71 protein-coding genes and 2 pseudogenes are annotated in these 87977 nt (G+C 54.1%); 36 read left to right on the forward strand and 37 right to left on the reverse strand.

The features are described from left to right. Positions 1–498 precede the first annotated feature (498 nt). The 12 genes from PORUE0001_RS06360 to PORUE0001_RS06415 all read right to left on the reverse strand — a co-directional run bounded on the left by PORUE0001_RS06360 (position 499) and on the right by PORUE0001_RS06415 (position 16348). Entirely contained in the window at positions 499–1674 is a 1176-nt protein-coding gene (locus tag PORUE0001_RS06360) for a hypothetical protein (RefSeq protein ID WP_007365643.1), read from the reverse strand. A gap of 9 nt (positions 1675–1683) precedes the next feature. Next, the gene (locus PORUE0001_RS06365) at positions 1684–2382 is read right to left on the reverse strand and encodes a viroplasmin family protein (protein WP_007365670.1); all 699 of its coding nucleotides are present in this window, start codon (positions 2380–2382) and stop codon (positions 1684–1686) included. 15 nt (positions 2383–2397) lie between these two features. Beyond that, positions 2398–3426, reverse strand: coding sequence for a tetratricopeptide repeat protein (locus PORUE0001_RS06370; RefSeq protein ID WP_039865736.1), 1029 nt, complete (start codon positions 3424–3426; stop codon positions 2398–2400). Positions 3427–3437: 11 nt separating this feature from the next. Beyond that, positions 3438–5525 carry a transketolase family protein gene (locus PORUE0001_RS06375; RefSeq protein ID WP_007365694.1) on the reverse strand — a complete coding sequence of 696 codons (2088 nt, stop codon included), beginning with the start codon at positions 5523–5525 and terminating at the stop codon, positions 3438–3440. A gap of 336 nt (positions 5526–5861) precedes the next feature. Then, positions 5862–6872: a leucine-rich repeat domain-containing protein gene (locus PORUE0001_RS06380; protein ID WP_007365629.1), complete on the reverse strand. Its 1011-nt coding sequence runs from the start codon at positions 6870–6872 to the stop codon at positions 5862–5864. A gap of 582 nt (positions 6873–7454) precedes the next feature. Then, the gene (gene mnmA / locus PORUE0001_RS06385) at positions 7455–8585 is read right to left on the reverse strand and encodes a tRNA 2-thiouridine(34) synthase MnmA (RefSeq protein ID WP_007365635.1); all 1131 of its coding nucleotides are present in this window, start codon (positions 8583–8585) and stop codon (positions 7455–7457) included. Between the two features lie 30 nt (positions 8586–8615). Next, a complete protein-coding gene (gene argS / locus PORUE0001_RS06390) occupies positions 8616–10430 on the reverse strand; it encodes an arginine--tRNA ligase (RefSeq protein ID WP_007365644.1) in 1815 nt (604 codons plus the stop codon). Between the two features lie 17 nt (positions 10431–10447). Then, positions 10448–11521: a porin gene (locus PORUE0001_RS06395; RefSeq protein WP_007365650.1), complete on the reverse strand. Its 1074-nt coding sequence runs from the start codon at positions 11519–11521 to the stop codon at positions 10448–10450. Positions 11522–11546: 25 nt separating this feature from the next. Then, a complete protein-coding gene (locus tag PORUE0001_RS06400) occupies positions 11547–12551 on the reverse strand; it encodes a YitT family protein (protein WP_007365626.1) in 1005 nt (334 codons plus the stop codon). 517 nt (positions 12552–13068) lie between these two features. Continuing rightward, entirely contained in the window at positions 13069–13602 is a 534-nt protein-coding gene (locus PORUE0001_RS06405) for an NUDIX domain-containing protein (RefSeq protein WP_007365623.1), read from the reverse strand. Positions 13603–13605: 3 nt separating this feature from the next. Next, positions 13606–14574 carry an ROK family protein gene (locus PORUE0001_RS06410; RefSeq protein WP_007365636.1) on the reverse strand — a complete coding sequence of 323 codons (969 nt, stop codon included), beginning with the start codon at positions 14572–14574 and terminating at the stop codon, positions 13606–13608. Positions 14575–14692: 118 nt separating this feature from the next. Continuing rightward, a complete protein-coding gene (locus tag PORUE0001_RS06415) occupies positions 14693–16348 on the reverse strand; it encodes a dipeptidase (protein WP_007365646.1) in 1656 nt (551 codons plus the stop codon). A 49-nt stretch (positions 16349–16397) separates the two neighbouring features. On the opposite strand from PORUE0001_RS06415, the gene PORUE0001_RS10610 reads away from it, so the two are divergent. Beyond that, on the forward strand, positions 16398–16637 hold the full coding sequence (locus PORUE0001_RS10610) for a hypothetical protein (protein WP_157750198.1): 240 nt from the start codon (positions 16398–16400) through the stop codon (positions 16635–16637). A 145-nt stretch (positions 16638–16782) separates the two neighbouring features. On the opposite strand, the gene trxA is transcribed toward PORUE0001_RS10610, so the two are convergent. The 4 genes from trxA to PORUE0001_RS06435 form a co-directional block, all read right to left on the reverse strand. Continuing rightward, positions 16783–17100 carry a thioredoxin gene (trxA, locus tag PORUE0001_RS06420; RefSeq protein ID WP_007365651.1) on the reverse strand — a complete coding sequence of 106 codons (318 nt, stop codon included), beginning with the start codon at positions 17098–17100 and terminating at the stop codon, positions 16783–16785. Positions 17101–17157: 57 nt separating this feature from the next. Then, complete coding sequence (gene dnaE / locus PORUE0001_RS06425) at positions 17158–20976, reverse strand: DNA polymerase III subunit alpha (protein ID WP_007365641.1); 3819 nt, start codon at positions 20974–20976, stop codon at positions 17158–17160. A gap of 215 nt (positions 20977–21191) precedes the next feature. Continuing rightward, the gene (locus PORUE0001_RS06430; protein WP_007365691.1) at positions 21192–22118 is read right to left on the reverse strand and encodes a magnesium transporter CorA family protein; all 927 of its coding nucleotides are present in this window, start codon (positions 22116–22118) and stop codon (positions 21192–21194) included. Positions 22119–22920: 802 nt separating this feature from the next. Beyond that, on the reverse strand, positions 22921–24231 hold the full coding sequence (locus PORUE0001_RS06435; protein ID WP_007365692.1) for a replication-associated recombination protein A: 1311 nt from the start codon (positions 24229–24231) through the stop codon (positions 22921–22923). Between the two features lie 171 nt (positions 24232–24402). Here PORUE0001_RS06435 and PORUE0001_RS06440 point away from each other — a divergent pair, with 171 nt between their 5' ends. The 6 genes from PORUE0001_RS06440 to PORUE0001_RS06465 are packed head-to-tail and all read left to right on the forward strand — an operon-like array spanning position 24403 to position 29298. Continuing rightward, the gene (locus PORUE0001_RS06440) at positions 24403–25356 is read left to right on the forward strand and encodes a M48 family metallopeptidase (RefSeq protein ID WP_007365679.1); all 954 of its coding nucleotides are present in this window, start codon (positions 24403–24405) and stop codon (positions 25354–25356) included. Beyond that, positions 25356–25904 carry a cob(I)yrinic acid a,c-diamide adenosyltransferase gene (locus PORUE0001_RS06445; RefSeq protein ID WP_039865738.1) on the forward strand — a complete coding sequence of 183 codons (549 nt, stop codon included), beginning with the start codon at positions 25356–25358 and terminating at the stop codon, positions 25902–25904. The genes PORUE0001_RS06440 and PORUE0001_RS06445 overlap by 1 nt, the downstream gene beginning before the upstream one ends. Positions 25905–25925: 21 nt before the next feature. After that, positions 25926–26921, forward strand: a complete 996-nt coding sequence (locus PORUE0001_RS06450; protein ID WP_007365633.1) for a M28 family peptidase — start codon at positions 25926–25928, stop codon at positions 26919–26921. A 16-nt stretch (positions 26922–26937) separates the two neighbouring features. Further along, entirely contained in the window at positions 26938–27357 is a 420-nt protein-coding gene (locus tag PORUE0001_RS06455; RefSeq protein WP_007365637.1) for a SufE family protein, read from the forward strand. 10 nt (positions 27358–27367) lie between these two features. Continuing rightward, positions 27368–28309, forward strand: a complete 942-nt coding sequence (locus tag PORUE0001_RS06460) for a DUF2156 domain-containing protein (RefSeq protein WP_007365663.1) — start codon at positions 27368–27370, stop codon at positions 28307–28309. 2 nt (positions 28310–28311) lie between these two features. Next, positions 28312–29298, forward strand: coding sequence for a GNAT family N-acetyltransferase (locus tag PORUE0001_RS06465; RefSeq protein WP_007365674.1), 987 nt, complete (start codon positions 28312–28314; stop codon positions 29296–29298). Positions 29299–29308: 10 nt separating this feature from the next. Here the strand turns inward: PORUE0001_RS06465 and PORUE0001_RS10915 are convergent, their stop codons facing one another. From PORUE0001_RS10915 to nfo, 4 genes are all read right to left on the reverse strand, one after another. After that, positions 29309–29509: a hypothetical protein gene (locus PORUE0001_RS10915; RefSeq protein WP_007365677.1), complete on the reverse strand. Its 201-nt coding sequence runs from the start codon at positions 29507–29509 to the stop codon at positions 29309–29311. 76 nt (positions 29510–29585) lie between these two features. Further along, positions 29586–31580: an Ig-like domain-containing domain gene (locus tag PORUE0001_RS06470; protein ID WP_007365681.1), complete on the reverse strand. Its 1995-nt coding sequence runs from the start codon at positions 31578–31580 to the stop codon at positions 29586–29588. Positions 31581–31600: 20 nt separating this feature from the next. After that, positions 31601–32203 (reverse strand): L-threonylcarbamoyladenylate synthase, encoded by a 603-nt coding sequence (locus PORUE0001_RS06475; protein ID WP_007365680.1) that lies wholly within the window; start codon positions 32201–32203, stop codon positions 31601–31603. 6 nt (positions 32204–32209) lie between these two features. Further along, on the reverse strand, positions 32210–33067 hold the full coding sequence (gene nfo / locus PORUE0001_RS06480; RefSeq protein WP_007365667.1) for a deoxyribonuclease IV: 858 nt from the start codon (positions 33065–33067) through the stop codon (positions 32210–32212). Between the two features lie 508 nt (positions 33068–33575). Between nfo and PORUE0001_RS06490 the strand changes: the two genes are divergently transcribed. Further along, entirely contained in the window at positions 33576–35924 is a 2349-nt protein-coding gene (locus tag PORUE0001_RS06490; protein WP_232501429.1) for a TonB-dependent receptor, read from the forward strand. A gap of 89 nt (positions 35925–36013) precedes the next feature. Here PORUE0001_RS06490 and PORUE0001_RS06495 read toward each other — a convergent pair whose 3' ends face one another. From PORUE0001_RS06495 to PORUE0001_RS06525, 7 genes are all read right to left on the reverse strand, one after another. Further along, positions 36014–37549, reverse strand: a complete 1536-nt coding sequence (locus tag PORUE0001_RS06495) for an O-antigen ligase family protein (RefSeq protein ID WP_039865740.1) — start codon at positions 37547–37549, stop codon at positions 36014–36016. A gap of 14 nt (positions 37550–37563) precedes the next feature. After that, positions 37564–38541 (reverse strand): lysophospholipid acyltransferase family protein, encoded by a 978-nt coding sequence (locus PORUE0001_RS06500; RefSeq protein WP_039865741.1) that lies wholly within the window; start codon positions 38539–38541, stop codon positions 37564–37566. Beyond that, positions 38528–39763: a GTPase HflX gene (gene hflX, locus PORUE0001_RS06505; protein ID WP_007365638.1), complete on the reverse strand. Its 1236-nt coding sequence runs from the start codon at positions 39761–39763 to the stop codon at positions 38528–38530. The genes PORUE0001_RS06500 and hflX overlap by 14 nt, the downstream gene beginning before the upstream one ends. A 9-nt stretch (positions 39764–39772) precedes the next feature. Then, a complete protein-coding gene (locus PORUE0001_RS06510) occupies positions 39773–40510 on the reverse strand; it encodes a 6-phosphogluconolactonase (RefSeq protein ID WP_007365624.1) in 738 nt (245 codons plus the stop codon). A gap of 63 nt (positions 40511–40573) precedes the next feature. Beyond that, positions 40574–41713 (reverse strand): GTPase ObgE, encoded by a 1140-nt coding sequence (obgE, locus tag PORUE0001_RS06515; protein WP_007365685.1) that lies wholly within the window; start codon positions 41711–41713, stop codon positions 40574–40576. 7 nt (positions 41714–41720) lie between these two features. Next, positions 41721–42305, reverse strand: coding sequence for an adenylate kinase (locus tag PORUE0001_RS06520; protein ID WP_007365656.1), 585 nt, complete (start codon positions 42303–42305; stop codon positions 41721–41723). A 56-nt stretch (positions 42306–42361) separates the two neighbouring features. Continuing rightward, on the reverse strand, positions 42362–42904 hold the full coding sequence (locus PORUE0001_RS06525) for a phosphoribosyltransferase (RefSeq protein ID WP_007365672.1): 543 nt from the start codon (positions 42902–42904) through the stop codon (positions 42362–42364). Between the two features lie 923 nt (positions 42905–43827). Here PORUE0001_RS06525 and PORUE0001_RS06530 point away from each other — a divergent pair. After that, positions 43828–45697, forward strand: a pseudogene (locus tag PORUE0001_RS06530) (oxaloacetate decarboxylase). A 383-nt stretch (positions 45698–46080) separates the two neighbouring features. Here the strand turns inward: PORUE0001_RS06530 and PORUE0001_RS06535 are convergent. Continuing rightward, the gene (locus PORUE0001_RS06535; RefSeq protein WP_039865742.1) at positions 46081–46779 is read right to left on the reverse strand and encodes a porin family protein; all 699 of its coding nucleotides are present in this window, start codon (positions 46777–46779) and stop codon (positions 46081–46083) included. A 401-nt stretch (positions 46780–47180) separates the two neighbouring features. Between PORUE0001_RS06535 and PORUE0001_RS06540 the strand changes: the two genes are divergently transcribed. The 8 genes from PORUE0001_RS06540 (at position 47181) to PORUE0001_RS06575 (ending at position 55037) form a co-directional block, all read left to right on the forward strand. Beyond that, positions 47181–48896: a S41 family peptidase gene (locus PORUE0001_RS06540; RefSeq protein WP_007365627.1), complete on the forward strand. Its 1716-nt coding sequence runs from the start codon at positions 47181–47183 to the stop codon at positions 48894–48896. 64 nt (positions 48897–48960) lie between these two features. After that, positions 48961–50640, forward strand: coding sequence for a putative transporter (locus PORUE0001_RS06545; protein WP_007365684.1), 1680 nt, complete (start codon positions 48961–48963; stop codon positions 50638–50640). A gap of 22 nt (positions 50641–50662) precedes the next feature. Beyond that, complete coding sequence (locus tag PORUE0001_RS06550) at positions 50663–50968, forward strand: hypothetical protein (protein WP_039865743.1); 306 nt, start codon at positions 50663–50665, stop codon at positions 50966–50968. Between the two features lie 7 nt (positions 50969–50975). Further along, the gene (locus PORUE0001_RS06555; RefSeq protein ID WP_007365648.1) at positions 50976–51521 is read left to right on the forward strand and encodes a lysophospholipid acyltransferase family protein; all 546 of its coding nucleotides are present in this window, start codon (positions 50976–50978) and stop codon (positions 51519–51521) included. A gap of 4 nt (positions 51522–51525) precedes the next feature. Next, positions 51526–52344 (forward strand): nitrilase family protein, encoded by an 819-nt coding sequence (locus PORUE0001_RS06560; RefSeq protein WP_007365639.1) that lies wholly within the window; start codon positions 51526–51528, stop codon positions 52342–52344. Between the two features lie 6 nt (positions 52345–52350). Continuing rightward, complete coding sequence (locus PORUE0001_RS06565; RefSeq protein WP_007365625.1) at positions 52351–53217, forward strand: ABC transporter substrate-binding protein; 867 nt, start codon at positions 52351–52353, stop codon at positions 53215–53217. A gap of 18 nt (positions 53218–53235) precedes the next feature. After that, positions 53236–54246, forward strand: a complete 1011-nt coding sequence (locus tag PORUE0001_RS06570; protein WP_007365628.1) for a FecCD family ABC transporter permease — start codon at positions 53236–53238, stop codon at positions 54244–54246. After that, entirely contained in the window at positions 54243–55037 is a 795-nt protein-coding gene (locus PORUE0001_RS06575; RefSeq protein ID WP_007365690.1) for an ABC transporter ATP-binding protein, read from the forward strand. The genes PORUE0001_RS06570 and PORUE0001_RS06575 overlap by 4 nt, the downstream gene beginning before the upstream one ends. A gap of 455 nt (positions 55038–55492) precedes the next feature. On the opposite strand, the gene rpsA is transcribed toward PORUE0001_RS06575, so the two are convergent. Next, complete coding sequence (gene rpsA, locus PORUE0001_RS06580) at positions 55493–57289, reverse strand: 30S ribosomal protein S1 (RefSeq protein WP_007365642.1); 1797 nt, start codon at positions 57287–57289, stop codon at positions 55493–55495. Positions 57290–57422: 133 nt separating this feature from the next. Next, a complete protein-coding gene (locus tag PORUE0001_RS06585; RefSeq protein WP_039865744.1) occupies positions 57423–59339 on the reverse strand; it encodes an Omp28-related outer membrane protein in 1917 nt (638 codons plus the stop codon). 628 nt (positions 59340–59967) lie between these two features. Between PORUE0001_RS06585 and PORUE0001_RS06590 the strand changes: the two genes are divergently transcribed. The 5 genes from PORUE0001_RS06590 (at position 59968) to PORUE0001_RS06610 (ending at position 65129) form a co-directional block, all read left to right on the forward strand. Continuing rightward, the gene (locus PORUE0001_RS06590) at positions 59968–60909 is read left to right on the forward strand and encodes a glucosaminidase domain-containing protein (RefSeq protein ID WP_007365640.1); all 942 of its coding nucleotides are present in this window, start codon (positions 59968–59970) and stop codon (positions 60907–60909) included. 56 nt (positions 60910–60965) lie between these two features. Beyond that, positions 60966–62126: an AIR synthase related protein gene (locus PORUE0001_RS06595; protein ID WP_007365621.1), complete on the forward strand. Its 1161-nt coding sequence runs from the start codon at positions 60966–60968 to the stop codon at positions 62124–62126. A gap of 37 nt (positions 62127–62163) precedes the next feature. Then, a complete protein-coding gene (gene prfA, locus PORUE0001_RS06600; RefSeq protein WP_007365652.1) occupies positions 62164–63270 on the forward strand; it encodes a peptide chain release factor 1 in 1107 nt (368 codons plus the stop codon). A 113-nt stretch (positions 63271–63383) separates the two neighbouring features. Beyond that, positions 63384–63965 (forward strand): superoxide dismutase, encoded by a 582-nt coding sequence (locus tag PORUE0001_RS06605; RefSeq protein ID WP_007365630.1) that lies wholly within the window; start codon positions 63384–63386, stop codon positions 63963–63965. Positions 63966–64130: 165 nt separating this feature from the next. Beyond that, positions 64131–65129 (forward strand): malate dehydrogenase, encoded by a 999-nt coding sequence (locus tag PORUE0001_RS06610; protein WP_007365665.1) that lies wholly within the window; start codon positions 64131–64133, stop codon positions 65127–65129. A 489-nt stretch (positions 65130–65618) separates the two neighbouring features. Here the strand turns inward: PORUE0001_RS06610 and PORUE0001_RS06615 are convergent, their stop codons facing one another. Beyond that, positions 65619–66176 (reverse strand): CD225/dispanin family protein, encoded by a 558-nt coding sequence (locus PORUE0001_RS06615; RefSeq protein ID WP_007365655.1) that lies wholly within the window; start codon positions 66174–66176, stop codon positions 65619–65621. 209 nt (positions 66177–66385) lie between these two features. Further along, a complete protein-coding gene (gene eno, locus PORUE0001_RS06620) occupies positions 66386–67666 on the reverse strand; it encodes a phosphopyruvate hydratase (protein WP_039865745.1) in 1281 nt (426 codons plus the stop codon). A 271-nt stretch (positions 67667–67937) separates the two neighbouring features. On the opposite strand from eno, the gene PORUE0001_RS06625 reads away from it, so the two are divergent. Together PORUE0001_RS06625 and PORUE0001_RS06630 are read left to right on the forward strand one after the other, a co-directional pair. Further along, a complete protein-coding gene (locus PORUE0001_RS06625; RefSeq protein ID WP_007365675.1) occupies positions 67938–69845 on the forward strand; it encodes a hypothetical protein in 1908 nt (635 codons plus the stop codon). 69 nt (positions 69846–69914) lie between these two features. Next, positions 69915–71030 (forward strand): Ig-like domain-containing protein, encoded by a 1116-nt coding sequence (locus PORUE0001_RS06630; RefSeq protein ID WP_007365688.1) that lies wholly within the window; start codon positions 69915–69917, stop codon positions 71028–71030. A 314-nt stretch (positions 71031–71344) separates the two neighbouring features. Here the strand turns inward: PORUE0001_RS06630 and PORUE0001_RS06635 are convergent, their stop codons facing one another. After that, a complete protein-coding gene (locus tag PORUE0001_RS06635) occupies positions 71345–72364 on the reverse strand; it encodes a branched-chain amino acid aminotransferase (protein WP_007365693.1) in 1020 nt (339 codons plus the stop codon). A 661-nt stretch (positions 72365–73025) separates the two neighbouring features. Here PORUE0001_RS06635 and PORUE0001_RS06640 point away from each other — a divergent pair. The 11 genes and pseudogenes from PORUE0001_RS06640 to PORUE0001_RS06685 all read left to right on the forward strand — a co-directional run bounded on the left by PORUE0001_RS06640 (position 73026) and on the right by PORUE0001_RS06685 (position 82077). Then, the gene (locus tag PORUE0001_RS06640) at positions 73026–75290 is read left to right on the forward strand and encodes a T9SS type A sorting domain-containing protein (protein ID WP_081454309.1); all 2265 of its coding nucleotides are present in this window, start codon (positions 73026–73028) and stop codon (positions 75288–75290) included. Positions 75291–75781: 491 nt separating this feature from the next. Beyond that, entirely contained in the window at positions 75782–76108 is a 327-nt protein-coding gene (gene yajC / locus PORUE0001_RS06645) for a preprotein translocase subunit YajC (RefSeq protein ID WP_007365689.1), read from the forward strand. 30 nt (positions 76109–76138) lie between these two features. Continuing rightward, positions 76139–77152: a CdaR family protein gene (locus tag PORUE0001_RS06650; RefSeq protein ID WP_007365687.1), complete on the forward strand. Its 1014-nt coding sequence runs from the start codon at positions 76139–76141 to the stop codon at positions 77150–77152. Between the two features lie 44 nt (positions 77153–77196). After that, positions 77197–77850: a dephospho-CoA kinase gene (gene coaE, locus PORUE0001_RS06655; protein WP_007365631.1), complete on the forward strand. Its 654-nt coding sequence runs from the start codon at positions 77197–77199 to the stop codon at positions 77848–77850. A 14-nt stretch (positions 77851–77864) separates the two neighbouring features. Next, positions 77865–78563 (forward strand): DUF4271 domain-containing protein, encoded by a 699-nt coding sequence (locus PORUE0001_RS06660; protein ID WP_039865747.1) that lies wholly within the window; start codon positions 77865–77867, stop codon positions 78561–78563. Positions 78564–78603: 40 nt separating this feature from the next. Beyond that, a complete protein-coding gene (locus tag PORUE0001_RS06665) occupies positions 78604–79353 on the forward strand; it encodes a uroporphyrinogen-III synthase (protein WP_039865748.1) in 750 nt (249 codons plus the stop codon). Further along, a pseudogene (locus tag PORUE0001_RS10920) lies at positions 79350–79748 on the forward strand (ribonuclease P protein component); the annotation flags it as partial. The gene PORUE0001_RS06665 and the pseudogene PORUE0001_RS10920, both read left to right, overlap by 4 nt. A 141-nt stretch (positions 79749–79889) precedes the next feature. Then, positions 79890–80108 carry a membrane protein insertion efficiency factor YidD gene (gene yidD / locus PORUE0001_RS10925; RefSeq protein WP_232501431.1) on the forward strand — a complete coding sequence of 73 codons (219 nt, stop codon included), beginning with the start codon at positions 79890–79892 and terminating at the stop codon, positions 80106–80108. Next, complete coding sequence (locus PORUE0001_RS06675) at positions 80105–80833, forward strand: TatD family hydrolase (RefSeq protein ID WP_007365660.1); 729 nt, start codon at positions 80105–80107, stop codon at positions 80831–80833. Before yidD ends, PORUE0001_RS06675 begins: the two co-directional genes overlap by 4 nt. Before the next feature lie 36 nt (positions 80834–80869). Next, entirely contained in the window at positions 80870–81691 is an 822-nt protein-coding gene (locus PORUE0001_RS06680) for a J domain-containing protein (protein WP_007365666.1), read from the forward strand. Beyond that, positions 81688–82077, forward strand: coding sequence for an HIRAN domain-containing protein (locus PORUE0001_RS06685; RefSeq protein ID WP_007365671.1), 390 nt, complete (start codon positions 81688–81690; stop codon positions 82075–82077). Before PORUE0001_RS06680 ends, PORUE0001_RS06685 begins: the two co-directional genes overlap by 4 nt. Positions 82078–82264: 187 nt before the next feature. On the opposite strand, the gene PORUE0001_RS06690 is transcribed toward PORUE0001_RS06685, so the two are convergent. The 4 genes from PORUE0001_RS06690 to PORUE0001_RS06705 all read right to left on the reverse strand — a co-directional run bounded on the left by PORUE0001_RS06690 (position 82265) and on the right by PORUE0001_RS06705 (position 84092). Continuing rightward, positions 82265–82780: a hypothetical protein gene (locus PORUE0001_RS06690; protein WP_039865749.1), complete on the reverse strand. Its 516-nt coding sequence runs from the start codon at positions 82778–82780 to the stop codon at positions 82265–82267. Continuing rightward, positions 82767–82979 (reverse strand): hypothetical protein, encoded by a 213-nt coding sequence (locus tag PORUE0001_RS06695; protein WP_007365678.1) that lies wholly within the window; start codon positions 82977–82979, stop codon positions 82767–82769. The genes PORUE0001_RS06690 and PORUE0001_RS06695 overlap by 14 nt, the downstream gene beginning before the upstream one ends. Then, complete coding sequence (locus PORUE0001_RS06700; RefSeq protein ID WP_007365673.1) at positions 82964–83431, reverse strand: N-acetylmuramoyl-L-alanine amidase; 468 nt, start codon at positions 83429–83431, stop codon at positions 82964–82966. Before PORUE0001_RS06700 ends, PORUE0001_RS06695 begins: the two co-directional genes overlap by 16 nt. A 106-nt stretch (positions 83432–83537) precedes the next feature. Then, a complete protein-coding gene (locus tag PORUE0001_RS06705) occupies positions 83538–84092 on the reverse strand; it encodes an HU family DNA-binding protein (RefSeq protein WP_007365669.1) in 555 nt (184 codons plus the stop codon). 587 nt (positions 84093–84679) lie between these two features. Between PORUE0001_RS06705 and PORUE0001_RS10615 the strand changes: the two genes are divergently transcribed. Further along, a partial coding sequence (locus PORUE0001_RS10615) for a leucine-rich repeat domain-containing protein (RefSeq protein ID WP_007365676.1) occupies positions 84680–87977 on the forward strand: 3298 nt, incomplete at its 3' end.

The raw sequence follows: 87977 nt of genomic DNA on the forward strand, positions 1-87977 counted from the left end.
AACCCTCAAAGCTACCTGCCGTACATCTCTCCAGAAACCGTGTCAGACACTTCCGACCAGTCGGATCGCCAAGCTTGCTCGGGGACCCCTCTCTTTTGAGTTGCGAATGCAAAGGTACAACAACTTTTCGAATCCACCAAATATTCGGAGAAGTTTTTTTCGAGAGCCTCGCCCGTGCGTCTTACACTTATTATATATAGGAGTGCCTAAATCGCAGCGCCTATTATATTATGATGTCATATCCGCCAGTATCTAAAACCTCAACGAAAGAGGCTACCGAACAACGCTCTATCCATCAAAACTTGCTCACCACTCAAGGATCTCCAAACACCTCCGAAGACCCGTTCTTTTGAGTTGCGAGTGCAAAGGTACAACGACTTTTTGAAACCACCAAATTTTCAGCAAACTTTTTTCGCCGAAAGCCACTCCTCGCAAACACGGCATACGAAAACAAGAAGGCTAACACACTATAGAACAAGACGTAAAGAGAGCAGCAGGTCAGAGGGTGCGGAGGTAGGCGAGGTGGGAGGCGGTGGAGAGGTCGGTGTCTAGGTTGGTGGAGGTGAGCGGGAGGAGGCCTGAGCGCAGGCGACCTGTAGCGTCTAGTGTAGGTGCTGCGGCAGTGGCGAGGAGGGCTTTGGCACGTGGTGCGGAGAGGATGCCGAAGCGATATTGGTTGGGGCTTCCCTGAGGGGTGCGCTCACGGTAGAGGTCTAGGGCGTAGTGCCCCATGGTGTAGCGCAGATTGATCTCGACCCACGGGTGCAGGGCGAGGCTAGGGCTGAGTGTGTCGGGACGGTAGGTGAGCAGGTCGATGCCGACGGGGCCTTGGTAGTAGGGCGCTACCTCACGGGAGAGGTAGGTGCGGTGCTGCTCCAGAGCTTGTTGCAGTTCGTCGGGATCGTTGAGGCTGTCGGCGAGTTGTCGGAGCGTCTCCTCGGGATCTTGGCAGAGGCTCTCCAGATAGCGCCCTTGGTCGTCCGTCTCAAAGGCACATAGGCCGACGAACTGCACCTCGCCCTCCTTATTTATATAGTACTCGGCACCGTAGTCCTGCTGCTTGTTGAGCAGAGGCTCAACGAGGAGGGTGCGGTGCCTTTGCAAAAGCTTGCGAAGCGTCTCCTCGAGTTGGTTGTCCAACTGGTTGATGCGCCAGAGCCCTCTCCCCGAGCTGCTAAAGGGGAGCTTGACGAGACAGGAACCATGGGTCAAAAGCTCCGCCAAGGCGCCTATCTCAGTGATCATCGCGACACGACTGCGCCACGACACGCTACTGTAGTTCTCAAAGAAACGTACGCTTGCGACTCTAGTCCAGCAAGGCATCAGCTCCTGCGGAAGCTCGCTACACGCCTCTCCAGCGCTTATTCCATAGAGCTTCGCCAGGCTGTGCGCCAAGCCTCGCTCGTGTCCCCAGAGTGTGATTTCGGCATCCCCTACCCCATCTTTCGCTATATGGCTCAGCTCTCGGTCAGTGAGATAGGGTGAGAGGCTTTTGCCAAAGGGGTGCACCCACCACGTTGTGTCCTCAAGCCACGAAGGCGTTGCCCAGAGGGGAAGGCTCCAGAGTGCGGAGCGCATCTGACGAATGATCCGTGGCGGGGTGTAGTGAAGCGGGTCGCCAGCCTCCAGTGCGACCTCGTGGCCGATGTTGCAGACGAAGAGTGGCGTGCGCATAAGCGTCGGCTACTTACGGCCGAAGTCTGCGGGGATCTCGCCCCAAGCGACCGTGTCCCACTTCAGTAGTGGCACCCGAAAGGTGTGCGTCTTCAACCAATGTGTGGCTCGGGCGATCAATTCGTAGGTCTTAGCACTACGTGGGTCGGTCGAGTCCAGGCGCGTGCGACAGCGAGCCTGCGCCACCCAGCCGAGCGCCACCTTACTATCGGAGTAGATGGGCAGTGGCGGGAGTTTGCCCTGCTCCATCAGCGCCAAGGCGTGAACGATGGCTAGGTACTCGCCAATGTTGTTGGTGCCCCACGGGATGACCGCCCGAAAGAGCTCCGCATGGCTAAAGGTGTAGACGCCACGATACTCCGTCACACCCGGATTGGACGAGCAGGCTCCATCAACAGCGATTGAATGGTTGATGAAACCCGCAGGCGCTATCTTGTCACCGATCAACTGATCGGGCGCTTGCTCCACGCTGTGCTGTACCTGCAGATGGTTGCTCTCGGGCTTGGCGACACGCTGCTGTTGTCCCAGCTGGCGCCCCTCTTGGTAGCCCAGTTCAAACGCTTCCTGCGCTTGCTCTGAGGTTGGGTAGGACTTGAACTTCGCTCCTTGGTAGCCTACGACCTGTAGCTGACAGTCCCGCCAGTTGTCGTAGACACCTGGGCGATAGCCCTCCCATACGACATACCACTTGCGTTGCTTGGTTGACATCGAGGCTTTTCCCTTTTAGTAAAAGCCTCCAGCGTATAGACCAGCGAAGTTGACCTCGCCCGTCTTCGTCTCAGCATCCTCGGGAAGCTCTGCGAGCATCTGCTGCACGCCCTTGTACTGCTCCGTGCGGTCGCACTCCTTATATAATAGAGCAGCATAGTCTAGGAGCGCACGGGTCGGCTGGGGAATCATCTCCAGAGCCTGCTCCATCTCATCGGCAGCCGCCTCCTTGCCACGCAGCTCCTCTACGAGATGCGTCAGGTGCATGTAGCCCTCCACGTTGAAGGGATCCGTCTCCACCACCTGTCGGAAGGCACGCTCAGCGCGCTCCTTGTCGCCCTCGTGGTAAGTGATCAAACCCTCGTAAAGGTAAGCTCGCTCCTCCTCGGGAAACTTCTCGGCCGTCTCCAGAGCAACCGCCAAAGCTTCCTCCCAGCGCTCCAAAGCGATCAGCACTTTCACCTTGATGAGCCAGTAGAGTGGCACTTCGTCGGTCAACTGTAATGCTTGGTCGATGGTAGCGAGTGCTTGCTCAGACTCACCTAGAGCCAGCTGCGCCTGAGCTTTCATACGATATAGCTCAGCTTGCTCTACCGTCTCTAGCTCGGTCGCCAAGGCACGCTCAGCGTAGGCAATCGTCTCACTGTGCTGGTCCAGCCCATTGGCAACCTTCGTTGCCTCGTAGAGCGCCATCGGATAGTCCGGATAAGCCTCTAGTATGGTCGTCAGCTCAGCCATTGAACCCGCTAGATCGGGCTTGCGCTGCAAAGCCTGCGCTAGGTAAAGGCGACACTCAGGATCGTCGATTTCCTCCAGCGAAGTGTGCAGAGCACGTATCGCAAAGTCCACCTCGCCGATCTTGAGCGCACGGAGCGCGTCAAACTTAAGCGTGTTCGCCTTGAGCGTATCTGCCCTAGACGCAGACACCTGCTCGGTTGATTGCTCCGCTACCTCTTGCGAGGCATCTATCGTCTCCTGCTCGACCACTTCGGTTGAGTCAGGAGACTTTTTGCTTGATTTCTTGAAGCGTGAGAATAGTCCCATAGCTTTGTGTCCTATCGGCAAAGCTCCTCGATACGCTGTGCCACCGCCTCAGCCGTGAAGCCGAGCTTCTCGTCCAGCACCGTGTAAGGAGCGGAGAAGCCGAAGCTCTCCAACCCATGGATATGCTCCATATCTCCAACCAAGCGGAGGAGCGTCACAGGCAGACCAGCGGTCAGACCGAAGCGTGCGCCCTTAGCGGGGATCACGCTCTCACGATACGTCGCAGGCTGATCAAAGAAGAGCCCTTCGCTCGGTACCGAGACGATGCGTAGCTTGTGACCCTTGCCCTTAAGTAGCTCGGCAGCCTGTACTAGCGTGCTCACCTCACTACCCGAAGCGATGAGCGTCAGGTCGGGCGTCTCGCCCGCAGGCGTCGTATCAGAGACCACGTAAGCGCCATGCTTCAACTGGCAAGCACGCTCGTAAGTAGGATTAGGTAAGTCTTGGATGTTTTGGCGAGAGAGGATGAGAGCTGTCGGCGTGTGGAGGTTTTCCATCGCCATCTGCCAGGCGACCGTAGCCTCATGCACATCGGCTGGGCGTAGCACCTGTAGGGCACGACGACCCGAGTGATTGTGCAGATGCTCGAGGAGACGTATCTGCGCCTCCTGCTCGACCGGCTCATGTGTCGGTCCGTCCTCACCAACTCTAAAGGAGTCGTGCGACCAGATGAAGATGACCGGCTGCTCCATCAGCCCAGCCATACGGACGACCGGCTTCATATAGTCTGAGAAGACAAAGAAGGTACCGCACGCTGCACGCATACCGCCATGCAGGGTGATACCCACGCAGATTGCTGCCATCGTAAGCTCCGAGACACCCGCCTGGAGGAACTTGCCTGAGAAGTCGTCCGCCTCCAGAGCCTTCGTGCCCTTGAGATAGCCGTCCGTCTTGTCCGAGTTCGAGAGATCGGCCGAGGCAACGATCATATTGTCCACCCGCTTAGCCAGTTCGCCAAGCACCGTTGCCGAGGCGGCACGCGTTGCCTGATTAGCCTTCTGAGCTATCTCCTGCCAAGCCACATCGTAGGTAGGCTCTGCAGCAAACCAACGGTCATAGAGCTTCGCCTGATCAGGGTGCGCCTTCTTGTACTCCTCCTGGACCTTGTACTGACCATCCCAGTAGGCGATGAGCTCCTCACGACGCTCAGCGTAGAAGGCTGCTACATCTTTATATATGGTAAAAGGATTGTCCGGGTCAGCCCCCAGCGCCTCCATCGTCTTAGCATACGAAGCACCCGCCTTAGAAATCGGCTGTCCGTGCGTTGCGATCAAGTTTGCGAGCGGATTACCCTCCTCGTCGACCGCCTTGTAAGCCATATTGGTGTAGCCAATGATAAGCGTCGGTGCGCCCGTTTCTTCGGAAGTCTCGATAGCGTCACGGAGCACCTGGCTCAGAGCCGCTGGATCGTTGCCCGGCACCTCAAAGACGTTCCAGCCCCACGCATCATACTTAGCCGCAACGTCCTCAGCCGTGATATCCTCGACACGCGTCGAGAGCTGTATGTCGTTGCAGTCGTAGTACATGATCAGATTGTCCAGCCCTAGGTCGCCAGCGATGCGCCCCGCGCCCTGACTGATCTCCTCTTGGATACCGCCATCAGAGATAAAAGCGAAGATGCGCTGTGGCATCAGCTTGTCCCCAAGACGGTGCTGGAGGAACTTCGCTGCAATGGCAGCACCCACAGCGTAGGTGTGTCCCTGTCCCAGCGGACCACTGGTGTTCTCGATCATACGGCTACGACAAAGCTCTGGGTGTCCAGGCGTAGGACTGCCCCACGAGCGGAAGGCTACCAGCTCGTCCATCGTAAAGAATCCCGCCAGTGCGAGCTGTGCGTAGAGCATCGGCGACATGTGTCCAGGATCCATAAAGAAGCGATCCCGTGCGGGGTGCTCCGGATGGCGCGGGTCATAGCGCAGTTGCTCGGAGAAGAGGACCTGTATAAAGTCCGCTCCGCCCATAGCCCCGCCTGGGTGGCCACTCTTAGCGCGCTCGACCATCGAGATGGCGAGGGCGCGGATATTGTCGGCAGCACGCTCAGCGATGCTCATAGGATGCTCTTGGGTTGATAAAGTCTGATCAGTCATTTCGTTGCTCATAATGCGATAGAGGTTCTTTACTTTAAAAGGTGAGACCTACGGCTCACGGGTAAAACTTGCGACTTCAAAGGTACGAAAATTAAAGATTAGAGGTTAGGGAGGATAAATGATTAGTAGCACTAGTGCTTCTAGAATCTAATCTCTAGCCTTTAATCTCTAACATCTAAATCCCTCCGATCACTCTGATAAGAAAGGACCTCGCAGAGGTCCGACGTATCGTAGCCGTCGGTCGGAGGGGCTACGGCCCCGAACGACCGATGGATAGGCGAACGTGGTAGATAATCGACCCCTTGTGGGTCGGACTAGACGAAGCTTACAGTCCCAATCAGAACGCTCTTATGGTGCAACTTCCCAGTTTTTCCTCCTTACAGTAGTTACATCAGCAGCGCTGCACCTGTTTTTATCCCTTTTCTTAGAGGAGCGATCTACTAGAGAAATACGACCACTACTCTTTCTCCTTCGATTGGGAAGACTATTCACTAGCTTGGTCATAGCCTTGCCATTGATATAATTACTGGAGCAATCAAGGTCCCTCAAACTAATACACCCAGACACGTTCAAGTTAGTTAGTTGATTTTCGTAGCAGTAAAGCGCTGTCAAGGCGGTGTTCTTTGACACGTTCAAACTGGTCAGTTGATTGGCGAGGCAGGCCAGCTCTGTCAAGGCGGGATTCTTTGACACGTTCAAGCTGGTCAGCTGATTGTAGGAGCAGTAAAGCGTTGTCAAGGCGGGATTCTTTGGCAAGTCCAAGCTCTTCAGTTGATTGTTGTTGCATTTAAGATCTGTCAAGGCTCTATTCTTTGACACGTTCAAGCTGGTCAGCTGATTGTTGGAGCAGTCAAGATCTGTCAAGGCGGTGTTCTGTGACACATCCAAGCTGGTCAGTTGATTGTAGGAGCAGTCAAGAACCTCCAAGGCGGTATTCTTTGACACGTTCAAACTGATCAGTTGATTGCTGAAGCAGTCAAGCATTGTCAAGGCGGTGTTCTTTGACACGTCCAATCGGGTCAGTTGATTGTCGATGCAGGCCAGTTCTGTCAAGGCGGTGTTCTTTGAGACGTCCAAGCTGATCAGTTCATTGGTAGAGCAGTCAAGCTCTGTTACATCGCCACGGATGGAGATCGTTTGGTTAGTGAGCCTGTAGGACTTGAGATTGAGATAGCCTGTTTCCCCAGTATATTGAGCTCCTTCAATAGTGACGTTGCCATTGGCCTCAATCCTCAGTTCAATTGTTTCTCCGACAGCTTTTGAGGTGGTCATCGTGATGACACCTTCGGCGGGGAGGGTTGTGGAGGTGAGTAGCGTGCTGAGGAGGACGAAGAGCCAGATGCGTAGATGTTTGCTCATAATGTAGCTAGAGATTAGAAGTTAGAGACTAGAGGTTAGAATTAGGGGGAGCTGTGAGGGCTCGGCCGTGTGAATGATGTCTCCAGCGAAGTTATACCTTTATTTTGAATTGCGCAAGAGGGGGAGAGGGGTTAGAAATTAGAGGTTAGAGATTAGAAGTTAGGGGGGAGATCGGAGCTATCGGAGGTGTCAGAGCTATCAGAGCTATCGGACGGGTAACGACTTGTCGGGACGCACGATCTGTGCGTCCGTCCCCGTTAAAACCAACGGCTGCTGTAACCTTTGACACAACGGACGCACAGATCGTGCGTCCCTACAAGGGTTACTCGTCCCGTGCGTTCGTACACTGGTTACACGTCTCGGGAGGAAATCGGGAAGCGTCAGGGAGGGAACGAAATTTCCCCACGGAACCGGGAAATAAAAGTTCGGAAGAATGAAATGAAACTTCGGAAGAAAGATTTCGAAGTTCCGAAGATTTTTTTTATTCCTCGGTGGAGGATTCCCGTTGTCCACCAAGGAAATGGATGATTTCCTCAACAGTACCTTCGATGAAGCCATCTTGCATCATGCGTCAACCCCTGCCTAGCGGCCCGAGCGGATCGGGGCGCTACCCCAGCAGAGCTGGCGCTGAGGATCGTAGATGGTGGCAAACTGCCCGGCCGCAATGCCCTGTATCGGCACGCTACTGACCAGCTGATAGCCGCCTGAGGGGAGATGCTCGAGGCGTCCAGCGGTGAAGTCGGGCGTGTGCCTTATCTTGAAGGTGACCTCCAGCGGACTGTCTGACGGAGTCTTCGTCCAGAGCCACGGATCGGTCGTGAGCCAGTGCATCTCCTCGGTCTCGATGATCGTGCCGTACTGCGTCTTGGGATCGTAGCCTCGTGAGGCGTAGAGGACATTGTGCTCCACATCCTTTGCTACGACATACCACGGGCCGCCCGAGAGCCCGAGCCCTTTGCGCTGGCCGATGGTGTGAAACCAGTAACCACGATGCTCGCCGATCTTCTCGCCTGTCTCATGGTCGATGATGTCGCCCGTCTGCGTACCTAAGTAGCGCTCGATGAAGTCGTTGTAGTCGATTTGTCCTAAGAAGCAGATGCCCTGACTGTCTTTGCGCTGCGCATTGACCAGATGCGCCTCGAGGGCGATGCGACGTACCTCCTCTTTTGGCAAATGCCCGATGGGAAAGAGGAGACGCTCCATCTGCCGAAAGCCGATCTGCGCCAAGAAGTCTGTCTGATCCTTCACGGGGTCAGGAGAAGTGCCGAGGAAGGTCAAGCCATCCTCCGTCTGTCGTATCGTGGCGTAGTGGCCCGTAGCTATGTAGTCGTACGAGGCGCCGCACCTTTCCTCAAAAGCTCCGAACTTGATCAACTTATTGCACATCACATCGGGATTGGGCGTGAGCCCCCGCCTGACGGCATCCATCGTATAGGCGACCACACGATCCCAATAGACTTGGTGCAGGTCGACGATCTCTAGGTGCAGGTCGTAGCGACGAGCCAGGAGCGTCACCAGCTCGATGTCCTCCTCGGCAGGACAGTCGAGGAAACTGCCATCCTCGTCCTGCATGCCGATGCGTATGTAGTAAAGGTCTGGGCGAAAGCCCGCCTCAACGAGCAGGTGCATCGCCACACTGCTATCCACGCCGCCCGAAGCGAGCAGTGCGATGCGACTATCCCGTGGTAGTGCTGTGTAGAGAGTGGTCTCCATACACCTTGTGTATCAAGCCCTCAGAGCGAACTACATGCGCTCGGGCAGTGCGATGCCGAGGAGCCCCATGGCACTATGTATCGTCTCGGCAACGGTCTGGCTGAGCTGCAGGCGCATACTACGCAGCGCCTCGTCCTCCTCACGCAGTACGGAGCACTCGTGGTAGAACTGGTTATACCCCTTGACCAAGTCATAGGTATAGTTGGCTATGCGGGCTGGCGAATAGCTCTCGGCAGCTTCCTGCACGACGGTCGGATAGTCGAGTAGCTGCTGGACGAGTGCCGTCTCATACGACGAGAGTGCTAGCTCACCGCCCTCGGGGAGCTGATGCTTGTAGCCCATCTCGTCAGCCTTCTGCAGGAGCGAACAAATACGCGCGTAGGTGTACTGGATGAAGGGACCCGTGTTGCCGTTGAAGTCGATAGACTCCTCGGGGTTGAACATCATATTCTTCCTCGGGTCCACCTTGAGGATAAAGTACTTGAGCGCGCCCAGCCCGACCATCTCGGCGGTGCGTAGCTCCTCGGCTGTCGGCTTGTCGGCTAGCGCTACGCCCTTAGCTTGCTGGGCTGTCCGTGCAACCTCTAGAGCGGTGTCGCGCATAGCGTCCATCAGATCGTCCGCATCGACGACCGTTCCCTCGCGACTCTTCATCTTGCCGTGAGGTAGCTCCACCATGCCGTAGCTAAAGTGTGTCAAGCTCTTGCCCCACTTATAGCCTAGGCGGTCTAAGAGTAGCGATAGCACCTGAAAGTGGTACTCCTGCTCGTTGCCCACGACGTAGATCATCTGGTCTATCGGGAAGTCCTGATAGCGAAGTTTGGCAGTGCCAATGTCTTGGGTGATGTAGACCGAGGTGCCGTCACTGCGAAGGAGGATCTTCTTGTCCAGACCCTCAGCCTCAAAGTCGGCCCAAACGGAGCCATCCTCGTGCTGCTCGAAGAGTCCCTCCTTCAGACCGCGCAAGACTTCTTCACGGCCAACGAGGTAAGTGTCGCTCTCGTAGTAGATCTTGTCAAAGGAGACACCCATACGCTTGTAAGTCTCGTCAAAGCCTTTGTAGACCCACTCATTCATCTTTCGCCATAGTGCACGTACCTCTGGGTCGCCCTGCTCCCACTGACGGAGCATTTGTCGTGCATCAGCCATCAGTTGAGACTTAGCCTCTACCTCTTCGTCGCTCCAGTCGGGATGCTCAGCACGTATCTGCGCCAGCTCGGCACGATACTCCTTGTCAAAGCGCACATAGTAGTCGCCGATGAGGTGGTCGCCCTTCTTGCCCGAAGACTCAGGCGTCTCGCCATTGCCCCAGCGTAGCCATGCCAGCATCGACTTGCAGATATGCACGCCACGATCGTTGACGATATTCGTCTTGACCACACGATGCCCGCTCGCCTCTAGTATCTGAGCGAGGCTGTAGCCGAGTAGGTTGTTGCGAACGTGTCCCAGGTGCAGGGGCTTATTGGTGTTTGGTGAGGAGTACTCGATCATCACAAGAGGCGACTGCTCTGTCGGTGTGATGTGCCCGTAGTGCGGTGTCTCGGCAATCTCTCGCAGTGCTGCGAGCCACGCCGAGTCGGTCAGCGTAAGGTTGAGGAAGCCCTTGACCACGCCATAGGAAGCTATGAGATCTGTCTGCTCCTGTAGCTTGGCACCGATCGTCTCAGCGGTCTCTTGTGGAGACTTGCGCGAAGCTTTGAGATAGGGGAAGACGACGAATGTCACATGCCCCTCAAACTCAGGTCGTGTGGCGGTCAGCGTGATCTCGTCAGCGGTCGTGGTGAGATCGTAGAGTGTATGTAGTGTTGAGGCGATCGCCTCGCTAAGATGTCTGTAAAGGCTCATAGTAATAGTATAACGTATTAGAGGACTTTCATGCGCCAGGTGACTCCCACATTAACCAGCGTGCGCTGATTATGTAGCACAGCCTGCGGGTTCGTATTCGTACCAAAGGCATAGTCAGCATGTGCATGCAGGCGCACCTCGGGGATCGGTGAGTACTCGACCCCGCCACCGAGACAAGCTATCTGCGTACCATCGGTGACACCGTAATCTGCGTGAAAACCACTCGTATTATGATCGTAGCTCCCCTTGAGGTAAAGCTTCGTTTGCTCGGTCGGATGGTAGGCTAGTTGCCCATAGATAGAATAGTCGGCAAAGAGCTTCTTGCCATCCCCATCAAGTGGTGTGCGGTGCATCAGGTCTAGGTCCACGAAAGTGCGAGGCGTCAGCTGGAAGCGGTTGCCCAGCGAAATATAGTTCATGAAGCGCCTAGGCGCATACTCCATAAAGTTGACACTCCACATCGGCACAAACCAATCGTGGTGCGCTGTCCAGACCAAGTTGTAGGCATACATATCGGCAGGCTCGCCACTTCTCACCTCATAGTCCTTGCGGTAGGGGCTCTGGATCACCTGCATATGGAGATTGTCCTGTCCATCAGGCAAGGTGTAGCTCACCGTAGCGCCCCACTGATAGGATGGCATGTGATAGCAAAACTCTCCCACCTGGAAGACGTCTATCGGTGCTGGTTCAAACTCCCATCCACCAACGAAAACAATCCACTTGCCGAGTCGTACACTCAGCTGCTCGATCGGATTGTACTGTAGGTAGAGGAAGTCGATTGACTCAAAGAAGGAGCGATCTAGATTGATCGAGCTAAGTCGCTGTCGGTAGAGGTAGCTAAACTTTGGCGAGAGGGTACCACTGAGTATGATGTTAGCAATATTTCCCTTAAAGCCTGAGCCCGCTTGATCTGCGTGGCTACCTAGATAGATGCGTTGATAGTCACCACGCGCCTCTAGCGAGAGAGATACCTTTTTATCATGAGGTGCCTCCAGCTCAGCTTCGGGGATAGGCTCCTGAGCCATGAGTGAGCCGAGAGCGAGTGTCAGCAATAGTATGAGAGCCGAGAGCGACTTCGTAAGATGTGGCATAGTCTAGAGGGTCTATCAGGTGATACTAAAAGGTGCTCTCATCAGGCGTATCCGTCTCGACCGGTAGCTCCTCAAGCTGGCTCTTCTTGCGCCATAGCCCGTACACCTCGCTGACTGGGTCGGAGGTGATAAAGGGATCCATACGCTCAGCACGCAGATGGTCTAGTAGCTTGCCAAACTCATCCCTCGTCAAGATACACTCCAGCTGCTTGTGCTCCTCGCCTGAGTAGCCACCCGTCACGGGGTGGATGGTTACTCCACGATTGAGCTTGTGAATGACATAGTCACGGATATGCTCCCAGTCCTTGGAGATGACGTAGACACGTGTCCGTGAACTCATGCGGGTCATAAAGTAGTCGAGGATCAAGCCATTGAGCCACGTCCCCACGAGTCCCATGATCACGAGCCCCGTAGGACTGGTCAGGAAGGCGGAGCAGCAGATCAAGCCTCCAGCGATCGTCACCGACACGCCTAGTGGCACATGGAGGAACTTATTGAAGATCTTTGCCAAGATGTCTAGTCCTCCCGTTGAAGCGTTGATGCTAAAGAGAATCGCCTGCGCTGCACTCATCACCAAGATGAAGCAAAGCAGGTCAAACCACGGGTTCGCCACCATCACGCCGTGCACATTCTGAGCAAACATAGACCCACTGACAGGATCGATCCACTCCATCAAGTCTACAAACGGACCTAAGATCAGTGCCGTGTAGCAGGTCTTAGCACCAAACTCGTTGCCGATCAGGATGAATGAGAGGAGTAGCAGGATCGCATTGATGAGAAACATATAGGACCCCAGCGACATCACTGGGAGCAACCGCTCCAGCACGATGCCTAGTCCCGTCACCGAGCCAACGATCAGACCACTAGGAGCGAGGAAGTAGTGTACCGCCATAGCGCCGATAAACATAGCGACAGTCATCAAGACCAATTCGTACCAAAACTTACGACTAGTGAGTAGGTCAGTAGCCTGGCCAGGCAGAGCTGCAAGGCGGGCACGAAGTTCATCCTTACTGGGGAGCTTGTATTTCATTAGAAGCGTATTACTGTAGTGAGAGATCCTTCGCGAGGCCACCACACAGGGGCAGTGACGCTCTCCGATAGTTATCTGCGTGCAAAGATACAAAATAGCACATACCCGCCAGCCTAATTGGCGCTAATACATTCCATCTTCGGACAATTTCTGTCGTGAGACGATGAGAGGGTGCGACTAGAACTGTCACGTAGTGCTTGTAAAAACCGTCCCCCACGGAGGAAATGAGGGATCTCCTGGGAGCAAACGAAAATTCCCCACGGAACCGGGAAATAAAAGTTCGGAAGAATGAAATGAAAGTTCGGAAGAAAGAAATCAAAGTTCCGAAGAATTTTTCGATTCCTCCGTGACGGATTTTCATTTCCTCCTGAGAAAACACGCTAAATCGGGAATTTTGTCAAGAACGTCGACGACCTCTCGCCATCATAGCCGAGCACCTCTAGAGGGAGCAGATGATGTGTACTCTTGCTACGAGAGAAGGGTGCCGCAACAGCGCATATATTAGTCGTGTGAGAGGTCAGTTGCCGAGGGAGGCTAGGTAGCGTGCGATGCCTCGGCGGATGGATATCAGTCCGAAGCGCGACGGGTCAATCTCTGCGGGTGCGAGCCAGTGGAGTTGCGCCACGTCGTCCATAGCTCGTACGGCAGGCATCTCGATCGGTAGCTGAACCGTGTAAAAGAGATCCAGCGTCGGCACGAGGAAGTCGCTGTAGAGGTAACTATTAGGCAGAGAAAAGGCGTAGACAAAGTGCTCTGTCGAGAGTCGCAGACCACTCTCCTCGTGTAGCTCTCGTTGTGCAGCCTCTTCGCCGGTCTCGCCTTTGTCCACAAAGCCTCCGGGGAGGTCCAGCGTCCCCTTGGCGGGCTCTTTGCCTCGCGTCGCCACCAGTAGTCGCCCCTGCAGGTCACGCACGAGTAGTGCCACGGCAGCGCTCGGGTTGTGGTAGTAGGTGAAGCCACAGCTCTGGCAGTGCTGCGCCTTGACACCATGCGCCTCTAGTCGATTAGCGCCACAGCGTGGACAGTATTCGAAGGTCTCGCGTTGGATCATTACTTATAGGTCTCGTTCGCGTGCTAGCGAAGCTGCGCCCAGTACAGCCGCCTGTCCCTTAGGCAGTGCACTGAGGCGGATCTCTATCGAGCCTCGATAAATGTGCAGTAGCGCTTGGTCAAAAGCTGTGCGAACAGGCCTAAGCAGTAGGTCGCCACACTGCGCCACCCCTCCGAAAAGAACGAACGCTTGTGGTGCTGAGAAGCAGGCAAACTGCGCTAGTGCACGACCCAGTATCTCCCCTGTCTCGTCAAAGACTTGCCGAGCTATGGAGTCACCAGTCGCTAGTGCCACCTCGGCGACCACTTTGCTAGTTAGTTGCTCATCAGGTATGTCGCAGAGCTCGCTCCACATACCTTGCTCTAGGCATAGCTTCTTAAGGCTCACGGCACGTCGTGCTACGGCGGGTGCCGCTACAGAGGCCTCAAGGCATCCGTACCGCCCACAGCCACAGCGTTGATGCGGTTCGCCCACAGCGATATGTCCCAGCTCGCCCGCCTTGCCTTGGTAGCCACGTATGAGACGACCATCGGCATAGATACCACTTCCTACGCCCGTACCGAGCGTTATCTCGACAAAGTGATCCAGCCCACGAGCAGCTCCGTAGCTATGCTCGCCGAGGGCACTCGCATTAGCATCATTGTCTAGGACGACTGGTAGTCCCGTCTGTGCCGAGAGCTCAGCGACGATAGGGCTGGAGCCAGCCCACGGTAGATTGACCGCCTCCTCGATACACCCTGAGAAGTAGTTAGCATTAGGAGCTCCGATGCCTATGCCGACCACTTTGCCTGACAAGGCGGGATCAGCGACCATTTGGTTTATCTGCAGGCTCAGCGCTGTGATGTAATCAGCGAAGGAGCCCCCGTGCTGCTTCGTCGAGAGCGTCTGCGAGGAGACTATTTGTCCCTCTTCATCGACGATGCCTAGCTCAGTATTGGTACCTCCTATGTCTATGCCTAAGTATAGTGCCATGTTACTGTATATATAAAAGGAGTGGGCAACGCTTAGTAGCGAACCTGCTCCACGGGGGAGTCGTCTCGCTTACTTAGCATTGCCCACGATGATACTACATTCGTTGTGCTAGTAGGACTTACTCATTGACCTTGAGCAGATCGCCAGTAGTCTCCGCAATGTGCTTGTAGTAGTCCTGGTCATAACCAGGGAAGTTAGGCATCGCGCTCAGACCGTAGCCGTTGGTCTTGAACTGCCCGTTCTCCTCCTTCTTCATATTACCGTCCATATACTTGACGAGCAGGTACTCACCGAGCTTCTTCCAGCGATAGGTCGCATAGTCAGCGGTCTCGCAGGTGAACGAGGTGAGGACTTCGCGCGCCTTCATCGGATCTTGCTTATAGAGCGCTAGAGCCTTCTTATCGATCTCAGGAACGAGCTTGTCAAAGCTCTGCTCCAGTTCCTGCTGTACGGGACGAATATCCTTAATCATAGGAGCATAGCGGGCATAAGCCATGTTGGCTACCCAGTTGTGGATCCAGAAGGCACTCGTCCAGGAGAAGTGCATCATATCCCCATTGCCTACGCGGTAGCACTCAGGAGTGCGGAGCGAAGAGCAGTAGACTGGTGTGAAGACAGCCGTATTCGCATCATCCACACCAAACCACAAGATGCTAAAGGCATCTGGCAGATTAGGTCTGAGCTGAGCCACCAGCACGAAGCCAGTCTGCTGCGTAGCAATAGCACGCTCGTTGACATAGGTCTGACCATCGACCTCAAAGGTCATAGGACGCCAGCGATAAGGCACAGCATAGGGGCCAGCGCCTACGTCCTTCGTCATATCCATCGGGGTGCCCTCGTAGTGGTCACGCATCATCTCACGTACATCAGATAGCGAGAGCTTGCGATTGGGGACGATGTAGAGTGGCATTGGCTTAGAGGCCTTTTCATCACCCATGACGAAGCGCTCGTACTGCTTCATGTCATCGCTAAACTTATTGAAGAAAGACCACACACGAGCCTCGCAACCACGTAGACCACTTGGTGTGTAGGGGTTGTAAGCCTTTTGGAAGCTAAAGTCCTTGTCTGAACCCTTGTAGAAGCCTCTCTCACGAGCGAAGTCGATCACATCTGGAGCATAGAGACAGTTCTTGGGATCGTTGAACTTAATCTGCTGAATACGCGATTGGTTGGCGTGTCCAGAGATTGCGTTGTCAGGGATACGCATAGCGACCCATACAGCGCCCTTGCCATACTTACCCTTGCTGACTAGCTCGAGGACCCACACCTCATTCTTGTCAGCTATGGAGAAGCTCTCGCCAGAGCTAGCGTAGCCGTACTCCTTGACCAGTGTAGTCATCACCTCAATCGCCTCACGAGCGGTCTTGGCGCGCTGCAGCGTCACGTAGATGAGGCTACCATAGTCCATTACGCCGTTAGGATCCATCAGCTCTTTACGGCCACCCCAGGTAGACTCGGTGATAGCTAGTGCGTGCTCATTCATATTGCCGATGACAGCATAGGTATGAGCTACCTCAGGGATCTGTCCGAGAGGCTTGCCTGAGTCCCACTCAGTGATCTGTCGCATAGAGCCTGGAGCGTGGTCGGCTGCTGGCCAGTAGTATAGCTCACCGTAGAGCGTGTGTGAGTCAGCACTATAAGAGATCATGACCGATCCATCGGTCGATGCGCCCTTACCAACGAGCAACCCCGTACAGGCGTAGCTCTGGCTCGTGCCTAGGAGTAGAAGTGTAGTGAATAGGGCTAAGAGCCTAGTCAGTGCATTCTGTGTCATAGTTCTTGATTACTATATTGTTAGGATTGATATATGCGGTACATAAACGATGAAACCATCAACCGTCCATACTGCAGGAGCGATTGATGGTTCCAAAGATACGAAAAAAAGAAAGAAGGCACAGGGGAACAACCATATCGATAAAAAACATTTGTGCCTTCTTTCTGGTGCCCGTAACGCCTTAGTAAAAAGCTTAAATCCAAAGGCAGGCACAGTGCGTGTCACCACGCGTTGGTTTTTGTTTTGCTTCCGAGTCGCCCACTTCGTACGGGTTACTCAGTACATTTAGAGGGTATACTTTCAGGAAGGTTTAATCGCCTTGCAAAAATGTATAAAGCGCACATCGTATGTAACCTATAGGGACGCACCGAGCGCGCATCCCTACAACGGGTTACACGTTCCGTGCGTCCCTACAAAATCGATACTCGTATCCGCTAGTCGAGGAGCTTCTGAGCCTCCTCTTGTAGCTTAGCCTTGCTCTGAGCACCGACGAGCTTGCTCACCATCTCACCTCCCTTGAAGAAGAGGATCGTCGGGATGTTGCGTATGCCGTACTGGCTGGGCAGGTCGCTGTTTTCGTCCACGTTGACCTTGCCGATGATGATCTTGCCGTTGAACTCCTCAGCGAGCTCGTCAATCATCGGTCCGATCATCTGACAGGGACCACACCAGGTAGCCCAGAAGTCTAGGATCATCGGCTTGCCCTCAGCCATGAGGCCTGCTATATTAGCATCTGTTATTTCCATTGCCATAGTTCTTGTGTATTTTAAGTTAGTATGAAATGTCGTCTATATAATAGGTCGGGGCTATCACTTAGCCTGCTGCACGGCGCACTGGATCTGGTACTTCTTGACGATCTCTAGGAGCCACTTGCCTGGCTCTATGCTAGGCGCATACATCGTCGTCGTATAGGGCACCATGGATGAGCAGAACGTGATCTCTAGCTCCGTCTTGCCAGGGTGATCCTTGATAGCGTTGCCCAGCTCGATGGCACCCTCGAGGGTGTTGGGGCGATCCAGTATCTCCTCTTCCCCATCGGCGCCCTCCTCGTAGGAGTCGCTCGCGGGGGCATCCTCGCCTTGACTCAGATCGATCGTTAGCTGAATGCTCCTAAAGGCATCCTCCGTGATGTCCGAGAGAAGCTGCATGCTCTGCACGGTGCGGTAGAGACGATTGGGATCAAATCGGCTTGGCGCAACGCCCATCTTCACTAAGATGGCTAGCCCTTCCTGTGCAAAGTTACCGAAATTCACGTAATCTTTGCCAAAGAGCGGTATTTCGCCAGAGCCCGAGGCATCTTCGATCTGAATAATTGCGTAAGGCTCGTTCTTCTTGCTAATGCCTTGGCGCACCTTCGTGACCAGACCAGCGCAGGTCAGCTGCGTGAGTCCGAGCTCAGCAAACTGAGCTAGATCGGAGGCGGGACAGTTGCAGAGGTACTCGATGGCGAAGGCGTAGGGGTCTAGCGGGTGAGCGCTTAGGTACATCCCTATATAGGACTGCTCTTTGGTCAGTCGCTCCAGATTGCTCCACGGCTCCACATCCTTTGGCGGAATGGGCTTGGGAAGCTTGACACTCGGGTCGCTATCGCCAAAGAGCGATGCCTGCACCTGAGTACGCTCGCTCTCGAGGATCTTGCCGTACTGCATGAGCGCCGTCAGGAAGGTCTCGTCCTTGCCATAGGAGAGGCCACTCACACCACTCTTAGCAATGGGGGCAAAGTAAACCTCCCGATCGATGCCAAAGCTGTCAAAAGCGCCCGACAAGATGAGCGCCTCGAGGGCTCGCCGTGAGCAGTTGGTCAGGTCGGTACGCTGGAAGAAGTCGTACACATCCTGATAGGCTCCTTGCTCCTTGCGCTCCTTGATGATAGCCTCAGCGACCGATAGCCCCACATGGGAGATACCTCCGAGACCAAAGCGTATGACGCCATCTTTATTGGCCGAGAAGGCGGTAAAGCTCTCGTTGACGTCTGGTCCCTTGACCTCCAGTCCCATGTGCTGCACCTCCTCGAGGTACTTAGTGAGCTTGTCCGACTTGTTCTGATTGCAGGTCAGCAGAGCTGCCATAAACTGTGCAGGGTAGTGCGCCTTCAGGTAAGCGGTCTGGTAGGCGACCCAGGCGTAGCAGACGGAGTGACTCTTGTTGAAAGCGTAGCTCGCAAACTTCTGCCACCCGTCGTAGATACGCTCGAGCGTCTCACGAGGATGACCCTTGGTGACACCGTTCTCAACAAACTTGATGCGGTACTTCGCCATCTCTTTTTCCTTCTTCTTACCCATCGCCTTACGCAGGCTGTCGCTGTCGCCTCGTGTGAAGTCGCCTAGCACACGAGAGAGGATCATCACCTGCTCCTGATAGACGGTGATGCCGTAGGTATCCTTGAGGTAAGGCTCCATCTCAGGCAGATCGTAGGTGATCTCCTGACGACCATGCTTGCGCTCGATGAAGGTCGGGATATTGTCCATAGGCCCAGGACGGTAGAGCGCATTCATAGCCACTAAGTCCTTAAACTCGGTCGGCTCCAGCTGCTGTAGGTACTTACGCATGCCAGGGCTCTCAAACTGAAAGGTGCCGACCGTGTCGCCCTGCGAATAGAGCTCGAAAGTCTTGGGATCGTCGACGGGGATCGTGTCAATGTCTAGGTCAATGCCGTAACTCACCTTGATGTTTTCCAGCGCATCGTTGATGATGCTGAGCGTCTGCAGACCGAGGAAGTCCATCTTGATCAGTCCCGTCGGCTCGATCACCTTACCCTCATACTGCGCCACGAGCTTGCGCTCGTTGGTATCTGGATCAATGGCGGTCGAGAGGGGCACGACATCGCTGACGGGTGGGCCACTGATGATGACGCCACAGGCATGCACACCCGTAGTACTGGCGGTACCCTCCAGCTGGCGGGCATAGCGGATCGTATTGGCGAGCTGTTCGTTCTGACTGACAGACGCTTCGCGAAACTCTTGATTGTTCTGCACCATCCACTCAAGGTTCAGGTGCTTAACCCCTTCGGGCGGTCTGTCGGGTATGAGCTTGCAAAGCCTGTTAGCTTGGTCTAGCGGTAGCTCCTCGACACGCGCCACCCCTTTGATCGCCCCCTTGGTTGCCATCGTCGTGAGCGTGATGATGTTGGAGACGTGATCACGGCCATACTTGTTGGTCACCCAGTCGAGGACACGCCAGCGGTTCTTATCATCGAAGTCAATGTCAATATCGGGCATCGATATACGGTCTGGATTGAGGAAACGCTCGAAGAGCAAACCGTACTTGATCGGCTCGATCTGCGTAATGGATAGGCAGTAAGCGACTGCCGAGCCCGCTGCCGAGCCACGTCCAGGGCCTACACGCACGCCCAGCTTTCGGGCGGCTGCGATGAAGTCCTGCACGACGAGAAAGTAACCTGGGAAGCCCATGTTCTGTATCACCCCCAGCTCCATATCGATGCGCTCCTGCACCTCTGGCGGTACGGGGTCTCCGTAACGCTTCTTGGCACCCTCGTAGGTGAGATGACGCAGGTAGTCATCTTCACTGGCAAAGCCCTCGGGTAGCTCAAAGTGAGGCATCAGCGGAGCATGGTCGATGCTGTAGTACTCCACCTTGTCACACACCTCGAGCGTATTCTCCAGCACATCAGGGTAGTCGGCAAAGAGTGCCGTCATCTCCTCGGGCGACTTGAGCCACTCCTGCTTGGTGTAGCGCATGCGGTTCGGATCGGAGATCGGCGAATTGGTCGTCATACAGATCAAGTGGTCGTGCGCCTCGGCATCCTCCTCGTTGAGGAAGTGGGTGTCATTCGTAGCGATCACCTTGATGCCCAGCTCCTGACCTATCTTGAGCACCTCCTGAGCCACCAGCTGTTGCTTCTGATAAGTCTCTTGACCACCTAGAGGGTCACTATTCGGGTGAAGCATGATCTCTAGATAGTAGTCCTCGCCGAAGGTCTCCTGATACCATCGAGCCGTCTCGCGCGCCTCCTCCAGACGACCGTGCAGGATATGCTGCGCTATCTCCCCACCGAGGCAAGCACTCGAGGCGATGATCCCCTCGTGATGCTCCGTCAGGAGCTTCTTGTCAATACGTGGCTTGTAGTACTCGCCATGCTCCCACGCTATGGAGACCATCTTAATAAGGTTGCGGTAGCCCTTGAGGTTCTTAGCTAGGAGGATCAGGTGGTAGCCACTGCGGTCAATGCTACGGGTGGGGTTGTCGGGATCCTTAGCATCCTTGTCCTTCAGCTCCAGCGAGCGGCGCGCCACGTAGACCTCGCACCCGATGATCGCCTTAAAGAGACTCCGCTCGATCGTCTTGACCTCCTCCTGAAGACGAGCCACCTCCTCAGCGTTGGCCGCATCAGCTTCCAGCTCTTTGATCTGCTTGCCGAGCGACTTGATCTGGGAGAGCTTATCACCGTTTATCTTATCGTTCGCATAGTTGGTAAAGTTCTTAATGCCATACATAGCGCCATGATCCGTGAGCGCAATGCCAGGCATACCGCATGCGACCGCCTTGTCAACAATCTTCTCGACAGGCGCCATGCCATCGAGTATCGAGTAGTGCGAGTGGACGTGCAGTGGCACATACATACGTGTCCCTGCCGAGGGACTATGAGGAGTGTCGGGGGTGTTATCCATGAGACTGAGCGTAAGCTGTACAGAGGGCCGAGGGCAAACCATGCCTCGCCCCCACGGGCTCCACGGTACGACCGCGGATCTCTCCCACAAAGATACACTATTCGGCGCAAATGCTCCAGCTCACACACTAACCATCGCCAGCACTCATGGCACGAAGCCTTCCACCATAAGACCTGAGCTAGAGGAGGTTGCAAAGTTTTGTCGCACTCTCGAGGCTAGAACCAGCGAATGCGCTTGAAGATCCAGAAGGCGATCGCCGAAAAGATCAAGCAAACCACCATGATCCCTATGAAAGCCCAGGGATGCTCAGCCATCGGCAGATCCACGTTCATACCATACAGTGAAGCAACCAAGGTAGGGAGCATCAGAATCATCGAGATACTGGTCATGCGGCGCATGATCGTATTGATATTGTTATTGATGATTCCACCGAAAGCATCCATCGTCCCGTTCATCACATCGCTGTACACATTAACCATGTTGTACGCCTGATTTAGCTCGATCGTCACATCCTCCGCCAGATCCGTGTCGTACTGCTCATAGTGACTCACCTTAAAGCGTCCGATGACCGACTCATTGCCACGTATGGAGGTATTGAAGTAGACGAAGCACTTCTGCAGACGCATCATCTGTAGGAGGTCTTCGTTGCGGATACTCTTCTCTAGTGCCTCCTCAGTCTCTAGGATCAGGAAGCTGATCTGCTTGAGGTATTTGAGGAACCATACGGCTGAGCTCATGATGAGCCGAAGGATAAAGTCTATATCCGTATCGACCGAGATGCCCTTGCGCTGATTGTGCTGGATGAAGTCAGGTATGAGATCCGTGCGGTGGTAGCAGATCGTGACGATGAGCTGCTTCTCCAGATGTGAGATGACACCGATGGGGACTGTATTATAAGGAGTCGTCCCCTCGGGCGTCTCAATCGGTATACGTATGATGGTGAGTCTCCATCCGTCCTCCTCTTCGGTACGCGGGCGCTCATCGCTATCCGCTGTATCTCCGATGAAGCTGTCTGGTATCCCCAGCTCATCGCAGAGATAGTCTATATCCTCAGAGGTAGGCTGCACCACCTTGATCCAGGTGTGTGGCTCTAAGCTGTCTATTTGAGTAAACTGCTGCTTGGGCAGGTAAAACTTCCGCATGATGATCTATGTCTCTTAGGGTGTAACATGATAGTGATGGTAACTCAAGAGACCTCCAGTTGCTATGCGGTGCTTAAAGCGTAGTATCACCCCAAGCAGACGCTAGGGCACAGGCTCCGCAGTAGAGGAGGTCTACAGGAGAGGCTTCGAGTCTTACTCGGCGGTAAGGAGTCGTCCATAACGTTGTTAGGGTATATTAGTTGGAGTGATTAGTAAATCAAGGAGCGTGATCGGCAGACCTATACAATAATATATAAGCGACCGATCCTCCCCTCTACCCCGCAAAGGTACGAAAATTAGAGATTAGAGGTGAGAGATTAGAAGTTAGAGGTGAGAGGTTAGAAGTTAGTTAGAGATTAGAGGTTCGGGTTACACGTATCCGATGGCTCTGATGGCTCCGATGATTCTGATTGCTCCGATCTCTAATCTCTTCTCTAATCTCTAACTTCTAATCTCTCACCTCTCATCTCTCGTCTCTCCCCTCGCTAGGAAATCAGAAAGCGTCAAGGAGAAAACGGAAATTCTCCACGGAACCGGGAAATAAAAGTTCGGAAGAATGAAATGAAAGTTCGGAAGAAAGAAATCAAAGTTCCGAAGAATTTTTTTGTTCCTCCGTGGAGGATCAGAAATTTCTAGCAAGGTAATGGATGATTTGCTCGAGGGTGAGGGTTGAGTAGCTGTAATCGGTTGTCAACGGCTGGCTAGCAATTAGCCAGCGACATCGGAGCTATCAGAGTGATCTGAGGCATCGGAGCCACCTGACAGATCGGCTCTCTAACCTCTAATATCTAAATTCTAGTCTCTACTCTCCCTCCTCAATAAACTTGAGGTAGTTGCTGAGCGTACGCTCGGCTTGCCCCACGTCTTGCGGAGCGTAAAAGTGCGCATCGCTAAGTTCGTCGGGCAGGTACTGCTGTCGTGTATAGTGCTTGGGGAAGTCGTGCGGATAGTGGTAGTCGACACCGTAGCCGAGGTCAGACATTAGCTTCGTAGGTGCATTGCGCAGATGGAGCGGAACTGGCAGATTGCCCGTCTCACGCACTTTGGCAAGGGCCGCATCAATGGCAAGGTAGGCCGAGTTGCTCTTCGGTGAACCAGCCAGGTAGACGACCGCCTCGGCAAGCGGGATGCGTCCCTCGGGCCATCCGATGAAGTCCACCGCATCGGCAGCCGCCTGCGCCACGACCAGCGCCTGTGGGTTGGCCAAGCCTATATCTTCGGCAGCTGAGATGACCACACGACGCGCTATAAAGCGCGGTTCCTCGCCCCCCTCGATGAGGCGAGCCATCCAGTAGAGTGCTGCATCGGGGTCGCTGCCACGTATGCTTTTGATAAAAGCCGAGGCGATGTCGTAGTGCAACTCCCCATCACGGTCGAAGGCTGCGGGCTGTTGACGAGCTACGCTAGCAATCGCCTCGCCCGTCAGTTGTACGGTCGTCTCGTCGGGATGCTGCTCGAGAGCCATCGAGAGGGTCATCTCAAGGAGGTTGAGCAGCTTGCGTGCATCGCCACCAGCCAGATGAATGAGCATCTCACGGTCGGCACCCTCTAGGGAGACATGGTAGCGAGAGAAGAGCGGATCAGTAGCGAAGACACGGTCGATGAGTTGCGAGAGGTCGCTATCCTCTAGGGGCTTGAGGACGAAGACCTGACAGCGTGAGAGGAGCGGGCGGATCACTTGAAAGGAGGGGTTCTCTGTCGTAGCTCCGATCAGCGTGACCACCCCCTGCTCAACGGCTGCCAGTAGGGAGTCCTGCTGGGACTTGGAGAAGCGGTGTATCTCGTCAATGAATAGTATCGGTCGCCCCTGATGCTGTGAGAAGAGACCCGCCTGCGCATCCTTGGCCTCCTGCAGGGTCTTGCGCACATCGGCCACACCTGAGCCGACCGCCGAGAGACTATAGCAACGACACTGCATCAACTGCGAGAGAAGCCGCGCGAGGGTTGTCTTGCCGACCCCAGGCGGTCCCCATAGGATCATCGAGGGTATGTGCCCCCGCTCGAGCATCACACGTAGCGGGGCATTCGCACCGACGAGGTGAGACTGTCCGACATACTCTTCGAGCGTCTTAGGACGCATACGCTCCGCTAGCGGTATCTGCTCTACTGACATATAGTGCAAATGTACAAAAATTGGCGGTTGGCTAGAGAGACTAGTGGCTCTATAGCCTAGTGCCTCTAGAGGAGCCTCCTAATCTCTAACTTCTAGCCTCTAACCTCTAAATTTGTATCTTTGCAGTAACAGAGACTACGGTCTCATAGACTCAATCAACATACTACGAAGATGACACAGATAGCTAGATGGTTTACAGCACTCACCCTGACGCTCTTACTGGCAGGGTGTGGCGTCGTGCCAATCACGGGACGACAGCAACTCAACCTCGTGTCGGACGCTGAGATCTCGGCGGCCAGCGCACAACAATATAGTCAGTTTATCCGCAAAGCGACGGTGGACAACAACTCGCCCCAAGGACAGCAGACGCTCCGTGTGGCACGACGCATAGCACAGGCTACGGACAACTATCTGCGCAACAATGGCTACGACCAGATAGCGCAGGCGACACAGTGGGAGTTTAACTTCGTCCGTGACCGTCAGGTCAACGCTTTCTGTATGCCTGGTGGCAAGATCGTCGTCTACAGTGGTTTGCTCCAGGCGACGCGCCCTACGGATGACGAGCTGGCTGCGGTCATCGCGCACGAGGTCTCTCACGCTGTGGCTAAGCATGCCAACGAGCGCATTAGCCGTGAGATGCTTACACAGCTTGGCGGACAACTCTTGACAGGAATGGTCGGTGCAAAGAGTGCGGCTCTCGGGGGCATCCTCCAGCAGGTTTATCCGATTGGTTCGCAACTATTGGTCTCCCTACCCTATGGACGCAAGCAGGAGTACGAGGCTGACAAGATTGGCATGGTCTTCATGGCAATGGCGGGCTACGACCCTGCGGCCGCTGTGACGCTCTGGCAAAAGATGGCTCAGCAAGGGCAGAAGACACCCGAGTTCCTCAGCACCCACCCAAGCGATCAGAACCGTATCCGAGCCATTCAGGAGTTTCTCCCCGAGGCTCAACAGTACTACAGTGGACCTGGGGTTATGTCGCAAGGGCCTAAGGTACAGCTAAAGTCGCTCCACAAGAAGGGTAACAGTCAAGCGACTAGCCAGCTAAGAGACAGTGGCAGCTCTTCGTCTGCTAAGAAGCAGGACGGGGGAGGCTTTCACTATGAGCCTGTAAGTCGCTAATGAGCATGTGGGAGCGAGGCTTTGTCCACTACTATTACGGTACAGGCAAGGGGAAGAGCACCGCAGCCATGGGGCTGGCGATACGCACGCTGGGGCACGGCGGGCGGGTCTACATTGGGCAGTTTATCAAGACAATGAGCTACGGCGATGTGCTCTTTCTGGAGCAGCATACGAAGCGTGAGGAGTGCACCGTCGAACTGTACGGATCTATGTACGGCGGGACGGGTTGCCTGATAGACCATGCGGCTAGTCCTCTGGACGTGCAGGCTGCCGAGCAGGGGCTGGTACGGGCCATCGAGCAGATGTGCTCGGGGCAGTACGACTTAGTCATTTGGGATGAGGTCTCGATGGCTGTCGGCTTGGGCTTGCTCAAGATCGAGGCGCTCATCGATGCTATAAAAAAACGCCCCAATGAGTGCGAACTGGTACTCACGGGACGACAATACTGTGAAGAGCTGCTGCCATATTGCCAGCTTGTCACTAACTTTGCAGAGGTCAAGCACTATTACCACGAGGGAGTCCTCTCTCGTACTGGTATTGAGCATTGATCCGCTTAGCTTTTAATGCATATGATACGTATCACACAATACATCTTACCGCTGCTCCTCGGGCTCTCGTTGCTCTCCTGCAATAAGGAGCAGCAGAGCCAAGAGACGGCTCAGGGAGAAGAGGAGACTCCCCGCGTGGCTACCCCCTTTGAGGCGGATAGCGCTTACAACTTTGTCGCCAAGCAGGTCGCTTTCGGGCCACGCATCCCAGGTTCTGAGGGGCATACCGCTTGTCTCGCCTGGATGAAAGAGCGACTGACGCAGTATGGCGCCACGGTCGTGGAGCAGAGCTTCGAAGCAACGGCGCATGATGGGACAAAGCTCCCACTGACCAATCTGATTGCTTCGTACAACCCCGAAGCCTCGCAGCGAATCCTCCTGATGGCGCACTGGGACACGCGCCCCTGGGCGGACAAAGATCCGAACCCCGCCAACCATACGCAACCGATCCTCGGCGCTGACGATGGAGGTAGCGGTGTAGGCGTCCTGCTTGAAGTGGCTCGGCTACTGGGCAGCGTCGCAGCGCCTCAGACGATCGGGGTGGACATTGTGCTCTTTGACGGAGAGGACTACGGCTCCTACTCCAACGAGGAGAGCTGGTGCCTAGGCTCTACGCACTGGAGCAAGAACCCTCACGTGACTGGCTACCAAGCAATGGGTGGCATCCTGCTAGACATGGTCGGAGGGCGCGATGCGACCTTCTACTGGGAGTACTTCTCCAAGAGCTACGCACCGCAGCTTCTTACGAAGGTGTGGAGCAAAGCTGCGGAACTAGGCTACGGATCGCTCTTTCACCAAGCGGACGGCGGAGGCTTGACCGACGACCATGTGCCAGTCATTCGCAACCTTGGCATTCCTTGCATTGACATTGTCAACTATGATCCGCAGAGCGAAGAGGGCTTTGCCCCCTATTGGCACACACTACAAGACAATATGAGCAATATCTCGGCGGAGACGCTAGGTACTGTCGGACATATCGTCATGGCAGTGCTCAAGGATCTAGACGCTCAACATTGATTAGCTTCCTAAACTTATGACTATAGACGAACGGCAAGAGGAACTTATCTCACAGTTTGAACTGGTGGACGACTGGATGGATCGCTACCAAATGATCATCGATCTGGGCGACCAGCTGGAGCCTGTCGAGGACTCGGAGCATACGACCGAAAACCTCATCGACGGCTGTCAGAGCCGTGTGTGGATCATCATATCACCACAGGAAGACGGCACGCTACACCTCAAGGCTGACAGCGATGCGCTCATCACCAAGGGCATTGCCGCCATGCTCCTCTACTGCTACAATGACCAGCCTGCACAGGCTATCGTAGAGACACCGCTTTACTTCATTGACCGACTGGGACTCCAGTCACACCTCTCACCGACACGAAGCAACGGCCTTCAGTCGATGTACGAGACGATCAGACGACGTGCTCAGGAGTTTATGAGCCACTAGGAGATAGATTATGACCCCTTTTAGACAGATCGATGTAGCCGACCGCTCCACAGTCTTTCCTTATATCTATTATGGTGCAGAGCCGATCTGCGATATCTCCTTTGCCAATCTCTATGGCTGGGCGGTACAGTACGAGACCTCGTGGGCGATCGGTGGCACACAGACACTGGTGATCCGCTTTCGCTCACCACGCCGAGACCACCCCGTCTACCTCTGCCCCTTCTGTCGTGATGACAACTCCTGGACAATGACCATCAAGGAGCTCATGGAGATCTCCGAGCAGGAAGCTTATCCACTCGTCTTCATGGGCGTTACGCCAGGCTGCAAGGAGCGACTAGAGAAGCTCTTTCCCGATGAGTTCGTCCATATCCAGGACGACGACTACATCGACTACGTCTATCTCAGGGAAAAGCTCGCACGACTCAATGGCAAGAAGCTTCAGTCGAAGCGCAATCACATCAACCGCTTCGAAGCTTCCTACCCTGACTACCGCTACCTGCCCATCACCACGGACGACCTAGAGCGTGTGGCGCACTTTGCCGATGAGTGGCTAGCACATGCCGAGGCAACGGGCGATCCTGACCCCAGCTTGCATACAGAGCGCAAGGTCATCCAGCGATTCCTCGACAACTATGAGGCGCTGGAGATGCGTGGCGGGATGATCGAGATCGGAGGTGAGATCGTTGCCTTTACACTGGGGTCGCCCATCACGGAGGACACCTTTGATGTGCATATCGAGAAGGCGCGCACCGACATCGACGGGGCCTATACGATTATCAACCGTGAGTTCGCCCGCAGCATCCCCGAGCAGTACACCTATGTCAATAGGGAGGAAGACCTCGGCCTGCCTGGCTTGCGTCAGGCGAAAGAGTCTTATCGCCCTGAGGTACGCCTCGTCAAGCACACCTGCGTGTGGCGTCGTCCCGACTGGGCTGGCGAACTGGAGTCCTAAGCATGAGACCGAAGGCTGAGACGCAGCGACTCTACGAAGAGATCTGGCGCACCACCTTTGGGGATAGCGACGACTTCATTGCGCTCTACAGTCGTACCACCTTTGACCCTCGTCGCACCCATCTGCTCACGACGCTAGACCAGAGCCGTGCGCTTAGTCATGTGCAGTACCTACCCTACCTGATGCGCTATCGTGACCAATGGTGGCGTGCTGGCTACATCTCGGGCGCAGCTACCGCAAGCGACCAGCGAGGCAAAGGGCTCGTGCAGCACCTCATGCGAGCGAGCCACCTGCAAATGTGGCGAGAGGGATGTCTCTGCGCCTTCCTCATACCAGCCGAAGAGTGGCTCTATCACTTCTACCGCAAGATGGGCTACGCCACGCTCTATGGCAAGCGCCTTACTCCTACTCTAGAAGGGAAGCCCACCGACCGACCCTCTGGCGAAGCTTGGCAACAATACCAAAGTTGGCAGGCTACACTGGCCGAGCACTACCCTACCGTCACGCATAGCTACCATCAGTGGCGCACGCTCCTAGCGAGCTTAGCACTCGAGAACGGCGGCATCGGCACCATCGGAGAGACAACCTACTATTATTATAAAGATGCCGAGGGAAAGAGGCAAAGCGTCCTCGCCATCTCCTCTGCAAAGGAACCAGCCGACAAGCCTTTTGACCTAAAAGCGCCCTTTGGTATGCTACGCCCTCTGCGCATAGCGGAGTTGCTGACCTGGGCTATCGAACTAAGTCTGCTGGAGATGGATCAGCTCGCTCCCGCAGCGCTCTATGTAGATCCAGAGCGCATCGTCTTTGACCTACTCGACGAACAGATCCCGACGAATAGCGGCCGCTACTGTCTCTTGCGCCAGCGTCGCCAGCTCCTCTTCGCACCACGTTCCAGCTGTCGGCTCGTCAAGCCGTTTACGCCCGATCAACTCCTCGCAGCGCTCCCCATCCTCCAGCATACGTTGGTCTACGCCATGATGGAGTGACCCCCGCAAACTACCGTGTGAGGGCTCTACTGCCAGAGCTTAATGCTGTAGTCTGAGCCTTATCGCCTTGCTCCTTATCCTTGGGCGGAGCACCTATCTCAATCTCCTCGCCACGCGCTCGTGCCTCTCGCTCCTCGGCACGTGAGGGGAGCCCCATGATCTTACGCTCGCGATCTGTCGGATTCCAACGCTTGCCGTAGCGCTCCCGCATACGCTGCGCATACTCGACGTTGAGGTCTCGCTTCTGATTAGTCTCATTAGCACGGTTGCCATCACCCTCCGCTGGTTTATCCCCCTTCCAGATCCTTCGGACGTTGCTCTGCTAGAGGCGTACCATCGTATGCCCACTTCTGCTCTGTGGCAAAGCGCGCCTGTACATTTACTGACTGAGGCAGATAGCGCACAGGCTCTGGCGGTGTCGCTGGGTAGATGCCACCATCCCAAGAGCCATTGCCATTGAGATCTACGTAAAGCTTGAGGAAGTAAGCTCCTGGAGCCAGTTCCTTAAAGGCAACCAAGCCCGCACTGTCAGGCTGAGCAGTCGCCAGAATCTCCTCCTTACTGCTGAGGAGATGGACGTAGAGCGGATGCTCCGTAGGGTATCCTGTGAGCGTGATCGCTAGAGAGCCCAGTTCAGTCACAGAGGCTATCTTAAGATCCTTCTCGGCCGAAGCACTGGTTCCTCCATAGAGCCCCGTGATGGCAGCCGTATCCACCGTGAGTCGGTAGGTGGTACCAGGCTCTTTGGCAAAGTCAACCAACCAGCGGCAACGTCGCACGCTGTCAAGCAATAACTGGCAAGGTATCGGCTGCGGTACCGAATCAACCAACTTAGCGAGCTGCACTCGCGTCGTGTCAATGGCTAGAATCGGCACATCATAGCTAATCCAAAGGGAGTCTCGTGTCGTCTCTTTATGAATGTCTTCGTGCGAAAGAATCGTAACAGCTCTGAGTTCGCGCTTTGTCTCTGCTAGAGCGGTGCTGTCACCAGCATGACTGAGACTATTGGGAGCTGTCTCGGGAGCTTTTACATCAGGTTGCTTCTTTGGCTTAGCATTAGCCTTTGCCACATGCGCTCTAGGCGCATGCAGCGTCACCGTGTCAAGCTTATTGATCGGACTACCGATCGAGTCTGTCGTAGGATAGGCGAATGCCACCACGACGGAGTCTCTCGCCAGTGAGTCGTGAGGCGAGAGCCAGTAGGTGAGGCTCTTGCGATCAGTCGAGAGGTCGGGGTAGTAGCTTGAGGACTTCGTCAGGTAGTCTGGCGAGAGGATCTGGATCTGAGGTAGCGTGTCAAGAGGCTCCGTAAAGGTCGCCATGAGCGACATCGAGTCTCGTCGCACCAGTCGCTCGAGGCGGACAATGTGCGTCTTCGGACGGGTAAGTAGGAGGAGCAGATCGTTAGGTAGGTAAACGTAAGGCGACACACTATCTGCGGCTGTGGCAGTCGTATCGGTCTCACTCTTCGGAGCCTGCTTCTTAGCGATCAAACTATCGGCACGCACCCCAAGCGAATCCGCCACATTAGCGAGCGAATCCACCTTCGTCTCCTTCGCTGGGATGAGAGCCGAGCGATGGATCACCTCAGTGCGAAAGCTATCAGGCGTGATGGCAAAGCTCTCGTTCGGAGCGTTGTAGCTATAGCTACGATCCATGTCTATGAGAGCGATAGCGTAGTAAGCACCATCTCGGACATTCTGCAGAGTAAAGTGTCCCTTGTCGTCCGTATAGGTCATACGGGTCATCGGCCGGTCTAGCGAGTCCGTAGGAAGGGGCGTGTCATAGACACCCGCTAGGATATGAGGGAGTGGCTGTAGCGTATAGGCATCGAGCACTTGCCCCGATACCTGCATCGTGTCCAGGTAGTCGCCCGTACTGAAGGCGTAGACATACTGCTCAATGTAGTTGCCCTCGTTGTAATCCTTGATAGCACGATTAAAGTTGATCGTGTAGGTCGTGTTTGAGATCAGACTATCTTGATAAGTGACGATCAGTTGCTTCTGATTGACCAAAGCCTTCGGCGGGATACGCTGTGGTGGCGAATAGATTATCTTGTCCTCACCTCGCTCCAGCTGGATGAACTCATCGAAGGTGATGCGCACACGATGCGTCGAGACGTTTGTACTCCCCATCTCAGGCGTACAGCGCACGACCCGAGGCGGGGTCATATCATAGGGACCACCCTCTGGCGAAGATTGCTTGGCACACCCCGCAGCGCCTAGGATTAGGAGCAGGAAGGTGACTAAGAGCGTGGAGAAGTGCTGGTGCGAATGAAGCATGTGCGGTAGTGGATGTATTGTTAAAAGGTTCCCTCACGGAGAAGCTGCGGCTCCGCACCCGTACAGTCGAGGATCGCGCTATGACCGCCCGGAGCCACACCGCCATCAATGATCAGATCTACCTGATGCCCGTAGTACTCCTCGATGAGCTCGGGATCAGTCAGGTAGTTCGTGTCATACCCCTCAGGCAGATCAGGCAGTGAGCCCGTCAGGAGCGGAGCCTCTAGCTCCTCCAGTATGATCCGCGTCACAGGGTGCTTGCAGAGCTGCACTCCCACCTCCTTGCGCTGGCGGAAGGGCGCTGGCAACGTCGTCGTCGGAGGCAATATATAGGTAGCTGGCTCGTACTCGCCCGACTTCATCAGGGCAAAAGTTTCATTCCCCAGCTTAGCATATTGCGCCACCTCGCCAAGGTCTTGGCACATGATCGCCAACGTGTGGCGCTTGCTGTCCACCCCTTTGATCTGGCACACCTGCTCCACGGCACGCTTCTTCAGTGCCGAGCAACCGAGCGCATAGCCTACACCCGTAGGATAGATGATCACTCCCCCACTCTCCAGGCATTGGACCACCTCACGCACCACAGCGTAGTCAGGCGTATCAGCGTAGATCTTCGTCAGCATATAGCATTAGAGCGCATAGAGGTAAGCGATCTCCTCAGCCCAGAGCTCAGGTACAGGCGTCTCTAGGACGATCGGGATATTGTCTAAGTGGGGATCGTCCATCAGCATTTTGAATAGCTCCGTACCCATAAAGCCCTTGCCGATAGACTCATGCCGATCCACACGCGTGCCCAAATCCTTCTTACTGTCATTCAGATGGATAGCGCAGAGCTTATCGTAACCGACGATATCGTCGAAGGCTTGCCACATAGCCGTGTAGCCATCAGCCGTACGTATCTCATAGCCAGCCGCCAGCGTGTGCGCCGTGTCGATGCAGACCCCCACACGGCTAGCATCGTCAACGTGCGAGATGATGTAAGCGAGCTGCTCGAAGGTATAGCCCACGTTGGTCCCTTGCCCCGCCACATTCTCCAGCACCAGCTTGACACCCTCCGACTCAGCCAAAACGGCATTTATCTCAGCCGCAATGTACTCCATGCACTGCTCCTCGGAGATCTCCTTGAGGTGGCTCCCTGGGTGAAAGTTGAGCAAGCTCAGCCCCAGTTGCTCGCAGCGGTGCATCTCGTCGATCATAGCTTGGCGACTGCGCAGACGCTTGGCAGCGTCCGCATTACCTATATTATATAGGTAGCTCGCATGGGGCAGGATATGCTCCCGTCGGATGCCCACCTCGTCACAGTTTGCGATGAAGGTATCAATCTGCTCCTTGGTATAAGGCTTAGCCTGCCACTGGCGCTGATTCTTGAGAAAGAAAGCGAAGGCACGTGCGCCCAGCTCGCCAGCACGCAGCGGTGCCTCCTCCACGCCACCGGCAGCGCTCACATGCGCTCCGATATATTTATTAGGATGTTTGGTGTAGCTCATGATGAAAACGGCTAGTGATATAACCCTAGCTCTCGCAAAGATACAAAATGAGCCCGAATGAAGCGTCCTCCCGCCATCTCGCAAAGCTCATGAGTTGCGACTTCGGGCTACACATCTACGATCACCGTTGACAGCCGATGGAGACCACTCAGCGCACACCTCCGAGGAAATCGAATATCTCTCGGTGGTGATTTCGGAATATCCAGCAAGGAAACGAAAAATTCTTCGGAACTTCAAAATCTTTCTTCCGAAGTTTCATTTCATTCTTCCGAACTTTTATTTCAAACTTCGGAAGAATTGGGCGATTTCCTCCGAGCTTTTTGGCAAATTCTTCGGAAGAATTGAAATGTGCGGTCGTCTTGAAGAGCGTCTCGGAATAGACGTTTTCAGACCAACTTGACGGAAAATATCAAACGATTTGCAGGCTTAGCACAGACACGTACTAATAGACCTCTTTTTCTAGCTCGTTTGCTTACATTTGCGCCCAGTAATCCATTTTCAATACATGATGAACCTACGAAAACTACTATTTGCCCCCTTGGCGAGTCTGCTCTTCTTGCCACTCTACGGGGCTATTGACGAGAAGCCGGTAGTTACGGACTCGGTAATGAGCTACGAGCTGGACGAGGTACGGGTGATCACGAGTCGTCCACTACTACGTCAGGCAGGTCTGCTGATGAGCACGCCTGGCGCTATGAGCCTGGTGACTCCGACCATGATACGAGAGTATGACATCAAGCATCTCTCAGACTTGACGGGTGTCGTGCCTAATCTCTACATGCCGGACTATGGCTCACGTCTCACCTCGCCGATCTATATGCGTGGTATCGGGACGCGTAGTGGCGGGCAGTCCACCGCTTTCTTTATCGATGGGGTACCAGTACTTAACCAGTCGATCAATCGCTACCTCCTCGGCATCGAGTCTATTGAGGTGATGAGCGGTGCTCACAGTAATATCTATGGTCGCAACGCTATGGCGGGAACGATCCTGCTGACCTCTCGCTCGCCTATTGACGATCCGGCACTGGATGTGCATGCTCGGGTGGGCAATCACGGTATCATCGAGGGGGCGACTAGACTGGCTCACGCTTTTAACTCCAAGGTGGGCCTTGCCCTCGGTGGGTACTATAATAGGAATAATGGGTTCTATACGAATGCTTTCGACGGTCGTTCTGCTGATGCTGAGGAGGCGTACGGTGCTAACCTACACTTCGAGTGGCGCCCCGATGCGACGCAAAGACTTCGCCTGGCTGGTGTATGGGATGGAGTGCATCAGGGAGCTTTCCCCTATGCGATGATCCATCCTAAGAGTGGCGAGATGATGCCGATCAATTACAATGCTCCTGGCTCCTATGATCGTACTATCGGTGAGGCGCGTCTGGCTTATGACAAGAGCTGGGACGAGATACGTCTAGACTTCACCACGAGCTATCAAGCGCTCAGAGATAACATGCTGATGGATCAGGACTACACGCCTCGGGATATCTTTACGATCAACCAGAGACAGCATCAGGATGCGGTGACGGCAGATCTTATCTTGCGCAACCGTGAGCAGACGACCTACAACTGGACTGTGGGTCTGAATGGTATCTACCAGATGAATCATATGGAGGTGCCGGTAGCGATCCGTCCCGAGGGCTTGATGGCGATGATACAGCCTGGGCTAAACAAGGCAAACAAGAATGACAAGGTGCCTGTACTCCTGACGGTCGATGCCTCTAAGGAGCGGGTCAACCACAATCTCTTTGACAAGCGTAGCTACGGTGTCGCACTCTATCACGAGAGCAATCTGCACGAGCCGTTTGGCTGGACGGGCTTTGACCTTAACCTGGGCGTACGCCTTGATGCGGAGCGTCAGTCGATGGACTTCGATAGCGACTTTAGCCTAGGGCTAGACGTGGCTCCTAAGAAAAACCCCGATGCGAAGCATCACTTTGATGTGACCAGTCGTCTGATGGGTCAGGGCGGGTATCAGGACTTCTTCCAGATCCTACCGAAGCTCTCACTGAGCTATCGCCCCACGGGTAGTAGCTACCTCTTTGTCGCAGCCTCTAAGAGCTACAAGACGGGTGGTTACAATGAGCAGGTGATGACTGAGGTGCTCATGCAACAGGCTCAGCGCGAGATGATGGCGCTGGTTATGTCGCAGGGTAAGCAGCAGCCTCAGGTACAGACGGGCGACGCTAACCTAGCAGCCTTCAAGCCGGAGCATGCCTACAATCTAGAGCTGGGCGGACGTCTCCTGACGCTACAGGATCGCCTCTTCGTATCGGCTACGCTCTTCGGCTCGTGGATACGAGACCTTCAGGTAGCTCGCTTCGTCACGACGGGTACGGGGCGTACGACGGTCAATGCGGGTAAGGCGCTCTCACTCGGTGCTGAGACGAGTATCAAGGCACGTCTATGGCGCTCGCTAACGATCTCGGCGCAGTATGGCTATACGCATGCGACTTTCCAGGACTACCTCACGAGCCGTGCTAATCCTAAGGGTGGTGCTCCGATAGAGGTGAACTATAAGGGGAACTTTATCCCCTATGTCCCAGCACATACCTACGCTACGATGCTTCAGCTTGATGAGCCTATCCAGACTTCTTGGCTCAAGGGGGTACTTGCTTCTGTAGAGCTACGTGGCAATGGTCCGATCTACTGGGACTCGGAGAATATGCACCAGCAGGCGCCCTACATGACGCTCGGCGCTCGCCTTGGCGTACGTCTCCCCTACGTTACGGTAACCTTGTGGGGTCGTAACCTGACAGATACGCGCTATGCGACCTTCTACTTCCAGTCGTTTGGCAATTCGTTCCTCCAGCAGGCGCAGCCACGCAGCTTCGGGGCAGACCTCTCCTTCCACTTCTAGAGAGGCTTCTCGGTTAGCCCATTTCACAAGAATAGCCACCCACTCGCTGTAGGGAGGGTGGCTATTCTTATATTATATATAGGGGCTGGTTAGTCGGCTCGTTGGAGCTTGTCGTCGCCCTGCGTGCTGAGCGCTAAGCAGAGGAGGAACATGACCCCGACAACGTATCGGTGGATGAAGCTCAGGAGGTCTACGTTGCAGAGGATGATCCATAAGGAGGTTAGGACGACGAGAGCCACATTACGCTGACGCCGAGCAATCCAAAGCATAGATCCGAGGATCGATATCCAGAGCAAGAGTCCTATAATACCACTCTGGACGAGCATCTGCATGTATTGATTGTGAAACTGTACGATAATGCTTTCTTGCTCTATATTGACTGGCAGAGGTAGTAAGAGATTGTAGGCATAGTCTAGCCCGCCCCCGATCCAGATGGGTATCTCTCTGAGAGCCTGATAGCTCATCTGCAGGAGTTCGTTGCGTATTCCTCCCTCTAGATAGCCAGCAGTGAGATGAGGTGACGTAGTATAGACGAGGGATACGAGGATAGCTCCAGCGAGCATGAGATAGGACATAAGGTAGGGCTGACGTCGTGTGACTTTCACCCAGTCAAGGAGCTTGCAAGCGACAGCATAGGCGACCAAGAGGAGCGCCATGAGTAGCAGATAGCGAGCCTGCAAGGCATAGGCGTAGAGGATGACCCCTAGTAGTAGGCACTCAGCCTGAAGGCGTAGAGAGCGACTACTACTACGTATGGTCATCACGATGGGGGTCAAAAGGAATATACCGACGTAGGTGTAGTGGGTGAAGGTAAAGGGCATGAGCATATGGGTGGTGCTTATCACGAAGCCTGCGTCATGTAGATAATCCTTACTGAGCGTGAGCGTGATGAGCGGACTACTGCCACAGCTGATTAGTAGAGCATAGAAGAAGGTGAGGACGGTCACGATGTAAATCCACCCGATACGTAGCGCACCTAGCCAAAAGCTCCGTAGGAGTCGCTGCGAGGGTCCACTATAGATGAGGAAGCAGAGGGGGACTAGGAATAACCAGATCTCTTTATCCCAATAGTCCAGCGCACGCTCCCGACTGGAGGACCATGCCAAGGCTACGATAGCGGTGTAGAGGGCATAGAGTGCGGCACAAAGGGCTAGAGGATAGAGCGACCTAGCTCGAAGGGTCTGTAGGAGATTGCCTTGTCGCCTCCAACGGTTATCAATGAGTATACCGAGGAGGAAGGGCGTTACCAAGCCAAGGTAAGTAGGCACGATGCCGAGCAATAGATTTGCATAGCCTAAGCCGAAGCAGAGGAGGGGTGCGAAGTGATGTCGGTAGTCTAGCTTTGCGCCAGTCGTACGAGCCTCCCTTTTTGCCAAGATCCATGGAAGGAGCAAGGCTCCAAAGACCATGAGCAGGCTCACGGTGAGGAGCAAGGGAGTGTAGCGAAGTACATCTGCGGCTAGGAGCGAGTCTGGTGTGTGCCGAGGATAGGCTCCCGTGAGGGCTACGATGCCTACGACGATGAGTGCGATACCTACGACAACTACGTAGAAGTAGCGCGAGAGGCAACTCACTAGACGAGAGCTTGACGTGTGCGCCTCGGTGGTGGAGGTGTGGGATGACATATAATGTATGGGTATTACTTTTGATGCAGATCACGACAGCGTGGTGAGTAGACCACCTGCGGGAAGTCGTGCGGGTCAAAGCGCCAGCGCTTATGGCTCCAGAGCCAGCGGTGGGGTGCCAAGCGAATGTTTTCCTCTAGCAGTGTCACGTAGTCGTCGACGAGCTGGTATTGTATTTCGCTCGTCGGATGCTCACAGAGCAGACGGAAGGTGCCGACCCACTGCTTCGCCTGGTCGTCATGGCGTATCTCATAGAAGAGGAGCGGTATCTGTAGCTTGGTAGCTAGATGGCTCCACCCTGTGACAAAGGGGGTGGTGCGTCCGAAGAGCGACGAGGCGTAGCGCATCTGCTCGTAGTCAGGAGACTGGTCGGCCAGCAGACAGTACATCTGCAAGCGCTCCCCTTCTTGTTCACCTCGGTGACGTATGAGCGTACGAGCTAGCTGCATCATCTCAATACAGCGAGCGTGGTGTAGCTCCCGCATCTCATGGGTGAGCTGGTCTGCGACAGGATCGTGCAGCTGCTTATAGATGACGTGTAGCTGATAGCGACTACGGTCTAGGTGTAGTGCTGAGGAGCCCATCAGTTCCCAGGGACCAATGTGTCCCAAGAGAACGAAGACCTGTCGGTGCCCTGCCTCGTAGAGTTGGTCCAGTAGCTCCGTCTGCTCAAGACGAAAGAGCTGGCGCACCTGCTCGTCAGAGCCGTAAGCGTAGCGAGCCTCGTGAAGCATCAGCTCTGCAAGGTGACGGTAGAAGCGCTTGCCGACAGCCTTTTGCTCAGCGGGAGAGAGATACGTGAGCGTGAGACGAATGTTTTCCTCCACCACCTGACGGCGGTACTTAAAGAGATGATAAAGGAGCCAGTCCAATGCAGGGACCAGTACCTTGTCAACGAAAGAGCGGGGCAAGCGTGCCAAGCCCCGCAATGTAGAGCGCATCAGCCGAAGGCTTAGTCGCTGCCATCGTGTGAGCTGGTTACTCTGCGCCATCGTCCGTCAGATCGCTATAGTCCTGGTAGAGGAAGTCGTTGTAGGGGTAGCGCTGTATGTGGATCTCCTTGACACGATCGTAGAGGAGTCGGCGTAGCTCGTCCATACCTTCGCCCGTACGTGCCGAGATGAAGGTACAGTCATTGCCCATGCGCGCCATCCAGCTCTTCTCCAGCTCCTCCCGTGTGCGGTTAAGCTTGGTCGCTGGCGTCAGATCGTCGGGATCTTTGGGGATATGCTGGTAAGCGTCGATCTTGTTGAAGACCAATATCTGCGGTTTGTCGCCCAGCGCATCAATCTCTCGGAGCGTCTCCGTGACTACTGCTATCTGATCCTCAAACTCGGGGTGCGAAATGTCCACAACGTGCAGGATCAGGTCCGACTCGCGCACCTCGTCAAGGGTACTCTTGAACGACTCCACCAGCTGTGTCGGGAGCTTGCGTATGAAGCCCACAGTGTCTGCTAGGAGGAAGGCAAGATTGCCCAAAACGACCTTGCGAACGGTCGTGTCGAGCGTCGCAAAGAGCTTGTTCTCGGCAAAGATGTCGCTCTTAGCGAGGACATTCATCAGCGTAGACTTACCCACATTCGTGTAGCCGACGAGAGCAACGCGCACCATCTTGCCACGGTTCTGACGCTGTACGCTCTTCTGCTTGTCAATCTTCTTGAGCTGCTCCTTGAGCTGTGAGATCTTGCGGAGGATGATCCTTCGGTCGGTCTCCAGCTGCGTCTCGCCTGGTCCACGTAGTCCGATGTTACCACCACGCTGTCGCTCGAGGTGCGTCCACAGTCGGGTCAGACGCGGGAGCATATATTGGTACTGCGCCATCTCCACCTGCGTCTTGGCGTGAGCCGTCTGCGCTCTTGTGGCGAAGATGTCAAGTATCAGCGAAGTACGGTCCAGAATGCGAATGCCTAGCTGGCGCTCTATGTTGCGCAGCTGATTGGGTGCCAGCTCATCGTCAAAGATTGCCAGCCCCACCTCGTGGGCAGAGACATACTCGGCGATCTCGTCGAGCTTGCCTTTGCCCACAAAGGTGGCGGGGTTCGGCGTGTCAAGACGCTGTAAGAAGCGCGCCACAGGCTCCGCCCCCGCAGTCTCTGAGAGAAAGGCCAGCTCATCAAGGTACTCCTCCGCCTGCGTCTCCGAGACATCGGGCGTGATGAGCCCCACGAGGATCGTGCGCTCACTAGATTGAGAAGTCTTGATAAACTCTTTCATACAGGAGGACTAATAGATAGCGTACGACTTCTCACGCATCGCCTGATCATCGGCGAAGAGATGTACCCAGGGAATCTTCGCTGCAAGGAAATTGGCGGGATAAGCCTTCGCCTCGGGCAGTAGATTGACAATGTGTCCCACAGCGTGGCGCACATCCTGTCCGAGTGCGAGGAAGACCAGACGCTTAGACTCTTCGAGCGCCTCCAGCGTGACGGTAACCAGCTGACGCTGCTCCCCCTGCTCGGTGGTCATCTCGTTGGGCGCAAAGACATCGTCCGAGATGTACAGCTCCACCTGATCGGGATAGACCCCAGCGAGGTGACCGTCCACGCCCATCTCCAGGAGAGCTAGGTCAAACTGCGGGTGACCGTCCAAGTGTCGTACACGCTCCGCCAGATGTTGCTGCAGAGCCGACGCAGCCTGTGCGGGCTCTTGTGCGGGCTCCTCCAGAGCGTGGATATGATCCGCAGGAATCTGTAGCGGATCAAAGAGCAAGCGCTGTAGTCGCGAGCGGTGCGCTAGGTCAGCTCCGCCCAGCTGCTCGTGAAGGAGGTAAAAGTGTACCCGATCCCACGCTATGCGACTGCGCCAAGGCTCCGAGGTGAGCGCCTTTGCCAAGATCTCCGCATGCTCCTCTAGAGAGAGCGCTAGATGAAAGTCGCCTTCGGTCGCCTCAACCGCCTCAGCGATAAACTGTGCGAGCTGTGTCGTGACTAGCTCGGGAGTACTGTATTGATGATAGTTCATAGGGTATATGCTAAGTTAGTAGTTATAAGATAAAAGAGTCGAGACCATCATCCTCGTAGGCAGTTACTCCTCCCAGATGATGTCATCGATGAGGTCGTGATCCTCCTCCACCTTAAGCTTAGGTAGCGGATTATCTGGATCATCGTCCTCTTGTGTGGTTCGGTCATTGAGCGGTTGGCGCAGGATCTCGTTCGGATCATGTAGCGAGGGCGCATTGATCTCTCGCCATATCAGGTCCTTCAGTTCGGTCAGACCTCGCTGCGCTACGGCAGAGATAAAGATCGTCGGCACCTCTTCGGGCAGCGTCTCCGAGACCAGATCGATAAGCTCGCTGTCCGCCATATCTATCTTGGTGATCGCCAGGATGTGTCGCTTGTTGATCAGGCCCGGATTGTACTCCTCCAGCTCACGGCATAGCATCCGATACTCGGCAGTGATGTCGGGGCTGTCAATAGGCACCATAAAAAGCAAGATCGAGTTGCGCTCGATATGTCTGAGGAAGCGAAGTCCTAATCCCTTGCCCTCGGCAGCTCCCTCGATGATGCCTGGGATGTCCGCCATTACGAAGGAGCGGTTGTCACGATAGGAGACCATCCCCAGGTTTGGCTGTAGCGTCGTGAAGGGGTAGTCCGCAATCTTAGGCTTCGCCGCTGAGAGCGCTGCTAGGAGCGTTGACTTACCCGCATTGGGCAGGCCAACCAGTCCCACATCGGCCAGCGTCTTAAGCTGTAGTACCACGAGACGCTCCTGACTCGGTTCACCAGGCTGTGCGTAGCGAGGCGCTTGGTTTGTTGATGTTTTGAAGAAGTTATTGCCCTTGCCTCCACGACCGCCAGGGAGGAGCAGGTGCCGCTCGCCATGCTGCGACACATCTAGTATAAACTCTCCCGTCGTGGCGTCATGCACGCTCGTCCCGCAAGGCACCTCAATGACAATGTCGGGCGCATCGGCACCCGTCTGTAACTTAGCACCGCCCGCTCCGCCACTCTCAGCGATGATATGACGGTTGTAGCGCAGGTGTAGGAGCGTCCAGTAGTTTTGGTTAGCCTCTATATAGATGCTACCCCCATGGCCACCGTCACCTCCGTCTGGGCCACCCTTGGGGATGTACTTCTCACGACGAAAGTGTGCCGATCCTCTCCCGCCCTTGCCTGAGCGGAGATAGATCTTGACATAATCTACAAAGTTGCTCTCACCTGCCATTGTTTACTTAATTGTCCTGTAAGCTCTTGTCTATAGCCACAAAGATAGCCTCCGTGATCTCCTCTATGGAGCCAGCGCCCGGCACCTCGTAGTGTAGCCCCTTGCGGTGGTAGTAGTCTACGATCGGGAGCGTACGCTCGTTGTAGACACGTATGCGGTCAGCGATTACCTCGGGCGTATCATCAGCGCGGCCCTCTATCTTGGCACGATTGAGGAGTCGTGTACGGAGCTCCTCTTCGGGCACCTTGAGCTCGATCAAGCAGTCCACGCTCGTCTTATCCTTCTCTAGGAGTGCATCCAGCGCCTCAGCCTGAGCAACCGTACGGGGGAAGCCATCGAAGATAACGCCATCGACACCCTCGGGCAGATGGTGTAGCTCGTTACCTATAAGGTCGATGATAGTCTCGTCATCTACGAGATGTCCCTGAGAGATGATACTCTGCACGCGCTTGCCTAGAGGAGACTCACGAGCTATCTCTTGGCGTAGTAGATCGCCTGTAGAGATATGCTCTAGGTGATAACGCTGCTCGATGAAGCGACTCTGTGTACCCTTGCCAGCGCCAGGAGCGCCGAAGATTATTACGTGGATCATTGCTTTTAATAGTGGTTTAGATGGTCTCTGTGGACCGTATGATTATTCCTGTAAGATTACTCTTTAAGTATATAGATGTCATCGAGCATACGTCCTCGGTCGTTGTAGTCGAGGCCGTGGCCGACGATGAAACTGTTGTGGATCTCCATACCCACATAGTCGGCATGGATAGGACACTGGAGCGCCTCAGGCTTGAGTAGCATAGTGGCGATGCGTACATCGGCAGCGCCATCGGCGAGAAACTTCTCCTTGAGCTTCATCATCGTAAAGCCCGTGTCGATCAGATCCTCTATGATGATGACCAGACGGCCCGCCAGAGGCGTTGTCACAGGCATCACCTCCTTAAGCTGGTAGGTGCTCCCCATGCCAGAGTAGCTGGAGTAGCGTGCGAAGGCCACCTCAGCAGACGTATTGATCGCTTGCAGCAATTCTGCGGCAAACATGAAGGAGCCGTTCATAATGCAGACAAAGAGTGGATCGCATCCCTCCGTGTCTTGGCGTATCTGCTCCGCTAGTCGCCGTGTGGCAGCACGTAGCTGCTCGCCCTTGATGTATGGTACAAAGGTCTTGTCGTGTACTATAATCTCCTGGTCAGTCATAGTGAAAATAACAAGCTGGCGGTCTCACATAGCGGAGGCCGCCTTCTTTTTTTACTGTTATGTGTAGCACAAAGGTACAAAAATAGGTAATGTCCCACCTCACCCCCTCACGCCAACACCTCTAAATTCTAACTTCTAAATTCTAACCTCTAATCTCTAATCTCTAACCTCTAATCTCTCCCATCATCGAGATTTAGGTCAGAGAGTCCCTACCCGTTGGTATTATCACTGCCAGCTAGGAGTGTCGTCTAGTGCTGCTGGGAGAAGTAGTGGAGCATCCCGTTGAGCTCATAGCGCTGGTTCAAGCTATAGCCCGACACTGCGTGGCCGAAAGTACCTTGTCGCACGTCGGGTCGCATACATATATTTAAGGAGCGGTCTCCTCCTCATCATCGTCAAAGCCCGTGATGCACACCTCGTCGCTCCGCTGGCTAAGCACCGTTGCTATTGAGCTCTCCCCTACTCTGTCAATAAATGTAATCTTCGGAGGGATATAACGATGATCCCAGATGATTTCATCGATGGCACTATCAAGGAAATCGGAGATTTCCTCGGTGGAAATTTCGAAACCGCCACGGAGGAGTCGAAAAATTCTTCGGAACTTTGATTTGCTTCTTCCGAAGTTTCATTTCATTCTTCCGAACTTTTATTTCCCGGCTCCGTGGAGAATTTTCATTTGCTCGCTGGAGATTTCCCATTTCCTCGGGGAGAAACCGAAATTAGCGGAGGTCTGTAGGTAGCCGTAAGGTGAGGCTAGAGCGCTACGGGACACGCTAAACTCCATATTTCCCTAGGTTGTCATCATGAGTCAGCGTATTTCTAGCCTTGGGGCAGTCTATATGTGGATAAAATATGTATCTTTGTGGGTGAGGTTAGGTGGTGACACATCAAGCCTTGTAGGTATAACAATAGATACACTAGAGATGGCAACAAAGAAAAAGATTCAGTTTAGCCTCGTATACAGAGATATGTGGCAATCCTCGGGCAAGTTCCAGCCACGTGCTGAGCAACTAGCAGCGATCGCACCGCTCATCATCGAGATGGGTTGCTTCGCTCGTGTCCGAGACGAACGGTGGTGCCTTCGAGCAGGTCAAGCTACTCGCTGGCGAGAACCCTAATGACGCTCGTGCGCGCCTTCACCAAACCGCTTAACGAGGCGGGCATCAAGACGCACAGTGCTGGACCGTGGTCTCAACGGACTACGTATGTACCCTGTACCAGCCGACGTACGCAAGATGATGTATCGTGTCAAGCATGCGCAGGGGGTCGACATCACTCGTATCTTCGACGGTCTCAATGATCCACGCAACATCATCCCCTCCATACACTACGCCAAGGAAGCGGGCATGACTGCTCAGGCGACACTATGTATCACCTACTCTCCGATACACACGATCGAGTACTACTCTACACTCGCAGACAAGCTCATCGAGGCTGGCGCTGACGAGATCTGTCTCAAGGATATGGCCGGCATCGGTCGTCCACACTTCCTCGGACAGCTCGTTAAGTCGAGTCAAGTCTAAGCACCCTGACACGATCATCCAGTATCACGGACACTCGGGACCAGGCTTCTCCGTAGCCTCTATGCTAGAGGTGTGCGAAAACGGCGCCGACATCATAGACGTTGCTATGGAGCCGATCTCATGGGGTAAGATACACCCCGACGTGATTACCATTCGTGAGATGCTATACGATGCGGGCTTTGACGTACCAGAGATCAATATGGACGCTTACATGCGTGCTCGTACGATGACCCAGAGCTTTATCGATGACTTCCTCGGATACTTCATGGGCGCAACCAATAAGGAGACCTCTTCGCTACTGGTTGGCTGCGGTCTGCCAGGCGGTATGATGGGCTCGATGATGGCCGACCTCAAGGGCGTCCACTCAGGTATCAATATGTACCTGCGCAATCACAACGAGCCTGAGCTATCGATCGATGACCTACTGGTCAAGCTCTTTGACGAGGTCGCCTACGTATGGCCACGTGTCGGATATCCCCCACTAGTGACTCCATTTAGCCAGTATGTCAAGAATATCGCTCTGATGAATGTCTACAACATGACGCAGGGCAAGGGTCGCTGGCTCGCTATAGACCAAAACATGTGGAACATGATCCTCGGCAAGGCTGGGCGTATCCCTGGCAAGATAGATCCCGAGCTCGTGGCTCTCGCTAAGGAGAAGGGACTAGAGTTCTCCGATGCCGACCCACAGCAGTTCTACCCCGATGCGCTGGATGAGTTCCGCAAGGAGATGAAGGAGAATGGCTGGGAGTTTGGTCCTGACGATGAGGAACTCTTTGAGCTGGCTATGCACCCCGAGCAGTACAGACGCTACAAGAGTGGCGACCTGCGTCGTGAGTTTGAGGCTTCGCTCGCTAAGGCTAAGGCTGACGCACTGGCTAAGAAGGGCTTCGACGAGAGCGACATCAAGAAGGCGATGCGTGCTGGCACGCAGATGATCCCCGCACCGACGACGGGTACCGTACTTTGGGAGGTCGATCCGACTGAAGGCTCGATGGCTCCAGCCACTGGTACGGAGTATGTCACGGGTCAACCTTTCTGCTACATCGAGACACCATTTGGTCAGATAGAGCGTGTCAATACGAACTTCACGGGCAAGCTCATCGAGGTCTGTGTAGGTCAGGGTCAGACCGTCCGCAAGGGCGACGAGCTAGCCTACATCAAGCCTGCTGAAAAGGAGGAGCACTACCCCGACTATCAGCCCCCGATCAAGCGCATCGAGGAGGAGGCCACGACACGTCAGCGTGAGCGCCGTTCCCTAGGCCGCTAAAGTCTCAGAGCAAGTCTAATATATAATATGTCGTCTTGCGGACGCACCACTCGGTGCCCGCAAGGCGACATATCACGTATAGCCCGCTGGGACGTGTAACCCTTTGTAGTACCGCAAGACGTGTAACGGCTGTAGGGACGCACGATCGGTGCGTCCGTTGTGTCAAAGGTTACAGCATTGTGATTTTAACGGGAACGGACGCACAGATCGTGCGTCCCTACAGCGGGTTACTCGTCACGAGGGACACAAATCATTAGCAGTCAAGATCGGATCCCACTCAGACACTACAGAAGCAGGCTCCCTGGTACTACCAGAGAGCCTGCCTTTGTTTTTACCGTCTAGCTCTACCCTGAGAGCTAGTCTATAGGTTTGGATCGCTCTAATTAGAAGCGATAGCCTAGACCTACGTAGAAGTTCATGTTGTTGACCTTCACATTCTCAACAGCAGAGGTGTTGAGTAGACCATACTCGAAGCCTAGGTTAAGGCCGAACTGCTGATACTCAAAGCCAGCCTGCATACCAACACCAAGGTCGAAGGGCTTGAGGACCTTATTCTTATAGGGGTTTTTCTCACCCTTGTTGGCAACTTCATCAGCAGTCTCTGCCACCTTTCTAGCGGCATCAGCTATTTTCCCCTCACCAGTTATCGTGGTCTTCTGGGAAACTTTACCAAGGAAGCCGTAAGAGAACCAAGGACCAGCTTGGATAGATACAGCCATACCAGGAGCTAGTGCTGCGCGGTATCCTGCATGTACAGGAATCTCGACATTGTGTAGCCACATAGTGGTAGCAGTCTTAGAAGCAACGCCAGCTATCTCAGGGATCTCAACAGTGGCCTTAGAACCACGGCTGAGGAAGTATACGCCAGGATTGACGTAGAAGCCGTCGGTGATGCCGAACTCGACACCGACACCAGCACGGTAGCCGATCATCATCTTGCCGTCTGTGGACTTGTCTCCGACCTTGGTGGTCTGGTTAGCGAAGTTAGCACCTGCCTCTACCTTGATAGCGGGGCGCATCTGTGCTGTAGCTAGCGTAGTAGCTGCGAGCATCGTAACGATTGCGAGAATTACTTTCTTCATTTTTAGTTGATTGGTTATAGGTTAGTTAATTAGTTAAGTCTCTTCTCTCGGAGTCTCCTCCCTGCACTTCGCCAGATACGCTAATCTAGCCGTACTAGAGCAACCTTCCACTGGCAAATGTACATAAAAAGATTGACAACGCAAGTTCCCCCTATTGATCCTGCACCACAAATCTCCCAGAGAAAAAAAGAAGAGTGAAAAGCCCGCTGACGTTTCATCCCTCAACGCATACGCTCTCGGGTCTTATCGGGGCACAACGATCTCATAAGCAAACCACTACGAAGTATACGAACAGCGCAAGGGTTACAGTAAATGATGTAAGCTCCAAAGATTTGCGGGATTAGGTTCGATCGGTGATATCTACTTATTCCGTATCTTTGTAGCAATGTCGTAAGTATCGCATGAAACAACTCTCTTTCCCCTCTCACCTTATCGGTCTCTTGCTCTTAGGCTTGCTCTCGTTAGCTCCTACGAACTTGACAGCTCAAGCGCCTTCGTCGTCACGCTCCTCGGCGGGACAGAAGGCTGCGTCGGATGACTTTACCACCACTATGGCGGTGATGGGGAGCGTGCTGAGCAATGTGCGTAATTTCTTCGTTGACACGGTCAATCTGACTTCGCTCTACGATGGTGCGCTCACCTATATGCTACAGCAGCTGGACCCCTACACGGTTTACTTCAATGAGGAGGAGACGAAGGCCTTTGAGGAGAGTACGACGGGCCTCTATGGCGGCATCGGAGCGATCCTACGACAGCATCAAGACTCGGTCGTCATCATTGGCTCGCTCATACAGGGCAAGGCAGCTGACAAAGCGGGGCTACGTCCGGCTGACATCATCTGGAGGATCAATGGCAAGGACTTTTCTCACACGAAGGTGGTTGATGTGCGCAATGAGCTCCGTGGCGAGCCAGGCACGCCTATCACACTGGTGGTGCGCCGTCCAGGCTACGCCAAGGACTCGCTGACGGTGGTCTTCAACCGTGAGCGCATCGACCTGAGCCCCGTCTCCTATGCGGAGCTACTCAATGGCCGTGTGGGCTTTATCTCGCTCAATACTTTCTCAACCTCCACTTGCCAAGAGTTTCTCAAGGCTTACGACCGTCTACAGAAGGAGGCTGGCGGTAAGCTGAGCGGACTGATCCTAGACCTTCGCGATAATGGTGGCGGGCTGATGGAGCAGGCGATACAGTTGGTCAATCTATTTATCCCCAAGGGTAAAACAGTCGTTTCGCTCAAGGGACGCTACCCGCAGCAGAACAATAGCTACAAGACGACCAAAGAGCCTCTGGACACGAAGATACCGCTTGTCGTGCTGATCAATGAGGGCTCGGCCTCTGCTTCGGAGATTGTGGCGGGAGCTTTGCAGGACTATGATCGTGCGGTGATCGTGGGGCGCAAGAGCTTTGGCAAGGGGCTGGTGCAGGGTACGCTGGAGCTACCCGATGGGGGGCTCCTCAAGCTGACCACGGCTCGCTACTACATACCTAGTGGACGCTCTATACAGAAGCTCTCCTACAACCATCGTGGTGGTGCTGAGCAGGTTAATGCGACTGACTCGCTCGGCACTCCCTACACGACTGCGGGGGGACGCACGGTCTATGCGGCTGGTGGTATCATGCCTGACATCGTTTGTCCGTCGGACTCGATCCCTTCGCTGCTAGGTACCTTGCTCTTTGACTCACTTACTTATGACTTTGTCACTGACTACTTGCTGACGCACCGAGCCCCCGAGCGGAGTAAGCTTAGGAGCTTTGACCTAGGTGATGAGGCTTATGCAGCTTACAAGAAGAAGGTGATAGATAGTGGCTTCACCTTTAAGTCTATCGCCGACGAACTGGTCAAGAAAGTGGAGGAAGCACTCAAGGGGGAGCAACGCTACGATGAGGTGGCGAGCGACTTTGCAGCATTTCAGAAGAGTCTACGGGCTGATACGCCTCGGCTGATGAAGACTTACGAGGGCTTCATCCGTGACTACCTTAATATGGAGATCCTCTCACGCTGCTACTACGATGAGGGTAGGCTGGAGTACTATATGTCACGGGACAAGGTGGCGCAGCGTGCTGTGTCGCTCCTCGGTGACCTGACCGCTTTTCACCAACTGCTCAAAGGTAAGTAGCCCTCACTAGAGACTCATAACATCTTAATTATATACCTCTTATCAAGTAAAAGCTTATCGAACAATGAATTGGTTTGCAAATCTATTTGTCGGCTCGGGGATAGCGCACTCTGTCTTCCTGATAGCTCTAGTTATCGCCGTGGGGATGCTCCTAGGGCGCATCAAGATCGGCAAGGTCTCCCTGGGGGTGACGCTGGTGCTCTTCGTGGGTATCTTCTTTGGTGCTCTAGGAATGCAGATCGAGCCTGGGGTCCTGCACTTTGTCAAGGAGTTTGGCCTCATACTCTTTATCTATGCTGTCGGTCTGCAGGTGGGTCCAGGCTTCTTCCCCTCGCTCAAGAAGGGCGGTCTGAAGCTCAACCTCCTGGCGGTCCTCGTGGTCATGCTCGGCGTGGGCGTCACGATCGCTATCAAGTATATCTCGGGACTACCTATGTCAACGATGGTGGGTATCCTCTCGGGCGCTGTGACGAATACGCCTGGTTTGGGTGCTGCTGAGCAAACGTACTCAGATATCATGGGCACGTCTGATCCCTCCATAGCCATGGGCTATGCGGTGGCCTATCCGCTCGGCGTAATCGGTATCATACTCTCGATGATGGTGGTACGCAGTGTCTTACGGGTCAATATCCGCAAGGAGGAGCAGAACTTTGTCTCTCAAGATGATGCCTTGGAGCATACGGCACGCTCGGCTTCGTTTGTCGTGGCAAATCCCGCAGTCTTTGGCAAGTCTATCATGGAGCTACTCTCTAGTTACTTTAATCAAGGGGAGATCGTGGTCTCTCGCCACTACTGCCATGAGACGCATCGCATCACTGTCGCTAAGGGAGACACGATCCTACAGGAGCACGACCGTGTCTTCGTCATCGGACAGCCTCACGAGCTAGATCACTCGGAGGCTATCTTCGGTCAGCGCATTGAGGTGGATCGTAAAAACTGGATCCCCACGGAGTCTAACCTCATCAGCAATAAGTACACGATTACGAAGAAAACGCTCAACGGCAAGCGTCTCGGAGAGCTACAGCTACGTCAGATCTACGGTGTCAATGTGACCCGTGTGACGCGTGCTGGCGTAGACCTCGTAGCACATCCTAGTATGCGCCTGCAGATGGGCGACCAGATACGGGTCGTAGGCTCTGATGCCTCTGTCAATAAGGTGCGTGAGCTGGTCGGTGACTCGCAGAAGCACCTTAACGAGCCTAACCTGATCGGTATCTTCATCGGTATCGCTATCGGTGTACTCTTCGGCTCTATCCCCTTTGCCTTCCCTGGTATCCCTCAGCCTATCAAGCTGGGCTTGGCGGGCGGTCCGCTTATCGTGGCGATCCTGCTGAGCAACTTCGGTCCTAAGTTTGGCCTTGTGACCTATACGACACATAGTGCCAACCTAATGATCCGTGAGATCGGCATTGCGCTCTTCCTCACCTGCGTCGGCATTGGCGCTGGCGATGGCTTCGTAGACACGATCGTCAACGGTGGCTACCACTGGGTGGGCTATGGCTTTATCATCACAATCATACCGATGCTCATCGTGGGGCTCCTCGGGAAGAAGCTATTTAAGGTCAACTACCTCACCCTCTCCGGACTGATGGCGGGTAGTATGACTGATCCCCCTGCACTGGCCTACGCCAACGGACTCACCGAGGAGGATGCTCCCGCCGTGGGCTATGCAACAGTCTACCCACTGACGATGTTCCTCCGTGTCTTGACGGCACAGATGCTCATCATATTTTTCGTAAGCTAATAACCAACTAATCAATCAAACTATGGCAAGTCGTAGAAACCTAAAGAAGACCATACATACAGATGTCGAGGAGATGCTCTTTGACCTATCTATCCTCCATGCAGTAGCCTCAGAGGAGCGCAAGCCCGCCATCGAGGAGCTAATCAGCAAAGTGATCGATAGCGAAAATGACTTCATCGCTCGCATCTCACACACGGACGGCCGTGGCGAGGCTAAGCTCGTTCGCAAGTATTACAGCAAGCTCCAGGAGGAGTACCTACACTTCGCCAATGAGATCGAAGGCGAGGTCAATAAGCTTGGTGACGAGCTGCTAACTCCTGAGGCTTAGTCCGCGGATGAAGCTAGCACGTCTCATACTGCGCTGGTGTGGCTGGCAGCTCATTGAGCCCGCCACCTATCCACGGCAGAGCGTCATCTGTGTAGCGCCCCATACGAGCAACATGGACTTCATATGGGGCAAGCTATACTACTGGGCGGTGGGGCAGAGAGCGCACTTCTTGATGAAGCGTGAGCTCTTCGTCCCGCCTCTCGGATGGCTCTTTAAGGCGATGGGCGGAATACCCATAGATCGTCGCCACAAGGGCAATACGGTTGAACAGGTCGTAGCGCGCTTTCGTGCTAAGGACGACTTCGCCGTGGCGATCACGCCTGAGGGTTCGCGCAAAGCTCGGGATAGATGGAAGACTGGCTTCTATCATATTGCCGAGGAGGCGGGCGTACCCATACAGCTGGCGGTCATAGACTACAAGCGTAAGAAGCTAGGCATCTTCGAGCAGTTTGTCCCGACGGGAGACCTCGACAAGGACATACATTATATAAGGAGTAAGTACCGCGCCGATCAGGCGAAGAAGCCTGAGCTCTTTAGCGAGCAAGCTCAATAAGCTGATGAAGCAGGAGACACTGCGGGTAGTCCTCGCACAGCGTCCGATCGTCTGGACCGACCCCGAGGCAAACCTTCGCCTGATGGCGGAGGACGTACGCACGGCTACCGAGGAGGGGGCGCACTTAGTCGTCTTCCCTGAGGTCATGCTCACGGGCTTTAACCTCAAGGTGGCTCAGTCGGCTCGTCCCTGGCGGGGACCCGAGTTGGAGCGTCTGCGAGCCTTGGCGCAGGAGCATCAGATAGCGATCGCCTCCTCCGCCTTCGTCTGGGACGACGAGGCGCAGCCGACGCACTACTACAACCGTGCTTACATCGCACTCCCCGACGGGTCGCTCTATGCGCAGGACAAGCGGCACCTCTTCTCCATGGCTGGCGAAGACCGCCTCCTCACGCCAGGCGAAGGGTATGACATCGTCACCTATCGTGGCTGGCGCATACGACTGATCACCTGCTACGACCTACGCTTCCCCGTCTGGTGTCGCAATCGTACCCACACGGACGGCTCGCTCGACTACGACCTCCTACTCGTTGTCGCCAATTGGCCTCGTCCTCGCATCACCGCTTGGCGCACACTCCTACAGGCTCGTGCCATCGAGAATGTCGCTTACGTCATCGGCGTCAACCGCATCGGCTCCGATCCCTTTGGCACCGACTACTCAGGCGAAAGCTTAGCCTACGACTATCTCGGCAGCCCACTCATCGAAGCGGAGCCCTACGCAGACCAACTGCTCAGTGCCACGCTAGAGCCAGAGCCTCTGGCAGCCTTTCGGCAAAAGTTCCCCGTATGGCGCGACAGCGACTCCTTTACCCTCCACTCCTAACGTACTATGAATGCTCTAACCCATTCGCTACGCAGACCGCTCCTGCGCTTCCTCCCGCTCCTACTTCTGCTCCCCTTCTTGGTCGGTTGCCACAAGGCGAGCCAGCAAGAAGACGAGGCGCAAGCGCCACGCATCGTCTCGCTCGTTCCCTCCGTGAGCGATCAGCTCTACGACCTCGGATGCGACTCGCTCCTCGTCGGCTGCACCTCTTACTGTAGTCGAGCCGTTGCCGATAGCGTCACCGTCGTTGGCTCCGCCATACAGACCAATCTTGAGCTTCTCATAGCGCAGCGTCCGACCCTCGTCTTTGCCTCCGACTTCACCGCCCCGCAGACCATCTCCGCACTGGAGAATGCTGGCATCCAGGTCATTCAGTTTACCAATCCCGCCAGCTACGACGCCATACAGGCGCAGTACCGCCAGATTGCCACGCTAGTCGGCGCGAGCGACCGTGCCGAGGCTCAGCTCGCAGAGATCAACCAACGCGTCGACTGGCTCAAGGAGCTTAACGCAGCGCGCCCTTGGCATCCGCGCGCCTTCATGCAGATAGCTTTTGACCCGCTCTTTGGTGCCTCCACATCGACTTACATGAACGATCTGATCACCTTCAGCGGCTGTACAAACATCGTCACCATGGCGGGCAATGGTCAGCTCAGTCTGGAGTATGTCGTAGAGCAAGACCCCGAGGTGCTCTTCCTGATCACCAATCATGGCAGCGAGAGTGGATCAGAAGAGTCGTGGCACAAGCTACGCTCCGTCACCGCCGTACAGCAAGGAGACTACTGTCCGCTCCCAGGTAGCATCGTTAGCCAGCCCTCGCCACAGCACTTTGTCGAGGCGCTGCAGCTAATGACCGACTACCTTAGTGAGTAAAAGGTTCTTCCCCGCAACATGCCCCACCGACCGACCCTCGCTAAGTCCTACTGGACGCTTCCATTGATGGTGCTGCTCCTCCTAGTCGTCGCCATCCTGTCGCTACATGTCGGGGCGCATCCCATCTCCCTCTGGCAGCTCTCGGAGATCCTCTCCGACCCCGCATCTGTTGATTACACCATCCTGACGCAGCTTCGTCTGCCACGCATCATCAACGCCATCTCCATCGGTGGCGGACTAAGCCTCTGTGGAGCTATCCTGCAGGGGCTTTTTCGCAACCCGCTCGTCGAGCCTTACACCCTCGGCATCTCGGGCGGTGCTTCGCTAGGGATCACGCTCGCCATCGTCTTAGGCTTGTCCACCGCCTTCCTGACGCTCCCCGCCTTCGGCTTCATCGGAGCCTTGGTCACCATCTTACTCGTCTATGTCAATAGCTACCAGCGCCACGGGCTAAGCGTACAGCGCATGCTCCTCGTCGGTGTGATGGTCAGCTTCATGGCTTCGTCAGGCGTCATGCTCCTTCTCTCCGTGGCTCGTGCTGAGCAACTCTCCCGCATCATCTTCTGGACGATGGGTTCGCTACAAGAGAGCAAGCCGTTTATCGTCTGGGGCATGCTTCTCTTCACACTGCTCCTCCTAGGGGCGAGCTATCTCTTCGTACAGTCGCTCAATGCGCTCCGTCTAGGCGAACTCAAAGCGCAGCAACTCGGCATCAACACACGACGAGTCGTGCTGTGGCTCTTCGTCCTCAGTTCGCTGCTGACCAGTGCCTGCGTCGCTGTAGCTGGCGTCATCGGCTTCGTCGGGCTAGTCATTCCGCAGGCGACACGTATCCTCTTCGGAAATGATTACCGCGTCCTCCTCGTCGGGAGCTTCATCAATGGGGGCATCTTCCTCATCCTCTGCGACATGTTGGCCCGTACCATCCTTTCGCCCATCGAGCTTCCGATAGGAGTCATCACAGGCTTGATCGGCGGTGTTGCCTTCCTCTACCTCATTCACCGCACCAGACGCTCGCACCAGATATGACCAGTCAGACGATCCTACGTGCCGAGCAGCTCATCTGTGGCTATGGTCGCAAGGCGGTCATCGGGCCCCTCGACCTCGCCATCGCTCGTGGCTCCCTGACCGCCATCATCGGGCCTAATGGGGCTGGCAAAAGTACCTGCTTCAAAACCCTCACGGGCGTCCTGCCCCCACTCTCTGGAAAGGTTAGCCTACTAGACAAACCGCTCAGCAACTACACCCTCCGTGAGCGTGCTCGCCTCGTCTCGATGGTCAATCAACAGATCACCCCTCAGCCACTCAGGGTCTACGACTACGTCCTGATGGGTCGACTGCCTTACTTCAAGCGCTTTCAGATCGGTTACAGCGAAGAGGACCATGCACGCTGCGACCATTATCTCGAGCGCACGGGCATCGCACGGCTAGCCGACAAGCGTCTCGACGAACTGAGCGGTGGCGAACAGCAGATGGTTGCCATAGCACAGGCACTCACGCAGGAGCCTCAGCTCCTCCTCCTTGACGAACCGATCTCGCATCTAGACATCGGCTACACGAGCGAGATCATGCAGCTCCTCGAGACGCTCCATGAGGAGGGGCTAACGATCCTGATGATCCTCCACGACATCAACATAGCCTCCGAGTACTGCGAGGAGCTTATCCTCTTCGGTCCCGACGGCTTGCTGGCTCATGGCACCCCCCAGACTGTCCTCACCGAGGCGCACCTTCAGGAGGCCTACCACACCACCGTCCTCGTGCAGTCCGCCCCCGCTTCTGGCCGACCCTACATCTATCCTATGCGCAAAAGGCGCTCGTGAGAGCTCCGACACCTCCGATTGCTCCGATTGATCTGATCGCTCCGATCTCCCCTCTAACCTCTAATTTCTGATCTCTAACCTCTAATCACCCCCCCCGAGGAAATCGAATATCTCTCGGTGGGGATTTCTAGATATCCACGGAGGAACGAGAAAATTCTTCGGAACTTCGAAATCTTTCTTCCGAAGTTTCATTTCATTCTTCCGAACTTTTATTTCCCGATTCCGTGGAGAATTTTCGTTTGTTCACTGGAGATTCCCCATTTCCTCGGTAGGGAGCTTTCAGGCGAAGCCTTCCGCAGACGACTTTATCGGGGATAAGCGTTTGGCGGATCTGGCAGTAGTACGATAAACGGCAAAAAGAGAGGTGACCTCCGGACGGGACGTCACCTCTCTTACTATTTGCTGTAGCTAGTCTCAGAGGGTGCTGAGCACCGCTCCGAGACTACCACTATTTCTTACTCAGCGCTCTCTAGACGCTCCTTGAGAGCTGCTAGCTCGTCTAGGTCTCCCAGAGTAGCACGCTCTACGCTCTGCTGTGTAGCTGCGACAGCTGCAGCATCGCGTACCTGCTGGTTGCGCTCCTCGGTAGCAGCCTGACGACGCTCTGCACGCTCAGCATCCTCGTGGATACGGCTGTGAGAGACGATGATGCGCTGCATCTCGGGGTTGAAGTCTAGGATCTTGAAGGGGAGCTTCTCGTCTACAGCGACGCTCGTGCCGTCCTCCTTGATGAGGTGCTTAGGTGTGGCAAATGCCTCGACACCGTAAGGTAGTGCGATGGTGGCACCCTTCTCATTCATACGGACGACTGTACCCTCGTGGATAGAGCCGATGGTGAACTCCTTAGCGAACTCGTCCCAAGGATTCTCCGTCACCTGCTTGTGACCGAGGCTGAGACGACGGTTCTCCTTGTCGATCTCGAGGACCTGTACCTCGATCATCTGACCAACCTTGACGAACTCGTTGGGGTGCTTGACCTTGCGAGTCCAAGAGAGGTCGCTGATGTGGATCAGACCGTCGATACCCTCGTCTAGCTCAACGAAGACACCGTAGTTGGTGAAGTTGCGTACGCGAGCCTCGTGGTTGGACCCAACGGGGAAGCGTTGCTCGATGGTCTCCCATGGATCGGGCTTGAGCTGCTTGAGACCTAGGCTCATCTTGCGATCCTCGCGGTCGAGCATGAGGACGACAGCGTCTACCTCCTGACCTACTGTGAGGAACTCCTGAGCACTGCGTAGGTGCTGCGTCCAGGACATCTCGCTGACGTGGATCAGACCCTCGACACCTGGGATCACCTCTACGAATGCACCGTAGTCTGTGATGACGACGACACGACCATGGACGATGTCACCCTCCTTAAGGTTAGGATCGAGTGCATCCCATGGGTGAGGCATGAGCTGCTTGAGACCGAGAGCGATACGTGTCTTCTCCTCATCAAAGTCGAGGATGACCACGTTGATCTTCTCGTCGATAGAGACCACCTCAGAGGGATCTCCGATACGACCCCATGAGAGGTCAGTAATATGTATTAGACCGTCTACGCCACCGAGGTCGACGAAGGCACCATAAGAGGTGATACCCTTGACGACACCCTCGAGGACTTGACCCTTCTCGAGCTTGGAGATGATCTCCTTCTTTTGCTGCTCGAGCTCTGCCTCGATGAGGACCTTGTGCGATACGACTACGTTGCGGTACTCGGGATTGACCTTGACGATCTTGAACTCCATCGTCTTATCGACAAAAGCGTCGTAGTCCTTGATAGGACGTACGTCGATCTGAGATCCAGGGAGGAATGCCTCGATGCCGAAGACATCGACGATCATACCACCATTGACACGGCTCTTGATGTAGCCGAGGATGACCTCGTCGTTTTCCTGAGCAGCTGCGATCTTCTCCCAAGCACGAGCAGCACGCGCCTTGCGGTGTGAGAGCTGTAGCTGACCATGACGATCCTCCTTGCTCTCGACAAGTACCTCTACCTCGTCTCCGACCTTGAGATCCTTGTTGTAGTTAAACTCGTTGGCAGAGATGATACCTGCACTCTTGTAGCCGATGTTGACTAGTACCTCGCGCTTGCTGATAGACATAACTTTGCCCATGACGACCTCGTTCTCTTTGATGGTCGTGAGGGTCTTGTCATAAATCGCCTCGCGCTCTTTGCGCATCTCCGGAGAGATGGCTGTGTCCTGTGCGTAGCCAGACCAGTCGAAGTCTGCGAGTGGCTGGATACGATCCGTTGGATTGTTACTCATTTAGTAAGTTGTGGTGATTTAATAGGTAAAACTGTATGTATAGATACTCTGTACAATGGCGCAAAGGTACGAAAAACTATCCAACCTCCCGTGCAGTTCTCTATTTTTCGCATACTCTTGCCGCCTTAACCCCTTAGCGGACGATTACCTTGGAGGTGTAGACACGTAGGTCGCTAAAGGTGCGGACGATGTAGGTGCCAGGTAGGAGATGCGTCTCGACAGATGTCGTGACGAGTGCACCTGACATGTCGTATAGCTCGAAGGCATCGACACGTCCCTGGATGCTTAGATAGCCATCCTCAACCGTTACGATAGGTGCTTGTGCTGGAGCGACCGGTTCATTGGCTAGCGGGAAGCCTAGCTGAGCAGTCTCAGCGGTATGTACCGCACGATTTCTGCGATTGCTCTGCTGGACGCTCGGGTGAACGATCGCAACCACCTTACACTGGCTACCGACCCACGTGGGCATAAGGGCACCCTCTAGCGTTACGGAGAATGTACCATCGGGCTGGAGCTGAAGCTTGTCACCCGTGGGAGCCGTGAGGAAGAGGCGAGGCACAGCGTTGTGCTTGTAGTTTTTCCGAGCACCAGCTTGCGCTCTAGAGGGGACGTTGTCCTCCGTTACGATGACTGTCAGGTAGAGGTCCTCTGGGTCAAAGCTATCTTTGAGTGCTACACCGCTGACGACAGCCGTGAGCTTGCTATTGTCAATCTTCTGATCTATTCGCTCGATGCGGACACCCTGCTTGTCTTTCTTCACTCTCGGGACCCACTCACTAGAGGGATACGCACCAGCAGAGTTTACGAGCGCATTCCGACTGGGGAGGAACGTTCTGTTGATAGACATAGCTGGCGCAAAGGAACTCTCGTCAAAGAAATAGATATAGAGTGCTTCGCTTTCTTTGGTCGTTAGAAAGTCTGTCAAGTAGCCCGAGTGGTAGACTATGTAGCTGACGCGAAGCCCTGCTGCTTGGAGCTTCTTGATATTATCCTTGACATAGGGATCTGCAAGCGGGCACTTAGGACACTGCTCCGTGGAGAAGCGCTCCAGTAGCACCGTCTCTCGGTTGATTGCAGCAGAGCTCCCAATCTGATAGGGGATCTGACTGCTATTGCTTGCGAAGATGTTTTCCTGATCATTGACCTTGGCGAGCGCTACATGTAGCGTACCCATACCCTCATCCTCAGCTGGGATTGCAATGGTAGCAGCGATGTCTTGAGAAGGTTGAAGCGGTTCCTTCAGCGTCCTCTTGAGGAACTTAGGCTCACCCGTTCCAAAGCGATAAGAGACCTCAAAGGAGGTAATGTCCTTTACACCGAAGTTGTAGAAGGCGACCTCCGTAGGGACCTTTTCTCCAGCCTTAACTAGCTTGAAGTCACCGTCCGCCCAGAGGAAGTAGCCTACAGACTGTAGCTTGCTCTCGTCTTGTAGCTTGACAAAAATAAGGGCAGAGCCATAGCCCTGCACGGATGTCATTTGAAACTCATCCTTAGTACTACTATTCGTAGGATAGGGCTTGGTGCCGTATCCTGCGTACTGAGCCTCTTTCATCTCATTGACCCCGTCAAAGGGGATTAGCTCTGGTTTATCCCCATCACTGCCTACAGCCTTTGTGGCAAAGCCTACGAGATATCGTTTGCCCGCCTCAGTCGCAAAGGGTGTCGTGAGTGCTATCTGATTAATTCCCGCGACAATCTTACACGGCTGGTTGTAGAGCGTCTTCTTGCCATCCTCTGATAAGATGAGGAGATAGGCAGACTGATCGTCCACTGCTGCAGGAAAGGAAATCCGCTCAATCTTATTCGCACCCACATCGGGCAGTAGGATATAGGCAGAGAGGTAGACGTTTACCTTCCCCACTCCTAAGTATCTAACTGCATCGACATTGCGGTCAGCATAGCCAAAGCCTGCCAGGGACTCGCCAGCTCGAAGGGATACGCCTGCATTTGTGGCCTGCAGACGAGTAAGGCCAGACTCCTGTGCTGTACTAACGGTGACAGTCATAATGAGCGTAAGGAGTAGACTCCAGAGGGTAGCAGTTTGTTTCATTGAATGTATAATCTACTTGGTTGTTACTGAGCAGTATGTGTACCTCTCATACGAAGCCATAATCTAGGCTTAGCGTACGAAAGCGTCGCTACGAGAGCAAATATAGTGCTTTCTCTGGAAATAGGCCTCTTTGCGATTCAATATTGTCAGGGGAGACGCATGATACCCCCCTACTCTATGGACTACTCCCGCCGACAGTCCTAGGATACGTGTATTAACCCTTGATACATAGCGCTATAGCCTCACTGAACGACTACTTCTAGATCTCCGCCACTCCCCATCTCTACCGAGGAAATTGGAGATCTCCAGCGAGCAAACAAAAATTCTCCACGGAACCGGGAAATAAAAGTTCGGAAGAATGAAATGAAACTTCGGAAGAAAGATTTCGAAGTTCCGAAGAATTTTTCGATTCCTCCGTGGAGGTTCAAAGATTTCCACCGAGGAAACCTTCGATTTCCTTGATAGTGCCATTGATGAAGTCATCCAGCACGTATCATGCATCGAGGCTGTCGAAGCTAGTGACTACAGATCTATTTAGTACCTTTGTAGCTCAGGTAGCTCCTCTCACTTTGTGAGGAAGGTGCTTGACACCTAGCTACACGCCCAATAGATTAACGTCTAAAGCCCTATGAAGCTCTTCACCGATCCATCACGGTCTCTGCTCTCGATAGCTTGTCTGCTCTTGCTCTGCGCCACTGCGTGGGGGCAGGCGCCGATGAATCCTAACTACCAGACCTATATACGTACCTATGCCGATGAGTGCATTCGCCAGATGAAGCGTCACAAGATCCCTGCGAGCATCACGATGGCGCAGGGACTGATCGAGACGGGCGCTGGCTCTAGTCGTCTGGCGCGTGATGGCAATAACCACTTCGGCATCAAGTGTCACCGCGCTTGGCAGGGGCAGCGTATCTATGCCGACGATGATCTCAAGGGGGAGTGCTTTCGCAAGTACCGCTCTGCGGGTGACTCCTACGAGGATCACTCCAACTTCCTCAAGCAGCCTCGCTACAAGGTGCTATACACCTATCAGATTACGGACTATGAGGCTTGGGCTAGGGGACTGCAGCAGTGTGGCTATGCGACGAACAAGGGCTACGCCAACATGCTCATCAAGGTAATCGAGCAGTACGAGCTATACGAGCTGGATCGTGGGCGCTATCCACGCTGGATGTCGGGCCGCCCCGCACCGACCTATACGCCTTCTGAAAAGGATCCAGAGATGAAGCTGACGCACGAGGGATACTTTAGCTATGGACTCCTATATATATTAGCAAACAAAGGAGACTCGCTCGAGTCGATCGCTCGTGAGATGGGCATAAGCCTCAAGCACTTGGCCGACTACAACGATATGCCGGTGGACTTCCCGCTACAAGCTGGCGATGTGATCTACCTAGAGCGCAAGAACAAGCGTGCCACACCTGACTATCCCGACCATGTGGTGCAGGTGGGCGAGTCGATGCACGACATATCGCAGCGCTACGGCATACGCCTCGAGCGACTCTACCGTATGAACCATCTAGACTACGACTACGTCCCCGAGGAGGGCGACGTGCTCAGACTTCGATAATCTCTAATTTCTAACCTCTAACTTCTAAAGTCTAACCTCTAACCTCTAAGGTCTCTATGAACCGATACATGCGCCGAGGCGTTTCTGCCGCAAAAGAAGATGTACACAATGCCATTGCCCATATAGACAAAGGGCTCTACCCGCAAGCCTTTTGCAAGATCCTACCAGACGTACTGGGTGGTGATCCTGACTATTGCAATATCATGCACGCTGATGGGGCTGGCACGAAGTCTTCGCTAGCCTATATCTACTGGCGAGAGACGGGCGACCTATCCGTGTGGCGAGGCATTGCGCAGGATGCGATCGTGATGAACCTCGACGACCTCCTCTGCGTGGGAGCGACCTCGGGGATGCTTCTCTCCTCGACCATCGGGCGCAACAAGCAGCTCATACCAGGCGAAGTGATCGGCGCAGTCATCAATGGAACCGAGGAGATCCTAGCGCAGATGCGTGACCTCGGCGTAGAGATCTATCTTACGGGAGGCGAGACAGCTGACGTGGGCGATCTAGTTCGCACGATCATCGTGGACAGCACGGTGACCTGCCGTATGCGTCGGAGCGACATCATCGACAACGCACACATCGCTGACGGGGACGTGATCGTCGGCTTCGCCTCCTATGGACAGGCGACTTACGAGGCGCGTTACAATGGCGGTATGGGGAGCAACGGACTAACCTCCGCACGACACGATATACTCTCGCACGCATTGGCCGAGAAGTTTCCCGAGAGCTACGACCCAGCCGTACCTGACGACTTGGTTTACAGCGGGAGCCGTGAGCTACTCGCTGAGGTGCCAGGGACTGGGCTGACGGTCGGCGAACTGATCCTCTCTCCGACCCGCACTTACGCACCGCTTGTGGCGAAGTTGCTCAAAGAGATGCGACCCGCCATCCACGGACTGATCCACTGTACCGGAGGCGCTCAGACGAAGGTGATGAACTTCGTCACGAACAAGCACATTATCAAGGACAATCTGCTCCCCATCCCGCCACTTTTCCAGATGATTGCCGAGGAGAGTGGCACCGACGCTGCGGAGCTGTACCAAGTCTTCAACATGGGGCACCGTCTAGAGGCTTACTTGCCCGCAGAGCAGGCCGAGGAAGCCATCGCCGTGGCACGACACTTCAACATTAATGCGCAGGTCATCGGCCGTGTCGAGTCGGCCGAGCAGAATCGCCTGACACTCGTTACGCCCTTTGGCACAGTAGAGCGATAGCCTTTGACCCACCCCTCACATCACTTAGCAGACCTATATGAACGATTTACTCAACCGCATAGAAGCTCTGGTGGCGCGCCACGAGGAGCTAGAGACTTTGATCACAGACCCTAGCGTCATCGCAGACGGCAGACGCTTTGCCACCCTGAGCAAGGAGTACACGCACCTCGGAGAGATCCTCAAGGCTGGGGCGCAGTACAAGCAACTCCTGACCCAGCAGGAGGAGGCCGAGAGCACCCTCCAGGACAGCGACAGCGATGAGGAGCTAAAAGCCATGGCTCGCGAACTACTTGCTGAGGCTAAGGAGGAGAGCCCTAAGATGGAGGAAGAGATCAAGCTACTTCTCCTACCGAATGATCCTGAGGACGACAAGAACGCTATCCTAGAGCTACGCGCTGGGACGGGCGGTGACGAAGCTGCGCTCTTTGCGGGAGATCTCTTCCGTATGTACTCGCGCTACTGCGAGACCAAGGGGTGGAACGTCACCGTCAGTAGCTACACCGAGGGCGGTACAGGAGGTTACAAAGAGATCGTCCTCAATGTCACAGGCACGGGTGTCTATGGGACGCTCAAGTATGAGAGTGGCGTGCACCGTGTGCAGCGTGTCCCGCAGACGGAGACGCAGGGACGTATTCACACCTCGGCAGCGACCGTGGCGGTACTGCCTGAGGCGGACAAGTTTGAGGTCAACATCAACGAGGGAGAGATCAAGTGGGACACTTTCCGCTCCAGTGGTGCCGGTGGGCAGAACGTCAACAAGGTGGAGTCGGGCGTACGTCTGCACTATCCGTGGCGCAACCCCAATACGGGTGTCGTGGAGGACATCACGATCGAGTGTACCGAGACGCGCGACCAGCCGAAGAACAAGGAGCGTGCCCTCTCACGCCTTCGCACTTTCATCTACGACAAGGAGCATCAGAAGTATATCGACGAGATCGCCTCTCGTCGTAAGACGATGGTCTCGACGGGCGACCGCTCGGCAAAGATCCGCACCTACAACTTTCCTCAGGGGCGTGTCACCGATCACCGCATTGGTCTGACCGTGCACAACCTACCAGGTGTCCTCGGTGGCGATCTGCAGCCGATCATTGATGCGCTCATCGTTGCTGAGAATACCGAACGCCTCAAGGAGGCCGCCCTCTGATTCCATCCTGTGGGGGCTTGTTTTTGTGGTTCGTTTTGTATACCTTTGTGACGCAGTCTAGGCTAAGACCTAGAGCTGCTCATGTCACACTTAAAGTAAACAGATAAAGCAATATGACACACGAACTAATAAAGCTCCCCTATGCAAACAATGCGCTCGAGCCAGTAATCAGCGCTGAGACGATTCAGTATCACCACGGCAAGCACCTCAAGGGCTATGTCGACACGCTCAATAAGCTCCTGCCCGACTCTGACCTTAAGGACGCTTCTCTCGAGGAGATCGTTCGCAAGGCTGAGGGCAAGCTCTACAATCAGGCTGGCCAGGTGATGAATCACAATATGTACTTCCTCCAGTTCGCACCAAACGCTGGTGGGCATCCCGAGGGCAAGCTCGCTGACGCTATCAAGCGCGACTTCGGTAGCTTTGAAGCTTTCCAGACAGCCTTCAACGATGCCTGCACCTCACTCTTTGGTTCAGGCTGGGCTTGGCTAGCTAGCGATGACCAGGGCAAGCTCTCTATCGAGAAGGAGCCTAATGCTGGCAACCCCCTACGCAAGGGCCTCAAGCCGCTGATGTGCTTCGACGTATGGGAGCACGCTTACTACCTCACTTATCAGAACCGCCGCGCCGATCACGTCAAGGACCTATGGTCTATCATTGACTGGAAGGAGATCGCACGTCGCTACGAGGCGTAAGCCGATAAGCGCAAACCCGTAGAAGCGATAGCTTAGTGGAGAGATTGGGGGGTGTGAGCAGTCAGACCTGTAGGGTCGCAAAGCTTTCCTCCCCAGTCTCTCTTCTTTATTAGTAGGGGCGTAACGCAATAAGCAGACAATTTCAACACAGACTCAATAAACACTATGAACTTTGTAACGCAAGACAAACTGGTCCTCATCGGCGCTGCTGGTATGATCGGATCAAACATGGCGCAGACCGCTGCCATGATGCACCTTACTCCAAACATCTGCCTCTACGACCCCTTTGCCAAGGGGCTCGAAGGCGTCTGGGAGGAGATGCGCCACTGTGGCTTCGAGGGGCTAAACCTCACCTTCACCTCAGACATCGCTGAGGCTCTCCGAGGGGCTAAGTATATCGTCTCATCGGGTGGTGCTCCTCGCAAGGAGGGCATGACCCGCGAAGACCTACTCAAGGGAAACTCTGAGATCGCTGCTGAACTAGGACGCAACATCAAGAAGTACTGCCCCGACGTGCACCACGTAGTCATCATCTTCAACCCCGCTGACATCACGGGTCTCGTCACGCTCATTCACTCAGGGCTCAAGCCTTCGCAGGTGACCACCCTGGCAGCGCTCGATAGCACACGTCTGCAGAGCGAGCTCGCCAAGCACTTTGGTCTCCAGCAGAGCCAGGTAACCAATACCCGTACCTATGGTGGTCACGGTGAGCAGATGGCAGTCTTCGCCAGCACCGCTCGTGTCGACGGCACCCCGCTCACAGACCTCATCGGCACAGACCGGCTGACACACGACGACTGGGCTGCACTTCAGCAGCGTGTCATCAAGGGCGGTGCCAACATCATCGCTCTGCGTGGTCGCTCCAGCTTCCAGAGCCCAGCCTACGTATCCATCGAGATGATACGTGCGGCTATGGGTGGCGAGCCCTTCCGCTGGCCAGCTGGTTGCTTCGTCCGTGACAGTCGCTACAAGAATGTGATGATGGCTCGTGAGACCACTATCACACGTGACGGCGTAGCTTATAAGGAGGTTAAGGGACTCCCCGACGAAGAGGCAGCTCTCGACAAGAGCTACGAGCACCTACAGGCTATGCGTGATCAGATCATACAGATGGGCATCATCCCCGCTGTCGCTGACTGGCACACGGTCAATCCCAATCTATAGTAACACACGTCCTCGCTTCGCCTAGCGAAGTAAGGCACCTACACCAGACGACCACGTGGAGTAATCCGCGTGGTCGTCTTTTTGTTTACAGGGTGGCTAGTCTTCCTTGTTGTCTAGTTCGAAGGAAATGGCATCGGTGACGCATGACATAGGATGAGTCCATTGGCGTCACTATCAAGGAAATCGAACGATTTCTCGGTAGAGATTTCTAGTTATCCAGTGAGGAACAAAAAAATTCTTCGGAACTTTGAAATCTTTCTTCCGAACTTTCATTTCATTCTTCCGAACTTTTATTTCCCGGTTCCGTGAAGAATTTTTGCTTGCTCTCTAGAGATTCCTAATTTCCTCGGGAGGAGAGAACAATAGAGGTTAGAAATTAGGAGCTAGAGGTTAGCGGTTAGAGACTAGATGAGTACCGATTTAGACACTCCCGTCTGTCCCCACATTTCGCCACACGTCCTGGAGGGAGGGCACTCTCCCCACAGCTTCCTAGTAGTATGGCGAAAAGGAGGCTAGTCCCATCTGGAAGGAGAAGAGCCAGACGAGGTAAGCGATCATGCAGACAAAGCCGACACAGGCTGTGGCGATGATCCAGTTGCGCGTTAGGCGGCTGGCGGTCGCAGCTCCCTCGTAGTCACCCGCTATGTATCGTGAGGAGACGCGCGCAGAGTAGATGATAGCGATGATACCACCTATATTACAGCAGAAGATGGTCACGAGGATACACCAGACCAAGTAGTTGGGCGGTATGGGCGGACGCTCCGAGGGATTGCTGTACTGGGGTGCGCTGTTGTATTGCTGGGCACTGCTGTACTGCGGTGCGCTGTTATACTGCGGAGCTCCGTAGGTAGGCGCATTGTAGCTGGGTGGTGTGGGCGTGCTGGGTGCGAAGAGCTCTTGCAGTTCGCTCACCTCACGAGCGGGAGCCCAGTCGGTCATGCCCTCGGTCCAGACCATCGTCTCAGGCTTCAGCTCTAGCGTCGCCAGCTCCTCGATGGTGTAGGGACCCGTCTGCTGGTCATTACGGATGACATAGTATTGCTTCATCGTTGCAGTGTGGATTGATTACTTTTCTCCCCAAAGGTACAGAATATTTGCAGACTGGCGGAGGGGAGAGATTAGAGGTTAGATATTAGAGGTTAGATATTAGAGGGGGGCGGGCGCAGTAACCTTTGACACAACGGACGCACCGGTCGTGTGTCCCTACGGGGGGAGTACACGTCTCGGTGCGTCCGTATATTTTATTGCAAGTCTCGCTATCGTAGGCGACGATAGCCGTATGTAGCTTGCGTGTCTAGCTCCTCTTCGATACGTAGTAGCTGGTTGTACTTGGCGATGCGGTCGGTACGGCTTAGCGAACCAGTCTTGATCTGCCCAGCATTGGTAGCTACAGCGATGTCAGCGATGGTCGTATCCTCGGTCTCACCAGAGCGGTGCGACACGACGGCTGTGAAGCCGTGACGATGCGCCATGTCGATGGCGTCAAGCGTCTCTGTGAGTGTGCCGATCTGGTTGACCTTGATCAGGATGGAGTTAGCGCAGCTCTCCTTGATGCCTCGGCTGAGGTACTCGACATTGGTCACAAAGAGGTCGTCACCGACGAGCTGCAGGCGGTTGCCCAGCTTCTCGGTGAGCAGATGCCATCCCTCCCAGTCGTTTTCGTCCATACCGTCCTCGATGCTATCGATGGGGTACTTGCTGACGAGTGTCTCTAGGTAAGCGACCTGCTCAGCGGGGGTACGCTGCTGCCCCTTCTCGCCCTCAAACTTGGCGTAGCTGTATACACCCTCGTGGTAGAACTCGCTAGCGGCGCAGTCTAGAGCGATGGTTATGTCGCTACCAGGCTTGTAGCCAGCCTGATGGATTGCCTCGATGATGCTATTGAGCGCATCCTCTACGCCGTCCAGGCTAGGTGCGAAGCCACCCTCGTCACCTACAGCGGTGCTGAGACCACGATTGTGAAGCACTTTCTTGAGTGCGTGGAATGTCTCGGAGCCCATGCGGAGTGCTTCGCTAAAGCTCTTGGCACCGATGGGTCGGATCATAAACTCTTGGAATGCGATGGGCGCATCGCTGTGAGAGCCCCCATTGATGATGTTCATCATCGGCACGGGGAGAGTGTGTGCGTTGACGCCACCGAGGTAGCGGTATAGTGGTACGGCTAGTTCGTCGGCTGCAGCCTTAGCAACAGCGAGCGATACGCCAAGGATGGCGTTGGCCCCGAGTACGCTCTTGGTCTCAGTGCCGTCTAGGTCTATCATCTTCTGGTCTATCTCACGCTGCTCGAGTGCGCTCATGCCGAAGAGGGCTGGTGCAATGACCTCGTTGACGTTTTCGACAGCCTTGCGAACGCCTTTGCCTAGGTAACGGCTCTTGTCACCGTCGCGTAGTTCGAGCGCTTCGTGCTCCCCCGTAGAGGCTCCACTGGGAACAGCGGCACGCCCCATGGCGCCGCTATCTAGGACGACCTCTACCTCTACTGTTGGATTACCGCGCGAGTCCAGTATCTCGCGTCCTTTGATGTCTACTATCTGCATATGTGTAGATGCTTTTGAGTGAATCTTTATAACCTTCTTAATCATGACAAAGGTAGTAAATCTATCCGAAGTGACAAGCTTCGACTGGACATCATGGAGTCAACTATCAAATGTAGTTCATTCCCCACAAAAATTGCCCAAAAACCTTCTGTTTGAAAAATTATAGCTACATTAGCGGACGAATTGAGAAAGGAATGCTCTGAGCGACCTCTTTTCGTCATCTTTCTGTAGAAACCGCACTAGACTTAACATAACAACTATAACATTTACTATGAAAAGAATCACTACCTACTGGCTATCTCTGATAGCCCTCCTGCTCCTTCCTCTAGGAGCGACAGCACAGAAGGTCATCCTCGAGGAGACCTTCGATGAAATCACCTCCGGTAGCAACACGAAAAACCCACGCTTCGCAATGCTCAGTCGCTGGAAGGGCAATGACAACACTACTTTGATGAAAAACATCTACCAGGCAGACCATGCTATTCTCGTGGGTAGCACATCAAACTCAGCAGTCGGCTACTTCGAGCTTAAGACGCTAGACCTGTCGGGCAATGCTGGAGCCTTTGACGTGACACTAGAGGTCAAGGGTATCAACACTGATGCGTCAGGTATCCTCAAAGTATCAATTGTAGGCAACGATGCCTCCGCTCAGGAGTACACCCCCACCAAGTATCGTGAGGATGAGTGGGAGACGCACACTTTCTCTTTCTCTGGAGGACAGGGTGCTACGGTGCTTCGCATCGAGACCTTGAACAATGCCAGCGCTGACAACTGCAAGGGCGTTTTCATCAACAACCTCAAGGTAACTCAAATGCAGGGTCAGCCAACGCTCGTATCTGACGTTAAGTCGGTAGACTTCCGCAGAGCCAACATCGGGGAGACTGCCAAGTTCCAGCTAGCGTTCGTCGGGACAAACCTTACCGCTGCTGTAAAGACAGAGATAACGGGAGAAGGCAAGGATGCCTTTAAGATCGCTAAAGATGCCGAGAATACGGGCAAGCACACGCTCGATCTAGAGTTTACACCTACCGCTGCAGGTAAGTGCGAGGCTACGCTACACATTACCTCTGGAGATCTCGTCCTAGACATTCCTCTTATGGGTGTAGGTGTAGATCCTGCTAACCCCTACGGTCTAGACCCTAATGCTAAGCCTGTAGAGAGTCTCAATGAGCCTTTCACGACGAATCCCCTACTCTCTGGCTGGCGCGAGGTAGCTTTCGAGGGAGATGTACACTGGGAGCCCCGGACTCCTTACAATGACGAGCCTGTTATGTCCATAGAGGCTGCGGGTAGTGGTCAGAAGGTACGTTCAGCACTCATCACGCCACTCGTCAAGATACCTAGCAGTGGTAGCAAGGTACGTCTGATGGCTGACTATCGTATAGGCTTTGCCAAGGGCGGCAAGTTCGTCGTCAAGCGCTTCAGCAAGGAGGGTAAGCTCATTGCAGACCTGAAGACGATCGAGCCTAAGGAGCCAGTTGATGAGATGGCTTATAAGTTTGAGCTTCTCTCCGAGGCTATCGAGGCCGATGGTCAGGATAGCTACTTCGTCTTTGAGTACATGGGTGACGACTCGCCAGCGATCAAGTCTGAGAGCAAGACGCTGACAGTCCTACTAGACAACGTCAAGCTCACCGCAGAGGAGATCCCAGCTCCTGTCCTTACGACAGACGCAGATAAGCTAGACTTCGGCACAGTCAATAAGGATGCTAAGGTGGAGAAGCCTATCATCGTCGAGGGTGAGCATATCCTCTCTCGTATCAAGGCTGAGATCGTAGGCGATGGCAAGGACTTCTTTGAGATTGACAAGAGTGCTCTACCTGCTAATGGTGGTGCCCTCAAAGTAACCCTCAAGGGGACCAAAGAGATTGCTTCCATCGAGGCTAAGCTCGTTCTAACCGCTGAGGGTGAGGCAAAAGGCATGAGCGTCACCAAGGAGATACCTCTCGTTGGCAAGATTGTCACGAGCACTCAGGAGATCCTCGGTGAGACCGCTCCCGTACGCTTTACCGCTGAGGGACTTGTCGTCGTGAGCGATGCTACACTAGCTCTATACAGTGCTGATGGTCAGCTCATCCTCGCTGGCAGCTACCGTGCTGGTGACCAGATCCGCATAGACTACACGGGCAGCGTCATCCTATACGTAGAGGGTGTCGCCTACAAGGGCACGCTCCGCTAATCCTATCTCGTGAGCCTGTCCCTAGCGACAGGCTCACGCCTTTATAACCACGGTATAGCTTATTTAGATATGAAAAAGAACTGTATATGGGTCTGCGGGCTACTGCTCTCAGCACTCGTCCTCCTCGTCGGCTGTCATGGCTCGGACTCTCCCAGTGGAGCTCTGCGACTCTCTAAGGAGACGATCTCGATCACTGTCGGACAGGAGATTGCATTGACACGCACGGGCGAGGGTGGTGCCGTAGAGGTTATGCTCCCCAAGGGCAAAGACTTCGCACTCACTGTAGACAACGATCAGGTAGCTCAGGTCAAAGGTAAGACCATCAAGGGCGTAGCTCCTGGCAAAGCGACCGTCACCGTCACCGCTGGGGCTGAGCATGCTCTCCTGACGGTCGAGGTGCAGGCTATAAATAAGGATCAGAAGGTAACCCTCTCACCCACATGGATCAGTACTCCAGTAGATCGCGCCATCGTCTTCGGTGCCCAGGAAGGTGCGGGGGTCGATGTTGTCGTCACGACAACGCCAGCTACTGACTTCACCATCTCTACATCCGATCCAGACAAGGTTAAGGTCGAGGGGCACAAGGTCACGGGTCTCGCCGTAGGAACCTACAAGCTAGCAATCCTCGCTGGTGGTGCCAAGGCAGACTTCGAATTGATCGTAGGGGACAAAGAGCTGACAGGGACCTTCCTCAAGAGTTCTGGTCGCAAGGTCCTCTTCGTCCCAGAGCATCTTGAGGATGTGTGGGATCGTCAGGAGCTACTCAAGAAAATGATCGAGAGCAATACGAGCTATCTCTTTGACCACATTGACGAGGAGCACAAGGCCATATGGTTTATAGACAAGAATGTAAAGGCTGGTCACATGTCGATGTCCTACAGTCATATCGTCTACGTCCTCAATCCTAAAGGCTCTGAGAGACCTCACCTTGAGGCGATGTACTTAGACCAGCCCAATGGGATGTTTGAGTTCACTTATGTCGGATACATTTCGGATCTAGGCTTTAATGTTGATCAAAACAATCCGCCCGAACTACAGGTCGATCAGGAGGGCAATCACTACTTTGAGGATGTCCATCCCACACTCCCCTATACGGTACGTATATACTATAAGACACGTATCAACGATGAGGGGGATAAGGTCGAGGATGTATATGCTCGTCTGACTCCAGTCGTCCGTATGTAACGAGACGACAGAGCGAGCAACTCATACGACGAGGGGGCGCAAGAGACTACACATCTTGCGCCCCCTCTCTTGTGTCATATGGGGAGTATCCTGAGTACCCTCAGGGTAGCTTAGAGGTAGGCTGAACGGACAAACGAGCTCACAGAGAGTAACGGCCAACGTCCTCTAGAGACTGTTGCATAAAGGCTAATCAAACGAGGGGTGTATCCACATGGACACACCCCTCTGTGCTGTGATCTAGTAGCTGCGTGAGAGCCTAGTCGCCTAGGCTGTCTACAGCATACCAGCGAGTCTCGTAAGCTTGAGTCGCTACATTAGTCTAGTAGAGTGACCCAGCCGTGTGTATCGGGCTCGTCGCCGTACTGGATACCACGTAGCTTGTTGTAGAGCTTCTCGCAGATAGGACCAGGCTTACCATCCTTAGAGATCTGGTAAGTCTTGTGCTCATCGAGATCGTCCACACGTAGTATCGGGCTAATGACAGCAGCCGTACCGCAAGCACCAGCCTCCTCAAAGGTAGCTAGCTCCTCCTCGGGTACATGACGGCGCTCTACCTTGAGACCTAGATCCTCAGCGAGCTGCATCAAGCTCTTGTTCGTGATAGAGGGGAGGATAGAGGTAGACTCAGGCGTGATGTAGGTGTTGTCCTTAATTCCGAAGAAGTTAGCAGGACCGCACTCATCGATATACTTCTTCTCCTTAGCATCGAGGAAGAGGCAAGCGCTGTAACCCTTCTCGTGAGCTAGGACGGTAGGTACCATACCAGCGGCATAGTTACCACCCACCTTGATCGTACCCGTACCTAGAGGAGCCGCACGGTCATAGCCACGCATGATAGCCATAGGTGTAGGCTTGAAGCCCTCCTTGAAGTATGGGCCTACAGGAGATACGAAGACGATAAAGAGATACTCTGGCGCTGGCTTGACACCTACCTGAGCACCTAGACCGAGTAGGAGTGGACGGATGTAGAGCGAAGCACCACTCTCGTAGGGAGGTACGAAGTCCTTGTTGAGCTCGACAGCCTTCTTGACCGCCTTGATAAAGAGCTCCTCAGGCACGGGCGCCATGACGACACCCTCAGCTGAGCGGATCATACGCTTAGCATTCTCCTCGACACGGAAGAGGCGTATCTTACCATCCTTACCACGGTAAGCCTTGAGACCCTCAAAAGCCTCCTGACCGTAGTGCAGACAGGTAGCACCCATGTGTAGCGTGACCGTCTCCTCCGAAGAGACCTCTAGCTCGCCCCACTTGCCATTACGATAGTAACAGCGCACGTTGTAATCGGTCTTGAGGTAACCAAACCCCAATGATGACCAGTCCAAATTCTTCATACTATATATAGGTAAAGTTGTTAGTAAAGTCCGTGGTAAACGATTCGTCCACAAAGATACTATTTTATTTGGGATTGGGAAGTGAGAGGTTAGAGGAGACGAGTAGCGAAATGTAAGGACGCACGGATAGTGTCGAGTCGGAGGGCGTCCGTCCTCGTTAAAACCACGACAATCACATTCTTTGACACAACGGACGTCCTCCCACTAAACACTTCTGTACGTTTCTCCAGCAATTACACGTCTGATAGCTCCGACGCACTCCGACGCACTCCGAGGACCCAGACACCACACCTCCGAGGAAATCGAAATTGCCTCGGTAGAAAATGAGGATCTTCCACGGAGGAATCAAAAAATTCTTCCGAACTTCGAAATCTTTCTTCCGAAGTTTCATTTCATTCTTCCGAACTTTTATATCCCGGTTCCGTAGAGAATTTTCGTTTCCTCCCTGGCTATTGCTGATTTCCTCAGAAGAAATCACATTAGCGGGTGAAATGTACGGGGCCTAATATCCAACTTTTAAGCTTGTCATTGTATTCTTTTTTTATTATCTTAGCCCTTTGAAGAGGGACAGGTAGTTGTAGCATCAGTAGCTGTACCCGCCTCTACCCCGCTTCTAGACGGAAGAATACTTCAATCACTTACACTTAAAACAGATACGCTTATGAAACGAATGTTATCTATCTTAGCGTTATTGGGAACTTTCTTCCTGCTGCCCCTCGTGGCACAGGCGCAGAAGTACACAGTAACCATCAACCAGGTGGAGCACGCCACCATCAAGGTGACTTACGGCTCCTATAGCTCCCCCACTGTAGTAAACAGCGGAGATCAGGTCGATAAAGGCACCTTTCTAACCATCCAGGTGACGCCTGATGCTGGTTACCAAGTAACCAACTACGTTGTCAACGGGGTCAAGAAAAAACTAAATACACTTGGAGGAGGCTTCGAGAGGGTTTCCGCTAACATGGAGATTTCTGCCAATGTAGTGGCAGCTACGCCTTGCATAGTCACCATCACACCGCCTGAAAATGGGACTCTTAGGGTAATGAATGTGACGGCTAAGAAATTCCTTAAATCAGGAGAGACGGTAGACTCGGGCACGAGTATATACATGAGTGCAACGCCTGGCAAAGGTTATGACATCGACTACTGGCTCATAGATGAAAAGCAATACCAGCCCTCTGACAACAAGGATTCTCGCTATAGCAAGCTTTACACAGTAAAGAAGGATGTCACCATCTCTGTCAAGTTCAAGAACATCTCCCAGCCGACTCCCTCGGACTACACGGTGACGATGATCCAACCTAAGGAGGGGCAGGGCACGATGACCGCTTCCTACTACAATAAGGATGGTAACAAGACCGCTCTAACGACTGGTAACAGTGTGCCGAAGGGTACCTACGTCACCTTTGAGGTGAAGCCTGCCGAGGGCTACGAGATGGATCACTGGATGATCGATGATAAGCTTGTACCTGTAGAGGAGTCCTCCAACACGAAGGGTGTCATCGTCAATGCTAATCTCAAGGTAGAGCCTATCCTCAAGAAGGTAGGTGGCTCTGCACAACCCACAGAGGGTAAGATTACGATGGTTCAGCCTAAGACGGAGGAAGGCTCGATGCGGGCTTACACCTTTGACGATGAGGGTGAGGAACTCCCGATCCAGGATGGTCAGTCCGTAAAGATCGGCACAAATATTACTTTCGCAGTTACTCCTGCCGAAGGCTACAAGATGTCCTCTTGGAAGGTCAATGACGAGACCAAGGAGGTGGATGCTACTACGCCTAATAAGATAAAGCTCACCGTCACGGGCAACCTCAAGGTAGAGCCCGTCCTCAAGGCTGAGACTCCTGTCAATCCGACAGAAGCTACACTGACCGTCAAGAGAGAGGGTACGGGAGCCACTATATCGGGTAAGTATGTAACGCCTGATGAGAAGACTTTCTCTATCTGGGAAGGTAATACTAAGCAAGTACCTCTCGGCTCAAAGGTGACGCTCACAGCAAACCTTACTAAGGGCTTTGAGGTAACCTACATGAACAATGACACCCCCGCTCCCGAAGAGTCACTCTCCGAAGAGGGTAAGGTCTACACCTTTATCGTGCAGGGCAATGTTACTGTGGTCGCTAAGGTTACGGAGAAGCAAGTAGCAGGAGAATTTACTGTAACCTGCATCGCCGATCCCGAAAAGGGTGGTAAGGTATCCGCATCAACAGCCGAAGGTCCTATCACTAACGGGGACAAGGTTGCTGGAGGTGAGTACATCACGGTCAAGGCAACGCCCAATGAAGACTTCGAGGTTGATCAGTGGTTCGTAAATACCAAGGAGCTCACATATAAAAAGGGCTCTGGATCTTTCACCTTCGCCCTAACTGAGGATGTCACGATCAAGGTAACCTTTAAGTCTACGCTACCTCCCGCTGAGTACGCTGTCACCGTAGAGCCTGCCCTGCCAAGTGCAGAGGCTGGTGAGGTACACCTCTTCCAGAAGAACGGGATCCCCTTTGAGAGTGGCAAGAGTGTCGTCGAGGGCACCGAGATGTATGTCGAGGTGACACCCGCAGCTAAGTATGAGCTAGAGACGCTCCAGGTGGGTGAGACGAAGATCCCCGCTGGTGACGAGAAGCTTGTCAACATAGCTGGCGGTGTCAAGTACACCTTTACTGTTAAAGCTGCGACAAAGGTACAGGCTACCTTCAAGCTCGCCAATGCCATCGAGCAGCTAGCTCAGAGCGATGTCGCTGTCTACGTGACCAACGGTGGTACACGTCTCGAGATTGCTGGCGCTGCTGAGGGCGCAGAGGTACGCCTCTACGACTACACAGGTCAGCTACTCCTGACGAGCACGGAGCATACCCTTAACATCAGCGCACTACCCGCTGGTAGCTACATCGTCCTCGTCGGCAACTACACGACCCGCATCGTCAAGTAAGTCTAAGACGACGGATCCTTAACAGGTTCCTATACACTTCACGAGGGAGATCCCCGCACAACTGGCGGAGGTCTCCCTCGTTAGAGATTAGACTTTAGAGGTTAGAGGTTAGACTTTAGAGATTAGAGGGGTTAGCTATGTCGCAAAAAAAGCCCCTTGCTAGATATGCAAGAGGCTACTATATACTCAACGCCGTAACATCGTCACTTGAGACTTTGCATAAAGGCGAATCGCTGTGTTGCTTTCGGGATTCGGCTTCGGTCACATACGGAGGTATGCTCCCTTCAGACCTCACCCTCAGCGCCTTGCGACTCATCCTTTCTGCAAAGTCAGGACAATCTTGCAAGCAAGATTGTGAGACTGTTGACTTTTGCAACAGTCTCCACTCGTGAGCTCTGCGGAATTGATGGAGAGAAGGGGCAAGGCTGTGCTATGCGGTCGGTTTTTTGTAAGTTTGCAGAAGTAATTGAATTCATCAACTATAGATACCTATGAATATATTCCTTCTACAAGCAGCACAGCCTGCACAGGCAGCACCACAGGGAGCCCCTGCGTGGACTTCGCTCGTATTCTTTGTAGTCATCATCTTGATCTTTTGGCTTTTCTTCATTCGCCCTCAGAGCAAGCGACAGAAGAAACTGCAACAGCAGCGTGATGCGCTCGCTGTGGGCGACTCTATCATAACCGCTGGCGGTGTGCATGGTGTGATCCGCAAGGTGTACGAGCAGACCTTTGAGGTGGAGATAGCCAAGGATGTCTGCATAGAGATCTCCAAGAGCTCGGTATATCCGCTCGGGACGGATCCTAACGCACGCTAGTAGACTCCCCAACCTGCTAAGACGCGAGCGGTGCGACTCAATCTGACCCCTAAGCTTCGCCCAGGTGGAGAACCTGTGGTGCGTAAGCAGCGTATCCCTGGCTTGAAACGTCTGCTGGCGATTGCTGTGTGGGTGCTCCTAGCGACCGCCCTATGGTTTATGCAGACGCTCTCCCGTGGCACGACTTCGATCGTCCACATCCCCATCGTATACGAGGAGATGCCGAAGGCAATCGGCCTAGAGGGCGAGCAACCGACCATGCTGGACGTTAGCGTCTCGGCAAAAGGTTCGCAGCTCCTCTTTCGCTGGATGAAAGGGGTGACACCGATCAAGCTATCGATGCCTCAGCGAGTTCCCCTGGGAGGGCGCGTCCTCTTTAGCAATGCGGTCTTGACACAGAAGGTGCGTGAGAGCCTCGGAAGTGCTGTGCAGATTCGTGAGATCTACCCCAATCAGATCTCGCTACGCGCATTTCCTCTCCAGAGAAAAGAGGTGCCAGTCATCAATCGTGTGTCGGCCTCTGCTAAGGATGGCTACATGGTCCTCCCGCTCACGATGACTCCGACCACGGTCGAGCTATATGGTAGCCGTGAGGCGCTGGAGGGAATTAACGAAGTGCGCACCAAAGGACTGCTCTACAAGAACTTGTCGCAAGACAAGGTGATGCGCGTACCTCTCGAAGAGATCCCCAACGTGCATAGCTCTCCCGACAGTGTGCAGCTACAGATCTCTGTCGTCGAGCTCACGGAGAGACGCATCGAACTGCCAGTCGTGGCTCTGAACACGCCAGCAGGCTTTGTCGCCAAGCTCCTCCCAGCGCGTGTCTCTCTGACCTTGACGATGCCGATCACGGACTACAATAAGCCTATCGGCAACCAAGTCTCGGTGGTCGTGGATCTGAGTCAAATATCAGAAGCTGTGCAGAATGGGGAGAAGCGTCCCGAGATGCTCCCCGTAAGAATCGAGGGTCTACCCGACTGGGTAGCGCGTGCTACCGCAGCGCCCAAGGCGGTGCAGTATATCCTAGAGGCAGCCGAGCCGTGAGCCGTAGTGGCTACTGAGTCATGAACCGTAGTGGCTACTGAGTCATGAACAAAAAAAAATTGCCCGCACCAATCCCCCCCCGTATCTTAGGACTGACGGGAGGAATTGGTGCGGGCAAAAGCTTCGTGGGTCAGAAGCTTGTCCAGGCTGGGCTACCCCTTATGGATAGCGATGCAGTGGCGCGGAGAGCTTACACCGATAGTGAGCAGGTGCGTCAGCAGGTCATTGCGTTGCTAGGTGCGGAGGTCTACGATGCGGAGGGGAAGCCTCGCTACGATGAGATCGCTCGCAAAGTTTTCGCACCGTCTGATGAGGGGCGCTCCTTATTGCACGATCTAGAGCAGATCATTCACCCCTATGTGTCTGACCAGCTAAAGGCTTGGGCTATGGAGCAGCAAGCCCCCGAGGGGTGGGTCGTCCTAGAGAGCGCCATCTTATGGCAGTCTGGCTTCTATCATCTTTGCGACGCTGTGGTCATCGTGACAGCTCCTGAGGCGGTACGTGTGGCTCGTGTTCAGGAGCGTGACGGAGCTTCGCTCGAGCAGGTACAAGCACGGATCGATCGTCAGGCAAGCTACTCTTTTGCCACCCTTCAGCAGGCGCATCCAGAGTTACCGCTTTACCAGATCCATAATGATGGCGTGCAGGAGCTGGAGGGACAGGTGGCACAGCTCCTCGCTCATCTAGCCACTCTGTAGACAGTCTTGCGTGTATGGAGAGCTCGGTCGGGTTATGGTCGTTGACCCCTTTTGGGGCAGATCGGGGAGCTGAGGATATTATCTTACTGCTGCTCCTCATGCTGCTCTTGCTCCCAGCGCTTATGCAGATGTGGGTAGGCTCTCTTATGTCTCGCTCGGTAGATGCGTTACTATATAATAGAGGGCACATCTTCTTTCGCAACTTAGTGCACCGAGTCTCTGTCGGCACCTACACACTCTTAGGCGGGTTGCAGCGACATCTGCTGGTCGGCGTGACGGGCTGTCTGCTCTTGCGCTACTATGGAGGCTTACCCACAGGCGAGCTCTGGACGACGCTCTCGCAGGTAGGCGCTCTAGCCCTCGGTAGTCTGATCTTGAGCGGTCTCTATCTAGGTGTAAACCGTCTGCTGTCGGAGATCTACCTCGACTCCGCCTTTTACCTACACTGGGTACGTCACTACAGCATCTTGGAGTGGCTATGGCCCTTGCCACTCTACATAAGCTCTTTGCTACTACTGGCGGGCGTCTGGCAGGATATTGCGCTTTGGCTTTCAGTGGCTGTCATCCTCCTATGGCGCCTTGCGATCATCCTACCCACAGCCCGATGGCTAGGAGAGGCTGGAGTGACTCCTTTGCTTATTTCTTTGTACCTTTGCAGCCAGGAAGTGGCTCCTCTTGCCTATCTCGTAGGCTTTGGAATGCTGATCCCATAAAAGAATCTATCGTATACCATTAGCACCCCTGCCTGTGAGTATGTCACGGATTAAAAAAATACTTATTTCTCAGCCCGCCCCACTGATGGCCAATCCATACACCGAAGTTGCTGAGAAGTATCAAGTGGAGCTTGACTACAAGCAGTTCATTCGTGTCGAGACGGTTGCAGCGAAAGAGTTTCGTCAGCAACGCATCAATCCGTTGGACTACACAGCCATCATCTTTACCTCTCGTACTGCTATCCTGCACTTCTTCACGCTGATGAAAGAGATGCGCATATCAGTCCCAGATACGATGAAGTATTACTGTAGCTCCGAGATGTCCGCTCCATATCTGCAGAAGTTTGTCAACTACCGCAAGCGCAAAGTCTTCTTCTCACCGACAGGACGTACCGAGGATCTAGTCAAGGTCATTACCAAGCACAAGAGCGAAAAGTATCTCCTCCCCGTCGCTGAGGAGCACAGCGACAAGCTCTCCGACCTGCTTACGGAGGCTGGCATAGACTATACCAAGTCGGTCATGTATCGCACCATACCTCGTGAGTTAGAGCTCGAGAAGCCATTGCCTTACGACATGATCATCTTCTTCAGTCCGATTGGGATTACCTCACTCTTTGAGAATGTCCCCGACTTCAAGCAAGAGGATATGATCATCGCCACCGTCGGTCCCAAGACTGCGCTAAGAGCTGAGGAGCTAGGACTCAGAGTGGACATCAAGTCTACGGGCAGTCGTCAGGATCCACCGATGCCTGAGCTGCTCAGCAACTACCTTGCCGAGCAGGAGGGATGACTACGGAGGAAGGCAACCCTCGCTCCCTCCAGAACCGACGTCTACCCAAAGGTGAGCGACTCTATCTGCGTGAGGAGATAGAGCGCCTGCATGATCGAGGGCGCTCATTCGTCTCTTACCCCATTCGTGTCGTATGGCTCGCCGAGCCTATCGCCACGCACTCCCCTGGCGAACAGGCGCAGGTCGCTGTCATGACCTCGGTCGCTAAGCGACGCTTCAAGCATGCCGTCGATCGTAACCGTATCAAGCGCATGACCCGCTCGGCTTATCGTCTCCACAAGGCTCCGCTTTGGCAAGTTGCCACACAGCATCACTGCACCGTGCGACTAGCGCTCCAGTCTGTCGCTAAGACGATGCCGACTTACTCTGAGCTAGAGCAAGCCGTAGAGCGGGCCATAGCACGTATCGTCAAGGAGATAGACAAGTCAAGCCCGACGTCCTCAGTGGCGAAAGCTTCGCCCGATCGTCCAGAGCAGACTGCGAAAGCCCCTTCTGTGCAAGCTAATCAAGCAAACTCGCAGCAGCTCTCACTAGCGATCCGCCTACTGAGCTACCCCGTCAAGTTTTATCGCGCTTGCATCTCGCCCTTGCTACCACCCAGCTGTCGCTTCACGCCCACTTGCTCGCAGTACGCACTAGAAGCGCTACGAGTGCATGGCGCACTCAAGGGTACTTGGCTAACCATTTGGAGACTCTTACGATGTAACCCCTTCAATCGACATGTGGGTTACGACCCCGTGCCACCACGACGATGAGCAACGAGCGACACCTCAGCCACCTAGAGCTTTTAGACTGTCACACACATAGCCACGAGGTAAACGGGCTAGCCATTCGCTCGCTCACCTACGAGGAGTGGAGCGGTGGTGTCACGATTGAGGAGGGACAACTCTATTCGATAGGCCTTCACCCCTGGTCTCTGCCCCTAGCGGAGCGTCTGACAGACCTCATCGATCAGATGCGAAGCCTCCTAGCGTCCACCCCTCAGATCGTCGCTGTCGGCGAGTGTGGCATTGATAAGGTGCGTAGCAACGCTTCTCTCGCAGAGCAACGAACCTGGCTAGAGGCGCAGATGCGCTTAGCCTGTCAGCTCCATCGTCCTATCCTCCTACACACAGTCCGTGCTTGGAGCGAAACGATTGAGATACGTAGAGAGCTGGCGCAAGAGTTTGACCCGCTCCCCCCGATAGTGCTACATGGCTTTCGGGCTAAGGGAGAGGTAGCTCGTATGATGCTGAGCCATGGCTTCGCGCTCTCCTTCGGTCGTCACTACGACCCAGCTGCTTTGCGACTAGCCTATGAGGCGCATGCGCTACTTGTCGAGACCGACGAACTGCCCCAGGGACTTACCCATCAGAAGGCTTTAGCGGAGACCTACACCCATCTAGCCGAGGCGCTCGCCATCACCCCCGAGGCGCTGGCAGAGTGCGTGGCAGCGACACCGTTCTGGCAGCAAGTCGAGTGGTTAGGCTCTTTGCGCTAAAAGCGTTACCTTAGTAGCGCTAACAGATTGAATGCGATGACAGAGACGGATCAGCTAGCATGCTCCCCAGAGTATCAGATGCTGCGAGAGCAGTACGATATGCTCGTTGCAGCCTACACGACGCTCGTATCCCAGTATCAGAATATGACGGATCACGAGGCGCCCCACCTATCAGCGCTCTACATGCACTACTTCGGCAAGCTACTGTACACCCAGTTGCGTCTAGGCCTTTCCATAGCGGCACTACGCTTGCGACGCTCGCTCCTACAGGCTTACATCAATCGTGACCAAGCGCCCGACCTCGTCGAGATAGACAAGCAGATGGCGCAGCAGCGCCTCGAGTATCGTAGGCTCCTGGAGCAAAAGCTGGATCAGCTCAAGGCGGCACAAGCTTATTGGGATGCCCCGCGTCTCACTCCCGAGGAAAGCAAAGAGCTCAAGGAAATCTACAAAACCCTCGTCAAGCGACTCCACCCAGACCTCAACCCGCACTACACGGAGGAGGACAAGAAGTTCTTTCTCGCTGCGGTCAAAGCTTACAAAGCTTGCGACCTCCAGCAGCTACAAGCCATACTGGCTTTAGTAAACAAAGGTCAGCCAGCAGACATACCACTAGACTCGGAGTCGCTTTCGGTAGAGATCGAGAAGCTACAAAAGAAGATGAGACTCCTTGAGGCTAAGCTCCTAAAGCGGTCGGACAGCTTCCCCTTTGATCAGAAAGAGTTGCTGGCCAACCCCGTGGCGATACAAGAGCGACAAGCTGAGCTGCAAGCGGTCATCAAGGAGCTAGAGGAGAGTGAGCAGGAGATGCAGACGATCATATCGCTAATGGAGGAGTACAAGTCACACGACCTATGAAACATGAGATCATACCAGTCAGCCCAGAGCTACTAGCGCTCATTGGCACAGAGGGCATCAACGCACTAGGACTGCCCAAGCGGGAGATCTTCCTGCTAGACATCGTAGTCGCTGGCACCACCTTCTGTCCTATAGTACAGGAGCTCTACCCGATGCTACTGCCAGACACGGTGCTGCGCATGGTACGTCAGCCACACAACGAACACGACGAACACGCCATCGCCATCTACTACGAGGAGCACCGCATAGGCTATGTACCACAAGAGCTCAACCTCGTCATATCTCGCTTGATGGACGCTGGCAAAGAGTTTTACGCTCGGGTCGTTCAGGTGAAAAAAATCAACGAGTGGATACGCATATCGGCTCAGCTCTTTATGATTGAATAGCGAAATGCTCGAATGTGTAACCCGCTGGACGCAACCCAACGTGTAACGGTTGTAGGGACGCACGGCTCGTGCGTCCGTTGTGTCAAAGGTTACAGCGTCTGTGGTTTTAACGGGGACGGACGCCCTCTCGCTAGACACTCGCCGTGCGTCCCTACAACCGTTACTCGTTCCTCCGATCCCTACGCTCCTACCAGCGCCACCGTCTCTTCAGGATCCACATGAGCGTAGCGACCCCGACCACCAGGAGCAAGCTACCCACGACCCAAACTAATAGCCCTGTCAGCCAACTCGGACGACGCTCTGCCGTCTGTCGTTCCGTCGTCGCTTCCTGTTGCGAGTTCGCTTGCTGTAGCGCTTCCTCCTTTCGAGCCACACTATCTTGTTGCCGGACGACCGTTCGCCTAGCACGTATGTAGCGCACACCAGACATCTGCGACCGACTCACAGCCAGTAGCGAGTCTCCAGCCAGAGCCCCTACAGCGAAAGCCCCCTGACGAGGCGAGATGGTGTCTAGGAGAAGTATCTCCCACTCCTCTAGGGTGGTGTCGCGGAGATGTTGCTCCGCATGGTTCACCGCCAGCTCACTACGTTGCTGCGACTGTTGTTGCGATACCTCGGTAGAGAGCTTTCGTCGAGAGCCACAGCTCAGTAGCATGCTGGCGGAGAGGATCAATGCGCACACGACACACTTATAGCTCCTCATGATACTTGTACTTATAGTCTAGTCCGAGGAGGGCTCCCACGAAGGTCATCACCTCACCGTATGCCACCAGCACCGAGCCGTCTATGACCCCTAGTGGAGGTGCCGTAAAGCCCGCCGCTAGGAGACCTATGCCAGAGATACTCAGGAGGAAGGCTAGGCAGAGTTGCTTGCCACCTCGAGGTTTTATCGTTTGTGCCATAAGGATAGATACTCTTTGAAAGCGTCAAAACAGGGGCACGCCTTCATCCATTCGTGAGGCTCTATGATGCCGTTGTGGTTTAGGTCTGGGCTCAAGTCTCTATGCCCCACGATTCGTGCCTTAGGGTGGATAGCTACGAGCGTCTGCAGAAGCTTGAGCATAGCAGCTCGCTGCTCGGGCGTACGGGTATCCCACGGAGTGCCGTCAGGTCTCAGTCCCCCCTCGTAGCATACGCCGAGACTACAGCGGTTGTATCCGATAGCGTGAGCTCCAGGCATGGAGAGAGGTCGTAGAGACTCGATAACGCCTGCGCGTGTGATGTAAAAGTGGTATCCAGCCATGGCAAAGCCTCTGGCACGATGGTCTTGATCTAGTTGCCATGCGCTGTAAGTCATATTACTACGCGTGGCGCTACAGTGTACTACTATATACTTAATGTCTTCAGGCTTCATGATTATAGAGATTAGACTTTAGAAATTAGACTTTAGAGATTAGAGGTTAGAGGTTAGAGGGGATCAGATTACTCCGATCCCCTCCGCTCACTCTGATCTACGGAGATTACATCCCAGTCTGATTATCTTTTGAGCCAGACCCACCGCCCGTCTCATTGCCTGGAGCAGGCGTCTCATTGCCTGGAGCGGGCTTCTGAGAGCCACTGCCTGCCGTCGTCCCACTATTAGGAGTCTTGCTGGGCTTATCCCCAGGCTCTGCGGGTAGACCCGTGGGTAGCGACTTAAGGTAGCTAGCATTCTTCATCTTGATGCGGACCTGATGACCAGGGACAAATATGACCCTATTGCCATGGATCATCTCCCGCTTGAAGTTCTCGGGTTTGTCGCAAGACTTACTTCGCAGAGTCGCTCTAAATCGTCCTAGATCGCCCAGGTCTACGATACGTCCATTAGCCAGCTCTATGGAGAGTAGCATGGAGACCGTGTTCATGACGCTGAGCACGTCACCGACAGAGATTGCGGAGATCTGTGAGACCATCTGCGCGATGTCTTCTTGTGAGGTGACACCGTCGTACTTAGCCTGTGCGTAGTAGCTCGCAGTAGTAGTGCCTAGAGTTAAGCCTTTGCGATTGATTTGCTGGATAGCATACTTGATTGCCATAGTAAATTGATTTTGTTGAGTTAGTAAATTTAGTTCGTCTCCCACACTGTGATACTACCGTTGCTACGTTTGAGGATCTCCTATATATAATAGGTGTCATGGAGCGTGCCGGCGAATGCTCTCAGTGACGGTCTATCTATAGCAGCCTGCAGAGCCTATTTTTCTCTACCTGCAGACCCTCTACGAGGAGCGCGTGGCCGTATCTCTGAGGAGACGATGCAAAGGTACGACACGTCCCCAGGGGCCCCTGCTGTCAAGAGCCCCCAGCAGATTCCTCGGAGCATAAGAGGAACGAGTGCTCCTGCAACCGCTGTGCAACGAGAGGCTCGTGCGTCCCGACAAGTCGTTACCCGTCCGATAGCTCTGATGGCTCCGACACCTCCGATAGCTCCGATTTTCCCTCTAACTTCTAACCTCTAACCTCTAACCTCTAACCTCTAATTTCTAATCTCTCTCCTCCCCCCTCCTCTTGCTCAATTCAAAATAAAGGTATAACTTCGCAGAAAATACAACTCACACGGTCTAGCCCTCACAGCTCCGCCTCATTTCTAACTTCTAATCTCTAACATCTAATCTCTAACCACGCTATGAGCAAACATCTACGTATCTGGCTCTTCGTCCTCCTCAGCACGCTCCTAACCTCCACCTCCCTCCTCGCCGAAGGTGTCATCACCATGAGCACCTCCCTAGCTGTCGGAAAATATATTTTTCTAAGAATTAGAGCAAATGACAATTTTACCATTGAGGGAGTTGGAAAGTCTGCACAAACGATTTCGGGTTCAGTAAGGTATACTCTCACCAGCCAAACGGTTACCATCCGAGGTGATGTAACAAAGCTTGACTGCTCCCAAAATCAACTGACCAGCTTAAATGTTTCGAGCTGTACCGCCTTGACAAAGCTTGACTGCAACGAGAATCAACTGACCAACTTGAACGTGTCGGGCTGTACCGCTTTGACAGAACTTAGCTGCGAAAACGCTAGCTTGACCAGCTTGGACGTATCGGGCTGTACCGCCTTGACAAAGCTTAATTGCTACAACAATCAACTGACCAGCTTGGACGTATCAGGCTGTACCTCCTTGACATCCCTTAGCTGTTTCAGCAATCCATTGACTAGTATAAACCTATCTAATTGTACATCGCTAGAGGAGTTTACTTGGGAACGGGGCAAGTTAACGAGCTTAGACGTGTCGGGCTGTGCCGCCTTGACAAAGCTGGACTGCTTCAATAATAAGTTGACAAGCTTGAACGTCTCAGGTTGTACCGCCTTGACAAAGCTGAACTGCTTCAACAATCAACTGACCAGCTTGGACGTATGGGGTTGTACCGCCTTGAGAGAGCTTTACTGCTCCAGCAACAAACTGACCAGCTTGGATGTGTCGAAGAATACCGCCTTGAGAGAGCTTTACTGCCCCAGCAACAAACTGACCAGCTTGGACGTATGGGGTTGTACCGCCTTGAGAGAGCTTTACTGCTCCAGCAACGAACTGACCAGCTTGGACCTGTCGGGCTGTATCGCCTTGACAGAGCTGAGATGCTCCAGTAACCCACTGACTAGTATCAATCTTTCCGAATGCCAGTCGCTGAAGGAATTCTCGTGGACTGGAGGCAAACTGACCAGCTTGGACGTGTCGAACTGTACTGCCTTGACAAAGCTTAAATGCAACGACAATCAACTGACCAGCTTGAACGTCTCGGGCTGTACCTCCTTGAAAGAGCTTAGTTGCTCCAACAATCAACTGACCAGCTTGAAGGTGTCTGGCTGTACCGCCTTGACAGAGCTTTGGTGCTACAGCAATCAACTGACCAGATTGGACGCCTCGGGCTGTACTGCCTTGACAGAGCTTGACTGCTATGGCAATCAGATTAACGGGGAAGGCATGACGAAATTAGTGAATAGCCTTCCCGATCGAAAGGGCATGAGCAGTGGTACTCTTCGAGTGGTAGATTACTCATCTAAGAAAAAGGATAAAAACAGGTGTAGCTTTGCCGATGTCGCTACTGCAAGCGAGAAAAACTGGGCAGTTGAAAAACGTGTGCGTGATAGCTACTGGACGAGTTATCCTGGTGTTGGAGAGGGTATCATTACTATGACCACCTCTAGAGCTGTCGGAGAAAAAATCAAGCTAGGAATTGTGGCAAATGGAGATGTGGTTATCGAAGGTGTTAGTGAGATGCCAGAACCAGACCAATATCGCTACGGCTATAACTATACGCTCACTAGTCAGACGATAACCATCCGAGGCGATGTTACGGAGCTTGCCTGCGTAGGAAATCAACTGACTAGCTTGGATGTGTCGGGCTGTACCACCTTGACTAAGCTTGACTGCAGCAAGAATCAGCTGACTAGGTTAGACGTGTCGGACTGCACCTCCTTAGGACAGCTTGACTGCTCCGACAATCCATTAGCTAGTATAGACCTCTCTAATTGCAAATCGCTAAAGGAGTTTACTTGGAATAAGAAGGAGTTGACCAGCTTGGACGTCTCAGGTTGCACCTCTTTGACAAAGCTTGACTGCTCCTTCAATCGACTGACCAGCTTGGACGTGTCGGGCTGTTCTGCCTTGACAGAGCTTGACTGCAGTAAGAATCAACTGACCAGTTTAGACGTGTCGGGTTGCACCTCCTTGACAAAGCTGAAGTGTTACAAAAACCGTCTTAAGGGGGAGACTATGACGCAGATGGTGGATGGTCTCTCTGATCGAAGTGAAAAGGAGTCGGGATCTCTGCAGGTGGTTTGCGATGGGTCAGATGAAAACAACCTGCTCAGATCAGATGTTCTTACAGTCTCTAGGAAGAACTGGCGAGTATTCAAATATATAGTCAATACAGGAAAGGCCGTACTATACTCTGGGGCTGGTGGAGATGATGAGATTGTGATGACCATAACTCAAGAGCAGTATCTTGAGGGTGGCATTCGGCTCGCTATACTAGCTGATGGGGATGTAACGATAGAGGGTGTTCACGAGAAGAGAATTTTTACCGATGGCTCTAAGCACACCTATACGCTAGCAGGGACGCAGGTTACAATACGAGGAGATATTTCAGAGCTAGACTGCTCTGAAAACCAAATAACCAATCTAGATCTATCTAAGTGTAACTCCTTGTGGACTCTGAACTGCTCGGGCAATAAGCTAACAAACGTTGACGTGTCAGGATGCTCGCTTTTGACATATCTTGACTGCTCTAACAATCAGATTAACGGAGAGAATATGACAAGGTTGGTGACGAACCTCCCTAGTCGCAAGGGTCTGAGGTCAGGCAATCTTGTTATTATCAGCAGACGTGAGAGCGAAGGAAATCTATGTAGACCATCTGATGTAGCTATAGCACGAGAGAAGAATTGGATTTCTACGTGGAAAAATGGAGATCTTTGTAAGGGCATTGGCGAAGGTGTCATCACTATGACCACATCTCTATCTGTTGGACAGTCATTCGAGTTGAGCATTGTGGCAAATGAAGATGTTGTCATAGAGGGAGTCAGAGAGAAGTCCATTAGAATAGGCGGGCTGCTGTTCAAAGTCTACACCCTCACTAGCCAAACAGTCACCGTTCGCGGACATGTAACATCGCTTGACTGCTCCAGCAAGCGACTGACCAGCTTAAACGCATCGGGCTGCGCCACCTTGACAGAGCTGGACTGCTCTAGCAATCAACTGACCAACTTGAACGTCTCGGGCTGTACCGCGTTGACAAAGCTAGACTGCTCTAGCAATCAACTGACCAACTTGAACTTATCAGGCTATGTCGCCTTGACAAAGCTTAACTGCAGTAAGAATCGGTTGTCCAACTTGAACGTCTCGGGCTGTACCGCGTTGACAAAGCTAGACTGCTCTAGCAATCAACTGACTAGCTTGGGTGTCTCGGGCTGTACAGCCTTGACAA

Origin of the sequence: Porphyromonas uenonis 60-3, assembly GCF_000174775.1 — a bacterium.
GTDB lineage: Bacteria > Bacteroidota > Bacteroidia > Bacteroidales > Porphyromonadaceae > Porphyromonas > Porphyromonas uenonis_A.

Excerpts from the sequence above, each read along its gene's own strand:
- PORUE0001_RS06555 (WP_007365648.1), top strand. The coding sequence starts at position 50,976 with ATGAAGCTAGCACGTCTCATACTGCGCTGGTGTGGCTGGCAGCTCATT.
- PORUE0001_RS06405 (WP_007365623.1), bottom strand. The coding sequence starts at position 13,602 with ATGATCCAACGCGAGACCTTCGAATACTGTCCACGCTGTGGCGCTAAT.
- PORUE0001_RS06435 (WP_007365692.1), bottom strand. The coding sequence starts at position 24,231 with ATGTCAGTAGAGCAGATACCGCTAGCGGAGCGTATGCGTCCTAAGACG.
- eno (WP_039865745.1), bottom strand. The coding sequence starts at position 67,666 with ATGCAGATAGTAGACATCAAAGGACGCGAGATACTGGACTCGCGCGGT.
- PORUE0001_RS06375 (WP_007365694.1), bottom strand. The coding sequence starts at position 5,525 with ATGAGCAACGAAATGACTGATCAGACTTTATCAACCCAAGAGCATCCT.
- PORUE0001_RS06540 (WP_007365627.1), top strand. The coding sequence starts at position 47,181 with ATGAAACAACTCTCTTTCCCCTCTCACCTTATCGGTCTCTTGCTCTTA.
- PORUE0001_RS06565 (WP_007365625.1), top strand. The coding sequence starts at position 52,351 with ATGAATGCTCTAACCCATTCGCTACGCAGACCGCTCCTGCGCTTCCTC.
- nfo (WP_007365667.1), bottom strand. The coding sequence starts at position 33,067 with ATGAGCTACACCAAACATCCTAATAAATATATCGGAGCGCATGTGAGC.
- PORUE0001_RS06635 (WP_007365693.1), bottom strand. The coding sequence starts at position 72,364 with ATGAAGAATTTGGACTGGTCATCATTGGGGTTTGGTTACCTCAAGACC.
- PORUE0001_RS06450 (WP_007365633.1), top strand. The coding sequence starts at position 25,926 with ATGATACGTATCACACAATACATCTTACCGCTGCTCCTCGGGCTCTCG.
- obgE (WP_007365685.1), bottom strand. The coding sequence starts at position 41,713 with ATGGCAGGTGAGAGCAACTTTGTAGATTATGTCAAGATCTATCTCCGC.
- PORUE0001_RS06690 (WP_039865749.1), bottom strand. The coding sequence starts at position 82,780 with ATGAGGAGCTATAAGTGTGTCGTGTGCGCATTGATCCTCTCCGCCAGC.
- dnaE (WP_007365641.1), bottom strand. The coding sequence starts at position 20,976 with ATGGATAACACCCCCGACACTCCTCATAGTCCCTCGGCAGGGACACGT.
- PORUE0001_RS06430 (WP_007365691.1), bottom strand. The coding sequence starts at position 22,118 with ATGCGGAAGTTTTACCTGCCCAAGCAGCAGTTTACTCAAATAGACAGC.
- trxA (WP_007365651.1), bottom strand. The coding sequence starts at position 17,100 with ATGGCAATGGAAATAACAGATGCTAATATAGCAGGCCTCATGGCTGAG.
- PORUE0001_RS10610 (WP_157750198.1), top strand. The coding sequence starts at position 16,398 with ATGAAACCATCAACCGTCCATACTGCAGGAGCGATTGATGGTTCCAAA.
- PORUE0001_RS06400 (WP_007365626.1), bottom strand. The coding sequence starts at position 12,551 with ATGAAATACAAGCTCCCCAGTAAGGATGAACTTCGTGCCCGCCTTGCA.
- PORUE0001_RS06490 (WP_232501429.1), top strand. The coding sequence starts at position 33,576 with ATGAACCTACGAAAACTACTATTTGCCCCCTTGGCGAGTCTGCTCTTC.
- PORUE0001_RS06575 (WP_007365690.1), top strand. The coding sequence starts at position 54,243 with ATGACCAGTCAGACGATCCTACGTGCCGAGCAGCTCATCTGTGGCTAT.
- PORUE0001_RS06545 (WP_007365684.1), top strand. The coding sequence starts at position 48,961 with ATGAATTGGTTTGCAAATCTATTTGTCGGCTCGGGGATAGCGCACTCT.
- PORUE0001_RS06705 (WP_007365669.1), bottom strand. The coding sequence starts at position 84,092 with ATGGCAATCAAGTATGCTATCCAGCAAATCAATCGCAAAGGCTTAACT.
- PORUE0001_RS06560 (WP_007365639.1), top strand. The coding sequence starts at position 51,526 with ATGAAGCAGGAGACACTGCGGGTAGTCCTCGCACAGCGTCCGATCGTC.
- PORUE0001_RS06510 (WP_007365624.1), bottom strand. The coding sequence starts at position 40,510 with ATGAACTATCATCAATACAGTACTCCCGAGCTAGTCACGACACAGCTC.
- PORUE0001_RS06365 (WP_007365670.1), bottom strand. The coding sequence starts at position 2,382 with ATGTCAACCAAGCAACGCAAGTGGTATGTCGTATGGGAGGGCTATCGC.
- PORUE0001_RS10915 (WP_007365677.1), bottom strand. The coding sequence starts at position 29,509 with ATGCGGGAGCGCTACGGCAAGCGTTGGAATCCGACAGATCGCGAGCGT.
- PORUE0001_RS06680 (WP_007365666.1), top strand. The coding sequence starts at position 80,870 with ATGACAGAGACGGATCAGCTAGCATGCTCCCCAGAGTATCAGATGCTG.
- PORUE0001_RS06700 (WP_007365673.1), bottom strand. The coding sequence starts at position 83,431 with ATGAAGCCTGAAGACATTAAGTATATAGTAGTACACTGTAGCGCCACG.
- PORUE0001_RS06410 (WP_007365636.1), bottom strand. The coding sequence starts at position 14,574 with ATGGCACTATACTTAGGCATAGACATAGGAGGTACCAATACTGAGCTA.
- PORUE0001_RS06665 (WP_039865748.1), top strand. The coding sequence starts at position 78,604 with ATGTCACGGATTAAAAAAATACTTATTTCTCAGCCCGCCCCACTGATG.
- PORUE0001_RS06605 (WP_007365630.1), top strand. The coding sequence starts at position 63,384 with ATGACACACGAACTAATAAAGCTCCCCTATGCAAACAATGCGCTCGAG.
- argS (WP_007365644.1), bottom strand. The coding sequence starts at position 10,430 with ATGAGCCTTTACAGACATCTTAGCGAGGCGATCGCCTCAACACTACAT.
- yajC (WP_007365689.1), top strand. The coding sequence starts at position 75,782 with ATGAATATATTCCTTCTACAAGCAGCACAGCCTGCACAGGCAGCACCA.
- PORUE0001_RS06465 (WP_007365674.1), top strand. The coding sequence starts at position 28,312 with ATGAGACCGAAGGCTGAGACGCAGCGACTCTACGAAGAGATCTGGCGC.
- PORUE0001_RS06615 (WP_007365655.1), bottom strand. The coding sequence starts at position 66,176 with ATGAAGCAATACTATGTCATCCGTAATGACCAGCAGACGGGTCCCTAC.
- PORUE0001_RS06445 (WP_039865738.1), top strand. The coding sequence starts at position 25,356 with ATGAGCATGTGGGAGCGAGGCTTTGTCCACTACTATTACGGTACAGGC.
- PORUE0001_RS06660 (WP_039865747.1), top strand. The coding sequence starts at position 77,865 with ATGGAGAGCTCGGTCGGGTTATGGTCGTTGACCCCTTTTGGGGCAGAT.
- PORUE0001_RS06370 (WP_039865736.1), bottom strand. The coding sequence starts at position 3,426 with ATGGGACTATTCTCACGCTTCAAGAAATCAAGCAAAAAGTCTCCTGAC.
- hflX (WP_007365638.1), bottom strand. The coding sequence starts at position 39,763 with ATGAAAGAGTTTATCAAGACTTCTCAATCTAGTGAGCGCACGATCCTC.
- PORUE0001_RS06590 (WP_007365640.1), top strand. The coding sequence starts at position 59,968 with ATGAAGCTCTTCACCGATCCATCACGGTCTCTGCTCTCGATAGCTTGT.
- PORUE0001_RS06585 (WP_039865744.1), bottom strand. The coding sequence starts at position 59,339 with ATGAAACAAACTGCTACCCTCTGGAGTCTACTCCTTACGCTCATTATG.
- PORUE0001_RS06380 (WP_007365629.1), bottom strand. The coding sequence starts at position 6,872 with ATGAGCAAACATCTACGCATCTGGCTCTTCGTCCTCCTCAGCACGCTA.
- PORUE0001_RS06360 (WP_007365643.1), bottom strand. The coding sequence starts at position 1,674 with ATGCGCACGCCACTCTTCGTCTGCAACATCGGCCACGAGGTCGCACTG.
- PORUE0001_RS06695 (WP_007365678.1), bottom strand. The coding sequence starts at position 82,979 with ATGGCACAAACGATAAAACCTCGAGGTGGCAAGCAACTCTGCCTAGCC.
- coaE (WP_007365631.1), top strand. The coding sequence starts at position 77,197 with ATGAACAAAAAAAAATTGCCCGCACCAATCCCCCCCCGTATCTTAGGA.
- PORUE0001_RS06630 (WP_007365688.1), top strand. The coding sequence starts at position 69,915 with ATGAAAAAGAACTGTATATGGGTCTGCGGGCTACTGCTCTCAGCACTC.
- PORUE0001_RS06570 (WP_007365628.1), top strand. The coding sequence starts at position 53,236 with ATGCCCCACCGACCGACCCTCGCTAAGTCCTACTGGACGCTTCCATTG.
- PORUE0001_RS06395 (WP_007365650.1), bottom strand. The coding sequence starts at position 11,521 with ATGCCACATCTTACGAAGTCGCTCTCGGCTCTCATACTATTGCTGACA.
- PORUE0001_RS06470 (WP_007365681.1), bottom strand. The coding sequence starts at position 31,580 with ATGCTTCATTCGCACCAGCACTTCTCCACGCTCTTAGTCACCTTCCTG.
- PORUE0001_RS06475 (WP_007365680.1), bottom strand. The coding sequence starts at position 32,203 with ATGCTGACGAAGATCTACGCTGATACGCCTGACTACGCTGTGGTGCGT.
- PORUE0001_RS06525 (WP_007365672.1), bottom strand. The coding sequence starts at position 42,904 with ATGACTGACCAGGAGATTATAGTACACGACAAGACCTTTGTACCATAC.
- PORUE0001_RS06595 (WP_007365621.1), top strand. The coding sequence starts at position 60,966 with ATGAACCGATACATGCGCCGAGGCGTTTCTGCCGCAAAAGAAGATGTA.
- PORUE0001_RS06625 (WP_007365675.1), top strand. The coding sequence starts at position 67,938 with ATGAAAAGAATCACTACCTACTGGCTATCTCTGATAGCCCTCCTGCTC.
- PORUE0001_RS06685 (WP_007365671.1), top strand. The coding sequence starts at position 81,688 with ATGAAACATGAGATCATACCAGTCAGCCCAGAGCTACTAGCGCTCATT.
- PORUE0001_RS06640 (WP_081454309.1), top strand. The coding sequence starts at position 73,026 with ATGAAACGAATGTTATCTATCTTAGCGTTATTGGGAACTTTCTTCCTG.
- PORUE0001_RS06520 (WP_007365656.1), bottom strand. The coding sequence starts at position 42,305 with ATGATCCACGTAATAATCTTCGGCGCTCCTGGCGCTGGCAAGGGTACA.
- mnmA (WP_007365635.1), bottom strand. The coding sequence starts at position 8,585 with ATGGAGACCACTCTCTACACAGCACTACCACGGGATAGTCGCATCGCA.
- rpsA (WP_007365642.1), bottom strand. The coding sequence starts at position 57,289 with ATGAGTAACAATCCAACGGATCGTATCCAGCCACTCGCAGACTTCGAC.
- PORUE0001_RS06440 (WP_007365679.1), top strand. The coding sequence starts at position 24,403 with ATGACACAGATAGCTAGATGGTTTACAGCACTCACCCTGACGCTCTTA.
- PORUE0001_RS06455 (WP_007365637.1), top strand. The coding sequence starts at position 26,938 with ATGACTATAGACGAACGGCAAGAGGAACTTATCTCACAGTTTGAACTG.
- prfA (WP_007365652.1), top strand. The coding sequence starts at position 62,164 with ATGAACGATTTACTCAACCGCATAGAAGCTCTGGTGGCGCGCCACGAG.
- PORUE0001_RS06550 (WP_039865743.1), top strand. The coding sequence starts at position 50,663 with ATGGCAAGTCGTAGAAACCTAAAGAAGACCATACATACAGATGTCGAG.
- PORUE0001_RS06500 (WP_039865741.1), bottom strand. The coding sequence starts at position 38,541 with ATGGCGCAGAGTAACCAGCTCACACGATGGCAGCGACTAAGCCTTCGG.
- PORUE0001_RS06675 (WP_007365660.1), top strand. The coding sequence starts at position 80,105 with ATGAGCAACGAGCGACACCTCAGCCACCTAGAGCTTTTAGACTGTCAC.
- PORUE0001_RS06495 (WP_039865740.1), bottom strand. The coding sequence starts at position 37,549 with ATGTCATCCCACACCTCCACCACCGAGGCGCACACGTCAAGCTCTCGT.
- PORUE0001_RS06535 (WP_039865742.1), bottom strand. The coding sequence starts at position 46,779 with ATGAAGAAAGTAATTCTCGCAATCGTTACGATGCTCGCAGCTACTACG.
- PORUE0001_RS06610 (WP_007365665.1), top strand. The coding sequence starts at position 64,131 with ATGAACTTTGTAACGCAAGACAAACTGGTCCTCATCGGCGCTGCTGGT.
- PORUE0001_RS06460 (WP_007365663.1), top strand. The coding sequence starts at position 27,368 with ATGACCCCTTTTAGACAGATCGATGTAGCCGACCGCTCCACAGTCTTT.
- PORUE0001_RS06415 (WP_007365646.1), bottom strand. The coding sequence starts at position 16,348 with ATGACACAGAATGCACTGACTAGGCTCTTAGCCCTATTCACTACACTT.